Here is a 115,343-nt window from a genome sequence, read left to right on the forward strand (position 1 = left end):
CTAGACGTCCGAGAGTGTCGCGTGATGGTTGCTATAAGGATTTACGACAGCGCAGGGCGCAACTTGATGCGGCCAGACCACCCCGCCGCCACGGCCCTGACAGCTGTAGGGAGAATCACCGACAGTGCGCATTTTGGCGAGCGCCCACCGCTCCTCAAGTGATTGATAGAAGAAAGGTTTTCTAGAAAGCGGACGCTGCAGCGCACCATTCCGATGTGCGTTCGCGGGCTGTCTCAGAACCCGGAATCGGCCGCATCCTGGCGCGCGAACCAGTCCGCCGAATGCACCTCTTCCGCCGCAACCTCCAGCAGCTGGCGCAGCACCGCCAGCGGAATCTGCACCTGGGTGCCATCGGCCTGCAGTTCCACCCACAACGATTCGTCCCGGGAATCGGCCAGCACCGTCAGTACCGCATGCTCGCGGCCCTCGACGCGTGCCGACAGCTGCAAGGCCATGCCGCCGTCCTGGTCGGGCGACCACAGCCGGCTGTGGGGCGGACGCAGTGGCTCGGTCATCGGTGGCAGTGCCTCACAGTGGCGAACAGGGACCGCGCGCGCAGCCAAGGGGAATCGGTACGCCCGGCGTACAGGTCGCAGTGTACGGACAGTCGTCATCGATTCCGCACACTGACCGCCAGCATGACGCAGTTGCACAGTTGCTACGTGGACGTACTTGCGGCGTGTCCCATGCCGGTACGCGTGCAGGCGCCCCCTCAGTGACCGAAGCATTCCCCCGGACACAGCAGACGTCGACAGCAGACGTCGCGAGCAAGCGTGCTCGATGCGCGCTGCAGTCTTCGACAGCCAGCTCAGCTGGTAATGGTCTGGGTCAGCGATTCCCAGGTCGGCGGCAGCGGCCAGGCCGGGGCCTGGTTGCCGTCCAGCACGCGGCGCAGGTCGCGCTTGTCGATCTGCGGTGCCAGCACGTGCACCAGATCCAGGGCGTAGTCACGCAACACGCGGTCGCGCGGCAGCACTGCCCAGGCGATGCACTCGGCGATCGGCGCCGGCGCCGGCCAGGCGCGCAGGTCCTCGTCGCTGGCGCTCACCGCCATCTCAGCCACCAGCCCGACGCCCAGCCCGGCACGCACATAGGTCTTGATCAGGTCTGCGTCCAGCGCGGTCAGCGCGATGCTCGGCTCCAGCCCGACCTGGGCGAATGCGCGCTGCAGCGACGAGCCCGGCCGCGTGGAGGATTCGTAGCTGATCAACGGGTGCTGCGACAACGCCTGCATGTCCGGCGCGGTGCGTGCCTGATCCAGCGCATGGCCGCGCGGCACGATCACCAGCCGCCGCCAGCGATACAGCGGCACCGCGATGCCGGCGCTCGGTTCGCCGCCGGCGGTGCTGACCACTGCGATATCCGCATCGCCCTGGCTGAGCAGATCCAGCGCCGCACTTTCGGCGGCCTGCTGCAGATGCACGCTGACCTGTGGATAGGCATGCTTGATCTGCGCCACCGCCGGCGGCAGCACGAAACGCGCCTGGGTGTGGGTGGTGGTCAGGGTCAGCTGGCCCTGGCTCTCGCGGCGCTGGTTGGCCGCGTAGGTGCGGATGTTGTTGGCTTCCGACAGCACCGAGCGCGCGCGCTCGATCACTTCCACGCCGGCCGGCGTCACCGCATCCAGGCTGCGTCCCTTGCGCACGAACAGCAGAAAGCCCAGTTCGTCCTCCAGCTGCTTGAGCTGCTTGGACAGACCGGGCTGGGTCGCATGCACACGCGCGGCGGCGAGCGTGATGTTGAGCTCGGCATCGGCGATGGCGACCAGATAGCGAAGTTGGGTCAGCGTCATGGGCTTATATCCAAAAAAGCGCGAGGCGCCACGAAGGACTCGACTGTAGAGGAGTTCTGCGGGCCAGCTTATAACCGAACGCTATTTTCAGGGTGTATGAAGTCATTTCCGACCGCTATATGCCGGCGTTACGGTCTGGCCCTCCCCTCTCGATGCGCTGGCCGTGCCCTCTGTGTTCCCGCTTCTTGCCGACCTGCGTGGCCGTGCCGTCCTGGTGATCGGCGGCGGCGCCGAGGCCGAGCACGCCACCTCCGCGCTGCTGCAGGCCGGCGCCGTCCCCTTGGTCGGCGCGCCGGAATTGAGCCCGCAACTGCGCGACTGGGCGCAGGCCGGGCGGCTGCGTTGGCTGGTGGGACGGTTCGAGCCGGCATGGCTGGAGCTGCCCGACCAACCGGTCTGGCTCACCATCGCCGCCAGCACCGCGCCGGACCTCAACGATGCCTTGCGTACCGCGGCCAGCGCACGCCGCCTGCTTACCCACGACGCCACGCCCGCCGCGTCGGCAGCGCCACCTGCACGGTCCCCGGCGCCACGCACCGCGGTCGGCCGGCTCTCGCCCGGCAGCGTGACCCTGGTCGGTGCCGGCCCCGGCGACCCCGGCCTGCTCACCCGGCATGCCTTGCGCGCGCTACGGCAGGCAGATGTGCTGCTCTACGATCGCCTGGTCAGCCCGCAGATCCTGCAACTGGCCCGGCGCGACGCGCTGCGCGTGGAAGTCGGCAAGGCCGCCCAGGGCCACAGCACGCGCCAGGAGCAGATCCACGCCCTGATGCGCGAGCACGCGCGCGCCGGTCGCCGCGTGGTGCGGCTCAAGGGCGGCGACCCGTTCGTGTTCGGCCGCGGCGGCGAAGAGCTGGAGTTCCTGCGCGACCACGGCATCGGCTTCCAGGTCATTCCCGGCATCACCGCCGCGATCGCCTGCGCCGCCTATGCCGGCATTCCGCTCACCCACCGCGACCATGCGCAATCGCTGCGGCTGATCACCGCGCACTGCAAGGATTCGCTGGACACGCTGGACTGGCAGGCGCTTGGCCAGGAACGCCAGACCCTGGCGTTCTACATGGGCGTGGCCGGCCTGGACGGCATCCAGCAACGCCTGCTGCAGGCCGGCCGCGCACCCACCACCCCGTTCGCGCTGGTGGAAAACGGCTCGCGCCCGCAGCAACGCGTGATCACCGGCACCCTCGCCAGCCTGGCCGCCACGGCGCAGCAGCACGCCGTGCGCGCCCCGGCGTTGCTGATCCTGGGCGAGGTCGCCGGGCTGGCCGCCAGCCTGCACTGGTTCGGCGCAGCGCCGCTGACCGCGCAGCCGCCCCCGCACTCACCCATCGCAACGCCCGACGCGCCCACACTCGCCCACGCAGCCTGATTCCGACGGAGACCCCATGGCCCTGTACGACAACATCCTCGACACCATCGGCCGCACCCCGGTGGTCAAACTCAACCGGCTCGCGCCCGAGCACGTGACCCTGTACGTCAAGGTCGAGTCGTTCAATCCGGGCGGCTCGGTCAAGGACCGCCTGGCGCTGGCGATCATCCTCGATGCCGAACAGCGCGGCCTGCTCAAGCCCGGCGACACCATTGTCGAAGCCACCTCCGGCAATACCGGTGTGGCGCTGGCGATGGTGGCCGCCGCGCGCGGCTACAAGTTCGTCGCCACCATGGTGGAAACCTTCTCGATCGAGCGCCGCAAGCTGATGCGCGCCTACGGCGCCAAGGTGATCCTGACCCCGGCCGCCGAGCGCGGCAGCGGCATGGTGCGCAAGGCCAGGGAGCTGGCCGAGCAGCATGGCTGGTTCCTGGCCAGCCAGTTCGCCAACCCGGCCAATCCGGCCTATCACCGCAACACCACCGCGGCCGAAATCCTGCGCGACTTCGCCGGCCACCGGCTGGATCATTTTGTCACCGGCTGGGGCACCGGCGGCACGCTCACCGGCGTGGGTGAAGTGTTGCGCGTGGCCCGCCCGGAAGTGCGCATCACCGCCACCGAACCGGCCGGCGCTGCGCTATTGCAGGGCCAGGACTGGAAGCCGCACAAGATCCAGGGCTGGACCCCAGACTTCGTGCCGGAAGTGCTCAACCGCGAGGTCGCCCACGAAGTGCTGAGCGTGGAAGACACCGACGCGATCAGCGTGGCGCGCCGCCTGGCCGCCGAAGAAGGCATCTTCACCGGCATCTCCGGCGGTGCCACCGTCGCCACCGCCCTGCGCGTGGCCGAAAGCGCGGTGCCCGGCGCAGTGGTGCTGGCGATGTTGCCCGACACCGGCGAGCGCTATTTCTCCACGCCGCTGTTTGCCGACATCAACGAAGGCTCCGACGACGACTGGCTGGCCGGTCTGCCCTGACCGATCACACAGCGTTGGTTTGTACACACAGGCCGCGCCCACAGCGCGGCCTGTGTGTTTGTGGTCGTCCAGTCATTGCGCAGCTGCCCGGTGTGCTCCCGCGTGCCGGCGCGAACATGCCAACGTCGCGGCACTACGCCTGCGTGGATTTTCGTTCGCGTGCGGCGGACTCCGGCGTGCGCATACTCCCCTCCGCGTCAAGGAAACGTTAGGATGGCGACCGACACAGGGAGAACCGTCGTGAGCAACCGGCCGTATGGATACAGCGACACCCGCGTTTCGCGGGCGCCATGGCTGGTCAAGATCACCTCGCCTGCGCACTTCGCGCTTGCCCTGGGCGTGGGCGCCTGGCTGCAGAGCGCACTGCAGCTGCCATTGCCTGCACCGACGCCACTGGCCTGGATCGAGCTGGCCGGCGGCATGATCGCCTGTCTCGGCCTGGCGCTGGCAGTGAGCTGCTTCATCCTGTTCGCGCGTCGGCGCACCACCATCATGCCCAGCGGCCATCCCTCACGGCTGGTACTCGATGGCCCGTATCGCTTCACCCGCAATCCGATGTACCTGGCGCTGGTGCTCAGCTATGTGGGCCTGTGCCTGCAGCTAGGCCTGCTGTGGGCAGTCGTCTTGCTGCCGCTGCCCTGGCTGGCCCTGCAGCGGTACGTGATTCCATTCGAAGAGGCGCGTCTGCGCAACGAATTCGGCCGCCAATACAGCGCCTATTGCGCACGCGTGCGGCGCTGGCTGTAAGTCGCCAATCGTGGCGACATCGCTGCTCGACGATTGAGCGGATTGATCGCAGCTTGCGGGTTCGCATACTTCCCGCCGCACGACCGCCACAGCCGTTCCCGGCAATCGCAGCAGATGAGATGAATGGGCGCTAGCGTGCCTGTTCCGCAACGCGCGCCCCATCACGCGTTCCTCATGCAAATCCCATAATTATCTCGCCATGAAGATCGAAGTCTGGCAAGGCGACATCACCGAACTCGACGTTGACGTCATCGTCAACGCCGCCAACGAATCACTGCTAGGCGGTGGCGGCGTGGATGGCGCCATCCACCGCGCTGCCGGCCCGCGCCTGCTGCAGGCCTGCGAGGCATTGCCGCAGGTGCGTCCAGGCGTGCGTTGCCCCACAGGCGAAATCCGCATCACCGATGGGTTCGATCTCAAGGCGCGGCACGTGTTTCATACCGTCGGCCCGGTGTGGCGCGACGGCAAGCACAACGAGCCGGAGCAACTGGCCAACTGCTACTGGCAGTCGTTGAAGCTGGCCGAGCAGATGATGCTGCATTCGATCGCGTTCCCGGCCATCAGCTGCGGCATCTATGGCTATCCGCTGTACCAGGCCGCGCGCATCGCCGTGACCGAAACGCGCGACTGGCAGCGCTCGCACAAGGTGCCCAAGCACATCGTGCTGGTGGCCTACAACGAGGCCACGTTCAAGGCCTACCAGCAGGCGCTGGCTGCGCAGGAAACCGCTGCCGCCTGACGCCTGTGCGAGGCAGAGGTTGGAGATGACGAGCGCCGCAAGGCGCTCGTTGCGTTTGGAAAGTCGTGCGGGCGCGGGGCAACCCACACAAACAAAAACGCCGGCATCGCTGCCGGCGTTTTCGCTAGGTGTGCTCCGGCCATGAAGCGGCCGGCATGCCGATCAACCCTTCCACTTGCCCAGCGCGGCCAGGCCGTTTTCCTTGGCACGCTCATAGATGACCTGCTGCGCCTTGGCGAAGTTGCCGGTCATGTCCTTGGCCCACAGCTTCAGTGCGGCCTGCTGCATCGCGCGGCCGTACGAGAAGCTCAGCGGCCACGGCAGGTTGCCGAGCTGGTGCATCTCGTTGAGGTGCGCGGTGGACTGCTCGTCGGTCTGGCCGCCGGACAGGAACACGATGCCCGGCAGGATCGCCGGCACGGTCGACTTCAGGCACATCACGGTGGACTCGGCCACTTCCTCGACGCTGGCCTGCTCTTCGCAGCCCTTGCCGGAGATGACCATCGAGGCCTTCAGGATGGTGCCTTCGAGCACCACATTCTGCTCATACAGTGCGCCGAACAGCGAACGCAGCGTGGCTTCGGTGACCTCGTAGCAGGTCTCGATGTCGTGGTTGCCGTCCATGATCACTTCCGGCTCGACCATCGGCACCAGGCCCTGCTCCTGGCACAGCGCGGCATAACGCGCCAGCGCATGCGAGTTGGCCTCGATGCAGGTGCCGGACGGGATGTCCTCGCCGATGTTGATGACCGCACGCCACTTGGCGAAGCGTGCGCCCAGCGTGTAGTACTCCTCCAGACGCGCGCGCAGCCCGTCCAGGCCTTCGGTGACCAGCTCGCCCGGCATGCCGGCCAGCGGCTGCGCACCCTTGTCGACCTTGATGCCCGGGATGATGCCGTGGGCGGTCATGTACTCGGCGAACGGCACGCCGTCCTTGGTCTTCTGACGGATGGTCTCGTCGAACAGGATCGCGCCGGAGATGTAGTCGCTCAGCTTGGGCGTGGTCAGCAGCAGTTCGCGGTAGGCGCGACGGTTTTCTTCGATGTTCTCGATGCCGACGCTGGCAAAACGCTTGGCGATCGTGCTGGTCGATTCGTCGATGGCGATGATGCCCTTGCCCGGGGCGACCATGGCCTGGGCGGTTTCGGCAAGCTGTTCGATGCTCATGTAGTTCCTGTGGCAGCTGCGGGGGAGAACGAAAGTATAGCGACGAAAGTTGCAGACATTCCTTCACGGAATGCCTGCAACCGATTACACGTGTCCGGCATGGCGGATGTGTGGCGCGGCTCCCAGCGTGATGCGCACGCTGCGGGCTGCGTGCCCCGCAGGCGCACTCGCACCGCAGACCCTGTCCCGCACAGCACAACGGCGACCCGCAGGCCGCCGCTGTGTCTGTACGCAACGATGTGGATGCAGCGCGCGTCGACCGACGACGCACGCGCTGCGCAGGCCGTGCGTTACAGCTCGCCCAGACCGCTGGCGCGGCCGTCTTCGCCCACTTCCAGCAGACGCAGCGTGTTGGTGGCGCCGTGGGTTTCCATATGCTCGCCGCTGGTGAACACCACGCGGTCGCCAGGTCCCATGCGCTCGTTCTCCACCAGCAGGCGGATCGCCGCACGTGCGGCTTCGCGCGGGGTCAGGCCGCGGCTGTCGAAGCTGATCGGGAACACGCCACGCATCATCGCCATGTGGCGGCGCGCGCCATCGTGACGGGTGAAGGCGTAGATCGGCATGTTGGAACGGAAGCGCGACAGATACCGCGGCGTGCCGCCGGACTCGGTCAACGCGACCACGCCGGCCAGACCGATGTGCTCGGACAGGAACATGGTCGCCATCGCGATCGCCTGGTCGGCGCGCTGCAGATTGCGTTGCGCCGCTTCGAAGTCGGTGTCGAACTCGAACTGGCGCTCGGCGCCCAGACAGATGCGCGCCATCGCTTCCACCGCACGCACCGGGTAGGCACCGGCCGCGGTTTCGGCCGAGAGCATCACCGCGTCGGTACCGTCGATGACCGCATTGGCCACGTCCAGCACTTCGGCGCGGGTCGGGATCGGGCTTTCCACCATCGACTGCAGCATCTGCGTGGCGGTGATCACCACTTTGTTCTGCGCCAGCGACTCGCGGATGATCTTCTTCTGCAGGCCCGGCAATTCGGCATCGCCGATTTCCACGCCCAGATCGCCACGCGCCACCATCACCACGTCGGAGGCTTCGACGATCTCGACCAGGTTCTCGATCGCTTCGGTGCGCTCGATCTTGGACACCAGCGCGGCATCGCAGCCGTGCTGACGGGCAATGCGGCGCGCGTCATTCATGTCTTCGGCGTTGCGGCAGAACGACACCGCGATGAAGTCCACGCCGATCTTGGCGACGATGCCGATCAGCTCCTTGTCGCGCTCGGTCAGCGCGCCCAGCGACAGGCCGCCACCCTGCTTGTTCAGGCCCTTGCGATCGGACAGCACGCCGTCGTTGAGCACGGTGGTGACGATGCGCTGCCCCTGCACTTCGGCCACCTGCAGCTGCACCAGGCCATCGTCCAGCAGCAGCACGTCGCCGGCGGCCACGTCCTGCGGCAGGCCGAGGTAGCTGACGCCGACCTGGTGCTGGTCGCCGGCAGGCGCATTGGGGTCGGCCACCAGGTCGAAACGCTCGCCGGTGGTCAGCTTGACCTTGCCTTCGGCAAAGCGTTCGACGCGGATCTTCGGGCCCGGCAGGTCGGCCAGGATGCCGACTTCGGCACCGACGCGCACGGCAGCTGCGCGCACTTCGGCCGCGCGCTTGGCCTGGCCGGACGGGTCGCCATGGCTGAAGTTGAGGCGCACCACGTTGACGCCCGCCTTGAACAAGGCTTCCAGCACACCGGGCGGATCCGTCGCCGGTCCGAGCGTGGCGAGGATCTTGGTGCGGCGTTGACGTTCTTTCATGATGGCCTCCCTGTAAAAGCCGCGAAACTTAACACACGCGTCACCTACCGAGGATGGCATTGCGGCATAGCCACCCTCGTATTCCGGCATGTCCTAAAGACAGTGCGGGACAGTACGTACGCTTTCCGCAGCGCGCTGACGCACCGCGGGATGTTGCTGTGGGCTGCCACCCTAACGCGGCAGCGGTGAAGGCCCTACGGGTTGCAGCAGCGGTCGGATGACGGCGAGCGGTCGTCGCAGCGCGGATGCTGCAAGACCCTCGCCGCATCCGCGTGCCGCTACCCAACGACGAGCGCCGGCTGCGCTCGCCTGGCGACGCGCGCAGCTGCTCTGTTTGTCACTCTTACGACTGGATCAAGGCGCGCAACTCGGCAGGCGTGTGCGCGATCGCACCGGCACCGGCGGCACGCAGCTCGGCTTCGTCGCCGAAGCCCCACAGTACGCCGATGCTGTGGATGCCGTGGTGGTTGGCGCCATCGATGTCCATCCGACGGTCGCCGATCATCGCGCAACCGGTCTTGGCGATGTCCAGCCGCCGCAGCGCTTCGGCGATCAGGTCCGGCTTGAAGCGGCGTTCGCCGTCTTCGCTGGCCCCGATCACGTTCTCGAAGCAGGCCCCGAACGGCAGATGCTCGACGATGCGGCGCGCGTAACGCTCGTTCTTGGAGGTCACCACCGCCAGGCGATGGCCGGCGCGGTGCAGGTCGACGACGACCTCACCGATACCGTCGAACACGCTCAGTTCGGTCCAGCCGACCGCGTCGTAACGCCCGCGATACGCCGCCAGTGCGCGCTGCACCAGCTCCGGATCGTCGGGAAAGCAGTCGGTGAAGCTGTCGCGCAGCGGCGGGCCGATCCACGCGCGCAGGGTCTGCGGCGACGGACGCGGCTGGCCCACCGCGTCGAAGGCGTGCACGATGCTGGCGACGATGCCCGGCTCCGAATCGACCAGGGTGCCGTCCAGATCGAAGAACAGCGTGGCTGCACTCACTTGCCGCGTGCCTCGAGCGCCGCCACCGCCGGCAAGGTCTTGCCTTCCAGGAATTCCAGGAAGGCGCCGCCGCCGGTGGAGATGTAGGTGACGTCCTTGGCGATGTCGTACTTGTCCACGGCCGCCAGGGTGTCGCCGCCACCGGCGATCGAGAACGCCTTGGAGCTGGCGATCGCACGCGCCAGCGTCTCGGTGCCGTGACTGAAGGGCTCGAACTCGAATACGCCAACCGGCCCGTTCCACACCACGGTGCCGGCGCTGGCGATCAGCTCGGCGTAGCGCGCGGCGGTCTGCGGGCCGATGTCCAGGATCAGGTCGTCGGCCTCCACGGCGTCGAGCGCCTTCACCGTCGCTTCGGCATCGGGCAGGAACTGCTTGGCAACGACCACATCGGTGGGCAACGGAATCTCCGCACCGCGCAGCTTCGCATCGGCGACGATCTGGTTGGCGGTGGGAATCAGATCCGGCTCGCTCAGCGACTTGCCGACGCCATGCCCGGCTGCGGCGATGAAGGTGTTGGCGATGCCGCCGCCGACGATCAGCTGGTCCACCTTGTTGACCAGGTTGGACAGCAACTCCAGCTTGGTGGACACCTTGCTGCCGGCCACGATCGCCAGCAGCGGCTTGGCCGGGTTGTCCAGCGCCTTGGCCAGCGCATCGAGTTCGGCCATCAACAGCGGACCACCGGCAGCCACTGGCGCGAAGCGGATCACCCCATGCGTGGAGGCCTGCGCGCGATGCGCGGTGCCGAAGGCGTCCATGACGAACACATCGCACAGCGCCGCGTACTTGCGCGCCAGCGCCTCGTCGTCCTTGCCCTCGCCGACATTCATGCGGCAGTTCTCCAGCAGCACCACCTGGCCCGGCGCGACGTCCACGCCGTCGACCCAGTCGCGCACCAGCGGCACGTCCACGCCCAGCAGCGCAGTCAGGCGTGCGGCAACCGGCGCCAGCGAATCTTCTTCGGTCCAGCTGCCTTCCTTGGGCCGGCCCAGGTGCGAGGTGACCATCACCGCCGCGCCCTTTTCCAGCGCCAGCTTGATGGTGGGCACCGACGCGGTGATGCGCTGCTCGGAAGTGATCTGGCCGTTGTCGATCGGCACGTTGAGATCCTGGCGGATCAGCACGCGCTTGCCGGAGAGATCGAGGTCGGTCATGCGGACGATGGACATGGGGTCAGCTCGCTAGGTCTGGGGATTGGGGAATCGGGATTGGGGAATCGAAAAAGCAGCCGGTGGACGTGGCGCCGATGCCTGGGCGCTGCGCGGATGGATGGCTTGGCGCAGCCGTTGCACGCTGGCGTTGCGCCCGCGTGCAGGTCGCGGAGATTGCAGCTTGCCTGTCGCGCATGTCGCTGCCCATACGGCTGGCGATGCGGGGGATGCTCGGTCGAAGACGACGGGCAATGCGGCTGCCTTTGCGACGGGGGATGCCCATTGTCGGACCTTCGCGCCGCAGCGGCAAACCGCGTTGCAACGCGAAGGGTCGTCAGGGGCTGCGGTCGGTCGCCGAATTGCGCAGCAGACTCACTGCAAAACCACCGACCAGCAAGGCGCCGCCGACCAGCAGCGCCCATAGCAACCAGCGCTTCCAGTCACGCGGTGTGGCGGCCGGCTGCAGCGCGGCATCACCGGCCAGCGGCTGTGCCTGCGCGGCGATGTTGGCCTGCGCCGGTTGCCATTGCGCTCCGCGTTCGCGGCGCAGTGCCTGCAGCATCGAGGCCAGCGGCGCATCGCCACGTTGCTGCCGCGCGCTGCCGGCGACCACCGCATACGGCGGCTGCCCCTGGGCGAGGAACATCATCCGCTCCGGCTGGTACCCCACACGCAGCGTCGGCAGCGCAGTGCTGCGCCCTTGTGCGGACAGCAACCGCCACTGGCGATCACGCACCGGGGCTGACAGCTGTTGCGGTGGCGACGCGGCGGCGGTGCCAGTACCCAGGCGATACGCCAACCACGGCCCGGCACGTTGCAGCCATGGCGCGTCATCGGTATCGCGGCTTGCCACGATCCATTCGACCGCCTCGGCCTGACCGCCGCTGACATCGACCTGGGTGATCGGAAAGCGCCCAGGCAAGGCATACACCACTGCCTTGTCCTGCGCAGTGCCCGGCAATTCCAGCCACTGCGATTGCGGCGGCGCCGAGACGCCGTCCAGTTCCGCATCGACCACGCGCAAGGCCGGCAGCTCGCCGGACACCGGCACGATGCGCAGATAGCGCGCGCCCGCGTCCAATGCGATGCGGCGCTGCTGCAGACGCTGCGCCTGGTTGTCCAGCGCCATCACGGTGGCATCTGCGGCGAGCAGGTGCCAGTCGCGCAGATCGTCGCTGCCTTCCACGCGCAGCCGGGCCTGCACCGGCATGTTGCCGTCCCAGTCCAGCCACAGCGCGCGCGGACGATCGCGCAACGCGCTGGCATCGATCAGCCAGCTGCCACCTGCACTTGCAGCGGCAGCGGTGCCGGTGGCGAAGCGGCCTTCCAGCCGACGCACCGCGCCACTGGCATCGCGTTCGGCGATCAGTTGCAGATCGCCGTTGGCAGGCGCTGCACCAGCCGGCAGCGCGAACAAGGGCAGGCGTTGCCGACGCGGCGCGGCAGCCGGCGCGGCATCCACCGGCAAGAGCGCGGCCGGCATCTCCTCGCCACGCGCATCGATCACCGTGACATCGCGCAGCCCCGCGTCATTGGCGCTGCGATAGATCGCCGCATTCAAACGCAGCTGATACATGCCGGCGTCCGCGCCGGTTACCTGCAGCGGCCACTGTTGACGATAGTCCTGGCGCACATCGGCTGCCTGCGCCAGCAGCGGCACCAACAGCAGCCATCCCCATTGCCTCGATTTCATGCCTGATCCTTGTCCACGCCATCGTCTCCGCCAGTCTGCTCTTCGGCCACCGGCTGGCGCGGCGGCGCCGGTGCCAGATAGCCCACCACGGTGCACAACAGGCCATAGGCCATGAACGAGCCGATGCCGAGCAGATTGCCCAGATGCTGGCGGTCGACCAGCACCAGCTTGGCCAGCACCAGGCCCATCAACAGCGCACCACCCAGCCACAGTCCACGCTGACCGCGCCGCGAGCCGATCACCCAGCCCAGCACGCCCAGCACGCTCCACACGATGGTCAGGCTGGTCTGCGACAGGGTCGCGCCGATCAACCCGGCATCCCACGCCACGCCACCCCAGTGGTGCACGCTGTGCAAGGTGCTGCCGGTGATCAAGGCCCAGCCCGACACGCCCAGCGCAGTCACCCGCCACCGTTGCACGGCCAACGGCGCCTGCGCAGACCAGGCCCAACGCGCCAGCAAGGCCAGCACCGCCAGTTGCGCCAGCTCGGCCGGATTGAGCACGGGCAGCCATGGCAATGGCGCCGCGCTCACCGGGTCCAGCAGCACGATCAACCAACCGATGCCCAGCACCGCGAACACACAGCCCAGCAAGGCATTGCGTGCCCGATCGAAACCCGCACCCTGCGGCCACGCCAGCCACGGCCAGCGCAACAGCCCCACTGCCGCCACGATCAGCCAGGGCGCGGCCAGCAAGGCGCAACGCCAGCCATTTGCCAGCATGAACGTATCGGCCAGCCAGGCTACGCCCAACGACACCACCAACGGCCACAGCAGCCACCAGATGAACTGTGCGGCCACCGCGCCTGCGCCGTGCTGCCTGCGCAGGCACCACAGCGCGCGCGTGCCGGCCACGGCGAACGCCAACCAGGCCAGCGCCCCCCAATGCGCGAACGGTTGCGTATGCGCATGGCTCTGCCACAGCGCCAACGGCGCGGCCAGCGCCAGCCCGAACATCGCCGTCCACACCAGCGCCGTTGCCGGGCGACGCCGATGCACCTCGGCTGCCAGCCACACGCTGAGCGCGACAAAGCCCAGCAGCAGATCCGGCTCGCTGCGCAGATCGCCGGCAAAGCGCAAGATCTCGTGCACACCGCACAGCGCCCACCAGCCCAGCCCCCACAGATACGCCACCAGCGCGCGGCGCGGCTGCCCTGCATCGCGTAGGAACCAGGCACTGGCCCAGCCGGCCAATGCAAGCAGCAAGGTACTCATGCAGGTAGCGTTGGCAACGGCCACTGTGTCGTGGCGCCACGCATCCACACCGAAGGCGACCCCGACCGCCGCCAGCAACTGCAACGCCACCCCGCTGAACTGCGGGATGCGACGCTGCTGCCGCAGCCCCAGCCACAACAAGCCGGCGCCTTCGAGCGCGAAGACGCTGGCGGTGGCACGCGCCGACAAGGCCAGCGGTACCGCCAGGGTCGCAAAACCGACCGCCAGCATCGCGTGCGCCTGGCCCAGCAGGCGCGTGGAGGCACGTCGCAGCAACCAGCTGGCCAGGCCCGCGTACAGCGCCGCCACCGCCAGCGCACACAGCGCCAACGGCAGGCGCTCGCCATCCAGCAGGCGCGCCTGCAATGCGAAGGCCACCAGCGGGGTGCCGAACAACAGGCTGCCGTCGATGAGCTTGCCCGCACTGCCATCGCCACGCCGCGCGTGCAGTACCGGAATCGCCACATACATGGCGAAGAACAACAGCAGGAACGGCTCGGTCGTGGCGAATTTCGCCGGGGCGTATTGCAGCGCACCCCACAGCGTGCCGATGCCGAAGGTGAAGGCGAATCCGAGCAGGTTCAGCACCCGCCACGGACGCGTCCAGGCGATCGCCACGATGCCGGCGTTGAGCACCGCGTAGTACGAAAACAGCGCGACATGATTGCCGCTGCCGGTGGACAGCCAGATCGGCGCGAGAAAGCCGGCCAGCACGCCCAGTACGGCCAGCGTGCGCGAATCCTGCACCACCGCCAGCACGCACATGCCGGCAATCAGCACCACGCTGATGCCCATCGCAAGACCCGCGCCGAGCAGCCCGTACAGCTTGAACGCGGCGAATACCGTCAGCAGCAAGCCGCCGATGGCGCCGCCCTGCAACGCCAGCGCAAAGCCCGGCCGCTGCAGCCGTTGCTTCCAGCCGAAGACCAGGCCGACCAGCGCCAGCACACTGATGCCGGCCAGCCGCAGCTCGATCGGCATGCGCATCCAGCCCTGGTCGCTGGCGTACTTCAACAGCGACGCCACACCGGCCAGCAACACCAGCATGCCGACCTTGACCGGCACATTGCCCTCGGTGAACCAGCGCTTCGCTGCGCTGGCCACGCGCGCCAGCGGGCCCGGCCCGGAGGGCACGTGCGCTGGCTGCTCGGACTCGGCAGGCGCAGCGATCAGGGGCGGCGCTTGCACTGCGCTGCGCGCCGCCGACGATGCGGGAGCTTCTGCCGGCAATGATGGCGGCACTGGCAGTGGTGCGACCGGCGACGGCGCCGGCGCGGCTTGCAGATCTGCTGCGAGAGGCAGCTCAGGCTCGCCAGACGCAGGCATGCCGACGTTGGACGCCGCTTGCGGCTCCCACGCGCCGGCAGGCGATGGCGATGGCGCTGACCTGTGCACCGCCGCCGCGTCCGCACCTGCTGCGCCGCTGGCCTGCCATTGCGCAAGCCGCTGTTCCAGCGCATCCACGCGCCGCCGCAGCCCGGCGATCCACACCAGGGCGATCACCAGCCCTACCGGCACCGCAAGCAGCAACAGCACCACCGTCACAATCATCGTTTCCAACGCACAGCCCCTGAGTCGGCATCCGGCCGAATGCGCGAACCATACAGGCTCAGGCCGCGTCTGGGCAGCCAATCACTGGCTGAAGCGCAGCGACGCGATGCCTTCGGCGCCACCTAGCCACACTGGCCATAGGCACGAACATGCACTCCAAAAAAACGCCCGGAAGAACCGGGCGTCTGACACTTATTCGCGGTAGCCGCTGTCGTTCTTGTTATGGATGATCCAGATCAGGTTGCCGCCGGTGTCCATCGACTTGCCAGCGAACACCAGGCGCCCCTGGCCCTTGTAGGCCATCTCGTAACGGTAACGGTCGCCGCCGAAGAAGAACGGGATAAACGCCTTGCCGGTCACGTAGGAGCCCTGATCATTCGGCTGACCAATCAGGTCGGTGACCTGCTTCATCGGCATACCGATCTTCAGCTGGGTGAACTTGCTGTCAGGCGCCGGCTTGCCGGTGATCTCACCTTCGTAATCGTTGATGCCCTTGACCGTTTCGCCATAGCCCGCCTCGACATCGGCCGACTTGATCACCTCGCCATCGGCATTCATCCAGGCCGGCGTACCGGTCTGCTTCTTTGCCATTGCCTGCGGCGCCAGCCCTGCCAGCACCATCGTCAGCACCATGGTTCCCATCCACATACGATTGAGCTGCACGTTGTCTCTCCTTGAATTCATTGGGTGCCCCTGTACGTCCTCTGTGGTCCCAGCGCAGGAACAATCACTGGCCAGCAGGTTATTAGCGCACGCGCCTGGGTCGATGTCCACGCTGAGCCGTCTTGCAGATCCAGTAATTCGCTACTTGCCGAGCTTTACCTCTAGTGCTACAAACGCGCCAGCGCACGGGTGAGCACCCGATTCGCAAGGACCAACGGCATCACTGCCCTGCACGGACGTATCACAATGCACACCCTCTTCCGCTCTTACTCACTCTCCGCACTTTGCGCACTCGTCCTGCTGACGACCGCACCGCAGGCCTCTGCCGACATATTCGGCACCGCTGAAGATGTCGCCCGAAGCTGGATTGGCCACGACGCCAGCGAACTGATGATGCAATGGCCGGTAGGGAAAGGGCTCTATACGTCCGAAAACACCGAGACGCAGGAGACTGCCTACACTTACAACTTCGGCATAGAGGCGCACTACCGCACCAATTACTGGACCACGCAGGGAGGGATTATCGGCACGGTCGGCGGAGGCAATGGCGTGGCCGCCACCCCGATTTTTCAGGAAAACCAGCATAGCGAGGAAGTCTTCGTTCCCGCCGAACATCATTGCGAAATCACCTTCGTCGCCGATTCGGACGGAATCATCACCCGATACGATTTCGCTGGCAGCAAGTGCAACGACCATGTGCGTAGCTGGGGGCGCCCAAAACAAAAGAAGTAGCGCCATCCCTGATCGACATCAATCTATCAAACAAGGAACGCTCCGAATGAAACCACGGAATTGGATTAGTCGTACTGCATGGCTGGCGCTCGCACTGGCGCATTTTATGCTTGCTGTACCTGTCATGGCCGAATCGGCAAGGCACGGGACCATTGCAGCGATGGAACCCATCGAGAACAAAGGCGAAAACGTTCCAGAACGTACCAAGCGCCTGAAGAATGCAGCCTCGAACTTCGGCGGCATGGCGGGCAGCTTTCTCGGCCTGAAATCCAACAGTCCACTTGGTGCGGAGGCTGGAGCGGCGGCAGGCACGTATGCCGGCAAGCAGGTTGGCGACAAAGTTGTCAGCAATGGTGCAGCCTCGCACTACATGCTGAAGATCCGTTTCGACAACAAGTCGCAGGTAATCGTGACAAAGCCGAGTGCCGAAGTATCCGGCTTGGCAGTTGGTAGCCGAGTCGCCGTCACAGGCAAGGGCGAAGACATGCGCATTACTGCAGAATGAGTGTTTACTAAGGATCAGGACTTCAAATAAAAAAGCGCCATAAGGCGCTTTTTTATTCAATGAAAGCAGCGCTTACTTCGCGACAACCCGCACCATTTCCAGGCACTTGTTGGAATAGCCCCACTCGTTGTCGTACCAGGACACCAGCTTGACGAAGGTCGAGTCCAGCGCGATGCCGGCGTCGGCGTCGAACACCGAGGTGCAAGTTTCGCCGCGGAAGTCGGTGGCCACGACCTTGTCTTCGGTGTAACCCAGCACGCCCTTCAAGGCGCCTTCGCTCTGCGCCTTCACTTCAGCACAGATCTCGGCGTAGGTGGCCGGCTTTTCCAGTTCGACGGTGAGGTCGACCACCGACACGTCCGAGGTCGGCACGCGGAAGCTCATGCCGGTCAGCTTCTTGTTGAGCTCGGGGATCACCACACCCACGGCCTTGGCGGCACCGGTGGAGGACGGGATGATGTTCTCCAGGATGCCGCGCCCACCGCGCCAATCCTTGTTCGACGGGCCGTCCACGGTCTTCTGCGTCGCCGTGGCCGCGTGCACGGTGGTCATCAGGCCGCGCTTGATGCCCCACTTGTCGTTGATCACCTTGGCCAACGGCGCCAGGCAGTTGGTGGTGCACGAGGCGTTGGAAACGATCGCTTCGCCCTTGTAGGTGTTGTCGTTGACGCCGAACACGAACATCGGCGTGTCGTCCTTGGACGGTGCCGACAGGATCACCTTCTTGGCGCCCGCGTCGAGATGCTTCTGCGCCGTTTCCTTGGTCAGGAACAGGCCGGTGGACTCGATCACCACGTCGGCGCCGACTGCATCCCACTTGAGGTTGGCCGGGTCGCGTTCCTGGGTCAGGCGGATCTTGTTGCCGTTGACGATCAGCGTGTTGCCGTCGACCGACACATCGGCCTTGAAGCGGCCATGCACCGAGTCGTACTGCAGCATGTAGGCGAGGTAATCGGGCTCGAGCAGGTCATTGATGGCCACGATCTCGATGTCATTGGCGAAGTTCTGCACCGCAGAGCGCAGCACGTTGCGGCCGATGCGACCGAATCCGTTGATGCCAACCTTGATTGCCATGTTCACTAGCTCCTGCGGCCGCGATGGCGCGGCGGATGGAAAGGGACCACCATTCTAGCAGCGTCGCACTCGTGCAGCCGTGCTGCGGCCAGCGCTGCGGCATGGGGCGCTAGGACGTTGTGCCGTGGTGCATGCGTGGTGGGGATTGGGGAATCGGGAATCGGGAATCGGGAATCGGAAGGTGGGCACGCTGTGTGGGTACCGTCAATTGACACGGTAATGAGCTCGGCGATGCCGGCGCGATCTGTATGGGCTGACGCCTGCCTGACTCGAGGGCCCGCGACGATCTTAGGAGCGGCACGGACGCGGCAATCGAAACCACGCTTTATTTTTCGATATATCCAATCTAATTCAATCACTTACTTTTGACGTCGATACGCTGAAAGGCGTATCGAGGCATATGCCGAACAGCGGAATTTCGGCGCTCCGTGGATTTCGATACTGGCCCCTGCCTGCTGAGGCACCCATCCATCACAACGGAGATTCCCCATGCGTCGCACCCTTCTCTCTCTGGTTCTGGCCCTGGCCGCCACCCCGGCGCTGGCTGGCGGCGTGATGCACTACACCGACAAGGCCGCGCTGCCCGCCGATGGCGAAGCGCGCGAAGTCGCTGCGCTGTTCGATACCTGGAACGCGGCGCTGGCCACCGGCAACCCGCACAAGGTGGCCGACCTGTACGCGCCGGACGGCGTGTTGCTGCCGACCGTCTCCAACGAAGTGCGCGCCTCGCGTGCGCAGATCGAAAAGTACTTCGAGATGTTCCTGACCAAGAAGCCGCAAGGCGTCGTCAACTACCGCACCGTGCGCGTACTCGATGACGACAGCGCGGTGGATGCCGGTGTCTACACCTTCACGCTGACCGACAAGGACGGCAAGAAGAGCAAGGTGCAGGCGCGCTACACCTTCGTGTACGAAAAGCGCGACGACAAGTGGCTGATCATCAACCACCACAGCTCGGCGATGCCGGAAGTGGATGCGCCCACGCTCGCCAAGGTCAAGTAAGTGCGCCAGCGCTGCAGCCACCGTCTCGCTGCCTGCTCCACCGCGCACCCAGACGGCGGCGCTCCTCCCCCGCCGCCGCCTGCGCCAGGCACGTCGCGTTGCAGACCGGACGCGATGCGCCGGCGAGATCACCGGCATGGCGCAGATCGCTGCTGCTGCTGCCGCTGCCGGTGCCTGCTCGTATCTGCGCATGACCCACAGCGTCCCTGCGCGGATGGATTGATCAGGATCAAGGCATCCAGCGGGCAAACCATCAAGACTTCTCCCATCCCCTGCACACAACGAGAGTTTCCATGCGCATGCGCTCTACCCTTCTGCTCGCCGGCCTGGCCGCCGGCTTCGCCAGCGTCCCCGCACTGGCTCAATCCAAAGGCGACTGGACCGTTGCCGTCGGTGCCCACCAGGTCGCTCCCAAGTCCGATAACGGCCGCCTGGTCGGCGGCACGCTCGAGGCGGACGTCGGCAAGGACATCAAGCCGACCTTCACCGCCGAATACTTCATCGCCGACAACCTGGGCATCGAAGTACTGGCTGCGCTGCCGTTCGAGCACGACATCGCGCTCCGTGGCCTGGGGCGTGTCGGCAGCACCAAGCATCTGCCGCCGGTGATCTCGCTGCAGTACCACTTCAACAGCCAGGGCAGGCTCTCGCCGTTCGTTGGCGCGGGCATCAACTACACCCGTTTCTTCAGCACCGACACGCGCGGCGCGCTGGCCGGCAGCGAGCTGGATCTAGACGATTCCTGGGGCCTGGCACTGCACGCGGGCGTGGACTACAAGCTCAGCGACCGCGGCGCGCTGCGGGTAAACCTGCGCTGGATCGACATCGACACCGAAGCGCGCCTCGACGGCAACCGCATCGGCACGGTCAACATCGACCCGCTGGTCTACGGCGTGGCCTACGTGCACCGCTTCTGAGCCCGGCAGCGTGCGCGATGCATCTCTGGCACACTTGGCATCCAGGGACGTGAATCCACCGCCGGAGTTGCGGACAGGTTGGTCACGTCGACCGCCTGTCCGACCTATCCGGGGATTCCATGAGCATGCTGATCCGTACCGCCCTCGCCATCGCACTGGCCGCCTCGGCCGCACCCGCCCTTGCACAATCGGCCGGCCACTGGACCACGGGCTACGGCGCCGGCTATGTCTCGCCCAAGTCCGACAGCGGCAGCTTCGGCGGCACGCGTGCCGAGATCAAGGGCGCCCCGGCGCTGTCGTTCACCTACGAATACTTCCTGCGCAACAATCTCGGCATCGAGGTGCATGCCGCGGTGTCGGGCAAGCACGATCTGGAGCTCGAGGGTGTCGGCAAGGTGGGCAGCTACTGGTCGGTGCCGCCGAGCGTACTGTTGCAGTACCACATCAATGGCTACGGCACGGTGTCGCCGTTCGTGGGTGTCGGCATCAACTACACCACGTTTGTCGGTGAGGACGTCGATGACGCCTTCGGCAATGGCGACCTGAGCTTCGACGACTCGGTGGGCGCCACCGCGCATGTCGGTGTGGACTTCATCTTCAACGATCGCAGCGGCCTGCGGGTGGACGCGCGCTGGACGAATTCGCGCAGCAACGTCGACTTCAATGGCAGCCGGCTGGGCAAGGCGCGGATCGATCCGCTGACCTATGGCGTGTCGTACCTGGTGTACTTCTGAGCATGCCGCTGATGCCACGCTGAGCCGTGGCTGTGCTTCGCCCGGGGACGGCCATCAAACCGTCCCGGACCGATGCGTACAATTGCCGGATGAAGACCTTCTCTCCTCGCATCCTCCTTCTTGCCGCAACCGTGGTCGCGGCCCTTCAGCCCATCAGCGCGTTCGCCTGGGGGCCGCAAGGCCACCGTCTGGTGGCGCGCATTGCCGAGACCGAACTGAGCCCGCAGGCGCAAGCGCAGGTGGCGCAATTGCTCAAGGGCGAAGCCAACCCGACATTGGCCGGTGTCGCCAGCTGGGCCGACGAGCTGCGCGAGCACGAACCGGAGCTGGGCAAGCGCTCCGGGCCCTGGCACTACGTCAATCTTGGCGAGCATGACTGCACGTATGCGCCGCCACGCGACTGCCCGGATGGCAACTGCGTGATCGCCGCGCTCGACCGGCAGACCGCGCTGCTTGCCGACCGCAGCCAGCCGCTGGACGTGCGCCGGCAGGCCCTGAAGTTCGTGGTGCATTTTGTCGGCGACATCCATCAGCCGATGCATGCCGGCTACGCGCACGACAAGGGCGGCAATGAATTCCAGCTGCAGGTCGCCGGCAAGGGCAGCAACCTGCATGCGCTGTGGGACAGCGGCATGCTCAACGACCGCCATCTTGATGACGATGCGTATCTGCAACGCCTGCTGGCGTTGCCGGCGACCGCTGCGACATCGCCGGTGCTGCCACCACCGGCTGCGGCATGGGCGCAGGCCTCCTGCAAGATCGCGGTCACGCCCGGCGTCTATCCGAGCAAGCACGTATTGCCGGACGACTACATCGCGACCTATCGTCCGCTTGCCGAGACCCAATTGCGCGAGGCCGGCGACCGACTGGCCGCCGTGCTCAATGCGGCGCTGGCCGCGCCCTGAGATGGAGACGCCGATGCAGCCCGAGGTGCTTGCGTTCTTTCACGCCGACAGCAACACCTTCACCTATGTGGTCGCCGACGCGGCGACCGGGGCGGCAGCGGTGATCGATCCGGCGCTGGACTATGCGGCCGACACCGGCCAGGTCGGCACGCGCGCCGCGCAAGCCATCGTCGATGCCGTCGCCCACCACCGCTGGCAGGTGCAGTGGTTGCTGGAAACCCATGCGCATGCCGATCACCTGTCTGCCGCGCAGTGGCTGAAGCAGCACTGGCCACAGGCACGCATCGGCATCGGTGACGGTATCCGCGATGTGCAGCAGACGCTTGCGCCACGTTGTGCGTTACCGGACGACTTCCGTGCCGACGGCTCGCAGTTCGATCACCTGTTCGCCGATGAGGAGCGCTTCGAGCTTGGCACGCTGCAGGTACGTGTCATTGCGGTGCCCGGGCATACCAGCGACAGCATCGCGTACCTGATCGGCGATGCGCTGTTCCCCGGCGATTCGTTGTTCATGCCGGACGCCGGCACCGCGCGCTGCGATTTCCCCGGAGGCGATGCACGGCAACTGTTCGCCTCGATCCAGCGCATGTACGCGCTGCCGGCGAACACGCGCGTGTTCGTCTGCCACGACTACGGCCCGGGCGGCCGTGAGGTGGCGTACCAGACCAGCATCGGCGAGCAGCGGCGCAGCAATATCCACGTGCACGACGGCGTGGAGATCGAGGCATTCGTGGCGCAGCGCCAGGCCCGCGATGCCACGCTGCCCGAGCCCAGGCTGATCCGGCCGGCATTGCAGACCAATCTGCAGGCCGGCCGCTGCGACGGCGTGCTTGGCTGACGCGCCAGTGTCGCCACCACGCGGCGCATGACGCGCAGCCGCTATGATCGCTGCCTGACCTTGCTGGAGCTTCCCATGCGCACGATCGGTTTTTGGCAGCGCGCGTTCTGCGTGCTGATGCTTGCCCTGCCCGTCCTGGCCACTGCGCAGAGCGCGCCGGTGACGGTGTTTGCTGCAGCAAGCCTGAAGGAATCCATGGACGAGGCCGCGGCCGCTTACGAAAAGGCGACCGGCACGCCGGTGCGCGTTTCCTACGCCGCCAGCTCTGCACTGGCGCGCCAGATCGAGCAAGGCGCACCGGCGGACGTGTTCTTTTCGGCCGACCTGGAATGGATGGACTATCTGCAGCAACGCGGCCTGGTCGTGCCAGCGCAGCGTCACAACCTGCTCGGCAATACCCTGGTGTTGATCGCCCCGGCCACCAGCAAGCTGCGCGTGGATCCGCGCCAGCCCGGCGCGATTGCCAAGGCGCTCGGTGACAGCGGTCGGTTGGCGGTTGGCCAGACCAACAGCGTGCCGGCCGGCAAGTATGCCGCCGCAGCGCTGCGCAAACTCGGTCAGTGGGATGGCGTGCGCAATCGTCTGGCCGAGTCCGAAAGCGTGCGCGCCGCATTGATGCTGGTCTCGCGTGGCGAAGCGCCGCTGGGCATCGTGTACGGCTCGGATGCGCGCGCCGAACCAAAGGTCCGCGTGGTTGCGACCTTCCCCGCCGATAGCCACGACGCCATCGTGTATCCGGTGGCCGCGTTGAAGAACAGCAGCAATGCCGGCACGGCCGCGTTCGTGCAATGGCTGGGCAGCCAGCCGGCCAGGGCGATCTTCGTTCGCCGTGGTTTTTCGTTGCAGGATTGAGGCGCGCCGTTGTCGATGTTCACCCCACAGGAGCTGACCGCGATCGGCCTGAGTCTCAAGGTGGCCATCGTTGCGGCCGTCGCCAGCCTGCCGCCGGGCATCGCCTGCGGCTGGCTGCTGGCGCGGCGGCGCTTTCCGGGCAAGGCGCTGCTGGACGCCCTGCTGCATCTGCCGCTGGTGATGCCGCCGGTGGTGACCGGCTACGCGCTGCTGGTGGTGCTGGGCACGCAGGGGCCGGTCGGCAGCTGGTTGCTGGAACATCTCGGTATCCAGTTCGCGTTCCGCTGGACCGGCGCGGCGCTGGCATGCGCGGTGATGGGATTTCCGTTGATGGTGCGCGCGATCCGCCTGTCCATCGAAGCGACCGATCGCCGCCTGGAAGCAGCCGCCGCCACGCTCGGTGCGGGCCCGTGGCGGGTGTTCTTCAGCATTACCTTGCCGCTGGCCTGGCCGGGCCTGGTCGCCGGCATGGTGCTGGCATTCGCCAAGGCCTTGGGCGAATTCGGCGCGACCATCACCTTCGTGTCCAATATTCCTGGCGAAACCCAGACCTTGTCGTCGGCCATCTACGGGCTGATGCAGGTGCCGGGTATGGAATCGGGCGTGTGGCGGCTGGCCGGCGTTGCGTTGGCGATCTCGCTGGCGGCGCTGCTGCTGTCCGAGTGGCTGGTGCGCAGGCCGCATCCGCGCGAGGACGGCTGATGCTCGATATCGACCTGCAGCTGCAGCGCGGCAATTTCCAGCGGCATCTCCACATCCAGGACCAGGCGCGGGTGGTGGCCCTGGTCGGCCCTTCCGGTGCGGGCAAGACCACGGTGCTCAATGCCATCGCCGGGCTGGTGCAGCCACAGGCCGGGCATATCCGCATCGACGGGCGCTGCCTGTATGACGCCCGGCAAGGCATCAACCTGCCCACGCACAAGCGCAGGATCGGCTATGTGTTCCAGGATGCGCGGCTGTTCCCGCATCTGGATGTGCGCCGCAATCTGCGTTACGGCCGGCATGCGCGTGGCACGGCGCCATTCGGTTTCGACGATGTGGTGGCGCTGTTGGGGATTGGGCCGTTGCTGCAACGCCGGCCGCGCAATCTGTCCGGAGGCGAAGCGCAGCGCGTGGCGATCGGCCGCGCCTTGTTGTCGCAACCGGCGATCCTGTTGTTCGACGAGCCCTTGTCGGCACTGGATCAGGCGCGCCGCGAAGAACTGATTCCCTACCTGCAACGCGTGCGCGACGAGATCCGCCTGCCGATGCTGTATGTCAGCCACAATCCCGACGAAGTGCAGCGCATCGCCGATAGCGTGCATGTGCTGGAATGAGCGCATCGGCACTGTCGATCACCGCATTCAACCAGCTGGCGTGTCCATGAAACAGTATCGAAAACATGCATTCCCGGTGGAGCAGGCGCGCCGCTTCCTGGAACCGGGGCCGGTGGTGCTGGTGAGCTCGGCCCACAAGGGCCAGCGCGACATCATGACCATGGGCTGGCATATGGTGCTGGAGTTTTCGCCCTCGCTGATCGCGTGCTGCATCGCCCCCGGTAACCACAGTTTCGAACTGGTCCGGCGCAGCAGGCAATGCGTGATCAACCTGCCGACGGCCGAGCTGCTCGACACCGTGATCGGCATCGGCAACAGCAGCGGTGCACAGATCGACAAGTTCGATCACTTCGGGCTGACCGCCGTGCCCGGCCGACGGGTCGCAGCGCCGGCCATCGCCGAGTGCTACGCCAGTTTCGAATGCCACCTGCACGACGGCCGGCAGATCAACCGCCACGCGCTCTTTGTCTGGGAAGTGGTGAACGCGCAAGTGGCCAAGCGGCCTGCGCTTCCCAGGACGGTGCACTACCGCGGCGATGGCCGCTTCATGCTGTCCGGCGACGAAGTCTCGCGGCGGCACCTGTTCGCACCCGACATGCTCTGATCGCAGCGATGCGCGCGCTCAACGCGCCACCTTGCCGGTACGCACGCTGACCTTGCCTTGCCGCACTTCGAAGGTGAACGCGAACGACAGCGTCACCGGTACCGGCTGCTGGCTGATGGCGCCGCTGCAATCGTCCAGCGCGGCCGGCTGCGCCACGCCTGCGGCAAACGTGCACAGCGCGGCCGGAACGAACTGCCATTGCTGCACCGTGGTGCGCACCGACTGCACCAGATCGGCATTGTCCGGCAACAGACCGGCCGCACATTCGTCGCGATCGGACATGGGGTCGACGCGCTGTACCGCGCCGTCGGCGGTCAGGATCACATGCGCGCACACGGTGGTCGGCGGCAAGCTCTGCCGCGGCGAATCGGCCGGCAGCACCGGCGCATCGCTGCGCAGCGCGCGCGGCATGCGGAAGCGCTGTGCTGGCGCCAACGTGTAAGACTGGATGGAGCCGCCACCATTGCCACCCGGTTGCGCGCTCAGCATGCGCTGGTCCACCGAATCTTCGCGCTGGCTGCGCTGCTGTTCCTGCACCCCTTGCGTTGCACATGCGCCAAGCGACAGCGCCAGGATTGCGGCGCAGGTCGGCGCAAGGACGGCCGACAACACGTGGCGAGCAGTTGTCGGGTGGGCGTGGCCAGCGCGCAGGAACCGGCGAGTATGCGCGGCACATGCCAATCCCGGACACCCGGCGCGCCCGCCAGACAGTTGTGCAGTCGTTTTGCTGGTTGCGCTGGATTGCATCACGGCCTCTCCCGCCTTGCACAGCCCGCTGAAGCACAACCGGCAAGGCGGTTGGACGCTGGCGCCTCCGAGCGCGCGGCGGCGGCATCGGTAGACGTTTGCTCCGGCCCATCCAGTTCGAACTTCACCGGCACGCGCACCGTGGAAGCAATCGGCTTGCCATGTACATAAACAGGTTTCAGCCGCCACTGGCGCGCTGCCTCCAGCACCGCTTGATCGAACACGCCGGCCGGCCTGCTCTGCACGACGTCGATATGCTGCGGCACGCCGCCAGGGTCGATGTCGATCTGCAGTTCGACAAAGCCCTCGATACCGCCGTCAAACGCGGCTGCCGGATATCTCGGCGGTTGCATCGTGGCGAAATCCACCGCGTTGCCGGCCGCCAGCGCCGGTTGTGCCGCTAACGCAATGCGTGCCGGCTGCAGCGCCCAGGCGGCTGTACTGATCGTCGCCGCCAGCAGCAGGACCATCGCCACGCGCCAGCGCGCACGCCCGGCAGCAACGGGGGAACCGCGCAGCGCCGCGATCCGTTGCGTCAACGGATGCGATGCGGCCCAATGACAGGCGAGCGGCGTAAAGTCGCCTCCAAGCTGGGTCTTGAGCATGGCGGTGGCGTAACTGCGCCGCTTGCCCGGATGTTGCGCCAGCACGGCCGCATCGCAGGCCAGCTCCTGATCCAGCCGGAACGCACGCCAGCCCAGATGCATCAGCGGGTTGAACCAGCCGATGCAGAGCATCAGCGCCGCCAGCAGATTGGCATGCAGATCGCCGCGGCGCAGATGCATGCGCTCATGCGCCAGGATCAGGGCGCGCTCATCGGCGTTGTAGCGCTCACTGAAATCCGCCGGCAGCACGATGCGCGGACGCCAGAGTCCCAACGATGCAGGAAGACCGGCATCGCGCGCGGCCGACCAGAGCCGGTCGTCGAGCCGGTGCAACGGCCCCAGGCTGCGCATGAAACGCCGTTGCCGCGTCCACAATCCGATCGCCATCACCACCGCGCCGCCCAGCCACGCTGCTGCCAGCCATGTTGCCCACGCACGACCTTCGCCATGCACGCTGGAGAGCGCAGGCATGGCGGTCAGCGCCGGCAATCCCGGCACCGCGATGCCCAGAGACGGGCCGGGCAACAAGGCCGCCACCAGCGCCAGCGGGACGCAGGACCAGATCGCATACGCCGCGCCGGCACCCGACCGCTTGCGCAGTGGGCGACGCAGGAGCAGGCAGACCAGCAGCGCAGCGGTGGTGTACAGCGTTGCGCGGGACAACAGGACCCAGGCCTCAGGGTTCATCGTCCAGCTCCTTGATCAGTTGTTTCAGTTCCGCGATATCGGATGCGCTGAGTTTTCCGCGCTCGCTGAAGTGCGCCACCAGTGGCGCCACCCGTCCGCCGAACAGGCGCTGCAGCAATCCCTCGCTCTGTTGCTGCACCCACTGCTCGCGCGCCAGCACCGGCGAATAGAGATAGCGTCGCCCTTGCTTCTCGGCACGGATGGCGCCTTTGCCAAGCAGGCGGTTGAGCAAGGTCTTGACGGTGGGCTCGGCCCAGTCGCTGCGGCCTGCCAGCACGGCGACCACCTCGTCGGCGCTGCGTGGCGCCGCATCCCAGAGCACCTGCATCACCACCGCTTCGGCGTCACTGATCGACATGCGATTACATCCGTAATTTTTATCGATTACGCATGTAAATCTTGTCCCTGTCAAGCGCGTTTTCGATTGCCTTGCGGGAAATGCATGCACAGACCAGGCCTTGTCGGCGATCCAGATACCTGCCCCGCCATCGCCTCGGCTACCCTGCACCGATGACCGAACACCTTACCGACCTGCCCGGCGCGGTTGCGCACATCCTGCAACGCCTCGATGGCCCGCTGCGCGTCGGCGCGCCGTTGGGCATCGGCAAGCCGCACCGGTTGTTGAACGCGTTGTATGCGCAGCTCAAGCACACGCCGACCCGGCCACTGGCGTTGTACACGGCGCTGTCGCTCAATCCGCCCAAACCCGGCGCGGGACTGGAGGCACGCTTTGCGGCGCCGTTTATCGCGCGCCATTTTGGCGAGGATTTCCCGCGTCTTACCTATGTCGATGACATGCTGCGCGATGCGCTGCCGGCGCATGTGCAGGTGGAAGAGTTCTACACGCAGTCCGGCGGGCTGCTGCACTCCACCCAGGCGCAGGCTGACTACACGAGCCTCAACTACACCCACGCTGCTGCGGCGGTGGCGCAGCGCGCACCGAACCTGATCGTGCAGAAGGTGGCGCGCGAACCGGGCGGCACGCGGCTGTCGTTGTCGTGCAACAACGACATCACCCAGGACACGCTGGATGCGGTGCAGGCGCTCGGCCTGCCGCGCCCCATGCTGGTGGCGGAAGTGGACACGCAACTGCCGTGGATCGGCGGAACCGCGGCAGTGGAGGAGGCGTTCTTCGATCTGGTGATCGACCTGCCCGGTCCGTCGCCGCGCCTGTTCGGGTTGCCCAGGCAGCCGGTCAACAGCGTCGACTACGCCATCGGTCTGTATGCCAGCGCGCTGGTCCGCGATGGCGGCACCTTGCAGATCGGCATCGGCACCCTGGCCGATGCGCTGAGCCATGCGCTGGTACTGCGACATACCGACAACGCCACCTATCGGCGCGTGCTGCAGGCGCTGGACCCGGAACTGGAACAGCATCCTGCGGTGCGCGCCAGCGGTGGCCTGGCGCCGTTCGAGATCGGCCTGTACGGCTGCAGCGAAATGCTCAACGAAGGGTTCAAGCAGTTGGTGGACAGCGGCGTGATCCGCCGCAAGGTGCACGATGATCTGGCGCTGATGCAGCGCATCGCCGACGGCAGCGCCGATGCGGCCGATCACGCGCGCCTGGCCCGCGAAGGCGAGTTTCTGCATGGGGCGTTCTATCTCGGCTCGCCGGATTTCTACCAGTGGCTACGCGAGCTGGATGCGGACACGCGCGATGCCATCGGCATGCGTCGCATCAGCGAGATCAACCAGCTGTATGGCGGCAACGAAGCGCTGGAGCGGCTGCAACGCCGCGATGCGCGCTTCTTCAACTCCTGCATGATGGCCACCGCGCTCGGCGCGGCGGTGTCCGACGGGCTGGAAGATGGCCGTGTGGTTTCCGGCGTGGGCGGCCAGTACAACTTCGTGGCGATGGCGCATGCCTTGCCGCAGGCGCGCAGCGCGTTGATGCTGCGGGCCACGCGCGATGCCGGTGCACACGCAGCGAGCAATGTGCGCTGGAACTACGGGCACACCACCATTCCGCGCCATCTGCGCGATCTGTACATCACCGAGTACGGCATCGCCGACCTGCGCCACCAAACCGATCAGGATTGCGTGCTGGCGATGGCCGGCATCTGCGATGGCCGGCATCTGCGATGCACGCTTCCAGGACGCGTTGCTGGCAACCGCCAAGGCATCGCGCAAGCTACGTGGCGACCCTGCACTGCCTGCGCGTGCGCAACGCAACACGCCGCAGGCACTGGAACAGGCGCTGGCGCCGTTCCGCCGCGATGGCAGCCTGCCCGACTACCCGCTCGGCAGCGACTTCACCGAGGTCGAGCAACACCTGCTGCGCGCCCTGAGCTGGCTCAAACGCGCCACCGCCGGCAATAGCGCAAAGCTGATGACCGTCTGGCGCGCACTGCTGTCACGCGAGAGCGGCGATGCATACGAAGCCGCCGGTCTGCAACGGATGGCGCTGGATGCGCCACGCAGCATCGCCGAACGGGTGCAGGCACGGCTGCTGGCGTATGCCTTGCAAAAGACCAGAGTGCACTGACGCGCCGGTGTCGCGAAAAGCGATGCCATGGCGCGTTTTTCGCACTGTGACGCACGACGGCAACACGGCGGAAAGCCTTGCGTCAAATTTGGCCCGGATGATGGCGACCACCTTCTTTCCGGCCTGGCTGCATGCGCTGCTTATTCGTTGTTTCGGCTGTGAATCCACGCGATGACCGCACAGCGAAGCCATCACGCGCAAGGCGAAGCAACACACGTAGCGCTGCATTCCTTGGCCTGCTGATGCTGGCCGGCGTGACCGCGCATGCCGCGCCTCGCCTCACCGATCTGCAATACATCGGCAGCCACAACAGCTACCACGCCGGCTTCGCTCCCAGCGAAGCGACACTGCTGCAACGACTGAGTCCGGAGCTGTTCGCGGCACTGGATTACCGCCATCCGCCACTGGGGCAACAACTGGACGATGGCGTCAGACAACTCGAACTGGATGTCTTCGCCGACGCCAACGGTGGTCGCTACGCACACCCGGCCAGCGTCGCGCAGATCGCCAAGGCCGGCTTGCCACCCGCACCGCCCGGCGCACCGGCCGGAGTGATGAGCAAACCCGGCTTTAAGGTCATGCACGTGCAGGACGTGGACCAGCGCAGCACCTGCCAGCCCTTGATCGCGTGCCTGCAGGAAGTGCGTGCGTGGTCGAAGCAGCACCCCGGACATGTGCCGATCTTCATCCTGCTGGAAACCAAGCAGGCGTCGGTGCAACTGGCGTTTCCGACCGTGCAGCCGGAGCCGTTCGATCCGGCGACGATGGATGCATTGGATGCCGAACTGCGCTCGGTGTTTCGACCCGGCGAGTATCTCAGCCCCGATCAGGTCCGTGGCAACGCAGCCACGCTCAACGCCGCAGTGCTTGCGCATGGCTGGCCGTCGTTGAGCGAGGCACGCGGCAAGGTGGTGTTCCTGCTCGACCAACGCACGGCCGGTGCCAGCTACCTGCGCGGGCATCCGTCGCTGCGCGGACGCGTGTGCTTCACCAATGCCGTGCCTGGCCAAGACGATGCCGCCTTCACCGAACTCAACGATGGCCCCGCCGAGACGATCACCCAATTGGTGAAAGCCGGCTACCTGGTGCGCACGCGTACCGACGCCGACCTGAAGGAAGCACTGCAACACGACACCACCCGCCGCGACCGCATGCTGGCCAGCGGCGCGCAGTTGCTCAGCACCGACTTCCCCGCACATGAGCCGGCCGGCAACGGTTACGTGGTGCGCTTCGAAGGCGATGCGGTCGCACGCTGCAATCCGCAGCTGGCGCAGGCGCACTGCAAGGGCGTCGACCTCAGGCACTGAGTCGGGGTCACTGCCGTCGTCGCAATCTCCGCACCACACACAGACCTGTCGCAACGGAAGGCGTCGGCGATGCACACCCGCACCCGCAGTAAGGGGCACTCCATCTTCTCCAACCACGCGAGCCATTGCATGCAGTCCCCACGCACCACCCATCGCCTGACCTGCGCCATCGCGCTGGCACTGTCCGCGCCGGCGTTTGCCGAGACGCCGGAGCTCGGCACCACCACGCTGGATTCGGTCAACGTGCAGGCCAAGCACGCCGCCGCGCCGGGATCGCTCAACGAACAGCGCCTGTCCAGCAGCGTCAACAGCGTGATGAGCAAGCAGCAGATCGATGCGATCCCCTCCGGCGGCATCGCCGATGTCGTGTCGCACATGCCGGGCCTGTCCGCATACAGCGACATGCATCTGGGCCAGGCCACCACCGGCGAAAACGCCTACGTCAGCATTCGCGGCATGGACGCCAGCTACAACGCCTACACGCTCAACGGCTTCGGCATGCCGGAAACCGATTCGTCGACGCGCGCCATCTCGTTGAACATGCTGGCGCCGTTCGGCATCCAGTCGGTGCAGGTGTCCAAATCCCCAACGCCCGACATGCCCGGCGATGCGATCGGCGGCGCGATCGACATGCGCACGCCCAATGCCTTCGACTTTGAGCAGGATGTCTACGCCAAGAGCACCGCGCAGGGCCAGTTCAATGCGCTGGCCTCGAAGCTGGGCGGCAAGGACAGCGGCGGCACCTTCCAGCAGGAGCTGGCCTGGAAGTTTGGCGATGGCCATGCCTTCGGCCTCTACGCATCGGCGTATTACGGCAGGAACAACAACATGGCGCAGGCGCCGGCGCCCAACAGCAAATACGTGCCGGCCGATCCCGCCCTCGCCACTGCAACCGACCTGCGCGATGTCGGGCCGTTGATCAGCACCCGCTACAAGTACAGCCTCTACACCAGCCAGATCGAACGCTACGGCGGCAACCTCTCGCTGGATTGGCAAGGCGACAACAGCGCGCTGTACGCGCGTGCGATCTACGGCAGCTACGGCGTCACCGGGCAGCAGGACCAGTCCAGCGCGCGCCTGGAAACCTATCGCAACCAGCCCACCGCCGTGCGTGGCGGCTATTTCAACACGCACGATATCGACGAGAAACTGGCGACGCTGCAATTGGGAGGCCAGACCACGCTGGGCCGCTTGCGCTTCGACTACGGCAGCTCGGTCGGTCGCGGCACCCGCAGCCGCCCGGACTATGTATCGGCAAGCCTGTATGGCTTTACGCCCGGCAGCTTCGCCTTCGACCTCAGCAACCCCCGCTACCCCAGCATCGCGCCAAGCACGCCTGCCTTGCAGGACTTTTTCTACAACCTGGGTTCGTCGTTGCTGTGGAAGGTGCAGGGGCACGACGCCGGCAGTCACGACAACCGCATCAATGCGCACACCGATATCACCTACCAGGTCGATGGCGACGTGCTGGACAGCGTCAAGCTCGGCCTGTCTGCCGACCATTCCGACCGTGGCGCCTACGATCACCCGTTCTTCCACAAGGACGGCAACTTCGTCACCAACGGGCCGTATTTTGGCGGACCCAATTACGCCTTCCCCACCGCAGGCGGACCGCCACTGAGCGCGATCCCGGGCCGCGTCACCTATCACGCCTTCGACGGCCGCTACGCCGGCCCGTTCAAACTGCTGGACCGCAACTGGATGCTTGCGCAGGCGCTGCCCTACAAGTACGTCGACGATCCCAACGGCGCAGGCGTCTATACCGCCAACGACTACAACGCCAACACCACCTCCAGCACCGAGGCGATCTATTCCGGTTATGCAATGGCCGCGCTGCATGTCGGCTCGGTGAGCGTGCTGCCCGGCGTGCGCTACGAGTTGACACGCTATGCGGCCGAATCCTGGCAATCCAGCGGCGATGGCAGCACCGGCAGCTTCGTCGGCACCGGCAGCACCTATGGGCAAGTGCTGCCGGGCATCAGCATCAACTATCGGCCGGATGATCTCACCGTGTATCGGGCTTCGTTGCGGCGCAGTTTCAGCCGCCCGGCGTTCGGCCTGATCTCCGGCGAGACGGTGTACACCATCGACGATACCCAGAAGGTGGTCGGCATCTCCAGGCCCAATCCCGATCTGCAGCCGAGCAAGGCCGACAACGCCGATCTCTCCGCCGAGTTCTACGATCACAGCGGCGGCGTGCTCAGCGCATCGACCTATTACAAGCGCATCACCGGCTTCATCTACACCTCGCAATCGGCGACCAGCAACGACAGCACCCTGGGCGGGCTGGTACCAACCGGCACCACCTTCGAAAACGGCGTACCGGTGACCATGCCGCAGAACGGCGGTACCGCCAAGCTCTATGGACTGGAGCTGGCAGCGAGCAAGCGCCTGCAGGAGTTGCCGGGCCTGTGGAGCAACGTCGGCGTCACCGCCAACCTCACGCTGCAGCACAGCGAAGCAGACAGCAGACGCAGCGACCAACCGGAAAAAACCTGGCTGCCACGCGCACCCGAGCGCATCTACAACATGGATCTGTTCTACGACGACACGCACCTGCGCGCCGACCTGAGCTACAACTACACGGGCCTGCAATTGCTGGGGCTGACCAGCGACCGGCTCAACTATTACCTGCAACCGGTCAAATCGCTGGACTTCACTGCGACCTATCATCTGCCGCACCACGTCGATGTCGGTGTGTCGGCCAAGAACCTGCTCAATGCCGCCACGTTCTACGAAACCCAAGGCAAGTCAAAGCGCTACATGGCCTACGACCCTGGCGCCGACGGCGCCTATGTACAGACCGGGCGGGTGTACATGCTGACGGTGGGCTACACCTACTGACGGCAGACCTGCAGACAGCTGCGGCGCAATGTCTGCAGCTGCAGGGAGCGGGTCTGCACCAATCCGTATCGATCGCCTGACTGACATGCAGGCGATCGATTACGGCGTGGTGCATCATTCTCTCTGCCGCTCGGGTAGAAGCGGCAGGCAGCGGCATCTATGGCAGCTGTGCGGAGGCGAGATGACAGGTATCCACTCCTGACCGGCATCGCGACTGCGTCCCCAGTCAGTCCCGGTGCAGCCATTTCACGCAGACCACGCAGGCGGCTCGGGCAAGGTGCGCGCATGCCTCTTCCGGACCTGCTCATGCCACCACGCATCTACGCTCGCGCCTGCTTGCTCGCCCTTGCTCTGGGCACCTCCCTGTCCGCACTGGCGCAAGCGCCGCAGCCCGCCGCCGCACCTGCGCCGGCACCTGCAGCAGCTCCCGCTGCGACCGTCGTGCCGACTGGCCCGCGTTCGGACCTGCATGCGCAGGTGCTGCTGGATCGCGCGCATTTCTCGCCCGGACAGATCGACGGCGAGCGCGGCTCCAACCAGAAGCGTGCGGTGTCCGGATTTCAGGCAGCGCACCAGATCAAGGTCACCGGTGAGCTGGATGACGCCACCTGGCAGGCCTTGCAGGCCGACACAACGCCGGCGCTGGTGCAGTACACGCTCACCGATGCCGATGTGGCCGGGCCGTTCCAGCCGATCCCGAAAGGGCCGGCCGAACAGGCCAAGCTGACGTCGCTGGGCTACACCTCGGTGGACGAGGCGCTGGGCGAGCGTTTCCATGCCGCTCCGGAACTGCTGCGCCAGCTCAACCCCGGCGTGGATTTGAGCAAGGCCGGTGGCGTGATCCAGGTGCCGAACATCGACGGCGTCCCGCCACTGGCCAAGCCGGCCAAGCTGGTGGTCGACAAGTCCGAGTCGACGCTGCGCCTGTTCGATGCCGACGGCAAGGTGTATGCGCAGTTCCCGGTGTCCTCCGGCAGCAAGCACGACCCGCTGCCGATCGGCCGCTGGAAGGTGTTGGGCGTGGCGCGCGACCCGGTGTTCAAGTACAACCCCAAGCTGTTCTGGGACGCGAAGAAGGGTGATCAGAAGGCCACCCTGCCCTCCGGCCCGAACAATCCGGTCGGACGCGTGTGGATCGATCTGTCCAAGCCGCATTACGGCCTGCACGGCACGCCGGAACCCGGCCATGTCGGCAAGACCGAATCGCATGGCTGCGTGCGCCTGACCAACTGGGACGTGGTCAATCTGGCCAGCGTGGTTGGCCCGTCCATGCCGGTGGTGATGCAGGAGTAAGCATGAAACTGCTGATGATGCTGGTGGTCGGTGTCTTGCTCGGTGCAGCCGGCTATTGGTGGCTGGAACGCGAGGCGCCACAGGCGGCGCTGGCACCGGCGTCCGCAGCTGCACCCGCGGTGACAGCGCGGTCTGATGCGGCAGAGGCGGCAATGGCAGCGCCTTCTGCCGCTCCAGCGGTTGCCGATCCAGCCGTTGCCGCATCGTCGCCATCCACCGAGATGATGCCCGCCGCAAACACGCCAGCCGCGCCTGCGTCTGCAGCCGCTCCTGAAGCTGCGAGTTCAGGCAGCGGCCTGCTGATTCCGGTGCAAGGCATCGGCAGCGGCCAGCTGCAGGACACCTTTACCGACGCACGCAGCGAAGGCCGCGTGCACGATGCCATCGACATTCTTGCGCCGACCGGCACACCGGTCATTGCAGTTGCAGACGGCACGGTCGAGAAACTGTTCAACAGCGAGCGCGGTGGCCTGACCGTCTACCAGTTCGATCCGAACGGCACGTACTGCTACTACTACGCACACTTGGAACGGTATGCAGATGGCCTGGCAGAAAAGCAGGCAATCAAGCGCGGCCAGGTCATCGGCTACGTCGGCAGTACCGGCAATGCCGATCCTGCCGCACCGCATCTGCACTTCGAGATCCACCGCCTGGGGCCGGAAAAACAATGGTGGAAGGGAGAGGTCTTGAATCCCTACCCCGTATTGCATGGCGACCAGACCCTGCAGTGATGCACCAGGCGGTAATGCAGACACAGGCCTGCACGTGATGCGCAGGCCTGTGCATTCAGATCAACATGCCGCCCGATACCTCGATGCGTTGCGCGTTGATCCACCCGGTTCCCGGCGCGAGTAATGCAGCGACCACCGGCCCGATATCGTCCGGTAGCCCTGGGCGTCCCAGCGCCGTGACCGACGACACCATCGCATTGACCTGTGCGTTATCGCGCACGCTGCCGCCGTTGAAGTCTGTCTCGATCGCACCCGGCGCCAGCGTATTGGCACGAATGCCACGCGCGCCCAGTTCCTTGGCCAGATAGCGGGTGAACACCTCCACCCCGCCTTTCATCATCGCGTAAGCCGAGGCACCGGGCAGTGCGAAACGTGCCAGGCCGCTGGATACGTTGAGGACGCGTCCACCGTCGGCGATCAGCGGCAATAACGCCTGGGTCAGGAAATACGGCCCCTTGAGATGGACGTTGACCAGGGCGTCGAACTGCGCCGGCGTGGTGTCGGCGATGGCCGCGTGCAGCCCGGTACCCGCATTGTTGACCAGCGCATCGAACTGCGTGCGATCCCAACCGGCCAGCACCTGCTTCAACTGCTCGGCGAATGCCGCGAACGACTCCGCGTCGGCAACATCCAGCGGCAGTGCCTGCGCGCGGCGGCCAAGCGTGTGGATTTCGGCGACCACCGCAGCGGCCTCATCTGCCTGGCTGCGATACGTCAGCACGATATCGCTGCCATCCGCAGCGAGCGCAAGCGCGGCATTGCGGCCCAGGCCGCGGCTGCCGCCGGTGATCAGGGTGATCGGTGAGGTGGTCGACATGGATGGACTCCGGTACGTGTTGGGAAGCGATGGGGGCGATCACAGAGTTGGTCGGCGACCGCTGGCGGGGGTGACATTGCCTGGCCATGCCAAGACTATTGCGCTTGCCGCGCCACATAAATCGGTCCAACCTGATTGCACCGTTCAAGAACGTCGACCAATCGATGGATACCCTGGAGTCGCTACGCGCCTTCCTGCGCGTCGCCGAGCTCGGCAGTTTCACCCGCGCCGCCGAAACGCTGGGCCTGCCCAAAGCCAGCGTCTCCACCGCCGTGCAGCGGCTCGAAGCCTCGCTTGGGACGCAGCTTTTGCATCGCACGACCCGCCGCGTGCAACTCACCGGCGATGGCACCGCGTTCTACCAGCGCAGCCGCGATCTGCTCGACGACATGGGCGAGTTGCAGAGCATGTTTCAGCGCGAGCGCAGCCAGCTGCGCGGGCGCCTGCGGGTGGACATGTCCTCCGGCATCGCACGCAATTTCGTGATTCCCGCATTGCCAACGTTCCTGGCGCAACACCCGCAGCTGGAAGTGGAAATCAGCGGCACCGACCGCCGTGTCGATGTGGTGCGCGAAGGCTTCGATTGCGTGTTGCGCGTGGGCACGCTCGAAGACACCAACCTGGTCGCACGACCGCTCGGCGTGTTTCGCATCATCAACTGCGCCAGTGCCGACTACCTCGCACGACGGGGCACGCCGCAGCGCCTGGACGATCTGGTTCACCACGACCTGGTGCATTACGTGCCGACGCTGGGCCAGCGATCATCCGGCTTCGAGTACCGCGATGGACCGGCCTACCAGCTACTGCCGATGCGCGGCCCGGTGACGGTCAACAACGGCGATGCCTATCTTGCTGCGGCATTGGCGGGCCTGGGCATCATCCAGGCGCCGGCCAGCCCGTTGCGCCCACACCTGGACAGCGGCGCCTTGATCGAGCTGCTGTCCGCCATCGCGCCGGAACCGATGCCGGTCACCCTGCTCTACGCGCAGCGTCGCCATCTGCCGCAACGCGTAGGTGCGTTCATGGACTGGGTTGCAGAGGTGATGGCACCGTATCTGGACTCGCTGTAGCCCTGACCGTCGATGCGATTACCGGCGCGTCTTCGCGTGTACGTTTGCGTAGGCAGGAAGTGTCTCTGTAGCGCGCCGACATTGTTGGAAAGCATCAGTTGCTTTCGCGCCACTTCGATACCACCGAAGCAAACCGATACCAGCAGGCAGTGCGGCATGCGCCGCAGATCCACGATCACTCCGCTGGCGCCAGACACAAAAACAGGCACCTTCTGCAAGGTGCCTGCATCGTTGCAACACCAGACCAGGCGCTGACATCGCGCCCGGCCCGGTCTGCGATCAGAACGTGTAGTTGAAGGTCAGCATGCCGTTGCGCGAGGCGCCCCATGCGCCATAGCCACCGTTGAACTGAGAGTAGTAGCGCTTGTCGAGCAAGTTGTCGACATTGAGCTGCACCGAGAACTGCGGCGACAACCGGTAGCGCGCAAACGCGCTGACCAGTGCATAAGCACTCTGCTGAAAGGCGCCGTAGACCGGGTCCACATAGTACGAGCGGTTCTGCCAGTTGACGCCACCACCCACGGTCAGATCGCTCCACGCACCTTGCGGGGTGTAGCTGTTGAACAGCTTGAGGGTGGTGCGCGGCAAATGCGTATTGATCGAGGTGCCGCTGTCATCGCGCGCGGTGTAGTGCGAGGCGCCGAAGGTGGTGTTCCAGCTCTCGGTCACCCGCCCGGACACCTCGAAATCGAAGCCTTCGCTGACCACGCCGTTGGCGGCTTCATACGCCGACTCGCTGCTACCGGGGACGAAGCCGCCGGTGGCCACGCCCAGGTTGTCCTGCTCGATGCGGAACACCGCAAGCGAGGCGTTGAGCCTGTCGTCGAACCACGCTGCCTTGACGCCGGCTTCGTAGCCCTTGCCGGTCAACGGATCCAGGTAGCCGCCAGTGGCATCGCGCAGGGTCTGCGGGTTGAAGATTTCGGTGTAGCTGACGTACGTCGACCACACATCGTTGATGTCGTAGACCAGACCGGCGTACGGGGTGACTTCGGTCTGGCTGTCGGAGAACGGCGCCAGTCCCTGCGTGGCATCGAAGTTGCCGCCATCGATCTGCCAGTCGGTGTAGCGCGCGCCCACCAGCAACTTCAGCGAATCGGCCAGCGAGAAGCGCGCAGCCACGTAGGCCGCCTTCTGCTTGATGGTGCCGGTGCTCTGCACCGTGCGCGGGCTCCAGTTGGGTTCCGGGTAGGCACCGGTCCAGCCGAGGTAGCTGTCCAGCGGCGCCGGGAAATCGAAGGTGCCGTTATTGACGTACTCGCGGCGGTTGTAGCTGGCGCCGGCAACCAGCTGATGCTCGCGGCCGAACAGCTGGAACGGGCCTTCCGCATAGACGTCGGCACCATCGGCCTTGCGCTCGGTCAGGTAGTTGCCCGAATACGGCACCACGCCGCCACCGGTGGCGCGGTCGAAGCCGAAGATCGTATAGAACGGATAGAACAGGTGATTGGCCGCTTCGGTCTTCTCATGGCTCAGATTGGCCTTGAGGGTCCAGCCGTTGTCGAAGCTCTGCTGCAGGCTGGCGAAGGTGCGCTGCAGGCGCGTGTCCCAGAACGTCCAGTCGGCCGCCGGGTTGAACGAACGGTCATAGTTGGTGCGGGTGCCATCGCTGTAGAACAGCGGGAAGCCACCCCAGGTGACATCGTTCGATTCCTTCTTCTGGTACTCGTAGCCCACGCTCAGCAAGGTGCTGTCGGTGAGGTCGGCATCGATGATCGCCGAGCCGATCTTCTTGCGCAGGCCGTAGCGGTCCATGTCCGACTCGCCGTCCTGGTACACGCCGATCACGCGCGCACGCACGGTACCTTCGGGGCTGAGCGGCACGGTGACATCGGCCACGCTGCGGGTTTTGTTGAAATCGCCACCGCCCACCGACACGGTGCCGGTGAAGTCGCGGCTGAGCGCATGCTTGCGCACCAGGTTGATCGAGGCCGACGGATTGCCCGAGCCGGTCAGCAGGCCGGTGGCGCCACGCACCACTTCGACACGGTCGTACAGCGCCACGTCCAGCGCCGAATCGCCGTAGCTCCAGGCCTGCTCCATGTACGCCGGGATGCCGTCGAACTGGTAGTTGTCGATGTAGAAACCGCGCGCGTAGAACTCCAGCCGCTCGCTGTCGCTCTGCGCCACCGAGATGCCGGAGACGTTGTTGAGCACATCGGTGATGCTCTGCAGGTTCTGGTCGTCCATGCGGTCGCGCGTGACCACGCTGACCGACTGCGGGATCTCGCGCAGCGACAGGTTCATGCGCGTACCGGCCGTGGTCTTCTCCACCGTATAGCCCTTGGCCTGCTCGCCCTGCACGATGAGCCGGTCCAGGGTGGTGACCTCGGCATCGCCGGCCGGCGTTTCAGCCAGTGCCTGGCCTGCCGACAACGTGCACAGCGCGGCGAACACCGCATGCGACAGCGCGCGCGGACGCTGCGCAATGGGAAGAAGACGCATTACGGTAGGACGATTCATCACAGCTCCAGCACAGACAGTCGAGGGCACCGGTCGCGGCAAGGCTGCCCGACGGCGAGACAAGGGGGAGGACGTTCCACGCGACCGTGGCAACGCGCCATTTTAATGGGAATGATTTACATTTTAAACAGGTAATTCAGGCCGCCCTGCATCGCGATAGCGGGGAGCGAACGCCACAGCGGCATCTGGCCGCGATCCGGCGGGCAAACGTCTGCGCACCGGCCACCCGGGCGACGCGCGCTGATGAAGTCGCCTGCCTGCCATCAGGCACGTCGGCTTGCCCGGCCTTCCGGACAAGTCCGGCCAGGTGATCCTCACGCAACACGCCAGGCACCTTCCCACCCCCGCAATAACCTCGGTTTCCCCGACCGAGGCGATACGTACATGCAAGGTCGCCACGTGCAGCGCAAACAAAAACGCCGGCTTTCGCCGGCGTTTCATTGGAAGCCACTCGGCGCTTTTACAGCGCCTTTGCCGCCTGCACCACATGCTCGGCGGTGATCTTGAAGTATGCGTACAGCTGGTCGGCCGGTGCCGAGGCACCGAAGGTGTCGATACCGACCACATCACCATCCAGGCCCACGTACTTGCGCCAGAAGCTGGTCACGCCTGCTTCCACCGCCACGCGCTTGCGCACCGCATTGGGCAGCACCGACTCGCGATAGGCCGCATCCTGGCGATCGAACACATCGGTCGACGGCATCGACACCACGCGCGTCTTCAGCCCGGCCGCGTCCAGGGTCTGCTTGGCTTCCACCGCCAGCCCGACTTCCGAACCGGTGGCGATCAGGATCACGTCGGGCGTACCACCTTCGGCATCGGCCAGCACATAACCGCCGCGCTCGATCAGCTTGAGCTGCGCGTCACTGCGCGGCTGGTGCTGCAGGTTCTGGCGACTGAACACCAGGCAGCTCGGGCCGTCCTTGCGGGTGATGGCGGCCTTCCAGCTCACTGCCGATTCCACCGCATCGCCCGGGCGCCACACATCGTTGTTGGGGATGTAGCGCAGCGAGGCCAGGTGTTCCACCGGCTGATGGGTCGGGCCGTCCTCGCCCAGGCCGATCGAGTCGTGCGTGTACACGTGGATGGCATGGGCCGGATTCAACGCGCTCATGCGCACGCCGTTGCGCGCGTAATCGCTGAACACCAGGAAGGTGGCGTCGAACGGAATGAAGCCGCCATGCAGCGCCAGGCCGTTGGCGATGGCGGTCATGCCGAACTCGCGCACGCCGTAATAAACGTAGTTGGCATCCGGATCATCGGTGGCCACCGACTTGCTGGCCTTCCACAAGGTCAGGTTGGAATGCGCCAGGTCGGCCGAACCGCCGATCAGTTCCGGCAACAACGGCGCGAACGCTTCGATCGCCAGCTGCGAGGCCTTGCGCGAGGCGATGGTCTGGCCGTCCTGCTGCGCCTTGGCGATGTAGGCATCGGCCTGGGCGATGAAGTCGGCCGGCAGCTCGCCGTGCGAGCGGCGGGTCAGCTCGGCAGCTTCGGCCGCGTACTGCTTGCCGTACTTGTCGAACAGCTGCTCCCACTCGGCCTGACGCAGGGTGCCGGTGCCACCTGCGCGCCAGCCGGCGTAGATCTCTTCGGGAATCTCGAAGGGGCCGTACGGCCACTCCAGCGCCTTGCGGGCGCCCTCGAGTTCTTCCTTGCCCAGCGGTGCGCCGTGCGAGGATTCCTTGCCGGCCTTGCTCGGTGCGCCGAAGCCGATCTTGGTGCGGCAGCAGATCAGCGTGGGCTTGTCGGTGTTCTCCAGCGCGGTCTCGATGGCGGCCTTGATCTTCTCGGCGTCATGTCCGTCCACATCGCGGATCACGTGCCAGCCATAGGCCTCGAAACGCTCCGGGGTGTTGTCGCTGAACCAGCCGGCGGTGTTGCCGTCGATGGAAATCTGGTTGTTGTCCCAGAACGCGACCAGCTTGCCCAGGCCCCAGGTACCGGCCAATGAAGCGGCTTCATGGGAAATGCCTTCCATCATGCAGCCATCGCCCATGAACACCCAGGTACGGTGGTCGACGATTTCCAGCTCCGGGCGGTTGTAGCGCTGCGCCAGCAACTTCTCGGCCAGCGCGAACCCGACCGCATTGGCAAAACCCTGCCCGAGCGGGCCGGTAGTGGTCTCCACGCCGGGGGTTTCGCTGCGCTCGGGGTGACCGGCGGTCTTGCTATGCAGCTGACGGAACTGCTTGAGCTGCTCGATAGGCAGGTCGTAGCCGGACAGGTGCAGCAGCGCGTACTGCAGCATCGAGCCGTGGCCGTTGGACAGCACGAAACGGTCGCGGTTGAACCACTGCGGGTTGTTCGGGTTGTGCCGGAAGAAATCGTTCCACAGCACTTCGGCGATATCGGCCATGCCCATCGGCATGCCGGGATGGCCGGATTTGGCGGCTTCGACCGCATCGGCGGCGAGAAAACGGATGGCGTTGGCCAGCTGGCGGCGGGTGGGCTGGGTCATGGGCGTCTATGGAAGCGGAGGGGAACACCGCTGGAAGCGGAGACGCTTATTCTCCCACAGAGCGCGTTAGGGGGCTGGGATTGGGGATTGGGGATTGGGGATTGGGGAGTCGGGAATCGGGAATCGGGAATCGGGTGCAGTGCTGCAGGTTGACGCCGCTCTCGCCAAGGCTACCGCTGCGGTACAGCGGACCTCACATCACCCGTACCGATCGCTACAGCCCGCTTTTACCCATTCCCGATTCCCGACTCCCTACTCCTCGCCCTTGGCAACCAAGGTCGTCAGCGCCAGATCGCCGGTCACGTTCAGCGCCGTCCGGCACATGTCCAGGAAATGATTGACGCCCAGGATCATGCCGATGCCGACCGGGTTGACCCCGACCATCGCGCAGATCAGCGCCACTACCGGCAGCGAGCCGGACGGCACGCCGGCGGTGCCGATGCCACCCAGGATGCAGACCAGCATCACCATGAACTGCTGGCCGATGCTCAGGTCCACGTTGAAGAACTGCGCCAGGAAGATCACCGTCACCCCTTCGAACAAGGCGGTGCCGTTCTGGTTGGCGGTGGCGCCCACGGTCAGCACGAAACGCGACACCCGCGGCGGCAGGCCCATCTCGTCGGCCACGCGCAGGGCAGTCGGCAGGGTCGCGTTACTGGAGGCGGTGGAGAACGCCATCATCGTGGCCTCCTGGGTCTGCCTGAAGAAGCCGATCGGCGAACGCCCGGCAAACTTCACTGCCAGCCCGTAACTGACCACCATGTGCAGGCCCAGCGCCAGCACCACCACGCCCACATAAGCGCCCAGGCGGATCAGCAGATCAAAGCCGAACAGCGCGGCCAGATTGAACATGAAACAGGCCACCGCATACGGCGCCAGGCGGATCACCAAGCCGATCAGGGTCATCGAGATTTCGAAGATGCCCTCGATGCCGCGCTTGAGCGTGGCCACCTTCTCGTCGGCGGTCAGCACCATGCCCACGCCGAACATCACCGCAAAGAACATCAGCGACAGGATCGCACCGTTGCTGGACGCTGCCGCGATGACGTTGCTGGGCACGATCGACAACAGCATGTCCATGCCCTGCGGCTGGGTGCCGGAGCTGGAGATGATCTCGCGGGTGCGCTCGGCGTTCTGCTGGATCAACTGGTTGGCCAGCTGCGGGTCCACCCCGGCACCAGGCTTGAGCACATTCACCAGCACCAGCCCCAGCAACACCGCCACGCCGGACAGCACGACGGTGTAGCCCAGGGTGCGCCAGCCCACACGCCCGAGCGCACGGATGTCGCCCATTTCGGAAATGCCCATCACCAATGCCGAGAACAGCAGCGGCACGATCAGCATGAAGATCAGATTGAGGAAGATCTGCGAGAACGGCGTGGTGACGTATTTGGTAACCACGCGCACCCAGTCGGCATCGCTGCCGGCCAGGTAGTAGACGGCCAGACCCAGCAGCAGACCGACGGCGAAGCCAATGCCCATCTTCCAATGCAGGGGCAGGCCCGGGCGGCGTGCGGCGGGGGATGCAGTCATCTGGTCGGGCCTTGATCTGGACACAAGCCCCGGAGCTTAACAAACGCCATCGACGCGGCCACCTACCCGGCCTGCCGCGGTGCGCCTGCCCGAGGGTAGGTGCACCTCCACGTCAGCCGATACGGGCGCTGGAGCGTTCAACACATCTGGCGCGCTCATCGTGGGGCGGGCACAGCCGATATTTGGAACTGCCTGTACCGAGGCGCGATGCCCAAACGCCTTTGGGACGCCGTGGAATCCGGCCATGAGCTCTTGCTTGCAACCATGCACACCGACCATCCCGACGGGTCCTTGCCCGCTCACCGTCGCGGGACCTTACGCGGCATGGATGCCGCGTAAGAGCCTACACGGACGTACTTGCGGCGTGTCCCGCGATGGTGGGCGGGCAAGGGCCCTGCAGCGAAGTCGCAGATCCGTCGCTCTGCAACTGATCTCTCCACACTGTCCAAGCGCATCATGCTCTGCTTGCAACCGACCACACCGACCATCTCGACTGGCCCTTGCCCGCCCACCGTCGCGGGACCTTACGCGGCATGGATGCCGCGTAAGAGCCTACAAGGACGTACTTGCGGCGTGTCCCGCGAGGGTGGGCGGGCAAGGGCCTTGCAGCCAGGTCACAGACCCAACTCCTTGCTTCAAGCAGCACAGGTGAAGAATCAGGATGCAACCGGAATCAACGCGTCAAAGCGGGGCACAGCATGCCGACCATCAAGAACCTGCCCCTTCGCCCGCTGCCGCCGATGCAGCGAAACCGATCAAGGCGCCGGCGGATACAGCGGCGCCAAGACCTCCGGCTCCGCAGCCGTGGCATGCCGCCAACGCGGGCCCTTGGCAAAGGCCTCGCGCAATGCCGAACGTGCACTGGTCACGTCGCCATCGCCACCCCAGCGGGCGCGCTGCATCTGCGCCACCGCCGCCTGCTGCGCCGGGTCGCTCAACGCTGCCAGCACGCTGTCGATATCGGTAACGCCGGCCATGCCGCACAGCACCGCGGCCACGTCGTCCATGCCGCCGGTATCGAGCGCGCGTCGCAGCTCGGCCACACCGTGCGTCACACGCCGGCCGGGCGCAGCTGCATCGCTGGCATTGATCACCGGCGCGCCATGCGAACCGCCGCGACGCCGTAACAAGGCCCACACCAGGGTGGCAATCCACAGCAGCGCAAAGCCGATCGCCGCAGCGATCCAGCCCCAAGGCCGTTGCGTGGCCGCAGCCTGCTGCAGACTCAGCGTGCCAGCCGCAGCGGTTGGCGCAGCGTTATCCGGTGATGGATTGGCTGCAGGCGTTGGCGCTGGCGCGGGCGCCGCAAACGCGCCGCTGCCTGCCGCCACGTCGAGTGTGAGGTCCGGCAACGCCGCGGTCTTGGCTGCCGCCGCACCCACATCCCACCACGCCACCTGCAAGCCGGGCACCACCAGCGGGCCGGCGCGGTTGGGCACGATCGAATAGCGGCGGGTCAGCCGCAGCTGCGGCGAGCCATCCACGAAGCGTTCTTCGTATTGCGGCGGCTCGGCGAACACCTGCGCGTCGGGCACGCTCGGGGTCGGCAATTCGGGGAACTGCGCCTGGGTGGCGCCGCGTGCGCTGGCCTCCACCACGAGCTGGGCCGCTTCACCGGCGGTGGCGCGCTGCGGCGTGGTCGTATATCGCAACTGCAGGCTGCGCAGCGGCAACCACGGCTGCGGCGCGTTGGCCGGTTGTGCGCGTACCTGCAGCGGGATGCTGGCGCTGCGTGCGCTCAGCTCGCCGTTGCCACGACCGAAATAGTCGTCGAAGAAGCCGCCGACCGAGCGACCATTGAAGCGCGCCGACGGCAACACCAGGCGGCCGCTGCGCTCGGGCACCAGCAGATAGCGCCGCTCGACCACGTTGTATTGGCGGTTATTGAGTACCTTGACCGAACTGACGTCGTCGCCGATGCGCTGCAGCGATGCACCATCGGGCGCTTCCAGATCCAGCTCGCCGGACGCCAGCTGCGTGGCGAAATACAGCCGCACCACCACGCCCACACTTTGCTGCACATAGGGCTGCGGATCGTCCACCTGCGTCTGGACGAAGGCATCCTCGTTGCCTTGCGCCGCCGCCGCTGCGCCGGACGCGCTGCTGCCGGCATCGCTTGCCGACGCGCCCACCTGCAGCCGCAACGGTTCGGTGCGCTCGTTACCCACGCGGATCGCCGGCACGATCAGCTCGCCGCTCTTGCGCGGCGTCAACACCACACCGAACAGCGCGCGCACCGTCACCGACCCATTGGTCACCTGCATCTGCTGGTTGGCGCTCTTGGCCCCCAGCGCGAAATCGTTGCGCAACGGCGTGTAATCCGGATCGACACCGCGTTGATCGGTTTCGATATTCAGCATCACCACGTCGCCGGCATTGGCGCTGTCGCGATCCAGCCACGCGCGCGTGACGGCACCCACCGGTGCACAGGTGAGCAGCATCGCGCTGGTCAACATGCCGATCGCCGCGCGGCGCAAATGGTGTGTGCCGATCATCGTCCGTCCCGTTGCCTGCGTTCGTGTTCCAGCCTGAATTTGGTGCGCAGCAGACTGCCCGGGTCGTCCGGCACCCGCCGCAGCCAGGCATCCACCGCCTGGCGTTGCTCGCGTTGTTCCGGCGTTTCGTTCGCCGTTGCCGCGGCGGCCTGCTTGCCGTTTGCGTCGGCGCCCTTGTCGCCAGCCTGCGCCATCGCCTGCTGCATCTTTTGCCGCTGCGCGGCATCGGCCTGCTGCTGCGCCTTGGCATCGGCCGATTTCGGCGCTGCGTCCTGCTTGCTCTGCTCGCCCTGGCCGTTTTTGGACTGCTGGTTCTGCGAGGCTGCATCCTGCGGCGTCTGCGCGGACGGCTGATCCTTGCCGTCCTGTCTACCCTGCGAGTCCTGTTTGCCTTGCCCGTCCTGGCCAGGCTTTGGAGCGTTCTGCTTGTTCTGCCCGGACTGATTCTGGCCGGAGCCGTTCTGACCGGATTGCTTCTGGTCGTCGGACTGGCCCTTGCCGTCCTTGCCCTTGCCGTCCTTGTTATTCTGCTGCTGGCGCTTGCGCGCCGCCTCCACCGCCGCACGATTGGCGATGGCGTCGGGCTGATCCGGATGTTGCTTGAGCGCCCGGTCGTAAGCCGCAATCGCTTGGTCGTACTGGCCCTGCCTGGCCAGCGCATTGCCGAGGTTGTACAAACCCTCATCGGTGGGCACATTTTCGAAGGCTTTTTGTGCCGCGGCGAAATCGCCCTTGCGATACGCCTGTACGCCGGCATCCAGGCGTTGTTGCTGCACCTGATCGGCGCGTTGCCACAAGGTGCCGTCGGCAGCATGCGCGGGTTGGGCCAATGGCAACACGCACACCAGGGCCAGGATCGCCACAACCGTACGCCGCCGGAACGCCAGCAGTGCCAACAGCATCACCGGCAGCAGCAGCCAGTAGCCCTCGTCCAGCCAGGTCTTGCCGCCGGTGGACTCGGCAGCTTCATCGGCCAGCGGCTGTTGCGCCGGGTCGAGCACGCCCAGTGCACGCAGGTCTGCATCGTCGGCGGTGATGCGCGCATAGCGACCACCGCCCTGCCCGGCAAGATCGCGCAGGCTGCCTTCATCCAGTTTTGTCTGCGCAATCTCACCGGTCGTGGTGCGATAGGCCGCGCCGCGCGTGCTCCCCACGCCGAGCGCGGACACGCTGAATCCACGCGAGCGCGCCAACCGTGCGGAACTTCCGGCCGCACGATCGGCGCTGTCGCTGACCAGCAGGATGTCGCCTTGCTTGAAACCCGCCTGCAGCAGCAACTGCGTGGCCGCGTCGATCGCCGCATCGGCGCGCTTGCCGTCCACCGGCATCACCGATGGCGACAACGCATCCAGAAACAACGCCACGTTGGCGGTGTCTTCGGTCAACGGCGCAACGGTGAAACTCTCGCCCGCATAGACCAGCAATGCGACTTCGCCACCGGCCCGCTTGCGTAACAACGTGGCCAACTTGGCCCGCGCCTGTAGCAGACGCGACGGCGGCAGGTCGTTGGCGGTGATGCTGGAGGACAGGTCCAGCGCCACCACCAGGGGCATGCTGGAGTGATACACCGGCCGCTCGGTCTGCCGCCAGCTCGGCCCGGTCATCGCCAGCACCGCCAGCGCATAGGTCAGCGCAGCCAGCACGAATCCCAGCCATCCACGCCGACTGCCGGACACCAGCAAGGTCGGCAACAGATGCGCATCCACGCTTTGCCGCCACACGTCCGCAGCGCGTCGACGCAACTGCCACAGCACTGCCGCCGGCACGATCGCCAGCAGCGCCCACAGCAGACCCGGGCGCAGCAGATGCAGCGACTGCAGCCAGCCTGCCAGTTCGGTCAGCGCGTTCATCGCCATCTCCGCGGCAACACATAGGCCAGCAGCGCAATCACGATGGCAGCGCCCAACGGCCAGTAATAGCGTTCCACGCGCGGCTGCACCGAGGGGCCGAGCGCCTTGACCGGCTCCAGCCGATCCAGCTCGGCATAGATGCCGGCCAGTTCTTCGGTATCGCGGGCACGGAAAAAGCGCCCACCGGTTTGCGCGGCGATCTTGCGCAAGCCGTCTTCGTCGATATCGTCGTTGCCCGTGGCCGGAATCGGCACGCCGAACAACGAATAGCCGCCATTGCCACCGAAGGCGATCGTATGCACGCGCACGCCTTCGGCCTTGGCAAGCTCGGCGGCCTTGAGCGGATTGAGCACGCCGGCGGTGTTGACGCCATCGGTGAGCAACACCACCACGCGCTGGCCCTGCTTCTGCTCGCGCAGCCGTTTGACCGACAACGCGATCGCATCGCCGATCGCCGTCTCGCGCCCGGCCAGTCCCACCACGCTGTCGGCCAACTGGTCGCGTACCGAGGTCAGGTCGGCGGTCAACGGCGTCAACGCGTAGGCGCGCTGACCGAACACCAGCAAGCCGACCCGATCGCCGTCGCGACGATCCAGAAAGTCCGACAACACCGCCTTGGCGGCGGTCAGGCGATCCACCACATTGCCGCCGAGCACCATATCCGGCTCGCTCATGCTGCCGGACAGATCCACCGCCAGCATCATCTGCCGTGCCTCGCGCGGCGGCTGGATCACATCGCCCAATTGTTGCGGGCGCGCAAGCGCCGCGCACAGAAAAAACCAGCCCAACCAGGCAAGCCAGCGCGGCACCCGCAGTACCGGTGTCCTGTTTGCCTGTGCAACTGCATGCAGTTGATCGGCGTAAGGCACGCGCAGCGCCGCCGTATCGGCGCTGCGCTGCGGCCAGAACCACATCAGCAACGGCAGCGGCATCAACCACCATGCCCACGGCCATGCACAGTGCGCCAGCGCATCCTGCCATTGCGACCACTGCAGCCAGTTCATCGCCGGCCTCGCATCAGACTCAGAAAACGCTGCCGCGCCAGCGCCTGCACCGCATCCAGACCGGTCACCGCCGGCGCACGTTGAAAACCGCCGTCCAGCAGCGCGCGCCCCGGTCCCTGCGAAAAGGCCTGCGTCTTGCTCTTGTGCCCGTCCAGAAACTGCAGCCATGCCTCGCCCTGCAGCCGGTCGGCCTGCGCATCGACGCTGCGTGCTGCGCGTCGCAGTAACACCGACAACGCGGCCAGACGCTGTGCGGGGGTCGTTGCGCGCTGCAGCTCGGCATCGAAGGCCGCCAGCCAGCGCCGCTGCTGCTGACGACGGCGACGCCACCACCACCATGCGCTGCCAAGCACGACGACCACTGCGGCGATCACCAGCCACCAGCCCAGCGCCAGCGGCCACCATGGCGGCGACGGCGGCAGATGGACATCGCGTAGCGGCAGCGATTGCGGCGACATCGTCATCGACTCCGCACGGCGCTGCTGCCGCCCAACCAGGCATCGCTGGCATCGTCGGTGGACAGGCGATGCAAGCGCACACCGCGTGCCTGCAGGACCGCGGTCAATTGTTCCAGCGGCGCCACGAATTCGGACTGCCAACGCGCACGTCCGGCCTGCGTGGACAGATCGATCGCGATGCGCTCGCCGCGCACATCGAAGCTGAGTGCGCGGGCCGGTGGCGCCAGCTCCAGCGGGTCGACCAGCACGATCACCACCACCTCGTGATGCAGGGCCAGGCCCGACCAGCGCGTGGCAGAAATCCTGCTGGCGCTGCGCGCATCGGCCAGCACGGTCAGCCGCGCACCCGGGCGCAGCAACCGCGCGGCATGGTCCAGTGCCACCTCCAGGCCCGCATCGCCGGACGGCGGCTGCGTGTACCAGCGCGCCAATGCGTCCAGCACCGGCAACACGCCGCGTTGACCCGAGCGCGGTGCAATCGGCGCTTCGCTGGCAGTGCCACGCAGCGCGGCGATCCGGTCGCCCTGCCGTTGCGCCAGCCACGCCGCGACGGCGCCGGCACGGGCGGCCTGCACCGATTTGTAGCGCACCCGCGTGCCGAAGAAGAGCGCTGGCGAGGTATCGGCCACAATCAGGCTCAAGCGTTCGCGCTCGGCCTGGAACAATTTGGTGTGCGCGCGCCCGGTACGCGCGGTGACGCGCCAGTCGATATGCCGCGCATCGTCGCCGGCCACGTACTCGCGCGACTCGGCGTATTCCATCCCGCGCCCACGCGTTGCGGCCGGTACCGGCCCGACCAGCCCATGGCGGCCACGCCCTGGCTGCCCGCGATGGGTCGTGGTGCCACGCAGCGCGATCAGCTCCGTCAGCGTCGGCCGCAGTCCATCGCCGGCGATCGACGCCGGAGCGGTGACAGGGGAAGAAGACGGCATCGAAGACATCGGATTCTGGTCAGAGGACGGCATACCTCGGCGACACGCTACCCCATCAGGGCAGCGGAATCTTTTCCAGCAAGGCGGCGACCAGGCGCTCGCCATCCCAGCCTTCGGCAGTGGCTTCGTAGCTGGGCAGCACGCGATGGCGCAGCACGTCCGGCGCGATTGCGCGGATATCGTCCGGGGTCACGTAGTCGCGCCCGGCCAGCCATGCACGCGCCCGTGCGCAGCGCTCCAGTGCGATCGACCCACGCGGGCTCGCGCCCCAGGCGATCCGCCGCGCCAATGCCGGGTCGTAGCGCTGCGCATCGCGCGATGCGAGCACGATCTCGATCAGGTAGCGCTCCAGCTGCGGCGCCAGATGCACGTCCAGCACCACCCGACGCGCGGCAAAGACATCTTCCAGCGGGATCTTGTCGGCTACCGTCTCGTGCTTTTCCAGGGTGTCGCGCGCGGCCTCACGTGCCAGACGCAGGATCTCCGCCTCGGCATCGGCCTGTGGATAGCCGATACGCACGTGCATCAGGAAGCGATCCAGCTGCGCCTCGGGCAACGGGAACGTGCCTTCCTGCTCGATCGGGTTCTGCGTGGCCATCACCAGGAACAGCTGCGGCAGCGCATAGGTATGCCGCCCGACGGTGACCTGACGCTCGCCCATCGCCTCCAGCAGTGCCGACTGCACCTTGGCCGGCGCGCGATTGATCTCGTCGGCCAGCAGGATCGGATGGAAGATCGGCCCGGGCATGAACTCGAACCGGCTGTCCTGCGGCCGCCAGATCTCGGTGCCGGTCAGATCGGAGGGCAGCAAGTCAGGGGTGAACTGCACCCGCGCGAAATCCGCCTCCAGCCGCGAGGCCAGCGCGCGGATCGCGGTGGTCTTGGCCAGCCCGGGCGCGCCCTCGACCAGCAGATGCCCGTCGGCCAGCAGGGCGATCAGCAACCGTTCGACCAGCGCGGACTGGCCCACGATGCGCTGCGCCAGCGACTCGCGCAGCAGGGTGAATTGACGATGCAACCGGTCCTGGGCGGGCGCGGCAGCGGCTTCTGGGGGCAACAGCGGCGGTGCGTTCATAGGACCAGTGTGACCGATTCGAGCGCAATTGGTTCATTCAGTAGCACCGGGATGTTCAGTGAGTGGCGCAGGTTTGACTTACGTCACTATGCGACTAGCTACTTGAAATAGCTTGTTGGAGGGATTGAACGCTGAAACGCGTCCATTTCTGTCACCGGTACCCGCCCGCGCGGGCCTCAGAAAACGTCACGCCCTAGCAAAAGCGATCCTCACCTAGTATCGCTTGCTATGCGTTCAATCACCGCATAAAGAAAAAAGCCGCTTTCGCGGCCTTTTTCCGATTCGGCTTCTCTTATGGAGTAGCGCTTGCGACACGCAGTACCTTAGGTGTTATGAAGACGAGCAACTCGGCCTTCTCCTTGCTGCGCCCCCTTTTCTTGAAAAGGTTCCCGAGGAACGGGATGTCGCCAAGGAAAGGGACCTTCGCGATGCTCTCACGATCATTGAATTCGTAGACGCCGCCGATAACGACTGTCTCACCATCACCAACCAGAACGGCCGTATTAACTTCACGACGGTTGATCTCTGGAACGGTACCGTAGCCATCGAGCACGATGAAACGAGCAACCTCATCCTTCTTAACATTCATATTCAAGAACACGCGATTGTCATTGGTGATGGTCGGAGTGACCTTTAGCTCCAACAGCACTTCTTTGAACTGCACGTTGGCCTGGGACTGACCACCGCCACTGGCGGCAGTAATCGTCACATAACCAATTTCCCGACCCTGCTTGATAACACCTTCACGCTGATTTGCCGTAACGATACGCGGATTGGAAACGACTTCCCCTCGCCCCTCTTCCTGCATCGCCGACAATTCCATGTCGAGAGCGAAGTTGCGTCCAAGCAAGGTGTATGCAATAGCACCTGGCGTGTTTGTAGTGAAAACTCCACCCGCGGGAAGGTTGAAGTTTAGACCCCCGGGAACATTATGAATTCCATCATTAATAATTGACACATTATTAGAAGTACTACCACTGATAACACTGGTATTGTCGCCATACTGACGACGCCCGGCGATACCAAACCGCGCACCGAGGTCACGCGCGAACGTGTCGGTCGCGATCACAATGCGGCTTTCGATCAACACCTGATCCACCGGCCGATCGATATGCGAAATCAGCTCGCGCATCTGCGCGACCTTCTTCGGAATATCGCTGATCATCAGGGTGTTGGTGCGCTCGTCGGCAACCAGGCGACCGCGAGGCGACAAAAATCCATTGTCCTGCTGGCCACCTTGTCCACCTTGACCGCCGCCCTGACCACCACCACCGCCACCAATCCCCTTGGCCTCCGTCAGCGCTTTGAAGATCACGGCCGCGTTGTGGTAGTTGATCTGCACGTAATCGGTGATCAGATCCTCGCGGTTCTCGATCGCGATGCGGGCGTCTTCCTTGTCCTGCTCGAACTTGGCCAGCTCCGGCTGCGGGGCGACCCACACCACGCCGCCGTCGCGGCGCTTGTCCAGGCCCTTGGCGCGCAGCACGATGTCCAGCGCCTGGTCCCACGGCACGTTCATCAGGCGCAGCGTGACATTGCCCTGCACGGTATCGGAGGCGACGATATTGAGGTTGGATTCCTCGGCGATCAGCTGCAGCACGGTGCGTACCGGCACGTCCTGAAAGTTGAACGTCACCGGGCGGCCGCTGTAACCGCGCGCAGCGATCTGCGCGGCGGCTTGGGTGACGGCTGCGGCGCTGACGCCACCGACCGCAGGCTGGCCCTTGCGCGGAGTGATTTCGACCACGTATTCGTTGCCGGTCTGGTAGGCCAGCGAATCGAACGCGCCCTTGGTCGACAGCACCAGCTGCGACCCCGAGCCGGATGGCTTGACCTCGACGCGCTGCACCGGCGTTGCAAAGTCGGTGACGTTGAGCGGGCGCTGCAGTTCGGCGGGCAGGCGTGCGTTGCTGATGTCGACCAGCACGTTGTCGCCCTGCGTGCGCAGATCCGGGCTGGCGCCCTGGCCGTCGAACTGCAGGATCAGACGGCCAGCGCCATCCTCGCCACGTTTGAAATCGATCTTGGACACCGCCAGGCTCGCCGGAGCGGTCTTGGCCGGATCCTGCACAGGCTGCTTCAGTGCCGCCGCCGAGAACGCGCTACCGCTCGCCAGCGCCAGCGCGAACCCCATCGCGCAGGCCTGGAATACCGCGTGGCGTCGAACCGGACGCAGCCGCCGGGCATTGGAAAACGTCATCGTGCTATCCCCTATCACTTTATTGATCATCCAATGCGAGCGCGGCCGGCCGTTCAAGCCATCCGCCCGCACCGTCCGGCACAAGTTCAATCAGCTCGATGCGGTCTTCGTAGACCCCGGTGACCCGGCCATCGCTCTGTCCCAGATACACGCCCGGCCGCACCCGGTAGGTCACCTTGTCGGGTGCCATGACCAGCGCAACCAGGCCCGAGCCACCGCCAATGGTCCCCACCATGTCGAGGGCGTCGAGCGGATAGGCCTCCAGCGGCTCCTTGCGCCGGTTCGGATCCGGACGCGTGCCGTTGCCGCCTTCGGCGCTGACCCAGGCGTCGCTAAACGGGTCGCGCATCGACTGCGCCGCATATTCGAACGTCTCGAACTGCTGCATCACCGGCAATGGCTCCAACGGCGGCGCCGGCCGTGCGCGCACTTCGGCGACCCAGGCTTCCAGGTTCGGCGCATCGCCCGGTGTGCTGGTCACCCCGCGCGTACACGCCGGCAATACAGCAATTAGCGCCACGCAGGACAGGATCTTGAGCAGTTTCATGGTCATTGGCCGCCCTTCTTCGCAGCGTCGGCCGCGGCCTTCTCCTGCTCTGCCATTTCCTCATCGTCAAGATAACGATAGGTCTTGACCGTGCCGGACAGTTCCAGCGCCCCGCGCGGGGTGATGCCGGCCTTGGGGTCCCTCGGCTTGAGGTTGATGTCGTGCATGGTCAGGATCACCACGCGCGGCAACGAAGCCACACCGCTGACGAAGGCACCGAACTGGTGATAACTGCCCACCATGCGCAAGGCGATCGGCTTTTCGGCGTAGAACTCCTTCGGCGATTCTGGGCCCGGCTGGAACAACTCGTTGGACAGGCCGCTGGACAGCGCGGTCTGCGAGATGTCGATGATCAGATCCGGCATTTCGGTCTTGCTGGGCAGCTGCCGCAGCATCTGCTGCAGCACCTGTTCCATCTGCGCGAGCTGCTGCTTGAGCGGCTCCAGATTCACCGCGCGACCCTGCTGGGTCTCGAACTCGGTGCGCAGCTGCGTTTCGGTGCCTTCCAGGCCTTCGAGTTCATCGCGCTTGCCGCTGATCAACAGGAACCAGGCCAGCACCATGATGAACAGGCCGACCACCACGCAGAACACGATGCGTGCCTGCTGCGGCCAGCCGCCGATGTTGTTGAAATCCAGATCGCTGAGCTTGAATGCTTTCTTACTCATGACGCCGCCCCCTCCTGCGGCCGATTGGCGGACGCCGGCGCTGGCTGCACGGGTGCAGGAGCAGCGGCCGGCGACGTGGCAGGCGCAGGTGCTGCAGGTGCCGCCGCTGGCGCGCCCGCAGGGGCCGTACCGGCTGGCGTTGCACCCGGCGCTTGCGCATCGACCGGTGCGGTGCCGTTCTTGTCGGCCTCGTTCGGATTGGCCAGCTTGACCTTGAGCGTGAACACGTACGGCAGCGTCTTGGTGTCCATCGACGGTCCCGCGGGCTGCCCGGCCTTGTCCTGGCTCTTGGCCTCGATGATCGACAGGTCCGGATTGGTCATCCAGCCCGAGCCTTCCAGGTTGCGCATGTAGGTACTGACGCGCGCGTTGGACTGCGAACGCCCTTCCAGGGTCAGGATGTCGCCGTCCTGCTTGATGTTGGTCAAGGCCACGCCATCGGGGATGGTGCGCACCAGCGAATCGAACAGATGCACCATCTGCGAGCGATTTGCCTGCAGTTCCTCGATCACCTTCTTGCGGGCGAGCAGGCGGTCCTTCTTCTTGTCGAGCTCCTTGATCTCTTCGTTCTGCGCCTTGACCTTGTCGATCTCGGCGGTCAGGAACGCATTGCGCTCGGTCTGGCCGCTGATCTGCGCGTCGTAGTAGAACCAGATCAGGACCGACAACAGCACGCCGCCCAACGCGGCGAAGCCCAGCATCGAATAGAACTCACGCTCGCGCGCCTTCCGGCGCTCGGCGCGCCAGGGCAAAAGATTGATTCTTGCCATCAGTCAAAGCTCCTCAGGGCCAGGCCGGTGGCGATCATCAATGCAGGCGCATCCAGCGCCAGCGCGTGGGCCTGGACCTTCGGGCCCAGCGTCATTTGCGCGAGCGGGTTGGCGACCACGGTGGTCACGCCGAGCTGCTCTTCCACCATTTCCGGCAGGCGCGACAGCGCAGCGCAGCCGCCGGCCAACACGATGCAGTCGACGCGATTGAATTCGCTGCCCGCGTAGAAGAACTGCAGCAAGCGGCTGATCTGCTGCACCGTCGCCTCCTTGAACGGCTCCAGCACTTCGACCTCGTAGCTCTCCGGCAAGCCGCCCTGACGCTTGGCCAGGCCGGCCTCTTCGTAGGTCAACCCGTAACGGCGCATCACCTCGTCGGTGAGCTGCTTGCCGCCGAAGACCTGCTCGCGGCTATACAGGCTGCGACCTGAGCGCAACACGCTCAGCGTGGTCATGGTCGCGCCGATGTCCACCAGCGCAACCACCGCATCGGCGGCCACCGGCAACTCGCTGGCGACCAGGGCGAAGGCGTTCTCGACCGCGAAGGCCTCCACGTCCATGACCTTGGCGGTCAGGCCACCGAGTTCCAGCGCGGACTGGCGCAGTTCCACATTCTCCGAACGCGAGGCGGCCAGCAGCACCTGGACCATGTCCGGGCTGTTGGGCATCGGGCCGAGCACCTCGAAGTCGAGATTGACTTCCTCGATCGGGTACGGAATGTAATTGGTGGCTTCCAGTTCGACCTGGGCTTCCAGATCGCTGTCGTCCAGATCGGCCGGCATCGGGATCAGCTTGGTGATCACCGCCGACCCGGCCACCGCGGCTGCGGCGTTCTTGGCCTTGCTGCCGGAACGGTTGATGGCGCGACGAATCGCTTCGCCGACCGCCTCGACCTCGACGATGTTCTTTTCCACGACCGCATTCGGCGGCAACGGTTCCACCGCGTAATGCTCCACGCGGAAACGGTTCCCGCTGCGCGACAGCTGCAAGAGCTTGACCGCAGTGGAACTGATATCGACACCAATCAGTGGCGATTGACTCTTGGGTAGAAGCCCCACGGAAACTCCCCTGCCGATGGGCACTTGGACGCTTGTCTGCGCCCTCGTATTAATAATTAAATTTTAACAGGTGACAAGCCCTTCACGCGCATGGCAATGGCCCCGCGACGTGACCCCAGTGCTGTTTCCTGCGATCCCCAGAGTTCGGCCCCAGCCAAACCCGGCGTCATCTATACTCTGTGACCAAGAAATCTGCAATCGGAATCTCTCTTACATGCCCCGTATTCGCCGTTGGCTGGGCTGGATCCTGGCCGCGTTCGTGGTGCTCGCCCTGCTTGGCGCTATTGCTGCCGGCGGCCTGTATTACGCCATTTCCTCCAAGTTGCCGGACGTGCAGTCGCTCAAGCAGGTCGAGCTGCAGGAGCCGATGTACGTCTATTCCAGCGACGGCCGCCTGATGGCCGTCTATGGCGAGACCCGGCGCTACCCCATCCAGATGAAGGACGTGCCGCTGCGCCTGAAGCAGGCCTTCCTGGCGACGGAGGATGCGCGCTTCTACGAACACGGCGGCGTGGACTACAAGGGCATCGCCCGTGCGGTGTGGCTGCTGGCCAGCACCGATGCCAAGCGCGTGCCGGGTGGTTCGACCATCACCCAGCAGGTGGCACGGCAGTTCTTCCTCAGTTCCGAATACAGCTACACCCGCAAACTCGCCGAGATCCTGCTGGCGCGCAAGATCGAGAGTGAGCTGAGCAAGGATGAGATCTTCGAGCTGTATCTCAACAAGAGCTTCTTCGGCAATCGCGCCTATGGCGTCGGTGCTGCCGCCGAGTACTACTACGGCAAGAAGATGAGCGAGTTGAGCCTGGACGAGATGGCCTCGCTGGCCGGCATCCCCAAGTTCCCGTCCAGCGGCAACCCGATCAGCAATCCGGAACGCGCGCAGGAGCGCCGCGATTACTACGTGCTGCAACGCATGGCCGACCTGGGCTTTGTCAGCCAGGCCGAAGCCGACGCCGCCAAGGCGGTGCCGATGCACGCCAAGCCGCACGAGCCGCCGGTCGAGGTTTACGCCCCGTACGTGGCCGAGCTGGTGCGCCAGGAAATGATCGCCAAGTACGGCGGCGATGTGCTCAACAAGGGTTACCACGTCACCACCACCATCGATGCCACGCTGCAGACCGGCGCCGATGCGGCGGTTGCCGAAGGCCTGCGCCTGTACGACCACCGGCATGGCTGGCATGGGGTGGAGCAGCATTTCGATGTCGCCGCCGATGCGGATGCCACGGCACTGGCCAAGCATCTGTCGGGCGTGTTCACCCAGGGCGGCCTGCGCGCGGTGATCGTGGCACGCACCAATGCCGACGGCGGCGTGACCGTCGTGCAGAGCGACAAGACCGAGCTCACCTTGCCGGCCAGCGCCAGTCGCTGGACCAACAAGACGCCGGCCAAGCTGCTGACGCGCGGCGACCTGACCCGCATCCGCGCCGGCGAGAAGGATGGCGAGTGGATCATCGACCAGTTGCCGCGCGGCCAGGCCGCGCTGGTGTCGCTGGATGCCAACAGCGGCGCGCTGCGCGCGCTGGTCGGCGGTTTCAGCTTCGCCGGCAACAAGTTCAACCGCGCCACCCAGGCGCGCCGCCAGCCGGGCTCCAGCTTCAAGCCGTTCGTGTATGCGGCCGCGTTCGAGAAAGGCTTCAACCCGGCCTCGATCGTGCTCGATGCGCCGGTGGTGTTCCGCGACCGCCGCGGCAAGACCTGGTCGCCGCAGAACGACGGCGGCGGCTTCCGCGGCCCGATGCGCTTGCGCGAGGCACTGGTGCAATCGCGCAACCTGGTCTCGGTCCGCTTGCTGGACGCGATCAGCGTCGATTTTGCGCGCAAGTACATCAGCCAGTTCGGCTTCCAGGAAGCCGAGCTGCCGCCCAACCTGTCGATGTCGCTGGGCACGGCCTCACTGACGCCGTTGTCGGTTGCGCGTGGCTATGCGGTGTTCGCCAATGGCGGCTCGCGGGTGGAGACCTGGATCGTGGACGAGGTCAAGGACCGCGACGGCAATGTGGTCTTCAAGGAAGTGCCGGCGGTGGCCTGCCGTACCTGCGCCTTGCAGGGCGGCAATGTCGCGCCGGTGAGTCAGGTGGTGGACGGCTTCAACTTCGGCGCCCCCGCCCTGCCCAAATCGATCGAACCGACCACGGCGACGCCGGCTACGCCGGCGGAGACCGCCCCGGCAGCCACTGCCGAAACCAAGATCGCGCCGCGCGCCATCGACGAGCGTACCGCCTACCAGCTGGTCTCGATGATGCGCGACGTGGTCCAGCGCGGCACCGGCACCGCGGCCAAGGTGCTGGGGCGCGAGGACGTCGGCGGCAAGACCGGCTCGACCAACGATCACCGCGACGCCTGGTTCTCCGGCTTCGGCGGCCCCTACGCCACCACGGTGTGGGTGGGTCGCGACGACTTCCGTTCGCTCGGTTATCGCGAGTACGGCGGCAAGGCGGCACTGCCGATCTGGATCGACTACATGCGCGTGGCGCTGAAGGACAAGCCGATCGCCGCCAACGATCCGCCCGACGGCATGACCCAGGCCACCATCAATGGTGCGGTGGAATGGGTGAAGAACGAGGACCTGGATCGCCTGCAGGACTACGACTACGGCCTGCAGGAACAGCAGGACGAGAAGGCCTTCGATATCTTTTGAGGGCCGGGATTGGGGAATCGGGATTCGGGATTGGGGAATCGGAACGGCTTCGTCCGCTCGATTCCCCGATCGGGTCCGCGGAATCGACTGCCTTCAGTTCAGTAGAAGGCAACGGGTAATCACCGTTGCGTGATTGCCCTTGCAGGGAACACGGGGCATTCGCCACCTCTTCATGCCGCTGTTGTAGAGTCGAACCAGGTTCATTAGGGGAGCCCGGTCATGCATCACGCGCGCGAACACGCCGATACGCGAACCCGAGAACGTCGCCATCGCCTGGCGCACGAAGCGGCCCGGCTGATGGCCGAGGGTGGCATCCGTGATTTTCATCAGGCCAAGCTCAAGGCGGCCAGCCGGCTGGGCATCCACGACGACGCATCGCTGCCGCGCAACCGCGAGATCGAAGATGCGTTGCGCGAGCACCAGCGCCTGTTTGCCGGGCCTGCGCACGGGCTGCGGCTGCGCCAACGCCGCGAGGCCGCATTGCGCGCGCTGGAGTTTCTTAGCCCGTTCCAGCCGCGCCTGGCCGGCCCGGTGCTCGATGGCACGGCCGACGCGAATGCGCCGGTGCAGCTGCAGTTGCACAGCGACGATGCCGACGCCGTGCAGCGCTTCCTGGAAGAACACCGCATTCCGGCCGAATCGCGTACGCGCCGGCTGCGCCTGGACCGCGAGCGCACGGCCGAGTTTCCGGTGTGGCTGTTCAGTGCCGAGGAACTGACCTTCGACCTGACCGTGCTGCCGTACGATGCCTTGCGCCAGGCACCGCTGTCGCAGCTGGACGAAAAACCGATGCAGCGCGCCTCGGCCGCCCAGTTGCGTCAGTTGTTGGCAGAAGAGGATGGTGGCCACGCCCTGCCGCGCACGCGCTGAGCGCAGCGCGCCATGACGCGTGACCACTGACCACAACGCCAACCCGCAAAAGCAAACGCCCCGCAATGCGGGGCGTTCGTTCAAGCAGACAACCGCAGGCGCTTAGCGCTGGCCGGCGTCGGTGTAGTCGCGCTTGTCGTAGCCGGTGTAGATCTGGCGCGGACGGCCGATCTTCATTTCCGGGTCGACCTGCTGCTCCAGCCAATGCGACACCCAGCCGGCGGTGCGTGCGATGGCAAACATCACGGTGAACATTTCCACCGGGATGTTCAGTGCCTTGTAGATCAGGCCCGAGTAGAAGTCGACGTTCGGGTACAGCTTGCGCTGCACGAAGTAGTCGTCCTTCAGCGCGGCTTCTTCCAGCTTCAGCGCCACTTCCAGCAGCGGATCGTTGACGCCCAGTTCGCCCAGCACCTTGTGGGTCATCTCGCGGATGATCTTGGCGCGCGGGTCGAAGTTCTTGTAGACGCGGTGACCGAAGCCCATCAGACGGAACGAGGAGTTCTTGTCCTTGGCCTTGGCCACGGCGGACTCGACGTTGTCGGCGGTGCCGATCTCTTCCAGCATCTTCAGCACGGCTTCGTTGGCGCCACCGTGTGCCGGGCCCCACAGCGCGGTGATGCCCGCTGCGACCGAGGCATACGGGTTGGCACCGGTCGAACCGACCAGACGCACGGTCGAGGTCGAGGCGTTCTGCTCATGATCGGCATGCAGGATGAACAGCAGATCCAGCGCCTTGGCCACCACCGGATTGATCTCCAGCGGCTCGCTCGGCACTTCGAACATCATGTGCAGGAAGCGGTCGACGTAGTTGAGGTTGTTGCGCGGGTAGCGGATCGGCCAGCCGATCGAATAGCGGTACGCAGCAGCAGCCAGGGTCGGCACCTTGGCGATCAGACGGATGGCGGCCTGGCGGCGCTGCTCCGGATCGTTGAGGTCCAGGGTGTCGTGGTAGAACGCCGACAGCGAAGCGACCGAACCGGCCAGCATGGCCATGGGGTGGGCGTCATGCCGGAAGCCACCGAGGAAGTTCTTCAGCGACTCGTGCATCATCGTGTGATGCGTGACTTCGTGGTCGAACTTCTTGAATTCGTCCGCGGTCGGCAGCTCGCCGTTCATCAGCAGGTACGAGACTTCGAGGAAGCTGGACTTCTCGGCCAACTGTTCGATCGGGTAGCCGCGATACAGCAGCACGCCGTTGTCGCCATCGATGTAGGTGATGGCCGACTTGCAGCTGGCGGTGGCGGTAAAGCCCGAGTCGTAGGTGAACAGACCGGTTTCTTTGGTCAGCTTTGAAATATCGACGCAATCATTGCCAAGCGTGGGCTTGAGAACCGGCAGAACGACCGACTTGTCGCCGGCGTTGAGCGTGACCTGATCAAGATCGGACACTGTGTACGCTCCTTCAGTGGAAGGCGCCTGTCACCAAATGGGCAGGCACGTGATGGAAGTCCAGGGCATCGCCCCGGATCACGTCATTATCGCACAGCAACATTTTGGCCGTCGCTTGGACAGAAGTCGTAGACGCCCCGTCGACGGCGTGAAAACGAAGTTGCCGCCGCCCAAAAAACAACGGCCGCGCAATGCGCGGCCGCTGCCGGTACAGCCCGTCCTGCAAGCTCAGCGCGCGTAGCGCTTCTGGAACTTGTCGATCCGGCCGCCGGTGTCGATCACCTTGTGCTTGCCGGTATAGAACGGGTGCGAGGCCGAGGAGATATCCACCTTGATCAGCGGGTATTCCTGGCCGTCTTCCCACTTCACGGTCTCTTTCGAGCTCATGGTGGAACGGGTCAGAATCTTGAAATCGGACGTCACGTCGTGGAAGACGACGTCGTTGTAGCTGGGATGAACGTTATCTTTCATGGACTTGGCGCCGGGCTGCCTGGATAAGCCGGGCATTATAGCGGCCTCCAGACGCCCGGCGCAAGATCGCCCTAGCCCGCCGCCAGCGCCGCCGCGACCAGGCCGAAGAATTGCGGGCGATCGTAGTCCAGCAGCAGGTTGGCATTGTCGGGGTTGCCATCCCGGCGCTCCCAGTCCACCAGGGTCATGCCGCGGGTGTGCGTACCGGTCAGCTCGATATGCACCGGCCGCCGCTCCAGCCGCTGCGCGCCCTCCGGATGCAGCGCGAACGCCATCGCCAGCGCGTCGGCGGCGTACCAGTGCTCGCCCCGGCTGTCTTCGGACCACAGCCGGGTCTTGCGCGAAATCTCTTCGTAGAACCGTGCCTGCGCGGAGTCTGCCGCCAGCCATTGCTCGACATCGCGATGCAGCAGCCCGTGCGCGATGGTGGCTTCCCAGTCGGCCACGTCGAACTGCGGAAAACCGCGGAATACGATATGTGCCGCTTCCGGGTCGAAGCCGATATTGAATTCGGCCGCGGCGGTGATGTTGCCGTGCCCGGTCAGCGCCCCGCCCATTACCACCAGCCGCGCCACGCGCTGCGGCAGGGTCGGATCCAGCGTCAGGGCCAGGGCCAGATTGGTCAACGGACCGAGCGCGACCAGCAGCAGCTCGCCGGCGTACTCGTGCGACAGGCGCAGGATGGCCAGCGCGGCGTGCTCGGTCTCGGCAGTGCGCTTGGCCGGCGCCAGGCCGACATCGCCAAAGCCGTCGACGCCATGCACATGCGCCGCGTCCACCGAGGGATGCAGCAACGGCTGCGGGCAGCCCGCATAGACCGGCACATCGTCGCGTCCGGCAATCTCGCAGACCTTCAAGGCGTTGCGCACGGTGTGCTCCAGGCCCACGTTGCCGGCGGCGATGGTCAGCCCAACGACCTCATGCCGGGTGTCGTTGAAGGCCATCAGCAAGGCCAGCGCGTCGTCCACGCCCGGGTCGGTGTCGATCAGCAGCGGTATCTTTTTGGTCATGGGATCGGAGATTGGTCATTCGGGATTCGTTGCCGCATCTTCGCAAGGATCGGCCGGTCACGCGAACCTAAAGGCCGCAGCAGCCAGCTCTGACCAATCCCCAATCCCGAATCCCCAACCCCCAATCCCCGCCACTCAAGCAGCGGCATAACGCACCGCGCTGCCGATCCAGCGCGCGACCACGCGGTCCGCAATGTCCGGCGCTTCGGCCAGCAGCCGTTCGGCGAGCACCTGCACGCGCGGCAGCAGCCCGGCATCGCGGGTGAGATCGGCGATGCGGAAAGTGGCCAGGCCGGTCTGCCGCGTGCCCAGCAATTCGCCGGGACCACGCAGCTCCAGATCCTTTTCTGCGATCACGAAGCCGTCGTTGGTCTGGCGCATGGTTTCCAGGCGTTGCCGCGCCATCATCGACAACGGGGCCTGGTACAGCAGCACGCAGCTGGACGCGGCCGCGCCGCGACCGACCCGGCCGCGCAACTGATGCAACTGCGCCAGACCCAGGCGCTCGGCATTCTCGATGATCATCAGCGAGGCATTGGGCACGTCCACGCCGACCTCGATCACCGTGGTGGCGACCAGCAGATCGGTAAGGCCCTGCTTGAAATCCAGCATCGCCTTCTGTTTTTCCGCCGCTTTCATGCGCCCGTGCACCAGCGCCACGCGCACGCCGGGCAATTGCGCGGACAGCGCTTCGAAGGTGGCCTCCGCCGCCTGGGCCTCGATCCTCGGCGGGCCACTGGGCGCGCCCTTGCCGGGCTCTTCGCTTTCTTCGATCAAGGTGCAGACCCAGTACGCCTGACGCCCTTCGGCGCAGGCGGCGCGGATGCGCTCGACCAGGTCCGGCCGACGCTCGGCACTGAGCACGATGGTCTGCACCGGCGTGCGCCCGGGCGGCAGCTCGTCGATGGCCGAGACATCCAGATCCGCATAGGTGGACATCGCCAGGGTGCGCGGGATCGGCGTGGCGGTCATCACCAACTGATGCGGCACGCTGCCGGCGGCCGCACCCTTGTCGCGCAAGGCCAGGCGCTGATGCACGCCGAAACGGTGCTGCTCGTCGATGATGGCCAGCGCCAGGTCGTGGAAGACCACCGCGTCCTGCATCAGGGCGTGGGTGCCGACCACCACCTGCGCCTGGCCGGAGGCCACCTCGGCCATCGCCGCGGCGCGCGCCTTGCCGGTGACCTTGCCGGCCAGCCAGACGATGCGCACGCCCAGCGGTTCCAACCAGCCACGCAGATTGGTCAGGTGCTGCTCGGCCAGCAGCTCGGTCGGCGCGGCCAGTGCGACCTGCTTGCCCTGCTCCACCGCCAGCATCGCCGCCAATGCGGCGACCACGGTCTTGCCGCTGCCGACATCGCCCTGCACCAGCCTAAGCATCGGCGACGGTTTTGCCAGATCGCGGGCAATCTGCGCGAACACGCGCTGCTGCGCACCGGTAAGCTGGAACGGCAACGCCGCGCGCAGTTGCCGCACCAGGGTGCCGTTGCCAGGCAGCAGCGGTGCGCGGAAGCGCTGCAAGGCGATGCGCTGGCGACGCAGGCTGAGCTGATGCGCCAGCAGTTCTTCGATCGCTAAACGCTGCTGGGCCGGATGCCCGCCTGCGAGCAGCTGCTGCGGGTCGGTGTTCACCGGCGGGCGATGCATGGTCAGCAGCGCACTGCGCAGCGACGGTAGTTGTTCGTCCTGCAGCCAATGCGGCGGCAGCAGTTCCAGCGCGGCCTCGGCCGGCAAGCGCTCCAGCGCCTGGCCGATGAGTTTGCGCAACGTGGCCGGGCCCACGCCTTCCAGCACCGGATAGACCGGATCCAGGCTGTCGCCCAGCCCGGCATCCTCGCCCGGTGCCAGCACGCGGTAACTGGGGTGCACGATTTCCCAGCCGTTCTGTCCCGGCTTGGGCGTGCCGAACACCCGCAGCCGCGTGCCCGGTGCGAACTGCGCGACCTGCGCCGCGCGGAAATGGAAGAAGCGCAGCACCACGCTGCCGTGCGACTCGTCCGAGACCGCCACCCGCAACACGGGCCGGTAACGGAAGCCGCGCTCCACCGCATCCACACGCCCTTCGATCTGCGCCGGCACGCCGCTCTGCAACTGCGCGATCGTGGTCAGCCGCGTGCGGTCTTCGTAGCGCAACGGCAGATGCAGCCACAGATCCTGTAGCGTCGAGATGCCGCGCGCAGCGAACTTCTCGGCCACCTTGGGGCCGACGCCGGGCAGGCTGGCAAGCGAGGCCTGGCCTGCGACGGCCAGGCGCGGGGTGACGGTCGCTGCGCGCGGCACGGCAGGGCGCTCGAGTCAGACGAGCTGGATCAGTCGAGCACCATCACCGCGTCGACCTCGAAGCCGGCACCCTTGGGCAGGCCGGAGACCTCGATGGTCGAACGCGCCGGGAACGGCGCCTGGAAATACTCCTGCATCACTGCGTTGACGGCGGCGAACTGGCCGAGATCGGTGAGGTACAGGCCCAGCCGCACGATCTTGTCGAGCGAGCCACCGGCGGCTTCGGCCACCGCCTTGAGGTTGTCGAACGCGCGGCGTGCCTGCACGCCGACATCGCCCGGCACGATCTCGCCGGTGGCCGGATCCAGCGGGATCTGCCCGGAGAAATACACCGTGTTGCCGGCACGCACGGCCTGGGAATACGGGCCAATGGCGGCAGGCGCCTGGTCGGTATGGATGATCTGGGACATGGCGACTCCATCAACACTGAAAACGAACGCGCATTGTATCGGCGCCTGCCGTTGACGGGCGAATGGGGCGTGGGCGGTGACGGTGCGCAGGCGTTGGCCGCCGACGTAGCGGCGTGTTGCCCGGTGGGCTGGGCATCTTGCAATGGGCTGGTGTCTGCCTGCGCGCGCGATGGCGTGGTGAGGCTGTGCGCGTGCGCCGCTGGAGGCCGCGCGACGGAGCACGAGGCTGCGCACGTCCCCTCATCCGCCCCGACGGGGCACCTTCTTCCGAAGGGAGAAGGGAACGGCGAGCCCCTCTTTTGCTGGACGCTAGCCCCTCTTCCGCTGGAAACGCTGGCCACTGTCCTGCGAAACAGGGCTTAGGTGAAGGCCCGGGCGAAGCCACGCCAAATGCGTTGCACTGTGGTGCGGCAGCGCTGCGGCGCGCGATGCTCCGGGGGTGCGACCTGTGCCGCGGGGTCGTCACGACGCACGGGGGCGGTCACGACACCGAGAGACGTGCAGCGCCGCATCATTGCTACCGACTCGGGAACATCGCCTCCTGCGCGGCGGCGCAACAGTCGGCCTGAGCGCTGCGCCACCCAGCGGCCCGCCACTGCGGAAAACCGGCAGGGCTAGGTGATCGGCGCCGGATTGAACAAGGCCAGATCGTTGTGCAGGCGGTGGTGCTCGGTCCAGGTGCGCTGGCCGCTGGCCACGTCCAGATAGCGCCGGAACAACTCCCAGCCCAATTGCTCCAGCGTCTTGTCGCCGGTCGCCACGCCGCCGGCATCGATGTCCATCAGGTCGGACCAGCGCTGCGCCAATTCGCTGCGGGTAGCCACCTTGATCACCGGCACCATGCCCAGGCCGTAGGGCGTTCCGCGCCCGGTGGTGAATACGTGCAGGTTCATGCCCGCCGCAACCTGCAAGGTGCCGCAGACGAAATCGCTGGCCGGGGTGGCGCAATACTGCAGCCCGCGCCCCTTGACCCGCTCGCCAGGCGGCACCACGCCGTTGATCGCCGAGGAGCCGGACTTGGCGATCGAGCCCATCGCCTTCTCCACGATGTTGGCCAGCCCGCCCTTCTTGTTGCCCGGGGTGGTGTTGGCACTGCGGTCGGCCTGGCCGCGTGCCAGGTAGGCGTCGTACCAGGCCATTTCGCGTACCAGCGCCCTGGCGACATCGGCATTGGCCGCGCGCGGCACCAGCAGATGGATGCCATCGCGCACTTCGGTGTTTTCCGAAAACATCACCGTGGCACCGGCGCGTACCAGCAGGTCGGCCGCCACGCCCAGGCCCGGGTTGGCGGTCACGCCGGAAAACGCATCGCTGCCGCCGCATTGCATGCCTACCACCAGTTCGCTGGCCGGCACGGTTTCGCGCCGACGTAGGTCCAGATGGCGCAGGCGTTCTTCGGCCATGGCCATGATCGAACCGACCATGTCGGCAAAGCCCAGGCTGGCTTCCTGCAGACGGTAGACGCCGCTGTCGTCGGCGCTGGCATCGTCCGGCAGCAGGCGCTCGGGCGCGAGTTTCTCGCAGCCCAGGCCCACGATCAGCGCCTGCCCGCCGAAGTTGGGGCTGCGCGCGATATTGCGCAGCGTGCGGATGGGGATGATGGCCTCCGGCGCGGTGATTGCCACGCCGCAACCATAGACGTGATTGATCGCCACCACATCGTCGACATTGGGATACTTGGGCAGCAGCTCGGTGCGGATGCGCTCCACCGCGTGGCCGAGCACGCCCACCACGCACTGCACGCTGGTCATGATGCCCAGAATGTTGCGCGTGCCGACACTGCCATCCCGGTTGCGATACCCCTGGAAGGTGTAGCCATCCAAGGGCGCGGGTGCGGGTGCCGGCTGCAGCGACAGATCCAGCGCGGCCAGATCGGGCGCTTCGGGCATCGCCAGCAATTGCTCGCTCACCCAGGCCCCGCGTGCAATGTCGGCATTGGCGGTGCCGATCACCGCGCCCAGGCGGATCACCGGCGCGCCGGCGGCCAGGTCGCGTAGCGCCATCTTGTGGCCCTGCGGAATGTGTTCGACGGCGGTGAGCCCATCCGGAAAGGTGGCGCCGGCCGGCGCGCCGTCATCGTTGACGACGATGGCGACGTTGTCGCGCGCATGGGCGCGGATGCTGAGCCAACGGGTGGGTTGCTGGGTTGCGGACATCGTGGGGCTACCTTGCAGGCGTGGGGTGGAGTGCATTACCGGTCGGGGCTGTCGAACTGACGGCGGTACTGCAGGATCAAGCGGTTTTCATCGACATTGCGCTGGTAATTGGAGCGGAAGGTGCCGTTGAACCAGATGACGCTCAAGTGCTTGAAGCGCTCGCTCTGGAATTGATAGGTGGTCAAGACATCGCGGGCCCACTCGCGGCCTTGGCCGGCATAGGTGGCCGGCTGCGCATGGTCGCCATTGATGTAGCGCGCCATGACGCTGAGACCGGGGATGCCGATGCTCTTGCCATCGATGCTGTAACGCAGCTGCCAGCTGCGCTCGCCGCGTTCGAGAAAGTCGTTGATGAAGGTCCAGTTGAAGACATTGCCGTCGGTGCCGCCCGGCCAGGGCATGGCGCTGGGGCCGGACAGGCGTTGATAGCCGGCGCCGAATTCGTGCCCGCCCGTGCGCCAGGACAGCATGCTGCTGAACATGCGGTTGTCGATCGGCCCGGCCAGCGACTGGGCGATGTCATCGGTACGGAAATACCGCAGATCCACACGCAGCTGGTCCTTGCCGAAGGTGTGCGTCTGGATCAGGTTATAGAGCTGCTGCCGGTAGATGTCTTCCATCACCGCGCCCTGATAGCGCAGTTGCGTGCCGGGCACGACGCTGTAGGTTGCCGAGAGCAGATTCAACGCATCCGAATCCGGCGTGCCCAGAAAACGGCGATTCTTGTTGGTCAAGGTGATGGGGACGCGCGAATCGCCATCGCGATACCAGGCGCTGGTGAAGCGCGCGAGCAGCAGATCGAGCTTTGGCACGTCCTTGGATTCCAGCGTCACACCCTGGAATGTTTCCGGCATGATGCGGGTGATGCTGGCGCGCACCAGCGGCTCGTTGGGAATGAAGCTGCCCCACTTCACTTCGGTTTGCGAGGCGCGCAGTTTGAGCGTGGGTGCCACCCGCGTCAGCGCATGTTGCGCAGTACCGTCGTCGTTGCTGGGCAGCAGGCCGGTGCCGCCTTCGGCGCGCACGCCATCGAGCTTGAAATCGCCGATACCCAGCAGATCCAGGCCCGCGCCGACCGACCCGCGGGTATAGCCGCTACGGGCATCGACCACAAACCCCTGCGCCCACTCGGCACGCTTGCCCTGCCCGTCGCCGCTGCGGAAATCGCGGTTGTAGTAGAAGTTGAGTGCGGTGACTTCGGCCGTCGCGCCATTCCAGAACCCCTCATCGGGGTGTTGCGCACGCGCACGCCCGGCCGCGCCGACCGCCAGCAGCGCTGCGCCGCTGATTGCCATCATGCTTTTCATTACTCGGTTCTCCACCTGCGGTGAACTGGCGGCCATGCGCTGCGGCCGGCGCTCCGGCAGCAGGCATGAGGGCGCTTCAGCGCACCAGACAGGGCCGCTTGTTGTCGAAGGTCCAATTGGGGATCAGCGCCTGCATGGCGGCGGCATCGTCGCGCGCGCCCAGGCTCAGGCTTTGATAGGTGCGATGCGCCGCCTCCAGCGCGTCCATGTCCAGCTCCACACCCAGGCCCGGCTTTGCCGGCACCTGGATCTGGCCACCGACGATCTGCAATGGGTCGTGGGTCAGGCGTTGGCCGTCCTGCCAGATCCAGTGCGTATCGATCGCGGTCACCCGCCCAGGCGCCGCGGCTGCGACATGGGTGAACATCGCCAGCGAAATATCGAAATGGTTGTTGGAATGCGAGCCCCAGGTCAGGCCCCAGTCGCGGCACAGTTGCGCCACTCGTACCGAGCCCTGCAACGTCCAGAAATGCGGGTCGGCCAGCGGGATATCCACCGACTGCAACTGGATGGCGTGGCCCATCTGCCGCCAGTCGGTGGCGATCATGTTGGTGGCGGTCGGCAAGCCGGTGGCGCGACGGAATTCGGCCATGATCTCGCGCCCGGAATACCCATCCTGCGCACCGCACGGATCTTCGGCGTAGGCCATCACGCCGTGCATGCCGCGGCACAGGGCGATGGCCTGATCCAGCGACCACGCGCCATTGGGATCGAGGGTGATGCGCGCCTGCGGAAACCGCGCGTGCAACGCGACAATGGCGTCGATTTCGTCTTCGCCGCGCAGCACGCCGCCCTTGAGCTTGAAATCGCGGAAGCCGTATTTCTCGTAGGCCGCTTCGGCCAGGCGCACCACCGATGCCGGCGTCAAGGCCTCCTGGTCCCGCACAGCCTCCCAGTCATCGCGGGCACCGCTGCCGTCGCGATAGTCAAACGCAGTCTTCCGCCGGTCGCCGATGAAAAACAGATAGCCCAGCACATCCACGGCGCTGCGTTGCTGGCCTTCACCGAGCAAGGCAGCGACAGGCTGGTCGAGGAATTGCCCGAGCAGATCCAGCAACGCCGACTCGATGGCCGTCACCGCATGGATGGTGATACGCAGATCGAAGGTCTGCAGGCCACGGCCGGCGCTGTCGCGGTCGGCAAAGGCGGTGCGCACCTGATTGAGGATGCGCTGATACTCGGCGATGGAGCGGTCGCGAATGAGCGGCGCTGCTTCCTGCAGCAAGCCGGCGATGGCCGCGCCGCCAGGCACTTCGCCCACGCCGGTGCGTCCGGACGAATCGCGCAGCACCAGCACATTGCGGGTGAAGTACGGCGCGTGTGCGCCACTGAGGTTGAGCAGCATGCTGTCCTGCCCGGCGACGGGCACCACGCGGATGTCGGTGATGCGCGGCGTGGCGCCGATGCTTGCAGGTGCGGTGTGGATAGTCATCGAAAGTCTCCCAGGACGGTCACAGCGTTGCGGGCACGGGCATGGACGGGCCGCCGGGCGGCGCCTTGAGTTCCACGCGCTTGATTTCGCCCACCACCACCAGATAGGACACCACCGCCAGCAAGGCATTGAGCCCGACGAAGACCAGCGCCCACTCGAAGGTGCCGGTGGTGGAGACGATGTAGCCGATGACGATCGGCGTGGTGATGCCGGCGATATTGCCGAAGGTATTGAACAGGCCACCGGACAGGCCGGCGATTTCCTTGGGCGAGGTGTCGGCCACCACCGCCCAGCCGAGCGCGCCGATGCCCTTGCCGAAGAAGGCCAGCGCCATCAGCCCGACCACCATCCATTCGGCCTGCACATAGTTGCAGCCGATCATCGTCACCGACATCAACATGCCGACAACGATCGGCGTCTTGCGCGCGACGGTGAGCGAGTAGCCCCGCCGCACCATGCGGTCGGACACATAGCCACCCAGCACGCCGCCGATGAAACCGCACACCGCCGGCAACGAGGCCACAAAGCCCGCTTCCAGGATCGACATGCCGCGCTCCTTGACCAGATACACCGGAAACCAGGTCAGGAAGAAATACGTCAGCGTGGTGATGCAGTACTGGCCGATGTACACGCCCAGCAACATGCGGTTGCACAACAACTGCTTGGCGTAATGCCATTGCGTGCCCTTGGGCTGGCGGCCGGGCTTGTTGCCCTGCTCCATGTCCACCAGCGCGCCGTTGCGCTGGATGTAGTCCAGTTCCTGCGCGCTCAGGCGCGGATGTTCGCGCGGGGCATAGATGGTCTTGCGCCACACCAGCGCCAGCAACACGCCAGCCGCGCCCATCACCAGAAACACATGCTCCCAGCCCCAGGCATGCACCAGCCAGCCCATCAACGGCGCGAACGCCACCGTGGCGAAGTACTGCGCGGAATTGAAGATCGACGCAGCCAGACCGCGCTCTGCAGTGGGAAACCAGGCCGCCACGATGCGGCTATTGCCCGGGAACGACGGCGCTTCGGCGATGCCGACCAGAAAGCGCAGCACGAACAGCGTGGTGACCGCCCAGGTCACCGGCACCCAGTCGATAAAGCCCTGCAAGGCGGTGAACAGCGACCAGATCAGCAGCGACAGGCCGTACACGCGCCGCGAGCCAAAGCGATCGAGCAACCAGCCGCCGGGAATCTGCCCGGCCACATATGCCCAACCGAACGCAGAAAAAATGAAGCCCATCTGCAGCGCGTCGATGCCCAGCGCATCCTGGACCGCGGAACCGGCGATGGACAAGGTGGCGCGATCGGCATAGTTGATCGTGGTGACCACGAACAGCATCAGCAAGATCAGGTAGCGCCTGCGCGGAACCGTCGTTGAACCGACCGTTTTTGAATCGATAGCCATCATCGTTCCTCACCTATGACGATGGAAGCGCACTGCGCTTCGGTACTCCACGTTGCGCCTGCGGATGGCGTACCGGACCCTCCTCCGGCACGCCTCAGGCATCGTTGCTGCGGCAGCCGTCAGTCGTGTCCCAGCGCGCCATCGACGCGTCGCCATAGCCCGAGCGGGTTGTCGTGCGCGACGGCGGCAGGCAACAGCGCAGCCGGCAGATCCTGGTAGCAGACCGGGCGCAGGAAGCGATCGATCGCCAGCGTGCCGACCGAGGTGCTGCGGCTGTCGGAGGTGGCCGGGAACGGGCCGCCGTGCACCATCGCGTGGCAGACCTCCACACCGGTGGGCCAGTCGTTGACCAGGATGCGTCCGGCCTTGCGCTCCAGCACCGGCAGCAATGCGGCGGCCAGTTCGGTATCGCCCACCTCCATGTGCAAGGTGGCGGTGAGCTGGCCTTCCAGGTGCTCGCTCAGCGCACGCAGCTGTTCGATGTCCCTGCAACGCACCAGCAGCGACGAGGCGCCGAAGACTTCGGCCTGCAGCGATTCATCGGCCAGGAAGGCATCGGCGTCGGTGCCGAACAACGCCGCCGGACAGCGCCCGGCGTCCGCCGCAGCGCCGCGTGCCAGCGTGCTGACCTGCGGGTGCGCGGCCAGACGCTGCACGCCTTGCGCGTAGGCCTGGCCAATGCCTGCGGTGAGCATCGCTGCCGGCGACACGGCCTGCAGCGTTTGCGTTGCGGATGCGACAAATGCATCCAGCGCCGGCGAATCGATCGCCAGCAGCAAGCCGGGATTGGTGCAGAACTGCCCGCTGCCCAGGGTCAGCGAGCCGACGAACGCTTTGCCCAGATCCGATGCGCGCGCCTGCAGCGCCTGCGGCAACAGATACACCGGATTGATCGCGCTCATCTCCGCATACACCGGAATCGGCTCGCGGCGTGCGGCGGCAATCTTGACCAGCGCCATGCCGCCGGCCCGCGAGCCGGTGAAACCCACCGCCTTGATGCGCGCGTCGGCGACCAGTCGTGCACCGATCTCGATGCCGGCGTCGAACAGCAGTGAGAACACGCCCTCGGGCAGGCCGCATTGCGCCACCGCCGCCTGGATCGCACGGCCCACCAATTCCGAAGTCCCCGGATGCGCGCTGTGCGCCTTGACCACCACCGGGCAGCCGGCCGCCAGTGCCGAGGCGGTATCGCCACCGGCCACCGAGAATGCCAGCGGGAAATTACTGGCACCGAACACCGCCACCGGCCCCAGCGCGATATGCCGCTGCCGCAGATCCGCACGCGGCAATGGCGTGCGTTGCGGCATCGCCGGGTCGATCCGCGCCTGCAGCCAGCTTCCTTCGCGCACCACGTTGGCGAACAGGCGCAGCTGCCCCACCGTGCGCCCCCGCTCGCCTTCCAGGCGCGGGCGCGGCAGGCCGCTTTCGTGCATGGCGCGTTCGATCAAGGCATCGCCCAATGCCAGGATCTGCTCGGCGATGGTTTCCAGGAAGACTGCGCGCGCGTCCAGCGTCGTTTCGCGGTAACGATCGAACGCCGCCCGCGCCAACGCACAGGCCTGTTCCAGATCCTGTGCGCTCACCGAGCCGAATGCCGGCTGCAATGCCGCACCGCTGGCCGCATCCAGCGCATGAAATTCCTCCCCTGCGCCGCGCACGTCGCGCTGCCCGATCAGCGATTGGCCCGTGATGCTGTGCATCAGCGGCGTCCTCCAATCAGTTGCTTGAGCTGGGCGAATTCGTCCTCGTCGAGGTCGGCCAGCGGCGTGCGGACCGGACCGGCCGGGCGGCCGACGGCGCGCATGCCGGCCTTGACGATCGACACCGCATAACCGGCGCGGCGATTGCGCAGCACGGTGTACGGCAACACGAAGTCATTGAGCTCGCGGTAGATGGTGACGTGGTCGCGCGCACGCACCGCTGCATAAAACGCCAGCGCCCACTCGGGCAGGAAATTGAAGATGGCCGACGAATACGTGGTCACGCCCATTTCCAGATACGGCAGCGCGAAGGTTTCGGCGGTGGGCAGTCCGCCCACGTAGAGCAATCGGTCGCCAAGGCGGGCGTAGATGCGGGTCATGCGATCCACATCGCCGATGCCGTCCTTGTAGCCCACCAGGTTGGGGCAACGCTCGGCCACCCGCGCCAGCGTCACGTCGTCGAGCTTGGCGTTGGCGCGGCCGTAGACGATCACACCCAGCCTTGTCGCCTTGCAGACGCGCTCGACATGGTCGGCCACGCCATCGGCATCGCACTCGGTGAGGTACGGCGGAAACAGCAGGATGCCGTCGGCAGCATTGCGCTCGGCAGCCTGCGCCATCTCCATGGCGATCGCGGTGCCGTAACCGGCCGGTGCGATGACCGGCATGCGGCCGGCGGTCTGGGTCACCGCTGCTCGCACGGCGCGATTCACTTCATCCAGCGTCAGCGAAAACAGCTCACCAGTGCCGCCGGCGGCAAACAGCCCCGCAGCCGGGTGCGAGGACAGCCAGTCCAGATTGCTGCGGTAGGCGGGTTCGTCAAAGGCCAGGTCGGCATCGAAATGGGTCACCGGAAACGACAACAGCCCGGCGCCAAGTGCTTGGGCCATTTCGGAAGGGGTGTATCTGCTGCTCATCGGACAAACGCTCCTGGGCGGGGGATGCGGTTGATCCTAGAAACGCAGATCGTTGCCGGTCCAAACCAAAGGACGTATTGTTTGATACACAAGTTGAATCAATCGCGTCATCGATCGATGTAGTGCGCCGCAAATGGCTGCTTTGCAACGCTTTTTCGACAGTGCGTAATTATGGCCGGCTGCGCCCGCCAACGTGGTCGTTGGCGTGGCAGCGCCTATTCATCGGCGCTGGCGGCGGAAGGATGTTGCGGGTGCAGCATCAATTCACCTGTTTTGCCATGCGAGGCCCGTCCCCCATGTTCGATCTGCAGCAACTGCGTTGCTTTGTCGCCGTCGCCGACGAACTGCACTTCCGTCGCGCGGCCGAGCGCCTGAACATGACCCAGCCGCCGCTCAGCCGGCAGATTCAGTTGCTGGAGCACAGCGTCGGCACCGCGCTGCTAGAGCGCAACAGCCGGCATGTGCGGCTGACCCAGGCCGGGCGCAGCCTGCTTGCCGAAGCGCGCGCGATCCTGCGCATGGCCGAAAACGCCGGCCTGCGCGCGCGCCGGATCGGCACCGGCGATGCCGGTAACGTGTCGGTGGGTTTCACCGCAGGTGCCAGTTACCGCTTCCTGCCCGAGGCCATCGCGCGGTGGCGCAGGCAAGCGCCGGATGTGGATCTGCAACTCAAGGAGATGGTCAGCCTGGCGCAACTGGACGCACTGGATGCAGGCCGGCTGGATATCGGCCTGTTGCGCCCGCCGATCCAACGCCAGGGCCTGCACAGCCGCTGCGTGGCACGCGAACCGCTGATCGCCGCGCTGCCGGAAGACTCTCCGCTGGCGCACCGCGACAGCCTGCGCCTGCAGGATTTCCACGGCCAGCCGCTGGTCAATTACGCACCGGACGAGGCGCGTTATTTCTACGATCTGCTGGCGCAATTGTTCGGTGCGCGCGGCATCGCGCCGCGCTCGGTGCAATACGTCAGCCAGATTCATTCGGTGCTGGCGCTGGTACGCGGCGGCATGGGCATGGCGCTGGTGCCCGAAGGCGCCAGCGGCCTGCGTTACGCCGGCATCGTGTACCTGCCGCTGCGCGAGGAAACCCCTGCCACGCCGGTGGAGCTGCACCTGGTGTGGAAACAGGATAACGACAACCCTGCGCTGGGTCGTTTGATCGCCTGAGCCGGGCAAGGCGCGTGCGCTGTCACAGACGCACGGCAGCGCAGCCAATGTCCAACGCGGGGACCGGATTCGAAGCAACTGGCAACACGACTGCGCCCCGCCGGGCGGGTGCGACCGGTGCCCGGTGCGGCATGGACCACGCGTACACGCCGGCTTTGAGCGCGACACCGACAGCCACCTGACGACTGCTCGCTACGATTTGTTCGCCGCTTCTACTGCCGCCCCACGCTCTGCACCACGTGCAGGCGCCGCAGCCGGCGCATCACTTCGGCCAGATGGCGGCGGTCGCGGACCTGGATGTTGAAGCGCAGCACCGCCGCGTTGAAATCGCGGTCCAGGTAATCCACGCGCTCGATATTGGACTGGCTCTGCGCAATCGCCGCAGCCAGCTGGGCCAGCACGCCGGTGCGGTTTTCCACCTCGACGATCAAGGCGGTGTCGTAGTCGCCACTGACGCTGGAATCCCAGTCGATCGGCACCCAGCGTTCGGGCGATTTGCGCAGCTCGGCCAGGTTGGGGCAGTCCAGACGGTGCACCACGATGCCCTTGCCGGCGGTGTGGTAACCCATGATTTCGTCGCCGGGAATCGGCTGGCAACAGTTGGCGAAGCTGATCACGCCACGCTCGCTGCCGTCGATCAGAATCTTTTCGTGCGAATGCTTGGAGTGGCCGCCACCGCGCAATTCGGCGTAGGCCATCAGCGCCTGCGCGGCCTGGGTCGGCATCCAGTTGCCCAGCGCCACGTCGGCCAGCAAGGCTTCCAGGCGTGGATAGCGGTGCTCGGTGAGGAAGGCGTCCAGGCGGCCCTTGGGCAGCCGCTCCAGCGAGCTGTCCATCGCTTCCAGCGCGCGATCGAGCATGCGGTGGCCGAGCTGCACGGCGTCTTCGTGTTCGAGCTGCTTGAGCTGGTGGCGGATCGCGGTACGCGCCTTGCTGCTGACCACGAACTCCAGCCACTGCGGCTTGGGCGTGGCCGAGCGCGCGGTGATGATTTCCACCGCCTGCCCGCTGACCAGCTTGGTGCGTAGCGGCACCAGCTTCTTGTCCACCCGCGAGGCGACCGCGCGGTTGCCTACGTCGGTGTGCACCGCATAGGCGAAGTCCAGCGCGGTGGAGTTGCGCGGCAGCGCCAGGATCTTGCCCTTGGGCGTGAACAGATAGACCTCGTCCGGGAACAGGTCGACCTTGACGTTGTCCAGGAACTCCAGCGACGAGCCCGCCGCGCGCTGCGAATCGATCAGCTCCACGATCCAGTCGTGCGCGCGGCTCTGCGCGCTGTTGGGCGAGGCCGAGCCGACCTTGTAGGTCCAGTGCGCGGCCACCCCGCGTTCGGCGATCAGGTCCATCTCCTCGGTGCGGATCTGCACTTCGATCGGCGAGCCATACGGGCCGAACAACACGGTGTGCAGCGACTGATAGCCGTTGGCCTTGGGGATGGCGATGAAATCGCGGAAGCGCCCGTCCAGCGGCTTGAAGGTGGCATGCACCGCGCCCAGCGCGTGATAGCAATCGGCCACCGAACGCACCACCAGGCGGAAGCCGAACACATCCATCACCTGGTCGAAGGACTTGTTCTCTTCGTGCATCTTGGAATAGATGCTCCAGGGCGTCTTGATGCGGCTGACCAGGCGGTGCTCCAGCCCTTCCTTGGCCAGCCGCTGCGACAGCTGCACTTCCACCTGCGCCATCGATTCGCGCCGCACCACCGGCTGGCTGCGGATATGTTTTTCGATGATGGCATGACGCCACGGATACAGCGCGCGGAAGCCCAGGTTCTGCAGCTCGGACTTGATCAGGCTCATGCCCAGGCGCTGGGCGATCGGCGCGTAGATTTCCAGCGTTTCGCGCGCGATGCGGCTGCGCGCCTCGCTGCTCTGCGCGCCCAGCGTGCGCATGTTGTGCAGGCGGTCGGCCAGCTTGATCATGATCACGCGCAGGTCGCGCGACATCGCCAGCAGCATCTTGCGGAAGCTCTCCGCCGCCGCTTCCTGGCGGTCGCGGAACTTGAGCTTGTCCAGCTTGGTGACGCCATCGACCAGCTCGGCCACCGCTTCACCGAATTCCGACGCCAGCTCTTCGCGGGTCAGCGGGGTGTCTTCGATGGTGTCGTGCAGGATCGCGGCGATCAGCGATTCCATGTCCAGGCCGAGCTCGGCGAGTACGCCGGCCACCGCGACCGGATGGGTGATGTACGGCTCGCCCGACTTGCGGGTCTGGCCGGCATGCGCGCTGGCGCCCACTTCCCAGGCACGGCGCAGGATCGGCAGCTGCTCCTTGGGAAGGTAGCTGGCTGCGCGTTCGAAGTGCAGGACGTAGTCGGGGATGGCCTGGTCGGAAGACGGAGACGTCACGACGGTCGCCTGGGCAGTGGGGCCTGGGTTCATGCCGGAAGACTATGCCAGCAGCGCAGTCACGGCAAACGTTTGCACACTGCAGGCGACAACGCGGGCCTGAAACGAAAACAGCCCGCACATGGCGGGCTGTTCAGATCGATCGCAGCGATGCGAACAATCAATCGTCGTTCTTGGACATGTCTTCGTCGGCAACCACTTCGGCAGCGGCCCATTCCAGCGCCTCGCGTTCAGCACGCTCGCGCTCGGCCTTCTCGACTTCGTCGATCAGCGCATTGTCGATCCGGCGTGCGGCGATCTCGCGCAGTGCCATCACGGTGGGCTTGTCGCTGGCGTCGGCATTTTCGATCAACGGCTGCACGCCGTTGGCGAGCTGACGGGCGCGCTTGGACGCCATCATGACCAGCTCGAAACGGTTGTTCACGACTTCCAGGCAATCTTCTACGGTAATGCGGGCCATGCGGGCTCCCGGCGACCAGCAACGGCCGCGCATCGAATGAGGGAAAGGGGGCGGAGTGTACGCCCGGGCCGCCGTCACGGCAACCTGGGCCTATTCAGTTTCCTTTGGAATCAGGGATTTGAGCCGCTCAGTCCAGCAAGGCCCGGATCAACGCCGCATGCCGCTGCTGTTGCGCCTGCCGGCGCAGCCGGCTGGCGGTGAAGATCGCGCACATCTCCGAGACTGCGGTGTCGAAGGTCTCGTTGATGATGACGTAGTCGAACTCCTCAAAATGCAGCATCTCTTCGCGGGCGGCGGCCAGACGTTGCGCCATCACGTCCTCGCTGTCCTGGCCGCGCTTTCGCATGCGCTCGTCCAGCGCCTGGCGCGACGGCGGCAGGATGAACACGCTGACCGCGTCGGGCACCTTCTGGCGCACCTGGCGCGCGCCCTGCCAGTCGATCTCCAGCAGCACGTCGTGACCGGCAGCCAGCTGCGGCTCCACCGACTGCCGCGCGGTGCCCTTCCAGTCGCCATGCACCAGCGCGTATTCGAAGAAGTCGCCAGCTTCGATCATGCCCTGGAACTCGTCGGCGGAGACGAAATGGTAGTGCTCGGCATGCCGTTCGCCCGGCCGCGGCGCGCGCGAGGTGAACGAGATCGACAAGGCGATCTTGGGATCACGCGCCAGGGTGGCGTTGACGATGCTGCTCTTGCCGGCGCCGGAAGGGGCCGCAACGATATAGAGGGTGCCGCGCATAGGGTCAGGGATTCGGGCTTGGGGAGTCGGGATTCGCGAACGGGCTGCGGACCGGTACCACCGGGGTCGATATGCTACCGGTATTGGCCGCGCCCCGCTGAAACCCGGGATGGCCGTCGACCAATCCCGAATCCCCAATCACCACTCCCGGCTATTCGATGTTCTGCACCTGCTCGCGGATCTGGTCGATCAGTACCTTCAGATCCACCGCAGCGTTGGAGGTGCGGCTGTCCACCGACTTGGAGCCAAGCGTATTGGCTTCGCGGTTGAATTCCTGCAGCAGGAAGTCCAGGCGGCGGCCGACCGGCTCGCGCTGCCTGAGCACGCGGCGGATCTCGGCGATGTGGCTGGACAGGCGGTCGAGCTCTTCGTCCACGTCCAGCTTCTGCAGCCACAGCACCAGTTCCTGTTCGGCGCGACCGGGATCGACCGGATGCGGCAGATCGGCCAGACGGGCGGCCAGCTTGGCACGCTGCCCTTCGCGGATGACGGGAATCAGCGTGCGCACCTCGGCGGCAATGCGTTCGATCGCATCGACCCGCTCGCTGATCGCATCGGCCAGCTTGCCGCCTTCGCGCTCGCGCGCGGCGACGAAACTGTCCACCACCTCGTCCAGCAATGCCAGGGCCTGCGCCTGCAACGCAGGTGCGTCCACGTCCTGCACCTGCAGCACGCCGGGCAGCTGCAGCAGATCGGTGAAGCCGACCTGCAGCTTGGGGAACATGCCGTCAAGGCGCGTGGCCAGTGCACCCAGTTCCTGCAGCAGCGATTCGTTCACGGCCAGGGTCTGCGCGTTGTCCGGCGCGCGCAGGCGCAGCGCCAGATCCAGCTTGCCGCGGCTGTTTTTCGCCGCCACGCGCTCGCGCAGCAGCGGCTCCAGCGCACGCAGTTCTTCGGGCAGGCGCACGCCCACTTCCAGAAACCGATGGTTGACCGAGCGCAGCTCGCAGCCGAGCGTGCCCCAGGGCGTGATGCGTTCGCCACCAGCAAACGCGGTCATGCTTCGAATCATCGTCAGTCCCGTGCCTTCAAAGCGCGAATGGTACCCTAGCGGCCCGCGCTGGCTGACCGCCCCGCCACGCGCCGACCCAGACCCACCTCCCGACTTCCGGACTCATCGCATGACCTTTTCCCGTCCCAGCGGCCGCACGGCCGACCAGCTGCGCCCGGTGCGCATCGAACGCGCCTTCACCCGTCACGCCGAAGGCTCGGTGCTGGTCAGCTTCGGCGACACCCGCGTGCTGTGCACCGCCAGCGTGGAAAACCGCGTCCCCGGATTCCTGCGCGGCAAGGGCGAAGGCTGGGTGACCGCCGAATACGGCATGCTGCCGCGCTCCACCCACACCCGTTCCGATCGCGAAGCCGCACGCGGCAAGCAGGGCGGACGCACGCTGGAGATCCAGCGCCTGATCGGCCGCGCACTGCGCGCCTGTGTGGATCGCAATGCCCTGGGCGAGCGCACCATCACCCTGGACTGCGATGTGCTGCAGGCCGATGGCGGCACCCGCACCGCCGCGATCACCGGCGCCTACGTGGCGCTGGCCGATGCGGTGAACCTGCTGCTCAAGCGCGGCGACATCAAGAAGCACCCGCTGATCGGCGCCGTGGCCGCGGTGTCGGTGGGCATCTATCGCGGCGAGCCGGTGCTGGATCTGGACTACCCCGAAGACAGCGACTGCGACACCGACATGAATGTGGTGATGAATGACGGCGGCGGCTTCATCGAGCTGCAGGGCACTGCCGAAGGCCACGCCTTCCGCCGCGACGAACTCAACGCACTGCTCGCACTCGCCGAACAAGGCATGAGCGAACTGTTCGCCCTGCAACGCGCTGCACTGGCCGGATGAGCCGGCGCATCGCCCTGACCACCCTGCTGGTCGCCGACTACGACGCGGCGATCGCCTGGTACACCGGTGCGCTGGGCTTCCAGGTGCTGGAGGATCGCGCACTTGGCGACGGCAAGCGCTGGGTGGTGATCGGCCCGGGCAGCGCGCAGGACGCCGGCTTGCTGCTCGCGCAGCCGGCCGACGCCGCCCAGCGCGCACGCATCGGCGACCAGACCGGTGGGCGGGTGGATCATTTTCTCCACACCGACGACTTCTGGCGCGACCACGCGGCGATGCAGGCGTTCGGGGTGGAATTCCTGGAACCCCCGCGCGAGGAACCGTACGGCACGGTCGTGGTGTTCCGCGATCTGTACGGCACCAAGTGGGACCTGCTGGAGCCCAAGCAATGAAACAACTGGTCCTGGCCAGCGGCAACGCCGGCAAGCTGGAAGAACTGCGCGCCATGCTCGCCGACCTGCCGCTGCGCATCGTGGCGCAAGGCGAGCTCGGCGTGGACGATGTGCCGGAAACCGGCCTGACCTTCGTCGAGAACGCCTTGATCAAGGCACGCCATGCCAGCGCGGTCACCGGCCTGCCGGCACTGGCCGACGACTCCGGCCTGATCGTCGATGCGCTCGGCGGCGCACCGGGCCTGTACAGCGCCCGCTATGCCGGCAGCCCGACCGATGCGCAGGCCAACAACGCCAAGCTGCTCGACGCCATGCGCGCCGTGCCGGCCGAGCGCCGCAGCGCGCGGTTTTACGCGGTGATCGTGCTGCTGCGTCACCCGGAAGATCCGCAACCGCTGATCGCCGAAGGCAGCTGGGAAGGGGTGATCACCACCGAACCACGCGGCACCGGCGGCTTTGGCTACAACCCGGTGTTCCTGGATCCGCTGCATGGCCTGACCGCTGCGGAGATGGATACCGCGCTGAAGAACCGGCTGAGTCACCGTGCGGTGGCGCTGGCCACGCTGCAGCACAAGCTGCACGCCCTGTCGCTGTGAACCATGGCCTGACGCAGTGCCCGACCTGATTCCACCGCCGCTGTCGCTTTACGTGCACCTGCCCTGGTGCGTGCGCAAATGCCCGTACTGCGATTTCAACTCGCATGCGGCCAAGGGCGTGCTGCCGTTCGAGGACTACGTGGATGCGTTGATCCGCGACCTGGATGCGGATCTGCCGCTGGTGTGGGGGCGCGTGGTGCATTCGGTGTTTTTCGGCGGCGGCACGCCGAGCCTGTTTCCGCCCGAAGCCATCGACAGATTCCTGCAAGCCGCCGCCGCGCGGCTGCGCTTTGCACCGAATCTGGAGATCACCCTGGAAACCAATCCAGGCACCGCCGAGCATGGCCGCTTCGACGGCTATCGCGCCGCCGGCGTGAACCGGCTGAGCTTCGGCGTGCAGACCTTCGACGATGTGGCGCTGCAGCGGCTGGGTCGCATCCACGACAGTGCCGAGGCCGAACGTGCGATCAAGCTGGCGCAGGATGCCGGCTACGACAATTTCAATATCGACCTGATGTACGCGCTGCCCGAGCAGACCCTGGCACAGGCCGAGCGCGATCTCGAACGCGCCTTTGCGCTGCAGCCCACCCACATGTCGCATTACCAGCTCACGCTGGAGCCGAACACGGTGTTCTTCGCGCGGCCGCCCAAGGGCATTCCCGACGACGATGCGGCCTGGGACATGCAGGAGCATTGCCAGCGTCTGCTGGCCGAGGCCGGCTACGCGCAGTACGAAGTGAGCGCCTACGCCAGGCCCGGGCGGCAATGCGCGCACAATCTCAATTACTGGCGCTTCGGCGATTACCTGGGCATCGGCGCCGGGGCGCACGGCAAGATCAGCTCCGGCGCCGAACAGCATGTGCTGCGACGCTGGAAGCACAAGCACCCACAGAGTTACCTGGCCAGCGCCGGCAGCGCGGCATCGATCGGCGGCGACGAGATCGTGCCGCGTGAGCGACTGCCGTTCGAATACATGCTCAACCTGCTGCGCCTGCACGAGGGCTTCGCCCTGCGCGACTTCGAAGTCTCCACCGGCCTGGCCGCCTCGGTCATCGAGTTGCCTGTGGCCCGTGCGATTGCGCAAGGCTGGATGACCGCGCAGGACGGACGCGTGGTGCCGACCGAGCTGGGCCGCCGCTTCACCAATGACGTGGTCGAGCTGTTTCTGGCCTGATCGCGGCGATCGCGGCGCGGCACCGCAGCCAGCACGCCGCGCCATGATCGATAGCGCACACGACAGCATTGGCGCGCGGATCCAGCGAGCCGCGCCACGCGCGCCGTCCGCGTCCGGGTGGCGACCGAATCTGGCCAGGCACGTCTTGCGCCCGCGCGGTCGCTGCCCGGCGGAAAAACATGCTACATAGCTCACGCCTCGCACCGAGCCCGCCTCCCCCGGATGTCCACTCCCGCTTCCTCCCTGCAGCACACGCTCAGCGGCCCGATCGCCGATGCGCCGGTTTCCGCGCGCGGGCGGCGCCTGCTCGCCGCGCTGCACGCGCACTGCGTGCAGGCGCTCAGCGGGCCGCTGCGGCTGACCATCGTCGAGCTGGAACGCGAGCTGCTGCATCAGGCCGAGCATGCCCGCAACAGCCAGATACAGGCCGAAACCTATGCGCAGACGCGCGGCCTGCGCGACCACATCGATCGGTTTCCGCAGGCGTTCCTGCAGCAGCTGGCGCAGGACCTGGCCACGCTGCGCGATCGCCCGTCGCTGATGCCAATAGCCGATGCCTCAGCGCATCCGCAGATGCTCACCCTGGTGGAGGACACCGATATCGATCGCGATATCGTGCTCAGCGAGATTGCGCGCCGCGAAACCTCCCGCCGCGCCGATGCGCTGCAATTGCTGGCGCAGCGGGTGGCGGTGATCGGCGCGGTGGCCGAGTTCGAACTGGAGGCAGTGCCGCTGGGCCCGTACGCCCTGTGCCGCGTGCTGCGCCAGTGCGTCGAAACGCTGGGACTGAGCCTGGACGGGCAGCTGACGCTCTACCGCGTGTTCGAGCGTCAGGTCATCGAGCGTTTGAACGATCTGTACGAGCGCGCCAACGGCACGCTCGCGCAGGAGGGCATCCTACCGGGGCTGATCTATCACCCGTACCTGGTCAAGCCCACCCAGGTGCAGACGCGGCGCGCACCGCCTGCAGCAGCCAACGCCCCGAAGGACGCTGCGGCTGCCAGCGCGCGCGCGCTGCCGCAGCGCAACGGGCGGCCTGCAACCGGCTGGAGCGGGCAATCGGCACCGACACCGTGGCAGAGCGCCCTGTTGGATCCGCCCGCCATGCCGATGACACTGGCAGCGGCGACCGACGGTGAGCAGGCAGCACCTGCCCTGAGCGATGCAGTGCAGGCGCTCGGCGGCCTGATGTCGTCGGCGCGCCGGTCGCAGGCGGCGGGCAACGTAGGCGCAGCGGCGAATCAAAGCTCTGCAGATCACGGCGCAGCGCCTGCAAGCAGCGCCCAGGCAACACTCGAGAAACCATCTCCCCGGCTCGCCTCCTCGGCCGTGCCCAAGGCCGCCGTCAGCGACGCACTGGCCAGCCTGCAGGGTACGCTGGCGGCACAAGCAGCAGCGGCGGCGCAGCCCAGCGGCATCGATGCGGTGCAGCGCCAGTTGCTGGCCTTGCTGCGGGCGCAACACGGCCCCGACGCCGCGCTGTCGCTGCAGGACACCGACACCTTCGATCTGCTCGGCCTGCTCTACGCGCAGATGCAACGCGAAGTGCGCGGGCAGACCCCCGCGCAGGCCCTGCTCGCTAAGTTGCAGGTGCCGGTGGTGCGCGCGGCCTTGGCCGATACGCATTTCTTCGTGCGCGACCAGCACCCGGTGCGCGAATTGCTCAACACCGTGGCCGAGTCCGGCGCGGTCTGGCTGGGCGACGACGATGTCGACCCGCAGTTGCTGCACAAGCTGGGCAGCGCGGTGGACCGGATCGTCAACGACTACCAGGGCGACGAGGCCGTGTTCGCCGCGGCCAACGCCGATATCCAGGCGCATCTGCGCGCCTTGGCGCGCAAGGCCGACCTCGCCGAGCGCCGCCATGTGGATGCGGCGCGTGGCAAGGAGCGGCTGGAGTCGGCCAAGCAGCAGGCCGAGGCGCGCATCGAGCAGCTGTGCGAGCAGAGCGTCCCGCCGCGCTTCGTGCAGGCGCTGCTGCGTCAGGCATGGTCGGACGTGCTGACGCTGACGCTGCTGCGCCAGGGCGAGCAATCGCCCGAATGGGACGAGCGCCAGGCCCTGACCGCGCGCATTGCCGAAGTCACCTGCCGCAGCAAGGGGCAACCTGCCGACATCGCGCTCGGCAGCGAGATCGAAACCGCGCTGCTGCAGGTCGGCTATCACCACGATGAAGCGGCGGCGATTGCGCGGCGCCTGTCCACGCCCGGCGGCGAGGACGAGACGACCTCGCGCACCGAGCTCGCCACCAGGCTCAAGGCGCGCACGCGGCTGGGCGACCAGGGCGACAGCACACCGCGCAAGGACATCGCCGGCCCGCGTTCGCCGGCCGAAGAGGCCTGCTACACGCAGCTGCGCAGCCTGCCGTTCGGCAGCTGGTTCGAGTTCGTGATCAACCAGCAGGGCGACCTACGTCGGCAACGGCTGTCCTGGTACAGCCCGATGACCGGCAACGCGCTGTTCGTCAATCAACGTGGGCAAAAGGTCGCCGAGCACTCGCTGGATGGCCTGTCGCGGCTGATGGCCGGTGGCCACGCACGCCTGCTGGTCGAAGAGAAATCGCGCCTGATCGACCGCGCCTGGCATGCCACCGTGCGCACGCTGCGCAGCCTGGCCGGTCAGGCGCCCATTGCAGAGGTCAACCCATGATCCAGGACACCCGCCGCGCACCGCGCCGCCAGCCGTCCGACCTGATACCGGTGACCGACATGCTCAGCGAGGCGCAGATTGGCCGGGTCGGCAATGTCTCGGAAACCGGCATGCTGCTGCTGGCCTCGGTTCCGCTGCATGACGACGCCCTGTATCAATTGCGCTTCAGCCTGCCCGAGCGCATCGGCCGCGCCACCGAGATCGATGTCGGCGTGCATCTGTTGTGGAGCGAAGCCGCGCACGCACCCGGGCAGGCCTGGGCCGGCTTCCGCTTCCTGACCATGTCCGAGCCGCATCGCCAACGCCTGCGCGCCTGGATCGCCGAAGAACACATGCTGGGCTGAAGGACAGCATCACCACGATTACGGCAAAATCGCGACCTGTCTTTGCATCGCCGATCGAGCCCCGCATGCCCCAGCCGTCCTTGAGCCACCTGTATTCCGACCACCTGCGCACGCTGACCGCGCGCGCCGACGAGGCGCTGCAGCGCGGCGGCTTCGACCACCTGGTGGTGCCCAGCGGCAGCCTGCATTACCAGGTGTTCGACGACCGCGACTATCCCTACGCGGTCAATCCACAGTTCAAGGCCTGGGTGCCGCTGACGCGGGTGCCCAACAGCTGGCTGGTCTACACCCCGGGCAAGCGCCCGATGCTGATCTTCTGCCAGCCGTTGGACTATTGGCATGTGGTGCCCGAGGCGCCCAGCGGCTGGTGGGTGGAGCACTGCGACATCCACATCATCCGCACCCCGGACCAGGCCCTGGCGCTGCTGCCCAGGCAGATCGACCGTTGCGCCATCCTGGGCGAGGCGCAGAGCGCGCTCGGTGCGTATGTGCCCAACAATCCGCAGCCGGTGCTCGATTACCTGGACTACCAGCGCGCGTTCAAGACGCCGTACGAACTGGCCTTGCTGCGCATCGCCCAGCAGCTGGCAGTGCGCGGCCATCGCGCCGCCGAAGCGGCCTTCCGCGCCGGCCAGAGCGAGTTCGGCATCCATATGGCCTACTGCGCCGCCGTCGGTCAGGACGCCAACGAACTGCCCTACGGCAACATCATCGCGCTCAACGAGCACGGCGCGGTGCTGCACTACACCGAACTCGGCCAGCAGCCGCCGCAGCCGCTGCGCAGCTTCCTGATCGATGCCGGTGCTTCGGCCTACGGCTATGCCAGCGACATCACCCGCACCTACGCCGCCGACCCCGGCAGCGAATTCCAGGCCCTGATCGATGCGGTGGATGCCGCACAGGTGCGCATGGGCCAGGGCGTGCGCAGCGGCGTGGATTACAAGCAGTTGCACGTGGATGCGCATCTGGCCCTGATGGGCATCCTCAAGGACTTCGGCATCCTCACCGTGTCGCCGGAAGCTGCGCTCGCCACCGGCGTCAGCGCTGCATTCTTCCCGCACGGGCTTGGCCATCTGATCGGCCTGCAGGTGCACGACGTGGCAGGCTTTGCGGCCAGCGACCGCGGCGGCCGCATCGAACGCCCCGCCGGCCACCCGTATCTGCGGCTGACCCGCGTGCTGGAAGCGGGCATGGTGGTCACCATCGAACCGGGCGTGTACTTCATCGACATGCTGCTGGACGAAGTGAAGAAGAACGGCCACGCCGCCAGCGTCGACTGGGCGCGCGTTGCGCAGTTCAAACCCTACGGCGGCATCCGTATCGAAGACGAGGTGGCGTGCACCGATGGCGCGCCCGAAAACCTGACCCGCCCGGTGTTTGCCGCCCCTTGAATCCTTCCGCACCGCACGGAGCATTGCCATGAACGATCCACGCCAGTCCTCGCACCCCGACCATCCGATGTATCAACAGATCCAGCGCGGCGTGCATGCAATCGATGCGGCACATGGACGCACACCCGACCAGACCAGCGACCGGCTCAGCGCCGCCCTGTTGCCGCTGGCCAAGGAAGGCGGCCTGTCGCGCGTGGATCATGTGCTGATGAGCGAGGCCAACAATCGCGGTGTACACGGTGGCGAAAACGTGTTCGTGGTGCAGGGCGACCCGGCCAACCCGGCGCATCTGCGCGCGCACATGAAGACCGAACAGGCATTGAGCACGCCGGAAGCGCAGTCGTTCGCACGCGCACAGCAACTGGCGACGCCAGGCGAACAGGTCCAGCAGCCCGAACGCACCCAGACACCACAACTCGGCCAGTAGAACGGCCCACAGCAAAGCGTCCGGGCGCCTCATGCCTGCAAGGCGCCCGGCGCGGCCCGAGCGCCGCCGCCCTCAGCCGGATACGCCGCGCAATCTCAACCAAACCGGTAATGCGCGTGTTGCTCGCAAGGCAATGCACCGATCCAGGTCACGGCCGCTCATCGCGGCATGACCGCGCTATGCGCGCAACGCGTCGCGGTCCGCCATCTCCGCTTCGATCTCGTCGGCGCTGCGCGCCAGCGCATCGGTCAGCACCCGATGGCCGTCGGCGGTGATCAGCACATTGTCTTCGGTGCGGATGCCGATGCCGCGCCACTTGGCCTCCACCGTGGTGTCGTCAGCGGAGATATAGAGTCCCGGCTCGATGGTGAACACCATGCCGGGCTCGAGCAGACGCGAGTCGCCAGCCAACCGGTAGTCGCCCACATCGTGCACATCCAGCCCCAGCCAGTGGCCGGTCTTGTGCCGATAGAAGCGCTTGTAATGGCCGTCGGCGATATTGCGCTCCAGCTTGCCCTTGAGCAGGCCCAGCTGCAGCAGCCCCTCGGTCAGGGTCTGCACCGCGGCCAGATGCCCGGCTTCGTAGGGCACGCCAGGGCGCGCCTGCGCCAGCGCGGCAGCCTGCGCAGCGCCGACCAGATCGTGCAGCGCACGCTGCGCCGGGGTGAAACGGCCGTTGACCGGAAAGGTGCGGGTGATATCGGCCGCGTAGCCGCGGTACTCGGCGCCGGCATCGATCAGCACCAGTTCGCCATCGCGGCTGCGCGCATTGTTGGCGCGGTAGTGCAGCACGCAGGCATTGCTGCCGGTGCCGACGATGCTGCCGTACGCCGGCCACGCATCGGCGGCGCGGAACGCGCACTCCACCTCGGCCTGCAGTTCGTACTCGTGCACACCCGGCCGCGCCAGCCGCATGGCGGCGCGATGCGCGCGCACGCTGATGTCGGCGGCGTGCTGCATCAAGGCGATTTCGTCGCGCGACTTGAACAGCCGCTGCTCGTGCAGCAGATGCCCGAGCTCGAGGAATTCGTGCGGCGGCTGCGCGCCGTGGCGCACCTGCTCGCGCACGCGCTTGAGCCAGCCGATCAGCTTGAGGTCGAAGTCGACATCGCGCCCGAAGTGGTAATAGACGCGGCTGCGCCCTTCCAGCAGGCCCGGCAGGATCTCGTCGACATCGTCGATGGGGTACGCATCGTCCATGCCGTAGCGCTCCACCGCGCCTTCCTGGCCCTCGCGCGGGCCATCCCAGGCCTCACGCTCGGCATCGCGCTCGCGGCAGAACAGGATCGCCTCGCCATGCTTGCGGCCCGGCACCAGCACCAGCACCGCTTCCGGCTCCGGGAAGCCGCTCAGATACCAGAAATCCGAATCCTGCCGATACGGGTAGTGGGTGTCGTGGCTGCGCACCCGCTCGGGCGCGGCCGGCAGGATCAGGATGGCCTGATCGCCGGCCATCTGCATCAGCTGCTTGCGCCGACGCGCGTACTCGGCCGCGCCGATCCCGGTGAGTTTTTTCATGGCGGTCGTGCGGTCAGTTCAGACGTTGGCGGAAGCGCGGCCCCATCACGCAGTCGCCATGCAGCAACAGCACCGCCACGCGCACGAACTCCTCGATCTCCGCCAGGGCGGTGTCGTCTTCGTCGGCCGCATCGAAATCGTCGCTGGACGCCTGCGCCAGCCGCGCCAGGTCCTGCAGCGCCTCTTCGCCCTCTTCGGTCAGTGCCGGGCGCTGCTGCGCCGCCAGGCCGAAGCCGCCCAGAAAGGCACGACACCAGTCGAACAAGGCATCGGTGCGCGCCGCCAGCGGTGCGCCGTCGTCGATCAGCAACAATTCGAAAGCGAAATCGCGGTCTTCCAGCTGCGCCACCGTGGCCTGCCGCATTTGGTCCAGCGCCCCGCCCTGCCTGGGTGCCACCTGCGCGGTGTCGGCCAGGATGCGCGCCAGCCAGTCGCCGCTGTCGGCACCCCCACCGGAGAGCCACCCGCACAGCCCGCCATGCAACTCCGCTGCGGAGGAAGCCAACTCCAGCTGGCGACTTTCGTTTTGCACAGCGGTTACATCGGGCAGATCCATCGGGTCATCCAGGCTGGGAACAGGAGGTGCCGGCGCATGGGCCGGCGATTTGACTTCCCAGTGTATCAAGGCACCCCGCGTCGGCCGCCAGCGGCGCGTTCCCTACGGGGTCTACGCGCGTAACGCCGGCCGCGCCGGCCGCGGCGCAAGCCCTTGTCGGGATTGGCCTGACGGCGGGTAAGCGGGCTGCGATCGGGCGCTTGACCGCCGCGCGCACGCGCCCCTATCGTGAGCGCATGGACAACGCCGCTGCCCTCGCCCAGATCCGCGCACTTGCCGCCCGTGTGGAAGCCCTGGTCGAGCGCAGCCAGCGGTTGACCGACGAGAACCGCAGCCTGCGTCACCAGCAGGAACAGTTGATCGGCGAGCGCGCGCAATTGCTGACCAAGAACGAACAGGCGCGCTCGCGCGTGGAAGCGATGATCGTGCGGTTGAAATCCCTGGAGCAGCACACGTGAGCAACAACGAGCCGGTCAGCGTGCGTATTCTGGATCGTGAATACACCGTTGGCGTCACCGCCGACGAACGCGAGAGCCTCACCGCTGCGGCGCGCCTGCTGGATCTGCGCATGCGCGAGATTCGCGGCAGCAATCGCATGGCAGCGGTGGACCGCGTTGCGGTGCTGGCCGCACTCAATCTGGCGCACGAATTGCAGCAGCTGCGCGATCAGCAAGCGTTGTACGACCGTGAACTGGCCAACACGCTGGACAGCTTGAATCGCCGCCTGGACAGCGTGTCCGACACGCCGCGTTGAGGTGCAGTTCGCGCTGTCGTCGCAAATATGAACTTTCAATTGCGCCGGCCGACGAATGGGCTAGCCATCGCGCAGCAGAGGTCTATACTTCACCTGCGTTCTCTGCTGTAAACGACAGCGTGCAAAACATTCGCCTTGTCCCTTAATTACGACCACGGGGGCGCGACGAAGCCGGGAGTGCAAGTCCGCCTTGTAGCGGGAAGCCCGAAGGCCTCACAACGTCCCCACTTGAACCCCGGGTTCAAGGTCGTTTCGCCCGCATCGTTCACGGCGGAGAATGCAAATCTGAAACGGCGCCTTCGGGCGCCGTTTCTTTTTGCGTATCTGAAACGCACGGCACGCGCAGTTCGACTGCGCCGCTGTTGCAATGACTACGCCAAGACATGCGTGCGCCGCAACGTTGCCAGTGCTGCACGCACGCGCTCAGCGACAGGCGAGAGACTTGCCGGCACCGGCGATCGGTGGGACACACGCAGCTAGGCAGGCGCGTCCACGCCATCGACAATATCCCTCCGCCTATCGCTGCGAGACGCCATGACCGACGACCGAGACGCCTTGCGCCAGCAGTTGCGCGCGCTGCGCCGCAGCCTGCCCGCAGCGCAGCGCCTGGCAGCCGCGGATGCGCTGGCCGAGCGCCTGCTGGCGCTGCCGTTCGCGCCGCAGACCGGCGCGGTGGCCGGGTACTGGGCGATGGATGGTGAAATCGCGCTGCATCGCTGGCAACTGAGCCTGCCGGCCGGCGTGCGCTATTGCCTGCCGGTGCTGGACGGGCGCGTCCTGCGCTTTGCGCCGTGGCGGCCGGGCCAGGGGCTGGTCAGCAACCGCTACGGCATCCCCGAGCCGGACGTGGCACGCGCCGCGCTGCTTGCACCCGAGGAGATGGCGCTGGTGGTGACGCCGTTGACCGGCTTCGACGCGCAGTGCCGGCGGCTGGGCATGGGAGGCGGCTGGTATGATCGCAGCTTCGCGTTCCGGCATCGCCAGACGCCGCCGCCCTGGCTGGTCGGCGTCGGCTTCGCCGCGCAGCAGCGACCCGCCCTGCCCATCGAATCCTGGGACGTGGCGGTGGATGCGATCTGCACCGAACACGCCACCTTCCTGAAAGACGACGCCGTTTCCGAATGACTGCCCGCAAGCGCTACTGGTTGATGAAGTCCGAGCCGGACACGTTTTCCATCGATGATCTGGAACGCGTCGGCACCGAACCTTGGAACGGCGTGCGCAACTACCAGGCACGCAACTTCATGCGCGACGGCATGCATGTCGGCGACGGGGTGTTGTTTTACCACTCCAACTGCAAGGTGCCGGGTATTGTCGGCATCGCCAAGGTCGCCAGCGCCGCATATCCGGACGACACCCAGTTCGATCCCAAATCCGACTACCACGACCCCAAGGCCACCCGCGAAGATCCGCGCTGGATGCTGGTGGACGTGGCCTTCGAGCGCAAGCTCACGCGCACGATCGCACTGGACGAAATCAAGCAGCAGGCCGACGCCCTGGGCGAAGGCTTCCCTCTGATCGCCCGCGGCAACCGCCTGTCGATCCTGCCGGTGACCGCCGCGCAGTGGAAATTGTTGCTGGCGATGGAGTAGCCGGGAGTAGAGATTCGGGGTTTGCGATTTGCAAATCCCGCTCAGCCCAGCCGCTCTTGCGATTCCCCAATCCCGATTCCCGATTCCCCAATCCCGAGCCCCCAAATGTCCGAAGCAAAACGCCTGGCCGCCGAAAAAGCGATCGATTACGTGGAAGACGGCATGATCGTCGGGGTCGGTACCGGTTCGACGGTGGCCTACTTCATCGATGCCTTGGGCCGCATCAGCCACCGCATCAAGGGGGCGGTGTCCAGCTCCGAGCAGAGCAGCGCGCAGCTCAGGCGCCACGGCATCGAGGTGCTGGATCTCAACCACACCGGCAATCTGTCGCTATATGTGGATGGCGCCGACGAGTGCGACCCGAATCGTTGCCTGATCAAGGGCGGCGGCGCGGCGTTGACGCGCGAGAAGATCATTGCCGAGGCCAGCGAGCGCTTCATCTGCATCGTCGACCCGAGCAAGCAGGTGCCGGTGCTGGGCAAATTCCCGCTGCCGGTGGAAGTGATTCCGATGGCGCGCAGCCTGGTGGCCCGCCAGATCCTGGCGCTCACCGGCGGTCAGCCGGTATGGCGCGATGGCGTGGTCACCGACAACGGCAACGTGGTGCTGGACGTGCACAACCTGCAGATCACCGACCCGGTGGCGCTGGAGCGCAGCCTGAACCAGATTCCCGGCGTGGTCTGCGTGGGCCTGTTCGCGCGTCGCCCGGCCGATGTGGTGATCGTCGGTGGCGAGCCGCCGCGGGTGATCTGAGCGACCGCGTGCAAGCACGCGCATACGCAGTAGCGGCCCGCGTTGCGAAGCGGCAGCGGGCCGGACTCCCGTTACCTGCGATGACGGTACACCGCACTACAGCGGCTTGACGCACGCAGCCGCTTGGCAGATGGTGCGGCATCCCCGCCTACTGGTATGCCGCATGCGCCGTCTTTGCCTCCTCACCCTTGCGTTGTTGATCCTGCTCAGCGGCTGCGCCAGCAGCGGCGGCACCTGGGTGGAACTGGCCGGCACGCGCTACCAGGTGGAGCTGGCGCAGAACGATGCCGACCGCGCCAAAGGCCTGATGTTTCGCGATGCCATGGCGGACGATCACGGCATGCTGTTCGTCCACGACCGCCAGGAACCGCTGGCGTACTGGATGAAGAACACCAAGATCGCGCTGGATATCCTGTATTTCGACAATGAGCGCCGGCTGGTGTCGCAGCAGCGCGACGTGCCGCCGTGTTCGGCCGGCGACGCCTGCCCGCCCTACCCCAGCAAGCGCCCGGCCCGGTACGTGCTGGAACTCAATGCCGGCCAGGCCGCCAGGCTCAACCTGCAGGACGGCGCCAGCCTGACCCTGAGCCCGGATATCCCAAAGCTCAAGTGAATCTCACGCGACAGGCCCTTCCTGTCAGGAAGTACCGGACTTGAACCACGCGCCGCTTGCCGACACTCTTGGCAGCATGGTCGACATGCTCCCACTTCCCCATTGGACCGCGCTCGCCAGCCTGGACGACGACGCAGTGCCGTTGATGTCCACCGCGCTGCTGATTGCGCGCGACGAGTATCCGCAGCTGGACGCCGAGCTGTACGACACGCTGGTGCAAAGCCACGTCGAGCACCTGCGCCGCGAGGTGGAGGCGATCGACCTGTGGCCGCTGAAGATGGCCGCAGTCAATCGCTACCTGTTCGACGAGCTGGGCTATTCGGGCAATCACGACGAGTACTACGACCCGCGCAACAGCTACCTCAACCAGGTCTTCGAACGCCGGCTGGGCAACCCGATCTCGCTGGCGATGGTGCAGATCGAAGTGGCGCGCCGGCTGGGCATTCCGCTGGCGGGCGTGTCGTTTCCCGGGCATTTCCTGGTGCGTTTGCCGGTGGACGACGGCGTGCTGGTCATGGATCCGTTCAACGGCGGCCGCCCGCTGGGCGTGGACGAGCTGCGCGAGCGCGCTCGTCCGCACCTGGGTGGCGAGATCCCCGACGACCGCGCCCTGGCGCAGATTCTCGACCCCGCACCGCATCGCGCGATCCTGATCCGCATCCTGCGCAATCTGCACGGCGTCTACGCCGATGCCGAACACTGGGACCGCGCCGCGCGCAGTGCCGACCGCATCCTGAAGCTGGTGCCGGACCAGCCCGAGGCGCTACGCGATCGCGGCATGGCCTATCTGCATCTGGGCCACCGCAACGGCGCACGCCACGATCTGTCGCGTTATCTGCAGCTCAATCCCAGTGCGCAGGACGCGGCCAATCTGCACGAACATCTGGTCGAACTGAACAGTCAGCGCGCGCGCGCGCACTGAAAACACAGCCTGCAAGGCCCTCGCCAGCACCATGCGAACGTGTGCCGGCGATGTTGTGGCGCGAAAAACGCAGCGACCCAGCCAGGACCTCAGTCGATCTCGACCATCTCGAAGTCGTCCTTGGTCACGCCGCAATCCGGGCAGGTCCAGGTGTCGGGAACGTCCTGCCAGGCGGTGCCCGGGGCGATGCCCTCTTCGGGGATGCCGTCGGCCTCGTGGTAGAGAAACCCGCAGACGACGCACATCCAGGTGCGGTAGGTGGTCGTGGATGTCTCGCTCATCGGATAATCGCGGTCACGCAACGGTGGGGCTGCATTGTCCCATCCCACCCACCGCTTCCGGAAGCGCTGCCATGTCCGACCTGCACAACGCCCGCGGCGTCTACCTCATCACGCCCGACGAACCCGACACCGCACGCCTGATCGCGCGCACCTTGCCGCTGCTGCCCGCTGTCACCTGGCTGCAGTACCGCAACAAGCAGGCCACCGCGGCGCTGCGCCTGGAACAGGCCAGCGCGCTGCGCGAGGCGTGCGCTGCGCACGGCGTGCCGTTGATCATCAACGACGATGCGCAGCTGGCACGACAGGTGGGCGCGCAAGGCGTGCACCTGGGCGAAGACGATGGCGAGGCGGCCGCGGCGCGTGCACTGTTGGGCGAACAGGCCATCATCGGGGTGTCGTGCTACGACGAGATCGCGCGCGCGCGCGCAGCGGTCGCGGCCGGCGCCAGCTATGTGGCCTTCGGCGCGTTCTTCCCGACCACCACCAAGGTGACGACACGTCGCGCCACGCCGGCGTTGCTGCAGCAAGCCGCAGCGCTGGGAGTGCCGCGCGTGGCGATCGGTGGCATCGCGGCTGCGCAGGTGCCCGGCTTGGTGGCTGCAGGTGCCGAGTTGATTGCAGTGGTCAGCGGCGTGTACGCCGCGCCGGACCCACTCGCGGCAGTGCAGGCATATCGGGCCGGGTTTGCACGCTAGCGTGGCTGGCAGACGACAGACGTTACCCGCGACACGCGCAAGCGAAGACGCAAGAGACCGAGACTCGAGTCGAAGCGTCGTTTATTGGATGCAATCAAAAGCTCGGTGGGTCGAGCGCGCGCTGCCCTCAGCGCTCGTGGGACACGCCGTGAATCCGTCCATGGAGGCTGCTTGGCGGCATCCACGCCGCCAAGGGCCCCGCAATCGGCAAGGACACCGCACTAGGAAATTTGCCGGTGGCCAGGTGAAAAACCTGCTTGTTGCCAGACCTGCGTGAGGTACTCAGAAAGTCGTAGGGTGCATGCCTAAAGCCTGCCTGTTGCTCGAACTGCAACGGGGTTTCGGACGCGACGTCATCCGAACAACGCGCGTCATGCTCTGTTCTTAACCAGGCGCACCAACCCTCCCGACTGGTCCTTGCCCGCTCACCGTCGCGGGACCTTACGCGGCATGGATGCCGCGTAAGAGCCTACACGGACGTACTTGCGGCGTGTCCTGCGGTGGTGGGCGGGCAAGGGGCCCGCAGCCAAACTGCAGATCAACCGCTTTACGACTGATCTATGCGCGCGACCAATCCTCCATCAGCGCATACGAATGGCGACGTGACGTACAGACAACAAGGCAGCGACGCGTGCCATCACGCGTCGCTGCCGGGACCGACCTTATCGCCTGGCGCGATTAGAAGTCGTAGCTCAATGTCACCCGGCCCGAGCGCGGTGCCTGGTAGGCCACTACCTGATCCCAGAGCGGGTTGGTGGTGTTGTCGGGCAGCTGCGAGAACGGGTAGATGTTGGTTGCGGTCTGCTCGTTGGTGATGTTGAACACGTCAAAGCGCAGTGCCAGCTTGCCGGCGGCAAATGCCGGCTTGTAGGTCACGCCCATGTCGAGCTGCGCGATCCAGCCCAGCCGCCCCTGCGAGCCGGGAGGCGACGCCACGCCGGTGCCGGTCTCCGGGTTGTAGCAGTAGTGGTAAGGACCGCCGGTGATCGCGCTGCCACCGTAGCCGGCCGGGTCGGTGCCGGTGTAGTTGTCGCCGTAGTAGTTGCCCAGGCAATTGTGCGGCGCGCCCGAGATCAGGCTGAAGTTGGCCGACGCACCCCATTGCGGAGTGAACTGGTAGAAACCGAACAGCTTGAGCTGATGACGGTGATCGTTGGATTGATCGCCGTTGAAGTGTTCCATCAGCGCCGCGTGGTCCCAGCTCTGCGTGGTGGAAACCGAGGCCTGGCCCTGGTAGCTGCCCAAAGCGCCGCCGGTGCGCCACAGGTCAGAACGCACCTGACCTTCGGTGGTGCCGTAGCTATGCGACCAGACGTAGTTGACCTTGGCGTACCACTTGCCGTCGAACGGACGTTCCAGATTGAATTCGACCGCCGAGTAATTGCGCTTGAACTTCGGGAAGCCGGCCGCCTCGCGGCTCACCGACACCTCATGGAACTGGCCATCGGTGCCGATCACGCCCCAGGTGTTGGTCTGGCCCGGATTGATCAGCGATGCACCGGCAACCTGCGAGAAGTCGATGGTGACACCCTGGGCGGCCGCAGCGGCAATCAACGCCGTATTGGAAACGTCGTAGTTCTGATCGTCGATCCCCGCATTGAGCCGGCGATGCGTGCCGCGCACGCCCAGCACCCAGCCGGTGTCCAGCTGCTTGGTGAAACCGAGGATGACCTCGTCCTGGTTCTCGCCCTCGATGTCCTTGACCACCGCGGTGCGCACGTCGGCGATGCGGCCGAAACGCGAGTTGGCCGACACGGCCGACCCCAGCTGCTGCGCCAGGATCGGCGTGCCATCGGCGTTGATGCCGCTGTAGGTGAAGTAGGTATCGGTGGTGGTGGCCGGGGTGAACAGGCTCACTGCCGACAACGGCAGGCCGAGGTAATAACGGCCCACGTTGCCGAACACCTTCAGGCTGGAATCGCCGTTGACGTCCCAGCTGAAGCCCAGCCGCGGCGCCCAGGCGTTATCCACTTCGATGTATGGGTCGCCGAACGGGGTGTAGTTGGTGAACTCGTCCTTGCGCAGGCCGATGCTCAGCAGCAGGTTGTCGGTGACCTGCCACTTGTCTTCGATGTAATAGGCGCGTTGCTTGGCCTCGTAGGAATACAGGCTGGTGTTGATGTTGCGGACCACGTAATAGCCGCTGGACCCGTTGACCGGATCGACCAGGCCCGGGCTCGGTGCGCCGATGCCGCCGGCTTCGTTGGCCGACTGGCTGACCAGCCCGCCCGTCCCTACACCGTTAGGATCATCGGTCTGGCCGTAGGTCCACGAGTATCCAGGGCCACGTAATTGGGAACCAACATCGATACCCTCGGACTTCTGGTTGTCGATACCGAAGTTGAGCGTGTGGTGACCGATGCGCCACTCAAGGTTCAGACGCTGATTGTCCTTCTTGTAGGCACGATCAGGCGACGTGATCGCCGTATTTACCGGCTGCCGTCCTTCTATGGGAGTACCGCCCGTGTAGGCAGGATTTTGCAATGCGGTGCTGTCAATGAAGGGGCCATTCTCAGCGTTGTAGTTGTACTGAGTCAGCTCGTCAGGCGTTTTCATCTTGCCGTACAGCGCGGTCACGGTGAGGTTGTCGCTGAGATAGCCGGTGTACTTGCCGGTGAACAGGGTCGGGCCGGTCTTCCAGGTCGCGTCGTTAGTGATATAGCTGCCACGCTCACGCGCCAGGTAGTCGTAGCGGTAGATCGACCCATTGGTCTCTGCCTCGTCGCTGGCGCCGGTCACTTCGATCAGGTGGTTGTCGGTGATGTTCCAGTCCACCTTGGCGTACCAGCGCTTCTGCTTGTAGTCGTAGTCGGTCAGACCACCGGTGCGGCCGTTGTCGGTGTCGCGATTGGTGCCGACGCGTACGCCGTCCGAATCCACCTGTTCGGCAGCCAGGAAGAAGAACAGCTTGTCCTGGATGATCGGCCCGCCGACATAGGCGCTGTAGGTGGTCTGGTTGGCTTCGGCCTCGCTCGCCGGCTGATACAGGCCATTGGCCGAGCGCGCGTAGCGGTAGGCGGCGTTGTTGATCGTGCTGCCCTGGCTGTCCGGGCGCCAATAGATGTCGCGCTGATTGGCCTTGAGACCGTTCGGCTCCCAGATCACCGCCGCGCCGAACTTCCACTCATTGGTGCCGCGCTTGCCGATCTGGTTGATCACGCCGCCATTGGCGCGGCCGTACTGCGCGCCGTAGCCGCCGGTGAAGATTTCCTGCTGGTCGATGGCGCCGTACGGCAGGGTCAGGCCGCCCAGGTTGTTGCTGATGGTGGTGGTGTTGAAACCGTTGAGGTAATAGGCGTTTTCGCTGGCGGCCGAGCCGCCGAAGCTGGGCAGCGAGCCGCCGAGCGGGCCATTGTCGAAACCGCCGCTGTTGACCACCACGCCCGGTGCGAGAAGCGCGATTGCCTCGGCGGTGCGGCCCAGCGGCAGCTGTTGCAGCTGCTCGGCGGTGACCACGGTGCGGGTGTCCACGCTGCTGACGTCGATGGTGGTCAGGCCTGCGGCGGTGACGGTCACGCTGTCCAGGGTCTGCATGCCGCTGCCCGACGCGGCAGCGAACGAGACGTCGGTGTTGGCGCCGACGGTGATCGCGACGTTCTCGCGCGTCTCCACCACCGCGCCGTCGCGCTTGACGGTGACCTTGTAGGTGCCCAGCGGCAGGTTGCCGGCGGTGTAACGGCCGCGCGCATCCACCGGTACTTCGCGGCTGAACCCGCTGTTGTTTTCCACCAGCACGCTGGTGCCGCTGCTCTGCCCCACGCTGCCGACGATGCTGCCGCTGGTGGACTGCGCGTGGACGCTCCCCATGGCCACGACCAGCGCCAACGCCAAGGCACGCTTCTGGATACTACGGTTCATGCTGTCTCCCCCAAGTCTGGAACTGTCGGCAACGCGACAAAAATGAACGGCGCCAATGGCTACCGGAATCACACTCTCTGAACATCCGCCGCAGGAGGCCAATGACCGCGGGTCATCTGCTCATGCCAAACCGTCGATACCGTCCCGTTCGATCATAGGCAGCCGGGCTGCCCTACCCGTCCGCTCCGACGGGTAGGCAGGCACCTGGTGGGTAGGCGGACGGGGGCCGCAAGCCTGACAATGGCGAGTGCGCTGCCCGCAGTCGGGCCGCGCCGCCCCCACTCGGTACCACTCAAGGATCTGCGCGCATGAACCACACCCGCTCCCACGCCCTGTTCGCCCAGGCGCAGACGCTGCTGCCCGGCGGCGTCAACTCACCGGTGCGTGCATTCAAGTCGGTCGGCGGCGAGCCGTTCTTCGTGGCGCGCGCCGATGGCCCGTATCTGTACGACGTGGACGACAACCGCTACATCGACTACGTGGGCTCGTGGGGGCCGATGATTGCCGGCCACAATCACCCGGCGGTGCGCGAAGCGGTGGAGCGCGCGATCCGCGACGGCCTGTCCTTCGGTGCGCCGTGTGCGGCCGAAGTCACCATGGCCGAGACGATCCACCGGCTGGTGCCGTCCTGCGAGATGGTGCGCATGGTCAATTCCGGCACCGAAGCCACGCTGTCGGCGGTGCGCCTGGCGCGCGGCGCCACCGGGCGCAACCGCATCGTCAAGTTCGAAGGCTGCTATCACGGCCATGGCGACTCGTTCCTGGTCAAGGCCGGCAGCGGCATGCTGACCCTGGGCGTGCCGACCTCGCCGGGCGTGCCGTCCGGCCTCAGCGAGTTGACCGCGACACTCAGCTTCAACGACTTCGAAGGCGCCACCGCCCTGTTCGACGAGATCGGCGCCGACGTGGCGGCAGTGATCATCGAGCCGGTGGTCGGCAACGCCAACTGCATTCCGCCGCAGGCCGGCTACCTGCAGCATCTGCGCACGCTGTGCACCCGGCATGGCGCACTGCTGATCTTCGACGAGGTGATGACCGGTTTCCGCGTCGCGCTCGGTGGCGCGCAGGCGCATTACGGGGTCACCCCGGACCTGAGCACCTTCGGCAAGATCATCGGCGGCGGCATGCCGGTGGGTGCGTACGGCGGCCGGCGTGACTTGATGGAGCAGATTGCCCCAGCCGGCCCGATCTACCAGGCCGGCACCTTGTCGGGTAACCCGGTGGCGATGGCGGCCGGTCTGGCGATGCTGGAGCTGGTGCAGGAGCCCGGCTTCCATGCCCGCCTGAGCGAGGCCACCAGCGTGTTGTGCGAAGGACTGGAAGATGCCGCGCGCGCGGCCGGCATTGCCGTCACCACCAATCAGGTCGGCGGCATGTTCGGGTTGTTCTTCACCGACGAGATCGTGGAGAGCTACGCGCAGGCCACTGCCTGCGACATCACCACCTTCAATCGTTTCTTCCACGCGATGCTGCAGCGGGGCGTGTATCTGGCGCCGTCGGCGTACGAGGCCGGCTTCATGTCCAGCGCGCACGACGCGGCAGTGATCGAGGCCACGCTGGCCGCCGCGCGCGAGGCGTTTGCGGAAGTGGCGCACTGAGGCGTCTTCGGACGTCGTCTTGTCTGCGAGCTGGCGCGGACACGCTGACCTTGTGTGGCGTTGAAAGCCAGGCGTGATCGCGTGCCTCGCGATGCTCACCGATGGCGCTGGCCGCAAGGCTCGCGCCATCGGCGATGGCTGATGTGTATCTCGACTCCGCGCCGACGCTGAACAGGCGCGGCGCCGGCGTCGTGTCCGGGCCCATGGCGTCCGGATGGACTCGGCTGTTGCCTGGCGCTTGCACGCACCCTGCGCCATCGCTTGCGCCATTCAGGCGGCGGCGCAACGACAAGCTTTGCTTTTGTCTTGTGGCTGTCATACCTTTCTGAAAGGTGTCCACGGATGGGCATGGGTGGGGACCCTCGAAGCAGCCGATATGACGTTGTCGCCGGTCACGGTGACGCCATCTGCATCGCCGCTGTTTCATCACGATCTGCAGCGTGTCGAGCCGGCGCGCTGCCGACGCTTGCCAGGGCCGCCCTCGCCTCATGCTCAAGCCTGTTGCGTTGCTCACACCGCGCCCCTCACCGTCGCGCGATTCCGCCCTTCCCGATTGGCTGCTTGCCAGCAAGCTGGAGCCGCCGCTGCCGCGTACCGGTGCGGTGGTGCGCGGCGCGTTGCTGGCGGCGCTGGATCAGGCCCAGGCCCGGCCACTCACCCTGCTGCTGGCACCGCCTGGGTTCGGCAAGACCACGCTGCTGGCGCAGTGGCATGCGCAGCTGCGCGCACGCGAGCACGCGGCCGTGGCCTGGCTGTCGCTGGACGAAGAGGACGCCGATGCCGCGCGCTTCCTTGGCCATCTGGCGTTGGCGATCCAGCACGCAGGTGCAGATCCGGCGCTGTGCGCCGCAGTGCTGCACAACCGCGACCAGGATCCGCGCGAGGCGGTGACGGTGCTGATCCGCGCGCTGCGCGCGGCGCCACGGCGCATCAGCGTGATTCTTGACGATTATGACCGGCTCGGCAGCGGCATCGTCGACGAGCTGGTACTGCGGCTGGTCGAACACGGCGGCGGACGCCTGCACCTGCTGCTGGCCACCCGGCGCGTGCCGGCACTGCCGCTGGAGCGGCTGGACCTGCAGGCACAGCTCAGCCGTCTCGGCAGTGCGCAACTGGCGCTGGACGAGCACGAGGCGCAGGCACTGCTGGGGCCCCAGGTCCCGGCGCCGGTAGTGGACGAATTGCTGCGCTACACCGAAGGTTGGCCGGTGGCGCTGCATCTGGCGCGCCTGTGGCTGGAGGGCGGCGTGCAACGTCAACAGGAGGTGGCCGCGCGTTTCTCCGGCCGCAGCGCACAAATTGCCGCGTACCTGGCCGAACAGGTGGTCAACGACCTGGATGCCGACACGCGCGATCTGCTGTTGCGGACCAGCCCACTGGAGCGCGTCAACGCAGCGCTGGCCGATGCGGTGCGCCAGCGCGACGACAGCGGCCGGCTGCTGGCGCGGCTGGAACATTTCCACGGCCTGCTGGTGCCCATGGATGGCGAGCGCGAATGGTTCCGCTATCACCCCTTGTTTGCCGACTTCCTGCAGCAACTGCTCGATCGCGAACATCCCGGCCAAGCCACGCACCTGCATCAACGGGCCGCACGCTGGTTTGGCGAGCATCAGCATCTGGCCGAAGCGGTGCGGCACGCATCGCGTGCCGAGTGCGGCGACCTGGCCGCCAGCTACATCGCGCGCGCCGGCACCTGGCAATTGGTGCTGACCCACGGCACGCACGAGGTGCGCGCACTGCTCCGGCATTTCGAACACCGCACCATCCGCGACACCCCGGCGCTGAATCTCACCCAGGCGCATCTGCACGCAAGGCTCGGCGAATTCAGCCATGCGCGCCTGCTGCTGGAACGCTTCCGCGACTTTCCAGCGGCGCTGCGTGAGCCCTTGCAGCGCGACTACACGGTGGTGGTGGCGCTGTTGCGCGATCGCCTCGACGAAATCTGCGGCAATCCGCATGGCCTGACCCAGATCGCCGCGCAGGCATCCGCGCTGGACGAAGACGATCATCTGGGCCGCGGCATGCTGCTGTGTATCTGCGCCACCACCGCCATTGCGCAGGGCGCCTTTGCATTGGCCGAACGCTACGCCTTGAACGCACGCGACGCGATGCAGCGCGGTGGCAGCGAACCGGGCGCAAGCCAGGCGTTGCTGGCATTGGGCCAGAGCTTTTTCTACCGCGGGCAACTCGGCGACGCCGAAGCCTGTTATCGGCAGGCCCTGAACTGGTGCGCGCGCACCCCGCAACTGGATCGCGTGCTGGAGGCCGCCGGCCAGTGTCTGCTCGCGCAACTGCATTACGAACGCGGCCACCACGACGATGCGGCCGACCTGCTGCATCCGGCGCTGGAATTGCTGGAACAGCACGACGGCGGCATGGACGTGCTGGCCTCCGCCTACGGCACCGCGCTGGGACTGGAGCGTGTGCGCGACCACAGCGGGCGCAGTGCACTGGCGCTGCTCGAACACGTCGAACAGATCGCCCACGGGCGCAAGCTGACACGCCTGTCCGAGCTGGCGGCAGCATGGCGCTTGATGCTGTTGCTGGAACATCCGGGCAATGCCGCCATCGATGTGGTGATCGCCCGTACCGGCGGCGAATCCGGCCTGGCGCATACGCTGCGCTCGCCCCACCGCTGGCGCGATCGCGCGGCGATGGGCTTTGCGCTGGCACGCTGGCACCGGCTGGCCGGACGCAGCAGCGCCGCGCTGACCATCCTGGGCCAGATCGAACAGGCCTGCCTGGCCAATGACAATCTGTGCCACCTCGCGCGCACCCGCGCACGCATCGCCCTGGTGCTGCAGCAGCGTGGCGAACTGGCCGCGGCGCTGCCGCATCTGTACAGCGCGCTCGATCATGTGGCGCTGACGCAAAGCTGGCAGGCGATCGTCGAACTCGGACTGCCGGCCAAGGCAATGCTGCGCTCGCTGCGTCAACACGACCCGCAGACCGTCGGCGGCACCACCCGCGCACTCACCATCCAGGCTCTGCTCGAACGCCTCAGCGGCGACGAGGACCCGGCCGGCGACATCTTCAGCGAGCGCGAGCTGGAAGTGCTCGCGCAGCTGGCACGCGGGTATTCCAACAAGCAGATCGCACGCTGTCTGCACCTGTCGGAAAACACGGTCAAGTTCCACTTGAAGAACCTCTATCGCAAGCTCGATGCACGCAGCCGCGAAAGCGCGTTGGCGCAGGCCTTGCAACGCGGGTTGTTGCGCGCAGCGGCCCCGCCCGGCAGTGCGGAGACGTCGCCAGGCTGACCGCCAGCGCCGGCACTGGCTTCCGTCGATAAAAATACATCATGTATGATGTATTTTTATCGGGAGCTCACAGCATGGCTGCTCGTATCCTTGTCACAGGCGCCAGCGTTGCCGGCACCACCACGGCCTGGTGGCTTGCCAGATATGGCCGCGATGTTGAAGTCGTGGAGCGCGCGCCGGCGTTCCGCGACGGCGGACAGAACGTGGACGTGCGCGGCACCGCGCGAGACGTGCTGCGCCGGATGGGCCTGGAGGCGCTGCTGCTCGAACGCAGCACCCGGGAGCGCGGCACCGATTGGGTCACCGAAGACAATCACGTGGTCGGCCGCTTCGAAGCGGCGCACTCCGACACCGACGGCGGCCCGACCGCGGAGATGGAAATCCGCCGCGGCGATATCGCCCGGATCATCTACGAGGCCGCAGCGGCGCAAGGAGTGCGCTTCCGCTTCGGTGACAGCATCGAACACATTGAGCAGCACGACGGCGGCGTCCAGGTCACCTTTGCCGGCGGCCATCAGGAAACCTATGCACTTGTGGTGATCGCCGAGGGCGTCGGCTCGCACACCAGGGAGCTGGTTTTCCCTGAAGAAAATCGGCCGCGCTGGATGGACCTGACGATTGCCTACTTCAGCATTCCGCAGATCGCCAGTGACGGCGTCTATGCGCGGCAATACAACACGCTGGGTGGTCGGGGAGCGGTGGTGAAACCTGCACGCGACGGCAAGTTGGGAGTCTATCTTGGCATCCAGAAGCGACCCGGTCACGAGAACAGCTGGAGCGTGGCGCAGCAGCGCGCCTTCATTCGTGCGCAGTTCTCTGCGCTGGGCTGGGAGTTTCCACGCATCCTGGATGCGATGACGGACGTCGACGACTTCTACTTCGATGTGCTGCGCCAGGTACGCATGGACCGCTGGTCCAACGGTCGGGTGGTCCTGACCGGCGATGCGGCATGGTGCCCGACCGCACTGTCCGGCATCGGCACCACGCTTGCGATCGTGGGTGCCTACGTCCTTGCCGGGGAGCTTGCCAGGTCGGACACGCCGGCAACCGCCTTCGCTTACTACGAACGCATCATGCGTCCCTTCGTCAAACAGGGGCAGAACATTCCCAAGCTGGTCCCGCGCCTGCTGTGGCCGCATACCCGCTTCGGCCTGGCAGTGCTGCGCAACGCCATCCGCCTGGCCAGCCGGCCCGCACTCAGGTCGTTCATCAACAACCATTTTGCACGGGACGCCAATGCCATCGCCTTGCCAAGCTACGAGTAGATCAACCGATTGACCGGGAAAGCCCGTTAAAAACGCAGACTACATCGCGTTCGGCGAAAGACGCTGATGCGCCAACGCCGAAACCAGAAGCAGCGTCCACGACGCTGGTTGGCGCTGCCGCCCACTCCGGTCGCGATCGCTCTGGAGCACGCGGCGTGACCGCGTGCCAGCTCCCTCACACTTCACTCCTGCCGCGGCCACGCACACCTGCGGCACATGACAGCTCAACCAAAACTCAGCGTGCCCTTCATCATCGCCCAGTGGCCGGGGAACGAGCAGAAGAAGGTGTAATCGCCGCCCTTGCTCAACTTGCTGGTGGGAAAGCTCACCGTGGTGCTGTCGCCGCCGCCGATCACCTTGGTGTGCGCGATCACGCGCGCGTCGGCCTTGGGCAGATAGCTGTCGGCAATGGTGGAGCGTATGCCGGCATTGGCCACTGCCTGGAAGTCGGCGGACTTGGTCAGCACCCAGTTATGCCCCATCACCGTGGCGGCCATCTTGCCGGAGTGCTTGAGCGTGAGGTCCACCTGCGTGCAGTCGGGTGCCAGCTTGATCGCGCTCTGGTCGAACTTCATCTGATCGTTGCCGGTGATGGTGACGGCGCAGGTACGCGCCCATGCCGAAGGCGCCAGCAGCACCAGACCAAGCACGGCAAATGTCGAAAACACTTTCAAGGGAACACTCCTGCGTTAAGGGATGCGCGACGCCCAGCGCGCCTGGCCACACCAGCGCGTTCGCATGCGCCGGTGGTGCCAGAGTAACGCCTCATGCGTAACGGAAAAAAGCATCCATCGGATCATGCACAGCGGCCGTGGCGTCCAGCAGCGGCAACGGGCCGCGCTTGCCGGCGATCACCTGCACGAAGGCCTGCTTGAAGCGTGCCATCTCCGCGTCGGTGCCGACGGTGATGCGCGACCAGGTCGGCCATACCGGCCAGCTGCGTCCGATGAACACGCCATGGGTGGCCATGTCGTCCTTGAAGCCGGCGGCCGGGCGCTTCACATCGACCATGAAGCAGTTGCTCTCCGAGGCGGTGCAGGCGTAGCCCTGCTTGGCGAGAAACTCCATCACGTCCTTGCGTGTGGCCGCGGTACGTGCACGGCGCTGCGGCACCAGTGCGGGATCGCGCAGGCTGGCCAGGCCTGCGGCGGCGGCGGTCACCGGCAGGCTGTTGACGCTGTAGAACATCAGCTTGGCCAGCAGGTCCGGGCGCGCGGCCGCATAGCCGAGGCGAATGCCGGCCATGCCGTAGAGCTTGGAGAAGGTGCGCAACACCACCACGTCCTCGCCCGCGGCGACCATGTCGACCACGCTGCTGGTGCTCTGCGCAAAGTGGATATAGGCCTCGTCCACCACCAGCACGCTGCCCTTGGGCTTGTGCGCCAATGCGTAGTCCAGATCCTTGCGTGCGGTGACCGAGCCGGTGGGATTATTGGGATTGCAGATGTAGATCACGCCGGGGCTGGCGTCGGCGGCGCACATCGCCTGCACATCGTGCGAAAAGTCCTTGCGCAACGGTACCTTGATCAGGTTTGCGCCATTGCGGGTGGCGGCGCGCCAGCCGGATTCGTAGGTGGGGTCGGCGGTGACCAGCGCGGCGCTGGGCGAGGTGAACGCCAGCATCGTGTAGTCCAGCGGCTCGGTGGAGCCGGCGTAGGCCATCAGGTGATTGACCGGCAGCTTGAGCTCGGCGGCCAGGGTATCCATCAGCTCCCTCTGCACATCGCGCAGGTAGCGTCCGCCTTGCGGTGCGATCTGCGCGATGGCCTTGACCGCGGCCGCCGACGGGCCATCGGGAAATTCGTTGGAGCCGATCATCACCGGCGACAGCGCACTGGCCGGTGTCGGCGCGATGGCGGCGGAACGTTCGGCGGCGCTGGCCAGCAGCGGCAGCGCACTCGCACCGGCAGCGCCGGCAAACAGCGCGGAATCGCGCAGAAACATGCGGCGCGAAAGAGCAGTTTTCATGACAACCTCCAGCAGGACGGCACGACGGTTTCAGGGACGAACGGCGACCACTTCGATTTCCACCCGATACAGCGGGTTGCCGAGCGCGGCGATCTGGAAGGCCGAGCGTGCCGGCAGGTTGGGCTGCTCCTTGGTGCCGAAGAACTGGCGGTAACCCTCCATGAATCCGTTGAAATCCATCTTGCCGCCCATGGCCGGATCGCCGACCAGAAACACCTGCATCTTCACCACATCGCCCATCCCCAGGCCGAGCGCTGCGAGTTGCTGCTTGATCTGGTTCAACACGCTCACCGTCTGCGCCTTGGTGTCGCCATAGGCGGCAGCCGAATCCTTGGGCGCACTGGCATCCACCACCGCCGGCACCTTGCCGCTGACATAGACAGTGGCCTTGCCGGCAGGAATTTCCACGGCGGCAGCGATGGGGAAATCGCTGTTGGGAATCTTGTGGCGGATCACCTCGGCGGCGTGCGCAGCGGTGAGACCCGCAGACCACAACAGGGCGGCAGTGAGGACGGCTGTCACTGGACGGGACATGGCAACTCCTTGCATGAGAGAAAAGGGGGAATCAGTGGCGCAGCGATTTGACGTCGTCGACGGTGACGCGCTCGGCGTAATCGTTGCCGAAGTGCGTGCGCACATAACTTGCCACTTCGGCCACCTGGCGGTCGTTGAGCATCTCGCCGAAGCCGGGCATGCCGGCGTGGCCGTCGAGCACCATCATGGTGACGTAGGGTCCGGCGGCCAGCTTGGGATTGCCGGCAAGCGCCGGGTATTCGCCGGCACCTTGCGCGCCGCGCCCGGCCGGCATGTGGCAGCCCTGGCAGATCGCCTGGTAGACATCCTGGCCGGATGCCTTGGCAAAGCCCTGCTGCGGGAACAGCTGGGTGGCATCGGAACTCTGCGCCTGCGCATCGTATACGCCCGGCGGCACCAGCAAGGCAGCCATCGCAACGACGAAGCTGGCCGCGGCCAATCGTGGTAACAGACTCATGCGCGACCTCCTCCGGCCAGCACTTTGCGATGCAGACGGCCGACGACATCGTGCGCGGACAAGATCGCGCCCTCCTGCCAGGCCGGAATATAGGAGACGTGTTCACCGGCCAGCGCCAGGCGCCCGTCGATCTGGCACAGCGGCGTGTAGTGCTCGGCACGCGCCTGCTCGCTCCACATGCCGAAACAGCCATGCGTGAACGGCACACGGTGCCAGCCGACCGAAATGCCGTTCTCGAACTCGCGTGGATACTGCGGATGCAGCTGCGTGCCGTATTCGACCGCCTTGCGCACACGCTGCTCCGGGGGCATCGAGGTGAACTGGTAGGCGTCCAGTCCCCACACGTAGGCACCGAGCAGCACGCCCTTGCCGGGGCTGTGATAGTTGGTGCTGGGATAGCTGATCAAGGTGATCGGCAGATCGGTATAGCTGATGCCGCCGTAGATGGCCTCGTCCTCTTCCCAGAAGCGGCGCTTGAACTGCAGGCCCACCTTCACCGATGCCGCGTACGGCACCTGGCCGATCGCGGTGGTCATCGCGTCGCCGGCGGTGACCGGAATACGACTGAGCACCGACAGCGGAATCGTGCAGATGCACCAATCGGCGCTGGCGATGCGTTCTTCGCCGCCGTGCGCGGCATCCTGCCAGGACACACGCACGCCGTTGCCGTCCTGATCGATGCTGGTGACCTTGGCGTTGTAGGTGATCGCATCGCCAAGCTGCTTCGCGAACGCCTTGCCGATCTGGTCCATGCCGCCCACCGGCTGGAACATGGTGGTCTGCATTTCGTAGTTGTTGCCGGCCGCCAACGTGGTCCACAGACGCGAGCGCAACACGTCCTGCACGCTGAAGGGATCGGAGAACTCCGGCTTGCCCGACAGGCCGCCGCCGGGATACCGCGCAAAGCCGCGCCGCTCGCTGCTGTCCTTGCCTTTGACGTAGCCGAACTTGTGGTCGAGCGCGCCCCAGGTGCGCAAGGACTCCAACAGCACCTCCTGGTCTTCACGGCTCACGCTCTGGTCCAGCGCCTGCTGCTGCGTGCACTTGGCCAGCAGCTCGGACACGTGGCCCTTGTAATCGGCATCGATGGCGCGGAAGCGCTGCGGTTTGCCGCCAAAGCCTTGCTGGCTGTGCAACAGCGCGTTGTAGTTGACCTGGTTGAACGCCTCCAGGGCCACACCGAATTGCTTGCAGTAACTCAGCACCGCCTTGTGGTGATGCGGAATGCGCCACGGCCCCGGATTGAGGTACAGCCCGTCGTCGAACTGGCAATGCTGGGTCGCCCCGCCCAGTTCGGTATAACGGTCGCCGCCGCGCAGCGTCCAGTTACGCCCACCGGGGCGGTCGTTGTATTCCAGCAACTGCACGCGGTACCCCGCCTTGCGCAGTTCGAAGGCCGCAGCCATGCCGGCCAGCCCCGCCCCCAGAATCAGCACCGAGGCGCCCTTCGGGTCGCCATCCAGTTGTAGCGGCCCTTTGAAATTTGATTCGGCTGCCATGCCCAGGCTGCTCATCGCCTGGTACATCATCGCGCCGCCAGCGGTCATGCCGATACGCGCCAGCAGTTGCCGCCGCGTCATCGCCCCAGAATGATTGCCTTGCATCAACGCGTAGTCCTTGCATGTCATGGAACGAGTGCGACTGACAAAAAACGCATGACGCGGCCGGCAGTGACGCCGGCCGCATCACCGCCTCAGAACTTGTAGGACAGACTGGCGAACAGCTGGCGCGGTGCGATCAACTGGTACGAGCCGGAACTTTCGTTCGGGAACACCGCACCGATCGCATCGTCCTTGTCGAACAGGTTGTAGACCGACAACTGCAGCCGCCCACCGGCCAGGAACCCGGCATCCTCGCCCTGGTAGCCGAGGCTGCCGTTGACGATGAAGGTGGCATCCACCTGGTCGGTATTGAGCGTGTCGCCGTAGCGCTTGCCGGTGTATTTGGTGTCGAGGTTGGCGAAGAAATGCTCGCCCTCCCAACCGCCGTTGAGGCTGAACATCACCTTGGGCGAGTCCGGCACTTCGTTGCCTTCCACCTGCACCAGGTTGCCGCTGACCGGGCCGAAATAGTTGTCCTGGAACTCGGATTTGTTCCAGGTCAGCGACGCTCCCAGCCGCCAGCCCGGTGCCGGCTTCCACATGCCGGACACTTCCGCACCATAGGTCTGCACGTCGCCGACGTTGGCGTAGATCGTGGGTGCGACCACCAATGGGTCCGGGTCGGTCAGCGCGATGATGCGGTTCTCGTAATCGATCTTGTAGGCAGCGACGTAGCCGCTCCACTGGCTGGATTCGGCGCGGATGCCGATATCGATATTGGTCGATTCCTCCGGTGCGATATCCGGATTGAATGCGCCCGAGGTCAACGCCAGCCGCGGCGCCGAGCTGAAGTTCTCCGCGTAGTTGGCGAATACCTGCACGCCGTCGGCAAGCTGGAAGCTGGCGCCGACCTGCGGCTGGAACCAGTCGCTGTTCTTGATGGTGACATCGCGGCGCACGCCGACATTGAAGTCATCGAGATTGGCGATGCCGTTGTAGTCGCGTTTGACATCCAGCCCCTTGGCGCCGAACTCCATGGTGAGCCGGTCATCGAGCAAACGCAGCGTGTCCTTGATGTAGAGCTGCTTCACCTCGGTGGAGAAGTGGTTGTCGTAGTAGATGACGATCGGCAGCGAGCCCTTGAGCAGTGCGCCGGTGGCCGGGTCCAGGTTGTACAGCGGGCGCACCTGGTCGAAATCGTAGTTCTCGTACCACGCACCGACTTCGAGCTTGTTGTGCTCGGTCTCCCACGACACCGCGGTGGTCACGCCGTAGCGATCGCCGCCCATGATTTCCTCGCGCCGCGTCATCGCACCGACGCGGGTGACATTGCCGTTGGCATCGACGATCTGCGGGTCGTTGATGGCGATGTCGGTGCGCCCTGGCGTACCGGCGATGGCATCGTTGTACAGGCCAGTGGCCGTGCTCGGCGGCGTGCCGCCGACGCCGTAACCATGCTTGTTCTCGTAGTAGCCGGTGAAGGTGAAACCGATCGCATCGTTGAACAGGAAATCGCCGTGCAGGCTGAGCAGCGAGTCGCGGCGGCCGTTCTGCCATTCGCTGTAATGCTCGGCATCCACTTCCGGATTGCCGGTGATGCGTTCGTGCAGATCCCACGCCACCGAGCCGTCGGAGTTATACGACTGCACGTCGTAGTCCTTGCGGTTGTTGTAGATCCAGCCCAGGGTCAGGTGGCCCACGTCCCAGGCCTGGCGGATCTTGGCTTCGAAGTGATCGCTCTTCTGCGTGGCCGGTTCCATGTCCCACACCCCGCCCTGCGTGCGCGAGGCAGACAGATAGGCGCTGGGGCCGCCTTCCCACCAGTCCGGCGTATCCAGCCGCACGAAGCTGCGTACCAGATCGTCCGAGCCGATGGTCTGGGTGAGATTGCCGCTCCAGCTGTCGCCGCCCTTTGGGGGCAGGCTGGTGTAGCGGATCGCACCGCCGAGTGCGTGGTACGACGGCTGGGTGACATCGCCGGAGCCGGCCGACACGGTGACGTCGAGCAGGTTCTCGCTGGACACGTAGCGGGTGATCGGGCCGCCTTCGCGGGTGTCGAAGGTTTCGATCGGGATGCCGTCCAGGGTCACGCCGATCTGGTTGGCGGAAAAGCCGCGGATGGTCATCGAGTCGCCGAATTCGTACAGCCCGAACGGATCGGTGGTCTGCACATTCACGCCGGGCAGGCTCGCCAGTAACTGCTGTGGTGCCACGCCGGGCACCTGAGCCTGGATCTCGGCAACGGAGATGGAAGCCGTGGTGCGCGTGGAGCCGGTACCGACCACGCTGACCGCGTCCAGCGTGCGCGCTTCCTGTGCCAGGACGGGCAGGCTGTGCGCGCCAGCCAGCACCAAGGTCATCGAAGCCAGCGTGCGACCACGCGTGGCAGTGGTGAGAATGGCGGCGACCGACGCCGCCAGTTGATCGGTGTTCAAGCGCTTGCGCATGCAATCGACCCCCTGGATGGTGTGACGTGCTGAGTGACCGGGCCCGCTCCCCAAGACCGGCTGACACCGCGGATGCGGCATGCATCGACCATACCCAGCACAGTTCCACCGCAAGCGCCGCGCGGAGGGTAGGGGCGGCGCGGGTGGGTAGGTTGCTGCCGAATTCAACGATCTGAATGGGTACCATCCCTACCCACCTGCGTGGATCCGGACATACCAGGTCTTGCACGCTTGCCATCCCGTGGCGAATCGACAACGCTGCCCCGCCACATTCCGAGTGCACCCATGCCGCCTGCAGCACCGTCCCTGTTACTGCTCGATTTCGACGGCGTGCTGGCCAGCTACTCGCGGCCGCGCCGTGTGGCGGCGCTTGCCAATGCGGCGGCGTGCACGCCGCAACATGTGCAAAAGGTGTTGTTCGAGCAGGGCCTGGAGCGCGCCTACGACGCCGGGGTGATCGACACGCCCGCCTATCTGGCCCAGCTCAGCGACGGCCTTGGCTGCGCGATCGATCGCGCCACCTGGATCGCCGCACGCGTGGCGGCATGCCGCGCCGACCCGGCAGTGCTGACGCAGGTGCTGGCGGTGGCGACAACCACCGCGGTGGCGGTGCTCACCAACAACGGGCCATTGATGGCGGAAGCGATTGAGCGGATCGTGCCGCCGCTGTTTCCGCTATTGCAGGGCCGCGTGCTGTGCAGCGGCGCGCTCGGCGGCCGCAAGCCCGATGTGCAGGTGTATCAGCGCGCGCTTGCACAACTGGATGCGAGTGCTGCGCGCACGTTGTTTGTCGACGATCTATTCGTCAACGTCCGCGGCGCGCGTGCCGCCGGTCTGCATGCGGACACGGTGCGCGATGCGCGGGCGTTGCGGCGGGTGTTGAAACGGTATGGGCTGGGGTGAAGAGCCGGGATTGGGGATTGGGGATTGGGGAATCGGGAATCGGGAATCGTTGAGCATCGCGAAGCACTGATCACCCTCAAGGATTACGCAAGACGCTGCTCGCAGCGTTGAACGCGTCGGCGTCCACGGTCAGGTACAGCGTTGGCGCTTTGAGTTCGTTTCGGGTTAATGACGAACGCAAAAGCGAGCCCCTCTCCCGCCGGGTGACTTAGCGCCAATCAAGAAACGCAACGACCCGCGCCGCTTACCCCACCGCGCTTACCGTCGCGGCACCCGCCACGACGGTGCAGAACGCGCAGGACTCCATCACTTCTGCGCCACGTACTCGGCAATGGCCAGGTGCAGGCGTTCCAACCCATCGGCCAGCTCGGCATCGGTCAGATTCAGTGCCGGCACGAAGCGCAACACATCCGGCCCGGCCTGCAGCAACAGCAGGCCATGCTTGGCGGCAAAATCCAGGATCGCGCCGGCCTGCCCGGCATGCGCCGGCGCCAGCACCGCGCCCAGCATCAGGCCACGCCCGCGGATCTGGGCGAACAGGCCGAACTCGGTGTTGAGCACCTCCAGGCCGGCGCGCAGCGCCGCCGACTGACGCGCTACGTTCTCGGCGATCTGCGGCGAGGCCAGCTTGCGCAGCGCCACGCGCGCCACCGCTGCAGCCAGCGGGTTGCCGCCGAAGGTGGTGCCGTGCGCGCCGAACTGCATGGTTTCGGCCACCTTGGGGCCGGCCAGCATCGCGCCGATCGGGAAACCGCCACCCAACGCCTTGGCCAGCGTCACGATGTCCGGCGTCACCTGCTCCTGCCAATGCGCGAACAGCGTGCCGGTCCGGCCCATGCCGCACTGGATCTCGTCCAGCACCAGCAGTGCATCGTGCTGGTCGCATAGCGCACGCACGCGGCTCAGGAAACCCGGCGCCGC

At 66.1% G+C, this 115,343-nt stretch carries 97 protein-coding genes, 3 other RNA genes and 1 pseudogene (1 of these 101 running past the window's edge); 46 read left to right on the plus strand and 55 right to left on the minus strand.

Annotated elements, in window-relative coordinates; translation table 11 throughout:
* Positions 1-233 precede the first annotated feature (233 nt).
* Complete coding sequence (locus AC1KVE_RS14010) at positions 234-515, minus strand: hypothetical protein (RefSeq protein ID WP_184456683.1); 282 nt, start codon at positions 513-515, stop codon at positions 234-236.
* A 293-nt stretch (positions 516-808) separates the two neighbouring features.
* Positions 809-1,792, minus strand: coding sequence for a LysR family transcriptional regulator (locus AC1KVE_RS14015; RefSeq protein WP_024938173.1), 984 nt, complete (start codon positions 1,790-1,792; stop codon positions 809-811).
* A 163-nt stretch (positions 1,793-1,955) separates the two neighbouring features.
* Between AC1KVE_RS14015 and cobA the strand changes: the two genes are divergently transcribed.
* The 4 genes from cobA to AC1KVE_RS14035 all read left to right on the plus strand — a co-directional run bounded on the left by cobA (position 1,956) and on the right by AC1KVE_RS14035 (position 5,623).
* Entirely contained in the window at positions 1,956-3,161 is a 1,206-nt protein-coding gene (cobA, locus tag AC1KVE_RS14020) for a uroporphyrinogen-III C-methyltransferase (protein WP_481092383.1), read from the plus strand.
* Positions 3,162-3,177: 16 nt separating this feature from the next.
* A complete protein-coding gene (gene cysK / locus AC1KVE_RS14025) occupies positions 3,178-4,137 on the plus strand; it encodes a cysteine synthase A (RefSeq protein WP_016902280.1) in 960 nt (319 codons plus the stop codon).
* Positions 4,138-4,377: 240 nt separating this feature from the next.
* Positions 4,378-4,884, plus strand: a complete 507-nt coding sequence (locus AC1KVE_RS14030) for a methyltransferase family protein (protein WP_481092384.1) — start codon at positions 4,378-4,380, stop codon at positions 4,882-4,884.
* 199 nt (positions 4,885-5,083) lie between these two features.
* Complete coding sequence (locus AC1KVE_RS14035) at positions 5,084-5,623, plus strand: O-acetyl-ADP-ribose deacetylase (protein ID WP_024938170.1); 540 nt, start codon at positions 5,084-5,086, stop codon at positions 5,621-5,623.
* 162 nt (positions 5,624-5,785) lie between these two features.
* Here the strand turns inward: AC1KVE_RS14035 and AC1KVE_RS14040 are convergent, their stop codons facing one another.
* The 7 genes from AC1KVE_RS14040 to AC1KVE_RS14070 form a co-directional block, all read right to left on the minus strand.
* The gene (locus AC1KVE_RS14040) at positions 5,786-6,790 is read right to left on the minus strand and encodes a class I fructose-bisphosphate aldolase (protein ID WP_016902277.1); all 1,005 of its coding nucleotides are present in this window, start codon (positions 6,788-6,790) and stop codon (positions 5,786-5,788) included.
* Positions 6,791-7,080: 290 nt separating this feature from the next.
* A complete protein-coding gene (gene pyk / locus AC1KVE_RS14045; protein WP_024938169.1) occupies positions 7,081-8,547 on the minus strand; it encodes a pyruvate kinase in 1,467 nt (488 codons plus the stop codon).
* Positions 8,548-8,890: 343 nt separating this feature from the next.
* Entirely contained in the window at positions 8,891-9,538 is a 648-nt protein-coding gene (locus AC1KVE_RS14050; protein ID WP_481092385.1) for an HAD family hydrolase, read from the minus strand.
* Positions 9,535-10,710, minus strand: a complete 1,176-nt coding sequence (locus tag AC1KVE_RS14055) for a phosphoglycerate kinase (protein ID WP_024938168.1) — start codon at positions 10,708-10,710, stop codon at positions 9,535-9,537. The genes AC1KVE_RS14050 and AC1KVE_RS14055 overlap by 4 nt, the downstream gene beginning before the upstream one ends.
* Positions 10,711-11,026: 316 nt before the next feature.
* Positions 11,027-12,385: a DUF3999 domain-containing protein gene (locus AC1KVE_RS14060; protein ID WP_481092386.1), complete on the minus strand. Its 1,359-nt coding sequence runs from the start codon at positions 12,383-12,385 to the stop codon at positions 11,027-11,029.
* Positions 12,382-15,150 (minus strand): DUF2339 domain-containing protein, encoded by a 2,769-nt coding sequence (locus tag AC1KVE_RS14065; protein ID WP_481092419.1) that lies wholly within the window; start codon positions 15,148-15,150, stop codon positions 12,382-12,384. The genes AC1KVE_RS14060 and AC1KVE_RS14065 overlap by 4 nt, the downstream gene beginning before the upstream one ends.
* Before the next feature lie 192 nt (positions 15,151-15,342).
* Positions 15,343-15,771: a hypothetical protein gene (locus AC1KVE_RS14070; protein WP_046346046.1), complete on the minus strand. Its 429-nt coding sequence runs from the start codon at positions 15,769-15,771 to the stop codon at positions 15,343-15,345.
* A 288-nt stretch (positions 15,772-16,059) separates the two neighbouring features.
* Here AC1KVE_RS14070 and AC1KVE_RS14075 point away from each other — a divergent pair, with 288 nt between their 5' ends.
* The gene (locus tag AC1KVE_RS14075; RefSeq protein WP_046344060.1) at positions 16,060-16,545 is read left to right on the plus strand and encodes a hypothetical protein; all 486 of its coding nucleotides are present in this window, start codon (positions 16,060-16,062) and stop codon (positions 16,543-16,545) included.
* Between the two features lie 106 nt (positions 16,546-16,651).
* Positions 16,652-17,050 carry a hypothetical protein gene (locus AC1KVE_RS14080; RefSeq protein WP_046344062.1) on the plus strand — a complete coding sequence of 133 codons (399 nt, stop codon included), beginning with the start codon at positions 16,652-16,654 and terminating at the stop codon, positions 17,048-17,050.
* 72 nt (positions 17,051-17,122) lie between these two features.
* Here AC1KVE_RS14080 and gap read toward each other — a convergent pair whose 3' ends face one another.
* Positions 17,123-18,124 carry a type I glyceraldehyde-3-phosphate dehydrogenase gene (gene gap, locus AC1KVE_RS14085; RefSeq protein WP_024938165.1) on the minus strand — a complete coding sequence of 334 codons (1,002 nt, stop codon included), beginning with the start codon at positions 18,122-18,124 and terminating at the stop codon, positions 17,123-17,125.
* Positions 18,125-18,613: 489 nt separating this feature from the next.
* Here gap and AC1KVE_RS14090 point away from each other — a divergent pair, with 489 nt between their 5' ends.
* The 9 genes from AC1KVE_RS14090 to AC1KVE_RS14130 all read left to right on the plus strand — a co-directional run bounded on the left by AC1KVE_RS14090 (position 18,614) and on the right by AC1KVE_RS14130 (position 25,292).
* Complete coding sequence (locus AC1KVE_RS14090) at positions 18,614-19,126, plus strand: SgcJ/EcaC family oxidoreductase (RefSeq protein WP_102251397.1); 513 nt, start codon at positions 18,614-18,616, stop codon at positions 19,124-19,126.
* 293 nt (positions 19,127-19,419) lie between these two features.
* A complete protein-coding gene (locus tag AC1KVE_RS14095; protein ID WP_478202811.1) occupies positions 19,420-20,043 on the plus strand; it encodes an OmpW/AlkL family protein in 624 nt (207 codons plus the stop codon).
* Between the two features lie 119 nt (positions 20,044-20,162).
* Positions 20,163-20,777, plus strand: a complete 615-nt coding sequence (locus tag AC1KVE_RS14100; protein ID WP_024938162.1) for an OmpW/AlkL family protein — start codon at positions 20,163-20,165, stop codon at positions 20,775-20,777.
* 89 nt (positions 20,778-20,866) lie between these two features.
* Positions 20,867-21,682: a S1/P1 nuclease gene (locus AC1KVE_RS14105; RefSeq protein WP_481093065.1), complete on the plus strand. Its 816-nt coding sequence runs from the start codon at positions 20,867-20,869 to the stop codon at positions 21,680-21,682.
* 13 nt (positions 21,683-21,695) lie between these two features.
* Positions 21,696-22,520, plus strand: a complete 825-nt coding sequence (locus tag AC1KVE_RS14110) for an MBL fold metallo-hydrolase (RefSeq protein ID WP_481092387.1) — start codon at positions 21,696-21,698, stop codon at positions 22,518-22,520.
* 75 nt (positions 22,521-22,595) lie between these two features.
* Positions 22,596-23,372, plus strand: a complete 777-nt coding sequence (gene modA / locus AC1KVE_RS14115; RefSeq protein WP_481092388.1) for a molybdate ABC transporter substrate-binding protein — start codon at positions 22,596-22,598, stop codon at positions 23,370-23,372.
* Between the two features lie 15 nt (positions 23,373-23,387).
* Positions 23,388-24,074: a molybdate ABC transporter permease subunit gene (gene modB, locus AC1KVE_RS14120; RefSeq protein WP_179465302.1), complete on the plus strand. Its 687-nt coding sequence runs from the start codon at positions 23,388-23,390 to the stop codon at positions 24,072-24,074.
* The gene (gene modC / locus AC1KVE_RS14125; RefSeq protein WP_016902262.1) at positions 24,074-24,688 is read left to right on the plus strand and encodes a molybdenum ABC transporter ATP-binding protein; all 615 of its coding nucleotides are present in this window, start codon (positions 24,074-24,076) and stop codon (positions 24,686-24,688) included. Before modB ends, modC begins: the two co-directional genes overlap by 1 nt.
* Positions 24,689-24,734: 46 nt before the next feature.
* A complete protein-coding gene (locus tag AC1KVE_RS14130) occupies positions 24,735-25,292 on the plus strand; it encodes a flavin reductase family protein (protein WP_481092389.1) in 558 nt (185 codons plus the stop codon).
* A gap of 18 nt (positions 25,293-25,310) precedes the next feature.
* Here AC1KVE_RS14130 and AC1KVE_RS14135 read toward each other — a convergent pair whose 3' ends face one another.
* The 4 genes from AC1KVE_RS14135 to AC1KVE_RS14150 all read right to left on the minus strand — a co-directional run bounded on the left by AC1KVE_RS14135 (position 25,311) and on the right by AC1KVE_RS14150 (position 27,689).
* Positions 25,311-25,904 (minus strand): hypothetical protein, encoded by a 594-nt coding sequence (locus AC1KVE_RS14135; protein WP_104544009.1) that lies wholly within the window; start codon positions 25,902-25,904, stop codon positions 25,311-25,313.
* A non-coding RNA gene (locus AC1KVE_RS14140) (sX9 sRNA) lies at positions 25,893-25,968 on the minus strand. The genes AC1KVE_RS14135 and AC1KVE_RS14140 overlap by 12 nt, the downstream gene beginning before the upstream one ends.
* Positions 25,969-26,038: 70 nt before the next feature.
* Positions 26,039-27,331 (minus strand): TonB family protein, encoded by a 1,293-nt coding sequence (locus AC1KVE_RS14145; RefSeq protein WP_481092390.1) that lies wholly within the window; start codon positions 27,329-27,331, stop codon positions 26,039-26,041.
* On the minus strand, positions 27,321-27,689 hold the full coding sequence (locus tag AC1KVE_RS14150; RefSeq protein ID WP_481092391.1) for a BlaI/MecI/CopY family transcriptional regulator: 369 nt from the start codon (positions 27,687-27,689) through the stop codon (positions 27,321-27,323). The genes AC1KVE_RS14145 and AC1KVE_RS14150 overlap by 11 nt, the downstream gene beginning before the upstream one ends.
* A gap of 152 nt (positions 27,690-27,841) precedes the next feature.
* On the opposite strand from AC1KVE_RS14150, the pseudogene AC1KVE_RS14155 reads away from it, so the two are divergent.
* The 5 genes and pseudogenes from AC1KVE_RS14155 to AC1KVE_RS14175 all read left to right on the plus strand — a co-directional run bounded on the left by AC1KVE_RS14155 (position 27,842) and on the right by AC1KVE_RS14175 (position 35,991).
* Positions 27,842-29,816 (plus strand): annotated as a pseudogene (locus AC1KVE_RS14155) (acetyl-CoA hydrolase/transferase C-terminal domain-containing protein).
* A 242-nt stretch (positions 29,817-30,058) separates the two neighbouring features.
* Positions 30,059-31,123 carry a phosphatidylinositol-specific phospholipase C1-like protein gene (locus AC1KVE_RS14160; RefSeq protein WP_481092392.1) on the plus strand — a complete coding sequence of 355 codons (1,065 nt, stop codon included), beginning with the start codon at positions 30,059-30,061 and terminating at the stop codon, positions 31,121-31,123.
* Between the two features lie 129 nt (positions 31,124-31,252).
* Positions 31,253-33,967 (plus strand): TonB-dependent receptor, encoded by a 2,715-nt coding sequence (locus tag AC1KVE_RS14165; RefSeq protein WP_481092393.1) that lies wholly within the window; start codon positions 31,253-31,255, stop codon positions 33,965-33,967.
* Positions 33,968-34,330: 363 nt separating this feature from the next.
* On the plus strand, positions 34,331-35,260 hold the full coding sequence (locus AC1KVE_RS14170; protein ID WP_181097753.1) for a L,D-transpeptidase family protein: 930 nt from the start codon (positions 34,331-34,333) through the stop codon (positions 35,258-35,260).
* A 2-nt stretch (positions 35,261-35,262) separates the two neighbouring features.
* Positions 35,263-35,991 (plus strand): M23 family metallopeptidase, encoded by a 729-nt coding sequence (locus AC1KVE_RS14175; protein WP_104568049.1) that lies wholly within the window; start codon positions 35,263-35,265, stop codon positions 35,989-35,991.
* Positions 35,992-36,046: 55 nt separating this feature from the next.
* Here AC1KVE_RS14175 and AC1KVE_RS14180 read toward each other — a convergent pair whose 3' ends face one another.
* On the minus strand, positions 36,047-36,808 hold the full coding sequence (locus tag AC1KVE_RS14180; protein WP_104576745.1) for an SDR family NAD(P)-dependent oxidoreductase: 762 nt from the start codon (positions 36,806-36,808) through the stop codon (positions 36,047-36,049).
* Positions 36,809-36,906: 98 nt separating this feature from the next.
* Here AC1KVE_RS14180 and AC1KVE_RS14185 point away from each other — a divergent pair, with 98 nt between their 5' ends.
* Positions 36,907-37,878, plus strand: a complete 972-nt coding sequence (locus tag AC1KVE_RS14185; protein WP_481092420.1) for a LysR family transcriptional regulator — start codon at positions 36,907-36,909, stop codon at positions 37,876-37,878.
* A 279-nt stretch (positions 37,879-38,157) separates the two neighbouring features.
* Here the strand turns inward: AC1KVE_RS14185 and fhuE are convergent, their stop codons facing one another.
* The 14 genes from fhuE to AC1KVE_RS14255 form a co-directional block, all read right to left on the minus strand.
* On the minus strand, positions 38,158-40,341 hold the full coding sequence (gene fhuE / locus AC1KVE_RS14190; protein ID WP_104576746.1) for a ferric-rhodotorulic acid/ferric-coprogen receptor FhuE: 2,184 nt from the start codon (positions 40,339-40,341) through the stop codon (positions 38,158-38,160).
* A gap of 460 nt (positions 40,342-40,801) precedes the next feature.
* A complete protein-coding gene (gene tkt / locus AC1KVE_RS14195; protein WP_481092394.1) occupies positions 40,802-42,802 on the minus strand; it encodes a transketolase in 2,001 nt (666 codons plus the stop codon).
* A 252-nt stretch (positions 42,803-43,054) separates the two neighbouring features.
* Positions 43,055-44,335 (minus strand): dicarboxylate/amino acid:cation symporter, encoded by a 1,281-nt coding sequence (locus AC1KVE_RS14200; RefSeq protein ID WP_102253528.1) that lies wholly within the window; start codon positions 44,333-44,335, stop codon positions 43,055-43,057.
* A gap of 755 nt (positions 44,336-45,090) precedes the next feature.
* Entirely contained in the window at positions 45,091-46,830 is a 1,740-nt protein-coding gene (locus AC1KVE_RS14205; RefSeq protein ID WP_481092395.1) for a BatD family protein, read from the minus strand.
* Positions 46,827-48,680 carry a VWA domain-containing protein gene (locus AC1KVE_RS14210; RefSeq protein WP_481092396.1) on the minus strand — a complete coding sequence of 618 codons (1,854 nt, stop codon included), beginning with the start codon at positions 48,678-48,680 and terminating at the stop codon, positions 46,827-46,829. Before AC1KVE_RS14210 ends, AC1KVE_RS14205 begins: the two co-directional genes overlap by 4 nt.
* A complete protein-coding gene (locus AC1KVE_RS14215; RefSeq protein ID WP_104576749.1) occupies positions 48,677-49,684 on the minus strand; it encodes a vWA domain-containing protein in 1,008 nt (335 codons plus the stop codon). Before AC1KVE_RS14215 ends, AC1KVE_RS14210 begins: the two co-directional genes overlap by 4 nt.
* On the minus strand, positions 49,681-50,142 hold the full coding sequence (locus AC1KVE_RS14220; protein WP_481092397.1) for a DUF4381 domain-containing protein: 462 nt from the start codon (positions 50,140-50,142) through the stop codon (positions 49,681-49,683). Before AC1KVE_RS14220 ends, AC1KVE_RS14215 begins: the two co-directional genes overlap by 4 nt.
* 2 nt (positions 50,143-50,144) lie before the next feature.
* A complete protein-coding gene (locus tag AC1KVE_RS14225) occupies positions 50,145-51,107 on the minus strand; it encodes a DUF58 domain-containing protein (RefSeq protein WP_481092398.1) in 963 nt (320 codons plus the stop codon).
* A gap of 22 nt (positions 51,108-51,129) precedes the next feature.
* Positions 51,130-52,149 (minus strand): AAA family ATPase, encoded by a 1,020-nt coding sequence (locus tag AC1KVE_RS14230; protein ID WP_166770372.1) that lies wholly within the window; start codon positions 52,147-52,149, stop codon positions 51,130-51,132.
* 292 nt (positions 52,150-52,441) lie between these two features.
* Positions 52,442-54,349 (minus strand): type IV pilus secretin PilQ, encoded by a 1,908-nt coding sequence (locus tag AC1KVE_RS14235; RefSeq protein WP_481092399.1) that lies wholly within the window; start codon positions 54,347-54,349, stop codon positions 52,442-52,444.
* Positions 54,350-54,368: 19 nt separating this feature from the next.
* On the minus strand, positions 54,369-54,902 hold the full coding sequence (locus tag AC1KVE_RS14240; RefSeq protein ID WP_024938133.1) for a pilus assembly protein PilP: 534 nt from the start codon (positions 54,900-54,902) through the stop codon (positions 54,369-54,371).
* Positions 54,899-55,564: a type IV pilus inner membrane component PilO gene (locus AC1KVE_RS14245; RefSeq protein ID WP_024938132.1), complete on the minus strand. Its 666-nt coding sequence runs from the start codon at positions 55,562-55,564 to the stop codon at positions 54,899-54,901. Before AC1KVE_RS14245 ends, AC1KVE_RS14240 begins: the two co-directional genes overlap by 4 nt.
* Positions 55,561-56,334, minus strand: a complete 774-nt coding sequence (locus AC1KVE_RS14250) for a PilN domain-containing protein (protein ID WP_024938131.1) — start codon at positions 56,332-56,334, stop codon at positions 55,561-55,563. Before AC1KVE_RS14250 ends, AC1KVE_RS14245 begins: the two co-directional genes overlap by 4 nt.
* Positions 56,334-57,392, minus strand: a complete 1,059-nt coding sequence (locus AC1KVE_RS14255) for a pilus assembly protein PilM (protein ID WP_039423791.1) — start codon at positions 57,390-57,392, stop codon at positions 56,334-56,336. The genes AC1KVE_RS14250 and AC1KVE_RS14255 overlap by 1 nt, the downstream gene beginning before the upstream one ends.
* 214 nt (positions 57,393-57,606) lie before the next feature.
* On the opposite strand from AC1KVE_RS14255, the gene AC1KVE_RS14260 reads away from it, so the two are divergent.
* Together AC1KVE_RS14260 and AC1KVE_RS14265 are read left to right on the plus strand one after the other, a co-directional pair.
* Positions 57,607-60,033, plus strand: a complete 2,427-nt coding sequence (locus AC1KVE_RS14260; RefSeq protein WP_227023994.1) for a penicillin-binding protein 1A — start codon at positions 57,607-57,609, stop codon at positions 60,031-60,033.
* Between the two features lie 219 nt (positions 60,034-60,252).
* On the plus strand, positions 60,253-60,903 hold the full coding sequence (locus AC1KVE_RS14265) for a hypothetical protein (RefSeq protein ID WP_039512385.1): 651 nt from the start codon (positions 60,253-60,255) through the stop codon (positions 60,901-60,903).
* Between the two features lie 102 nt (positions 60,904-61,005).
* On the opposite strand, the gene AC1KVE_RS14270 is transcribed toward AC1KVE_RS14265, so the two are convergent.
* The 11 genes from AC1KVE_RS14270 to kdgD form a co-directional block, all read right to left on the minus strand.
* Positions 61,006-62,295 carry a citrate synthase gene (locus AC1KVE_RS14270; RefSeq protein WP_024938127.1) on the minus strand — a complete coding sequence of 430 codons (1,290 nt, stop codon included), beginning with the start codon at positions 62,293-62,295 and terminating at the stop codon, positions 61,006-61,008.
* 228 nt (positions 62,296-62,523) lie between these two features.
* A complete protein-coding gene (locus tag AC1KVE_RS14275; RefSeq protein WP_024938126.1) occupies positions 62,524-62,766 on the minus strand; it encodes a type B 50S ribosomal protein L31 in 243 nt (80 codons plus the stop codon).
* A 71-nt stretch (positions 62,767-62,837) separates the two neighbouring features.
* A complete protein-coding gene (locus AC1KVE_RS14280) occupies positions 62,838-63,776 on the minus strand; it encodes a nucleoside hydrolase (RefSeq protein ID WP_481092400.1) in 939 nt (312 codons plus the stop codon).
* Positions 63,777-63,911: 135 nt separating this feature from the next.
* Positions 63,912-66,056 (minus strand): ATP-dependent DNA helicase RecG, encoded by a 2,145-nt coding sequence (gene recG, locus AC1KVE_RS14285; RefSeq protein ID WP_481092401.1) that lies wholly within the window; start codon positions 66,054-66,056, stop codon positions 63,912-63,914.
* A gap of 29 nt (positions 66,057-66,085) precedes the next feature.
* Positions 66,086-66,466: a RidA family protein gene (locus AC1KVE_RS14290; RefSeq protein ID WP_024938123.1), complete on the minus strand. Its 381-nt coding sequence runs from the start codon at positions 66,464-66,466 to the stop codon at positions 66,086-66,088.
* Positions 66,467-67,080: 614 nt separating this feature from the next.
* Complete coding sequence (garD, locus tag AC1KVE_RS14295) at positions 67,081-68,622, minus strand: galactarate dehydratase (RefSeq protein ID WP_435012278.1); 1,542 nt, start codon at positions 68,620-68,622, stop codon at positions 67,081-67,083.
* A 35-nt stretch (positions 68,623-68,657) separates the two neighbouring features.
* Positions 68,658-69,929, minus strand: a complete 1,272-nt coding sequence (locus tag AC1KVE_RS14300) for an OprD family porin (RefSeq protein WP_481092402.1) — start codon at positions 69,927-69,929, stop codon at positions 68,658-68,660.
* A gap of 76 nt (positions 69,930-70,005) precedes the next feature.
* Complete coding sequence (gene gudD / locus AC1KVE_RS14305) at positions 70,006-71,361, minus strand: glucarate dehydratase (RefSeq protein WP_081008578.1); 1,356 nt, start codon at positions 71,359-71,361, stop codon at positions 70,006-70,008.
* Between the two features lie 19 nt (positions 71,362-71,380).
* Positions 71,381-72,760: an MFS transporter gene (locus tag AC1KVE_RS14310; protein WP_046344127.1), complete on the minus strand. Its 1,380-nt coding sequence runs from the start codon at positions 72,758-72,760 to the stop codon at positions 71,381-71,383.
* A 116-nt stretch (positions 72,761-72,876) separates the two neighbouring features.
* On the minus strand, positions 72,877-74,457 hold the full coding sequence (locus AC1KVE_RS14315) for an aldehyde dehydrogenase (NADP(+)) (RefSeq protein WP_184456626.1): 1,581 nt from the start codon (positions 74,455-74,457) through the stop codon (positions 72,877-72,879).
* A complete protein-coding gene (gene kdgD, locus AC1KVE_RS14320) occupies positions 74,457-75,374 on the minus strand; it encodes a 5-dehydro-4-deoxyglucarate dehydratase (RefSeq protein WP_184456624.1) in 918 nt (305 codons plus the stop codon). Before kdgD ends, AC1KVE_RS14315 begins: the two co-directional genes overlap by 1 nt.
* A 296-nt stretch (positions 75,375-75,670) precedes the next feature.
* On the opposite strand from kdgD, the gene AC1KVE_RS14325 reads away from it, so the two are divergent.
* Positions 75,671-76,540 (plus strand): LysR family transcriptional regulator, encoded by an 870-nt coding sequence (locus AC1KVE_RS14325; RefSeq protein ID WP_046344132.1) that lies wholly within the window; start codon positions 75,671-75,673, stop codon positions 76,538-76,540.
* 131 nt (positions 76,541-76,671) lie between these two features.
* Positions 76,672-76,748: non-coding RNA, sX9 sRNA (locus AC1KVE_RS14330), on the plus strand.
* Positions 76,749-76,752: 4 nt separating this feature from the next.
* On the opposite strand, the gene AC1KVE_RS14335 is transcribed toward AC1KVE_RS14330, so the two are convergent.
* The 4 genes from AC1KVE_RS14335 to AC1KVE_RS14350 form a co-directional block, all read right to left on the minus strand.
* On the minus strand, positions 76,753-78,924 hold the full coding sequence (locus AC1KVE_RS14335; RefSeq protein ID WP_024938122.1) for a RelA/SpoT family protein: 2,172 nt from the start codon (positions 78,922-78,924) through the stop codon (positions 76,753-76,755).
* A 127-nt stretch (positions 78,925-79,051) separates the two neighbouring features.
* Entirely contained in the window at positions 79,052-79,351 is a 300-nt protein-coding gene (gene rpoZ, locus AC1KVE_RS14340) for a DNA-directed RNA polymerase subunit omega (RefSeq protein WP_002812428.1), read from the minus strand.
* A gap of 127 nt (positions 79,352-79,478) precedes the next feature.
* Positions 79,479-80,090 (minus strand): guanylate kinase, encoded by a 612-nt coding sequence (gene gmk, locus AC1KVE_RS14345; protein ID WP_016903572.1) that lies wholly within the window; start codon positions 80,088-80,090, stop codon positions 79,479-79,481.
* 151 nt (positions 80,091-80,241) lie between these two features.
* A complete protein-coding gene (locus tag AC1KVE_RS14350; RefSeq protein WP_024938120.1) occupies positions 80,242-81,102 on the minus strand; it encodes a YicC/YloC family endoribonuclease in 861 nt (286 codons plus the stop codon).
* 109 nt (positions 81,103-81,211) lie between these two features.
* Here AC1KVE_RS14350 and rph point away from each other — a divergent pair, with 109 nt between their 5' ends.
* The 8 genes from rph to AC1KVE_RS14390 all read left to right on the plus strand — a co-directional run bounded on the left by rph (position 81,212) and on the right by AC1KVE_RS14390 (position 88,907).
* Positions 81,212-81,937, plus strand: coding sequence for a ribonuclease PH (rph, locus tag AC1KVE_RS14355; protein ID WP_024938119.1), 726 nt, complete (start codon positions 81,212-81,214; stop codon positions 81,935-81,937).
* Positions 81,934-82,326: a VOC family protein gene (locus tag AC1KVE_RS14360; protein WP_102580699.1), complete on the plus strand. Its 393-nt coding sequence runs from the start codon at positions 81,934-81,936 to the stop codon at positions 82,324-82,326. The genes rph and AC1KVE_RS14360 overlap by 4 nt, the downstream gene beginning before the upstream one ends.
* Entirely contained in the window at positions 82,323-82,922 is a 600-nt protein-coding gene (rdgB, locus tag AC1KVE_RS14365) for an RdgB/HAM1 family non-canonical purine NTP pyrophosphatase (RefSeq protein WP_039512392.1), read from the plus strand. The genes AC1KVE_RS14360 and rdgB overlap by 4 nt, the downstream gene beginning before the upstream one ends.
* Positions 82,923-82,938: 16 nt before the next feature.
* Positions 82,939-84,096 carry a radical SAM family heme chaperone HemW gene (gene hemW / locus AC1KVE_RS14370; protein WP_039519207.1) on the plus strand — a complete coding sequence of 386 codons (1,158 nt, stop codon included), beginning with the start codon at positions 82,939-82,941 and terminating at the stop codon, positions 84,094-84,096.
* A gap of 222 nt (positions 84,097-84,318) precedes the next feature.
* Complete coding sequence (locus tag AC1KVE_RS14375; protein ID WP_184456620.1) at positions 84,319-86,745, plus strand: DUF1631 domain-containing protein; 2,427 nt, start codon at positions 84,319-84,321, stop codon at positions 86,743-86,745.
* Entirely contained in the window at positions 86,742-87,089 is a 348-nt protein-coding gene (locus tag AC1KVE_RS14380) for a PilZ domain-containing protein (protein WP_046344154.1), read from the plus strand. Before AC1KVE_RS14375 ends, AC1KVE_RS14380 begins: the two co-directional genes overlap by 4 nt.
* A 65-nt stretch (positions 87,090-87,154) precedes the next feature.
* Positions 87,155-88,480: a Xaa-Pro dipeptidase gene (gene pepQ / locus AC1KVE_RS14385; RefSeq protein WP_481092403.1), complete on the plus strand. Its 1,326-nt coding sequence runs from the start codon at positions 87,155-87,157 to the stop codon at positions 88,478-88,480.
* 28 nt (positions 88,481-88,508) lie between these two features.
* Complete coding sequence (locus tag AC1KVE_RS14390) at positions 88,509-88,907, plus strand: XVIPCD domain-containing protein (protein WP_024938113.1); 399 nt, start codon at positions 88,509-88,511, stop codon at positions 88,905-88,907.
* Between the two features lie 177 nt (positions 88,908-89,084).
* Here the strand turns inward: AC1KVE_RS14390 and AC1KVE_RS14395 are convergent, their stop codons facing one another.
* Together AC1KVE_RS14395 and AC1KVE_RS14400 are read right to left on the minus strand one after the other, a co-directional pair.
* Complete coding sequence (locus AC1KVE_RS14395) at positions 89,085-90,425, minus strand: aminopeptidase P N-terminal domain-containing protein (RefSeq protein WP_024938112.1); 1,341 nt, start codon at positions 90,423-90,425, stop codon at positions 89,085-89,087.
* A 13-nt stretch (positions 90,426-90,438) separates the two neighbouring features.
* The gene (locus AC1KVE_RS14400; RefSeq protein ID WP_024938111.1) at positions 90,439-90,981 is read right to left on the minus strand and encodes a YecA/YgfB family protein; all 543 of its coding nucleotides are present in this window, start codon (positions 90,979-90,981) and stop codon (positions 90,439-90,441) included.
* Between the two features lie 236 nt (positions 90,982-91,217).
* Here AC1KVE_RS14400 and AC1KVE_RS14405 point away from each other — a divergent pair, with 236 nt between their 5' ends.
* The 8 genes from AC1KVE_RS14405 to AC1KVE_RS14440 all read left to right on the plus strand — a co-directional run bounded on the left by AC1KVE_RS14405 (position 91,218) and on the right by AC1KVE_RS14440 (position 95,615).
* Positions 91,218-91,439, plus strand: coding sequence for a TIGR02449 family protein (locus AC1KVE_RS14405; RefSeq protein ID WP_024938110.1), 222 nt, complete (start codon positions 91,218-91,220; stop codon positions 91,437-91,439).
* Positions 91,436-91,735 (plus strand): cell division protein ZapA, encoded by a 300-nt coding sequence (locus AC1KVE_RS14410; RefSeq protein WP_016903560.1) that lies wholly within the window; start codon positions 91,436-91,438, stop codon positions 91,733-91,735. Before AC1KVE_RS14405 ends, AC1KVE_RS14410 begins: the two co-directional genes overlap by 4 nt.
* Before the next feature lie 96 nt (positions 91,736-91,831).
* Positions 91,832-92,016: non-coding RNA, 6S RNA (ssrS, locus tag AC1KVE_RS14415), on the plus strand.
* Between the two features lie 253 nt (positions 92,017-92,269).
* Complete coding sequence (locus tag AC1KVE_RS14420; protein ID WP_167709604.1) at positions 92,270-92,860, plus strand: 5-formyltetrahydrofolate cyclo-ligase; 591 nt, start codon at positions 92,270-92,272, stop codon at positions 92,858-92,860.
* The gene (locus tag AC1KVE_RS14425) at positions 92,857-93,327 is read left to right on the plus strand and encodes an EVE domain-containing protein (RefSeq protein ID WP_016903558.1); all 471 of its coding nucleotides are present in this window, start codon (positions 92,857-92,859) and stop codon (positions 93,325-93,327) included. Before AC1KVE_RS14420 ends, AC1KVE_RS14425 begins: the two co-directional genes overlap by 4 nt.
* 105 nt (positions 93,328-93,432) lie before the next feature.
* Entirely contained in the window at positions 93,433-94,080 is a 648-nt protein-coding gene (rpiA, locus tag AC1KVE_RS14430; protein WP_016903557.1) for a ribose-5-phosphate isomerase RpiA, read from the plus strand.
* Between the two features lie 163 nt (positions 94,081-94,243).
* Positions 94,244-94,693, plus strand: a complete 450-nt coding sequence (locus tag AC1KVE_RS14435; RefSeq protein ID WP_184456616.1) for a DUF192 domain-containing protein — start codon at positions 94,244-94,246, stop codon at positions 94,691-94,693.
* Between the two features lie 40 nt (positions 94,694-94,733).
* Positions 94,734-95,615 carry a SirB1 family protein gene (locus tag AC1KVE_RS14440; protein ID WP_046344164.1) on the plus strand — a complete coding sequence of 294 codons (882 nt, stop codon included), beginning with the start codon at positions 94,734-94,736 and terminating at the stop codon, positions 95,613-95,615.
* Between the two features lie 89 nt (positions 95,616-95,704).
* Here the strand turns inward: AC1KVE_RS14440 and AC1KVE_RS14445 are convergent, their stop codons facing one another.
* On the minus strand, positions 95,705-95,944 hold the full coding sequence (locus tag AC1KVE_RS14445) for a rubredoxin (protein WP_024938106.1): 240 nt from the start codon (positions 95,942-95,944) through the stop codon (positions 95,705-95,707).
* Between the two features lie 23 nt (positions 95,945-95,967).
* Here AC1KVE_RS14445 and thiE point away from each other — a divergent pair, with 23 nt between their 5' ends.
* On the plus strand, positions 95,968-96,591 hold the full coding sequence (thiE, locus tag AC1KVE_RS14450; protein WP_184456615.1) for a thiamine phosphate synthase: 624 nt from the start codon (positions 95,968-95,970) through the stop codon (positions 96,589-96,591).
* A 678-nt stretch (positions 96,592-97,269) separates the two neighbouring features.
* Here thiE and AC1KVE_RS14455 read toward each other — a convergent pair.
* Complete coding sequence (locus tag AC1KVE_RS14455; protein ID WP_184456613.1) at positions 97,270-100,449, minus strand: TonB-dependent receptor; 3,180 nt, start codon at positions 100,447-100,449, stop codon at positions 97,270-97,272.
* Positions 100,450-100,757: 308 nt separating this feature from the next.
* Here AC1KVE_RS14455 and hemL point away from each other — a divergent pair, with 308 nt between their 5' ends.
* The 3 genes from hemL to AC1KVE_RS14470 all read left to right on the plus strand — a co-directional run bounded on the left by hemL (position 100,758) and on the right by AC1KVE_RS14470 (position 106,572).
* Positions 100,758-102,047, plus strand: a complete 1,290-nt coding sequence (gene hemL / locus AC1KVE_RS14460; protein WP_024938103.1) for a glutamate-1-semialdehyde 2,1-aminomutase — start codon at positions 100,758-100,760, stop codon at positions 102,045-102,047.
* A gap of 488 nt (positions 102,048-102,535) precedes the next feature.
* A complete protein-coding gene (locus AC1KVE_RS14465) occupies positions 102,536-105,307 on the plus strand; it encodes a winged helix-turn-helix domain-containing protein (protein WP_184456611.1) in 2,772 nt (923 codons plus the stop codon).
* A gap of 74 nt (positions 105,308-105,381) precedes the next feature.
* Complete coding sequence (locus AC1KVE_RS14470; RefSeq protein WP_481092404.1) at positions 105,382-106,572, plus strand: FAD-dependent monooxygenase; 1,191 nt, start codon at positions 105,382-105,384, stop codon at positions 106,570-106,572.
* A gap of 224 nt (positions 106,573-106,796) precedes the next feature.
* On the opposite strand, the gene azu is transcribed toward AC1KVE_RS14470, so the two are convergent.
* The 6 genes from azu to AC1KVE_RS14500 all read right to left on the minus strand — a co-directional run bounded on the left by azu (position 106,797) and on the right by AC1KVE_RS14500 (position 113,507).
* Positions 106,797-107,246: an azurin gene (gene azu / locus AC1KVE_RS14475; protein ID WP_016903022.1), complete on the minus strand. Its 450-nt coding sequence runs from the start codon at positions 107,244-107,246 to the stop codon at positions 106,797-106,799.
* Between the two features lie 91 nt (positions 107,247-107,337).
* Positions 107,338-108,540 (minus strand): pyridoxal phosphate-dependent aminotransferase, encoded by a 1,203-nt coding sequence (locus tag AC1KVE_RS14480; protein ID WP_184456609.1) that lies wholly within the window; start codon positions 108,538-108,540, stop codon positions 107,338-107,340.
* A gap of 30 nt (positions 108,541-108,570) precedes the next feature.
* Positions 108,571-109,074: a RidA family protein gene (locus AC1KVE_RS14485; protein WP_039519172.1), complete on the minus strand. Its 504-nt coding sequence runs from the start codon at positions 109,072-109,074 to the stop codon at positions 108,571-108,573.
* A gap of 31 nt (positions 109,075-109,105) precedes the next feature.
* Positions 109,106-109,531, minus strand: coding sequence for a c-type cytochrome (locus AC1KVE_RS14490; RefSeq protein WP_024938098.1), 426 nt, complete (start codon positions 109,529-109,531; stop codon positions 109,106-109,108).
* Positions 109,528-111,135 carry a flavin monoamine oxidase family protein gene (locus AC1KVE_RS14495; protein ID WP_184456953.1) on the minus strand — a complete coding sequence of 536 codons (1,608 nt, stop codon included), beginning with the start codon at positions 111,133-111,135 and terminating at the stop codon, positions 109,528-109,530. Before AC1KVE_RS14495 ends, AC1KVE_RS14490 begins: the two co-directional genes overlap by 4 nt.
* An 89-nt stretch (positions 111,136-111,224) precedes the next feature.
* The gene (locus tag AC1KVE_RS14500; RefSeq protein WP_180968642.1) at positions 111,225-113,507 is read right to left on the minus strand and encodes a TonB-dependent receptor; all 2,283 of its coding nucleotides are present in this window, start codon (positions 113,505-113,507) and stop codon (positions 111,225-111,227) included.
* A gap of 297 nt (positions 113,508-113,804) precedes the next feature.
* Here AC1KVE_RS14500 and AC1KVE_RS14505 point away from each other — a divergent pair, with 297 nt between their 5' ends.
* Complete coding sequence (locus AC1KVE_RS14505; protein ID WP_184456607.1) at positions 113,805-114,422, plus strand: HAD-IA family hydrolase; 618 nt, start codon at positions 113,805-113,807, stop codon at positions 114,420-114,422.
* A 306-nt stretch (positions 114,423-114,728) separates the two neighbouring features.
* Here AC1KVE_RS14505 and AC1KVE_RS14510 read toward each other — a convergent pair whose 3' ends face one another.
* Positions 114,729-115,343, minus strand: partial view of an acetylornithine transaminase gene (locus AC1KVE_RS14510; RefSeq protein ID WP_184456605.1) — the 3' portion only. It continues 612 nt past the right edge of the window; 615 of the gene's 1,227 nt are visible here — the last part of the coding sequence; the start codon falls outside the window, past its right edge; its stop codon occupies positions 114,729-114,731.

The sequence above is a fragment of the Xanthomonas sp. NCPPB 2864 genome (genome assembly GCF_056675615.1).

Coding starts and splice junctions, on each gene's coding strand:
- AC1KVE_RS14010 (WP_184456683.1), bottom strand. CDS start 515: ATGACCGAGCCACTGCGTCCGCCCCACAGCCGGCTGTGGTCGCCCGAC.
- AC1KVE_RS14015 (WP_024938173.1), bottom strand. CDS start 1,792: ATGACGCTGACCCAACTTCGCTATCTGGTCGCCATCGCCGATGCCGAG.
- cysK (WP_016902280.1), top strand. CDS start 3,178: ATGGCCCTGTACGACAACATCCTCGACACCATCGGCCGCACCCCGGTG.
- AC1KVE_RS14035 (WP_024938170.1), top strand. CDS start 5,084: ATGAAGATCGAAGTCTGGCAAGGCGACATCACCGAACTCGACGTTGAC.
- AC1KVE_RS14040 (WP_016902277.1), bottom strand. CDS start 6,790: ATGAGCATCGAACAGCTTGCCGAAACCGCCCAGGCCATGGTCGCCCCG.
- pyk (WP_024938169.1), bottom strand. CDS start 8,547: ATGAAAGAACGTCAACGCCGCACCAAGATCCTCGCCACGCTCGGACCG.
- AC1KVE_RS14055 (WP_024938168.1), bottom strand. CDS start 10,710: ATGTCCATCGTCCGCATGACCGACCTCGATCTCTCCGGCAAGCGCGTG.
- AC1KVE_RS14060 (WP_481092386.1), bottom strand. CDS start 12,385: ATGAAATCGAGGCAATGGGGATGGCTGCTGTTGGTGCCGCTGCTGGCG.
- AC1KVE_RS14065 (WP_481092419.1), bottom strand. CDS start 15,150: ATGATTGTGACGGTGGTGCTGTTGCTGCTTGCGGTGCCGGTAGGGCTG.
- AC1KVE_RS14070 (WP_046346046.1), bottom strand. CDS start 15,771: ATGGTGCTGGCAGGGCTGGCGCCGCAGGCAATGGCAAAGAAGCAGACC.
- AC1KVE_RS14075 (WP_046344060.1), top strand. CDS start 16,060: ATGCACACCCTCTTCCGCTCTTACTCACTCTCCGCACTTTGCGCACTC.
- AC1KVE_RS14080 (WP_046344062.1), top strand. CDS start 16,652: ATGCTTGCTGTACCTGTCATGGCCGAATCGGCAAGGCACGGGACCATT.
- gap (WP_024938165.1), bottom strand. CDS start 18,124: ATGGCAATCAAGGTTGGCATCAACGGATTCGGTCGCATCGGCCGCAAC.
- AC1KVE_RS14090 (WP_102251397.1), top strand. CDS start 18,614: ATGCGTCGCACCCTTCTCTCTCTGGTTCTGGCCCTGGCCGCCACCCCG.
- AC1KVE_RS14095 (WP_478202811.1), top strand. CDS start 19,420: ATGCGCATGCGCTCTACCCTTCTGCTCGCCGGCCTGGCCGCCGGCTTC.
- AC1KVE_RS14100 (WP_024938162.1), top strand. CDS start 20,163: ATGAGCATGCTGATCCGTACCGCCCTCGCCATCGCACTGGCCGCCTCG.
- AC1KVE_RS14105 (WP_481093065.1), top strand. CDS start 20,867: ATGAAGACCTTCTCTCCTCGCATCCTCCTTCTTGCCGCAACCGTGGTC.
- AC1KVE_RS14110 (WP_481092387.1), top strand. CDS start 21,696: ATGCAGCCCGAGGTGCTTGCGTTCTTTCACGCCGACAGCAACACCTTC.
- modA (WP_481092388.1), top strand. CDS start 22,596: ATGCGCACGATCGGTTTTTGGCAGCGCGCGTTCTGCGTGCTGATGCTT.
- modB (WP_179465302.1), top strand. CDS start 23,388: ATGTTCACCCCACAGGAGCTGACCGCGATCGGCCTGAGTCTCAAGGTG.
- modC (WP_016902262.1), top strand. CDS start 24,074: ATGCTCGATATCGACCTGCAGCTGCAGCGCGGCAATTTCCAGCGGCAT.
- AC1KVE_RS14130 (WP_481092389.1), top strand. CDS start 24,735: ATGAAACAGTATCGAAAACATGCATTCCCGGTGGAGCAGGCGCGCCGC.
- AC1KVE_RS14145 (WP_481092390.1), bottom strand. CDS start 27,331: ATGAACCCTGAGGCCTGGGTCCTGTTGTCCCGCGCAACGCTGTACACC.
- AC1KVE_RS14150 (WP_481092391.1), bottom strand. CDS start 27,689: ATGTCGATCAGTGACGCCGAAGCGGTGGTGATGCAGGTGCTCTGGGAT.
- AC1KVE_RS14160 (WP_481092392.1), top strand. CDS start 30,059: ATGCTGGCCGGCGTGACCGCGCATGCCGCGCCTCGCCTCACCGATCTG.
- AC1KVE_RS14165 (WP_481092393.1), top strand. CDS start 31,253: ATGCAGTCCCCACGCACCACCCATCGCCTGACCTGCGCCATCGCGCTG.
- AC1KVE_RS14175 (WP_104568049.1), top strand. CDS start 35,263: ATGAAACTGCTGATGATGCTGGTGGTCGGTGTCTTGCTCGGTGCAGCC.
- AC1KVE_RS14180 (WP_104576745.1), bottom strand. CDS start 36,808: ATGTCGACCACCTCACCGATCACCCTGATCACCGGCGGCAGCCGCGGC.
- fhuE (WP_104576746.1), bottom strand. CDS start 40,341: ATGAATCGTCCTACCGTAATGCGTCTTCTTCCCATTGCGCAGCGTCCG.
- tkt (WP_481092394.1), bottom strand. CDS start 42,802: ATGACCCAGCCCACCCGCCGCCAGCTGGCCAACGCCATCCGTTTTCTC.
- AC1KVE_RS14200 (WP_102253528.1), bottom strand. CDS start 44,335: ATGACTGCATCCCCCGCCGCACGCCGCCCGGGCCTGCCCCTGCATTGG.
- AC1KVE_RS14205 (WP_481092395.1), bottom strand. CDS start 46,830: ATGATCGGCACACACCATTTGCGCCGCGCGGCGATCGGCATGTTGACC.
- AC1KVE_RS14210 (WP_481092396.1), bottom strand. CDS start 48,680: ATGAACGCGCTGACCGAACTGGCAGGCTGGCTGCAGTCGCTGCATCTG.
- AC1KVE_RS14215 (WP_104576749.1), bottom strand. CDS start 49,684: ATGAACTGGCTGCAGTGGTCGCAATGGCAGGATGCGCTGGCGCACTGT.
- AC1KVE_RS14220 (WP_481092397.1), bottom strand. CDS start 50,142: ATGTCGCCGCAATCGCTGCCGCTACGCGATGTCCATCTGCCGCCGTCG.
- AC1KVE_RS14225 (WP_481092398.1), bottom strand. CDS start 51,107: ATGCCGTCCTCTGACCAGAATCCGATGTCTTCGATGCCGTCTTCTTCC.
- AC1KVE_RS14230 (WP_166770372.1), bottom strand. CDS start 52,149: ATGAACGCACCGCCGCTGTTGCCCCCAGAAGCCGCTGCCGCGCCCGCC.
- AC1KVE_RS14235 (WP_481092399.1), bottom strand. CDS start 54,349: ATGACGTTTTCCAATGCCCGGCGGCTGCGTCCGGTTCGACGCCACGCG.
- AC1KVE_RS14240 (WP_024938133.1), bottom strand. CDS start 54,902: ATGACCATGAAACTGCTCAAGATCCTGTCCTGCGTGGCGCTAATTGCT.
- AC1KVE_RS14245 (WP_024938132.1), bottom strand. CDS start 55,564: ATGAGTAAGAAAGCATTCAAGCTCAGCGATCTGGATTTCAACAACATC.
- AC1KVE_RS14250 (WP_024938131.1), bottom strand. CDS start 56,334: ATGGCAAGAATCAATCTTTTGCCCTGGCGCGCCGAGCGCCGGAAGGCG.
- AC1KVE_RS14260 (WP_227023994.1), top strand. CDS start 57,607: ATGCCCCGTATTCGCCGTTGGCTGGGCTGGATCCTGGCCGCGTTCGTG.
- AC1KVE_RS14265 (WP_039512385.1), top strand. CDS start 60,253: ATGCATCACGCGCGCGAACACGCCGATACGCGAACCCGAGAACGTCGC.
- AC1KVE_RS14275 (WP_024938126.1), bottom strand. CDS start 62,766: ATGAAAGATAACGTTCATCCCAGCTACAACGACGTCGTCTTCCACGAC.
- AC1KVE_RS14280 (WP_481092400.1), bottom strand. CDS start 63,776: ATGACCAAAAAGATACCGCTGCTGATCGACACCGACCCGGGCGTGGAC.
- AC1KVE_RS14290 (WP_024938123.1), bottom strand. CDS start 66,466: ATGTCCCAGATCATCCATACCGACCAGGCGCCTGCCGCCATTGGCCCG.
- garD (WP_435012278.1), bottom strand. CDS start 68,622: ATGTCCGCAACCCAGCAACCCACCCGTTGGCTCAGCATCCGCGCCCAT.
- AC1KVE_RS14300 (WP_481092402.1), bottom strand. CDS start 69,929: ATGAAAAGCATGATGGCAATCAGCGGCGCAGCGCTGCTGGCGGTCGGC.
- gudD (WP_081008578.1), bottom strand. CDS start 71,361: ATGACTATCCACACCGCACCTGCAAGCATCGGCGCCACGCCGCGCATC.
- AC1KVE_RS14310 (WP_046344127.1), bottom strand. CDS start 72,760: ATGATGGCTATCGATTCAAAAACGGTCGGTTCAACGACGGTTCCGCGC.
- AC1KVE_RS14315 (WP_184456626.1), bottom strand. CDS start 74,457: ATGCACAGCATCACGGGCCAATCGCTGATCGGGCAGCGCGACGTGCGC.
- kdgD (WP_184456624.1), bottom strand. CDS start 75,374: ATGAGCAGCAGATACACCCCTTCCGAAATGGCCCAAGCACTTGGCGCC.
- AC1KVE_RS14325 (WP_046344132.1), top strand. CDS start 75,671: ATGTTCGATCTGCAGCAACTGCGTTGCTTTGTCGCCGTCGCCGACGAA.
- AC1KVE_RS14335 (WP_024938122.1), bottom strand. CDS start 78,924: ATGAACCCAGGCCCCACTGCCCAGGCGACCGTCGTGACGTCTCCGTCT.
- rpoZ (WP_002812428.1), bottom strand. CDS start 79,351: ATGGCCCGCATTACCGTAGAAGATTGCCTGGAAGTCGTGAACAACCGT.
- gmk (WP_016903572.1), bottom strand. CDS start 80,090: ATGCGCGGCACCCTCTATATCGTTGCGGCCCCTTCCGGCGCCGGCAAG.
- AC1KVE_RS14350 (WP_024938120.1), bottom strand. CDS start 81,102: ATGATTCGAAGCATGACCGCGTTTGCTGGTGGCGAACGCATCACGCCC.
- rph (WP_024938119.1), top strand. CDS start 81,212: ATGACCTTTTCCCGTCCCAGCGGCCGCACGGCCGACCAGCTGCGCCCG.
- AC1KVE_RS14360 (WP_102580699.1), top strand. CDS start 81,934: ATGAGCCGGCGCATCGCCCTGACCACCCTGCTGGTCGCCGACTACGAC.
- rdgB (WP_039512392.1), top strand. CDS start 82,323: ATGAAACAACTGGTCCTGGCCAGCGGCAACGCCGGCAAGCTGGAAGAA.
- AC1KVE_RS14375 (WP_184456620.1), top strand. CDS start 84,319: ATGTCCACTCCCGCTTCCTCCCTGCAGCACACGCTCAGCGGCCCGATC.
- AC1KVE_RS14380 (WP_046344154.1), top strand. CDS start 86,742: ATGATCCAGGACACCCGCCGCGCACCGCGCCGCCAGCCGTCCGACCTG.
- pepQ (WP_481092403.1), top strand. CDS start 87,155: ATGCCCCAGCCGTCCTTGAGCCACCTGTATTCCGACCACCTGCGCACG.
- AC1KVE_RS14390 (WP_024938113.1), top strand. CDS start 88,509: ATGAACGATCCACGCCAGTCCTCGCACCCCGACCATCCGATGTATCAA.
- AC1KVE_RS14395 (WP_024938112.1), bottom strand. CDS start 90,425: ATGAAAAAACTCACCGGGATCGGCGCGGCCGAGTACGCGCGTCGGCGC.
- AC1KVE_RS14400 (WP_024938111.1), bottom strand. CDS start 90,981: ATGGATCTGCCCGATGTAACCGCTGTGCAAAACGAAAGTCGCCAGCTG.
- AC1KVE_RS14405 (WP_024938110.1), top strand. CDS start 91,218: ATGGACAACGCCGCTGCCCTCGCCCAGATCCGCGCACTTGCCGCCCGT.
- AC1KVE_RS14420 (WP_167709604.1), top strand. CDS start 92,270: ATGACCGACGACCGAGACGCCTTGCGCCAGCAGTTGCGCGCGCTGCGC.
- AC1KVE_RS14425 (WP_016903558.1), top strand. CDS start 92,857: ATGACTGCCCGCAAGCGCTACTGGTTGATGAAGTCCGAGCCGGACACG.
- rpiA (WP_016903557.1), top strand. CDS start 93,433: ATGTCCGAAGCAAAACGCCTGGCCGCCGAAAAAGCGATCGATTACGTG.
- AC1KVE_RS14435 (WP_184456616.1), top strand. CDS start 94,244: ATGCGCCGTCTTTGCCTCCTCACCCTTGCGTTGTTGATCCTGCTCAGC.
- thiE (WP_184456615.1), top strand. CDS start 95,968: ATGTCCGACCTGCACAACGCCCGCGGCGTCTACCTCATCACGCCCGAC.
- AC1KVE_RS14455 (WP_184456613.1), bottom strand. CDS start 100,449: ATGAACCGTAGTATCCAGAAGCGTGCCTTGGCGTTGGCGCTGGTCGTG.
- hemL (WP_024938103.1), top strand. CDS start 100,758: ATGAACCACACCCGCTCCCACGCCCTGTTCGCCCAGGCGCAGACGCTG.
- AC1KVE_RS14465 (WP_184456611.1), top strand. CDS start 102,536: ATGCTCAAGCCTGTTGCGTTGCTCACACCGCGCCCCTCACCGTCGCGC.
- AC1KVE_RS14470 (WP_481092404.1), top strand. CDS start 105,382: ATGGCTGCTCGTATCCTTGTCACAGGCGCCAGCGTTGCCGGCACCACC.
- AC1KVE_RS14480 (WP_184456609.1), bottom strand. CDS start 108,540: ATGAAAACTGCTCTTTCGCGCCGCATGTTTCTGCGCGATTCCGCGCTG.
- AC1KVE_RS14485 (WP_039519172.1), bottom strand. CDS start 109,074: ATGTCCCGTCCAGTGACAGCCGTCCTCACTGCCGCCCTGTTGTGGTCT.
- AC1KVE_RS14490 (WP_024938098.1), bottom strand. CDS start 109,531: ATGAGTCTGTTACCACGATTGGCCGCGGCCAGCTTCGTCGTTGCGATG.
- AC1KVE_RS14495 (WP_184456953.1), bottom strand. CDS start 111,135: ATGCAAGGCAATCATTCTGGGGCGATGACGCGGCGGCAACTGCTGGCG.
- AC1KVE_RS14505 (WP_184456607.1), top strand. CDS start 113,805: ATGCCGCCTGCAGCACCGTCCCTGTTACTGCTCGATTTCGACGGCGTG.